Origin of the sequence: Mesorhizobium sp. M0185 (genome assembly GCF_040322175.1) — a bacterium.
Taxonomy (GTDB): domain Bacteria; phylum Pseudomonadota; class Alphaproteobacteria; order Rhizobiales; family Rhizobiaceae; genus Mesorhizobium.
On record NZ_JAMYSY010000006.1, the window covers coordinates 109,021 to 192,721 of the forward strand.

Below are 83,701 nucleotides of genomic sequence, written 5' to 3' on the forward strand. Positions count from 1 at the left end.
CCGGCGCTTGGGCCGTCGACGAGAATGGCGACCCGCTATTGCCGACGGTGCCGTCGGATCCGATGCAGCGCATCTATGCGCTGCGTGCCGGCGTCAACATCATGATGTACATGCTGACCGGCAACTACAAATCCGATCAGGTGCACGTCCCGGTGCTGCTCGAACGGCTGGGGCAATAGACCATGAACTGGTCGCTCTCCTTCGAACCGCTCATCACCTGGCCACTGCTCGCCGTGGTTCTGATACCGCTGCTGCTGCTGGCGCTGGTCGGCCTTTGGTTTCGCCAGCGCGGCGCGGTCTTCCGCCTGGCAGCCCTGATTGCCCTGGCTGCGGCGCTGCTCAATCCGGTGTTCCTCGACGAAGAACGTGAGCCGCTGAAAAGCATCGTCGCCGTCGTCGTCGATCGCAGTCAGAGCCAGGATATAGGCGACCGCACCAAGCAGACAGACGCGGCATTGACCGGGCTTCAGCGGCGTCTCGGCCGCTTCAAGCAGTTCGACGTCCGTGTCGTCGAGGCCGGCAAGTCCGAAGCCGCCGACGAGCGCACCGAGACGCGGTTGTTTTCCTCGCTCGAAAATGCTTTCCGCGACGTGCCGCCCTCGCGCATCGGCGGCGCCATCATGATCACCGATGGCGAGGTGCATGACGCGCCGCTTGGCGCACCTGACTTCAATGCCCCGCTGCATGCGCTGATTACCGGCAACGAGCATGAGAAGGACCGCCGCATCCGCTTCGAGAATGCGCCGCGATTCGGGCTGGTCGGCAAGCCGCTCGAAATGACATATCGCGTCATCGCCACCAACAACGAAACCGGCCCGGTCGATGTCCGCGTATCGGTCAACGGCGAGCAGGTATCGGTCGAGCACGCCAACATCGGCCAGGCGATGCCGCTGCAGGTGACCATTCCCAGCGCCGGGCGAAACATCGTCGAACTCGCCATCAACCACGAGCCGGGCGAACTCACCGACACCAACAACCGCGCCATCGCGCTGATCGACGGCATCCGCGAAAATCTGCGCGTGCTGCTTGTTTCCGGCGAACCGCATGCCGGCGAGCGCACCTGGCGCAATTTGCTGAAATCCGACGCTTCGGTCGACCTCGTGCACTTCACCATCCTGCGCCCGCCGGAAAAGCAGGACGGCACGCCGATCAACGAATTGTCGCTGATCGCCTTTCCGACGCGCGAGCTGTTCGTCGAGAAGATCAAGGATTTCGACCTGATCATCTTCGACCGCTATCAGCACCGCGACGTGCTGCCGATCCTCTATTACGACTACATCTCCGAGTATGTCGAAAAGGGCGGCGCGCTACTGATCGCGGCAGGCCCCGAATATGCCGGCGAAAGCTCGATCGCCCGCACGCCGCTGATGTCGGCGCTGCCGGCAATGCCGACCGGCGAGGTCATCGACAAGGCCTTCTATCCGCGCCTCACCGATACCGGCCAGCGTCATCCGGTAACGCGCGGGCTCGACGGCTCCGCGACCGAGCCGCCGCACTGGAGCCGCTGGTTCCGCACCATCGGCGTTGAGAACCCCGAGGGCGAGGTGGTGATGAAGGGCGCCGACAACCGGCCGCTGCTACTGCTCGATCGCAAGGGCGAAGGCCGCGTCGGCATGCTTCTGTCCGACCAGGGCTGGCTGTGGGCGCGCGGCTTCGAGGGCGGCGGCCCCCACGTCCAACTCTACCGGCGCATCGCCCACTGGCTAATGAAGGAGCCCGAACTCGAGGAAGAGCGGCTGACCGCCGACGGCCGCGGCATGGTGCTGGAAATCCGCCGCCAGACGATGAGCGACGACCCCGGCCCGGCGCAAGTCATCACGCCGTCCGGCAAGGCACTGATCGTCAGGCTCGAGAAATCCGAACCAGGCGTCTTCCTCGGCAGCGTCGAGACCAGCGAAATCGGTCTCTATCAGGTCGGCAATGGCGACCTGACGGCATTGGCCCATGTCGGGCCGGTCAACGCGCCGGAATTCACCGACGTCGTCTCCACCGAGAACCGGCTCAAACCACCGGCTGAGGCAACCGGCGGCAGCGTTCGCCGGCTGGCGCCGGCCTCGGCACTTGGCACTCTCACCAGCACGGTCACGCTGCCCTCGATCGTTCCGGTCCGTTCCTCGGGCGCTGCCTCCGGCGATGACTGGATCGGCCTGCGCACCACCGACGACAGCGTGCTCAAGGCCGTCTCGCGCGTGCCGCTGTTCGGCGGCTTCCTCGGCCTCGGCCTGCTGCTTCTGGCGATGGGCTCGATGTGGTACCGCGAAGGGCGGTAACGCGGTTTATCCTTCTCCCCTTGTGGGAGAAGGTGGAGTGGCGCGCAGCGCCAAGACGGTTGAGGGTGCTGGACGGAGTGCCGTCCTTGCCAAGCTGGAACACCCCTCATCTGACCGAGCTTCGCTCGGCCACCTTCTCCCACAAGGGGAGAAGGAAGAAAGCGAACCGCCCTACTCCTCCGGCTCCGTCGTGAACATCAGCGGGTAGCCCTTGGCCTTGCCGGCATCGGTTGCGCGCGCCGCCTTAGTCTCGGCGACATCCCTGGTGAAGACGGCGACAACGCAGACGCCGCGCCGGTGCGCGGTGATCATTATCCTATGCGCCTGGTCTTCGCTGAGCTTGAACTCGGACTTCAGCACCGTCACGACGAACTCGCGCGGCGTGAAATCGTCATTGACCAGGATGACCTTGTAGAGCTTCGGCCGTTCGACCTTCGGCTTCGTGCTGGTACGGGGTTTTGTCGTGATTTCAGGCATTGGACCGGCAATTGCGTACGACAGCTTTGCGGTCATTTTGACATGGGCAAAAGCGGTCGTCCATTCAACCGCGCGCGATCGGCTTGTCGGCGAGCGCAGTTCACAAATCCGTGCCTATGTGGGAACTGCCGGCTGGCGTTCACCTGGGCGGTGTGGGCCGGGACTGGCCTATTGTATGCACGCAACAAAAAAGACGACCGCTCCAGGCAAATCGCAACTGGAGCGGTCTTCTCATAGGGTAGAAAGATGTCGCTTGATCAGGCCTTCGGAGCTGCCTTGACCGCGTGCTTCTTGTGCTTCTTGACGGTCTTCTTGGCAGCGACCTTCTTCACGGCCTTGGCCGGCGCAGCGGTCGTCGTTGTCGTCGCAGCCGGGGTGGTGGTCGCGGCATTGGCGCTGCTGGCGCCGAGAACCGGCATCGAGACGGCCAGCGCGATGGCGAGACCGAGGGCGGAGAGGAGGGACTTTTTCATGGCTTCACTTCCTTTTTGTGCAGATCGGATTGAGTGTCACTGAACGGGATCGATCGGTGTCACTCCAAGCAGCTTCAAAGCGTTCGCGAGCATCCGGATTCCCTGTGCCTGTTTCTTGTTGGCGCAGAACCGGTTTCCCTTTCTTTGAAGTGCTTTCGCCGCGGTGACCTGCGTTGCCGCGGCATGGGTTTCGAGGGCTTCGTCAAACTGGCGGTTCAGATCGATGCAACGCTCGCTGCGGGTGGTCGCCACCTTTGCATCGGCCGCCTTTGCATTGGCCACCTTCGCATCGGCCAGTTTTGCATCGGCATGTTCGACCGCGACCGTGACGAGCGAAATGGAAAGCAACGCACCCATCAGACTGATCGAGAACCTTTGCATTGGTCTGTCCGTAATCCCGTAACGCGTGTCGCAGCCGATGACCTGACCGCCACGGCACCACTTATGCCTTTGATTTTTTTCGGCAGTTTTTCCGGATTGTAGAATTTTGTTTCTGGATTGTTTCTGGGCAGCCCGGATCGGGCCGCCGATCTCCACTGGCCAACTTATGGCCTGAATTCTATCGTCTGGCTGACAGCCGAAGCAGCGCTTGGGCGATCCACAAATGACAGGTTCCCTGTGAAATCCGACCCCCACATACTGATCGTCGACGACGACAAGGGCATTCGCGACCTGCTTCAGGAATTCTTCCAGAAGCGAGGGCTGCATACATCGGTCGCCGCCGACGGCACCGAGATGGAGACCATCCTGCGCCGCGCCCAGGTCGACCTGATCGTCCTGGACGTCATGCTGCCCGGCAAGAGCGGACTGGAGCTCTGCCGCGAGTTGCGCGCCAATTATTCGACGCCGATCATCATGCTGACCGCGGTTACCGAAACTACCGACCGCGTGGTTGGGCTGGAGATGGGCGCTGACGACTACGTGCCGAAACCCTTCGATCCGCGCGAGTTGCTCGCACGCATTCGTGCCGTCTTGAGACGCAATGGCGCCGCCGAACCGCGACGCGCCGCCTCGCGGCAGATCTACCATTTCGCCGGCTGGACGATGGACTGTTCGCGCCGCCGGCTGATGGCGCCCGGCGACGTCAGGATCGAGCTGACGATGGCCGAATTCAATCTCCTGCAGACCTTCGTCAAGAGCGCGCAGCGCGTACTGAGCCGCGAGCAGCTGATCGAGTTGTCCGGCGGCGACAGCGGCTACAGCTTCGACCGCAGCGTCGACATTCTGGTCAGTCGGCTGCGGCGCAAGATGGAGGACGACCCGAAAACGCCGAAGCTGATCTTGACCGTGCGCAGCGGCGGCTACCAGTTCTTGCCTGAGACGACCTCCGAATGAGACGCATCCTGCCGCAAACGCTGCCGGTCTGGGTGCTGCTCATCGTCATCGCCGGCCTGCTGATCAGCCAGATCGCGACCCTTTACATCGTTTCGCGCGACCGTGCCGCCGCCAATGACGTCGTCGATCTCTACCGACTGAACGACCGCGCCTTCTCGCTGGTGCAGCTGATGCATGATGCTACGCCGGAACAGCGCAAGGCGACGGCCTCCGGCCTGTTCAACGCCACTTATGCGCTCACCGTCTCCGACACGCCCGCCGTTACTTCGTCGATAGCCGGCGACGACGAACTGGCCGAATTGGAAGACATATTGGTCGGTCGGCTATCGAAGTTCGGCATCACCGACGCGCGGGTCCGCCGCGACCCGGCAACGCACGAAGCCGACGCTCCCGGCGGGACGGTCGCCGGTCCCGATATTGGCCAGGTCGAGCGCGACCTGCTGGTGCTGGCGGCCGATTTCGCCCAGAGCGACAAGCTGACCGCTTCGCTTCGCTTTGCCGACGGCCAATGGCTGAACTTCACCGAGCCGAACACGCCGGCCGGGCCGATACTGAGCTTCGATAGCCTGCCACTCTATGCCTTGATCGCCGGGCTGGTGGTGGCTTCCTCGATCTGGTCGCTGCGCCGGCTGACGGCGCCCTACCGGATGATGGAGACCGCGGTGAAGCGGATCGGCGAGGACCTGAAAAGCCCGCCGATCGCCGAGAGCGGCAGCCGCGAGGTGCGTACCGCGGCAAAGGCGGTCAATGCCATGCAGGCGAGACTGCGCGCCTACGTCGAGGACCGCGAGCATCTTGCCGCCGCACTGGCGCACGACCTGCGCACGCCGCTGACCAGGATGCGGCTGCGCCTCGAACTGCTGAGGAATTCGTCCGTGCGCGCCGCACTGGCGCACGACCTCGCCGACATCGAAGGCATTGCCAGCTCGGTCATCGACTTCGCCACTTTCGAGGTGACCGAGGAGAAGAGCGAGAGGATCGATTTCTGGTCGCTGGTAGAATCGATCGCCGACGGCTTCGACGAGGTCTCCTTCGACAATGAGGACGCGCGCTCGCGCGGCCTGATCTGCGTCGCGCAGCCGGTCGCGCTACGGCGCTGTGTCACCAACCTCGTCCAGAACGCGGTGAACTATGGCAAGAGGGCGCATCTCAGCCTGCGTCAATCAGGCAAGACAATCACGCTGGCGATCCATGACGAGGGTCCGGGCATCCCACAAGCCGAGCTCGACGCCGTGTTCGGCTCGTTCGTGCGCCTGGAACAGTCGCGCAGCCGTCAGACCGGCGGCCTCGGCCTCGGCTTGACCATCGCCCGCAACATCGCCCGTAGCGCCGGCGGCGAAGTCAACCTGTCCAACCATCCCGATGGCGGCCTGATGACGGAGCTGCGCCTGCCGCTGGCGGTTTAGCTTGCGTATCGGGCTAAGCCGGCGTTCCTTCGCGCCCCCTCTGTTCTGCTGGACACCTCCTCCACAGGTGGGGAGATTGGCCGTCATCGCCGATTTCGCCAATTACAAACGTTGGAATGTGAGAGCCGTCCGCTAAGCCGCCGATCTCCCCCCAAGTGGGAGAGATGTCCGACAGGACAGAGGGGGGCGCGACAGAACTCGGCGTTTGGTCTTGGTTCTCTCCCCAAGGAGAAAAACTATCTTCGCAACACCGCGCTCAGCACATCCCTGACGCCGATGGCGCCGACGAAGCGCGACTGCTCGTCGAACAGCGCGACGGGTGCGGTCTGCGAGCGATGCATGGCCAGCATCACGGTCTTCAGCGAGGTGCCGGGATTGGCCCAGAATACCTGAGCCGTCTCCTCCGGCTGGGCTTCGACATCGGCGCAGGACACCCAGACCGCCGGCTTGCCGTCGCGCTCGGCCGCCGCCACCAGCCCATCCTCGTCGATCTTGAAACGCGTCGTCCTGCGCCGGTCGAGCCACACCCAGCCGTTCTCGCCGTGTTCGAGGTCGCGGCGGTCGCGCATGACGTTCCACGCGGTCAGCACCGAGAGCGGGTTCACATTGGCGATGAAGTCGCGGACATAGTCGTTGGCGGGCCGCAGCACGATGTCTTCCGGCGCGCCGGTCTGGACGATGCGCCCGCCTTCCATGATGGTGATATGGGTGCCGATCTTCAGCGCCTCCTCGAGGTCGTGGCTGACGAAGATGATGGTCTTCTTCAGCTCGGCCTGGAGCTGCAGCAGCTCGTCCTGCAGCTTGGTCCGGATCAGCGGATCGAGCGCCGAAAACGGCTCGTCCATGAGCAGGATCGGCGCCTCGGTGGCAAACGCGCGCGCCAGGCCGACGCGCTGCTGCATGCCGCCCGAAAGCTCATGCGCATATTTCTTCGACCACTGGTCGAGATGAACCAGCTTCAGTTGCCTGTTCACCCGCTCCTTGCGCTCGGCTTCGGGTACGCCGGCGAGCTCGAGGCCAAGGCCGACATTCTCCTCCACCGTGCGCCACGGCAGCAGGCCGAACTGCTGGAACACCATCGCCACCTGTTTCTGCCGCAACCGCCGAAGCGTCGCCTCGTCGCAGGTGACAACGTCGACCGTGCCGTCGCCGTCCTTGACCAGCACCTGGCCGCGCGAGACGACGTTCAGCCGGTTGACGGCTCTGAGCAGCGTCGATTTGCCGGAGCCGGAAAGCCCCATCAGCACCGAGATCTCGCCCTCGTTCACGGTGAGGCTGGCGCCGGCGCAGCCCAGTACGTTGCCGGTTTTTTCGAGGATCTCGGCGCGGGTGGCGCCGCTGTCGATCAGCGCCAGCGAGCCGGCCTGGTCGGCGCCGAAGACGATGTCGACATTTCTGAAATCGACGGCGACGGTCATTTCTTGCCTCCCACGCCGATGCGCGTCATCCGGTCGAGCACGATGGCGAGCACGACGATCGCCAGCCCTGCCTCAAGCCCGAGGTCGATCCTGCGCGAACCGAGCGCCCGGTTGATTTCCGTACCGAGGCCGCCGGCGCCGATCAGGGCGGCGAACACCACCATCGACAGCGACAGCATGATCGACTGGGTCAGCCCAGCCATGATGGTCGGCAGCGCCGAAGGCAGCTCGACCTTCCACAGCAGCTGGCGCTTGGTGGCGCCGAACGCCTCGCCCGCCTCGACGATCGATTTCGGCACTGAGGTGACGCCGAGATGGGTGAGCCGAACCGAGGTCGGGATGACGAAGATGATGGTGACGATGAGGCCGGGCGCGTTGCCGAGGCCGAACAGGGTCAGCACCGGGATCAGGTAGACGAAGGTCGGCAATGTCTGCATCAGGTCGAGCACCGGCAGCATGACGCGATACACCTTCGGCTTGTGCGCGGCCCAGATGCCGAGCGGCACGCCGATGGCCATCGACACGGCGGCGGCGGCGACCACCAGCACCAGCGTCTCCACCGTCTGCTTCCACAGGTTCTGGTTGAGGATGAACAGCAATCCGATGAATACCGCCAAAGCCAGGCCTTTCGAGCGCTGCAGGAAATAGGCGAGCAGAGCGATCAGCGCGATCAGCAGAACCGGCGGCAGCAACAGCAGCCCGTCGACGATGCCGTCGAGCAGGAAGTTGAGGCTGTTGGAAAAAGCCCTGAAGATGGTGTCGAAATTGTCGGTGAGAAAGCCGAAAAACGCCTTCCCCCATGCCCCGATGGGAATCTTGTAACTGACCAGGAATTTGGAGATCGGATCCATCTAGCCCCTCTTCTGCCGGCGCCGTCCTTCGCCGGACGGTCATCTTGTCACAGGATATGAAAAAGGGCAGCCATTTCTACCGTGGCCGCCCCTTGTCTCGTCATGCCAGATGGTCGGGTCAGCTTCCGAGCGCCGTTTTCACCGCAGCCGCCGCATCGCCGCCGTCGAAGGTGGTGACGCCGGCGATCCAGGGAGCGACCGCGTCCGGGTGCTTCTTCAGCCAGTCGGTCGCGACCGTATTGGCATCGCCGCCCTTCAGGATCGCGTCCATCATCTCGCCTTCCATGTCCAGGTTGAACTTCAGATTGGCGATGAACTTGCCGGCGTTCGGGCATTCGCTCATGTAGCCCTTGCGTACATTGGTATGCACGGTGGCAGCACCAAAGCCGCTATCTCCCATCCCCTCGAGGTAGGTGATCTTCATGGCGCCCATCACCGGATGCGGCGTCCAGCCGAGGAAGGCGATCCATTCATTGTTCTTCATCGACTGCTCGGCCTGGGTGAGCATGCCGGCCTCGGAAGATTCGACCAGTTCGAAGCCTTCGAGATTGGTCTTCGGATCCTTGATCATGTCGAGGATGATGCGGTTGCCGTCATTGCCGGCCTCGATGCCGTAGATCTTGCCGTCGAACTTGTCCTTGAACTTGCCGAGATCGGTCAGCGTCTTGACACCGGCATCGGCGACATAGGTCGGAACGACGATGCCGTAGCCGGCACCGCTGAGATTTTCGCTGACGGTCTCGACCGAGCCTTCGGCGGCATAGTCCTTGATGTCGTTGGTCATCGACGGCATCCAGTTTCCGAGGAACACGTCGAGGTCTTTGTTCTTCAGCGACGCATAGGTCACCGGCACCGAAAGCTGGATCACCTGCGGCTCGTAGCCGAGCGCCGTGAGCAGCACCGAAGCGACGCCGGTGGTCGCCTGGATGTCGGTCCAGCCGACATCGGACAGCCGCACCGTCTTGCAGCTTTCCGGATCGCCGGCGAAGGCCCCAGTCGTGGATAGAAAAGCCGCCAGGCCGAGGCCGGCGACGAATGAACTCATACGCGACATGAAAATTCTCCCATTTCAGTTCTCGGTGAAGCGAAGCGACGGTTTATCTCCGCCTTTGTTCCGTCAGCCAAACATCATTCTGCTGCGGTTTCAAGCACTAAGGCAATCACGAACAACGGCGCAGGCTGGCCGATCAGCGACACGCCCGCCGCTTTCCGGATGGAAGTCGTCTTTTCCCGGTGGAATGTAGGCGCTCCCCCTCCCCGCTTTGTTGCAACTCGGCTTAAAAGGACGGCATGGCCAAGCTGTACTTCCATTATGCGACGATGAATGCCGGCAAGACGACGATGCTGTTGCAGGCCTCGTACAATTACCGCGAGCGCGGCATGACGACGATGCTGTTCATCGCCGGCCACTACCGCAAGGGCGATACCGGGCTGATCTCGTCGCGCATCGGCCTGGAGACGGAAGCCGAGATGTTCCGCGACGGCGACGACCTGTTCGCGCGGGTCGCCGAGCATCACGACCACGCCACGGTCCATTGCGTCTTCGTCGATGAGGCGCAGTTCCTCGAAGAGGAGCAAGTCTGGCAACTCGCCCGCATCGCCGACCGGCTGAACATCCCGGTCATGTGCTACGGCCTGCGCACCGATTTCCAGGGCAAGCTGTTTTCCGGATCGCGCACCCTGCTGGCAATCGCCGACGACCTGCGCGAGGTGCGCACCATCTGCCGTTGCGGCCGTAAGGCGACAATGGTGGTGCGCCTCGGCGCCGACGGCAAGGTGGCGAAACAGGGCGAACAGGTGGCGATCGGCAAGGATGTGTACGTCTCGCTCTGCCGCCGCCATTGGGAAGAGGAAATGGGCCGCACCGTGCCCGACGATTTCATCGGCTTCACCAAAACCTGACCAGCGCTATTGCTTTCATCCGACCTCCCGGCCGACATTCGTTCGCCAATCGCGCCATCGTGCGGCGCTTATTTAAGGCCTGCTTGCTATTTCAGAACCTCTCAGCCAGAGCCGTCGGGGAGTTCCCATGCTTCGAGCCATTTTGTCTGCCGCTGCTTTCCTCATCGCCGGCGCTCTTGCCGCGCATGCCGACGGCGATGCCGCTCTCGGCAAGAAAGTCTTCAACAGATGCGTGGCCTGTCATGAGGCAACGAGCGACCACGACAAGGTCGGCCCGCATCTGCTGGGTGTCGTCGGCCGCACCGCCGGCACCGCGGACAGTTATCTCAGCCGCTACTCGCAGGGGATGAAGGACGCCGGCGCCGCCGGCCTGGTCTGGGACGAAGCAAACCTCGCCGAATACCTGCGCGCGCCGCGGCAGAAGGTCCCTGGCAACAAAATGGCCTTCTCCGGCCTCACCAGCGACGACGACATCGCCAATGTCATCGCCTACCTCAAGGCCGATCCCAAGCCCTGAGCGTCGCTCCCCGACCTAAAGTCCAGCCGCGGTTGAAGCGGTGTCTGACCGGACGGCAGTTACACCGTAATCATTGCCTGACTATCCTGCGGTCGGCCTCCTGAAATTCTTTTGTTTTCCTGTAATCCCATGTCTTCCGTCTTTCATTCGCCAAACCCGGCACATATATTCGCGGCGGTTTGCGAACGAAACCGATGCCGAAGCGGGAGGCCCCAATGGCGACATTGCAGAATTTCGACGCCGAGATTGCCAAGACCAAGCAGGTCGTTGAGGACATGCGCACCAAGATCGAGCAGTCCGGTACTGTGCTCGACACGCTCGCCACCGCCGACAAGAAGATCGGCGACGCCAATTTCGACATCGAGAATGCTCGCATCGAGGACGTGCTGAAGCAGCAGAAGGTGATGGAAGGCAATATCGCCGACCTGATTATCGGCCTCGAGGACGCCACCAACGTCTTCGGCGCCGAATTCGAGAGCATGAAGAACTACACCGGCTGGGAAAATTTCGTCGGTGTCTTCTCCAGCCAGCGCAAGCAGCGCCTGCGCACCGACCGCGTCCGCAACATGTCGCTGGCCGGCAATCTGCAGGAGCTGCTGGCGAAATCCGACACCATCGTCGGCATCCTCAAGGCGCAGAAGCAGGTTCTCGACACGCGCTACAAGACCTCCGAGGCCAGCCTGTCGCAGGTGATCGAGCGCCGCAAGACCACCATGTCCAATCTCGAGACCGTGCAGAAACGCATCGAAGAACTCAACCCGATGCTGCTCGACATCGAGAACAAGATCGCCGCCTCGACCAGCCAGAAGGAGCGCACCCAGCTGGAAGGCGAACGCTCGAAACTAGCCACGGAATACAACGAGAAGCAGGCCAAGGAGCAGGAATTGCTGGCCGAAAGCCAGACGCTGGAGCGCTACACCTCGATGTTCCAGACCTTCGTCGATTCCCTCAACAACCAGATCGCGGCGCAATCGACGCTGATCAACAAACTGACCATCGATACCGAGCAGCGCATCGTTCTGTACAAGGCGCTGGAAGATTCGCTGAAGACCGCCGCCCAACAGGATGTCGCCCACAAGATCAACACGCTGGGCAGCCAGGTCGACAACACCGCCGAAGAGACCATGGCCGGCATTGGTGCCGCCTCGCAAAAGCACATCGGCGATCTGCTTGAAATGCACGAGAAAAACATGGTCGCCACCGCCGACATCCAGCGCCGCAAGAAGCTCGCCGACGATGCCTTCGCCCGCCGCTTCGACGATGTGATGAAGAAGCACAATTCGGCAAATTACGTGCAGTCGTAATTGCTGCACGTGCACTGCTCCCAAGGGCTGGCAGCATGACCCCCGAAAACGAAGCTGCGGCGCGCTATTTCTCGGCGATCACGGCGGCACTTGGCGGCCTCGAAGTGTTCATGCGCGACGATCGCTCGCCGCTCTATCGGCACGGCATCGTCGCCAAGGTCGTCGCCGAATATATTGCGCGGCTCGACAAGTCGTTCTCGTGCTGGCGCAACCGGCTGGGCTTCACGGAGACATTCCGCATCTCGCGCGCCGAAAGCGGTTTCCCGGTCTTCCAGAACCTGCTCGAGTTGGAGAACGACCGGCTGCAGGCCGATGCGCGACTCGCCGTCATCCCTTCGGCCAGCGAGCTGCGCGAGGAAATGGCGGACTTCATCCTGCGCCACAAGGAATTCCCCGAAGCGCTGCAGAAGTCGATGGCCGAGCGGCTTTACCTCGAGGACGTCAAGAGCGAGACCACCTTCGGCCCGTTCACGCTGGCCCAGACGGTCAAGGTGTCGGTCAATCCGAAGACGTTGCGCCCCTATTATCTGGTCCACTGGGCGTGCTTCGACGGCAGCGCCAACCTGCCGCTTGTCTATATGGTGACGGTTGAGGATTCCTCGGACGACATGATCCGGCAGCTTGTCGACTCCAGCGGCAAACTTAATGAGAGGGTCGACATTCCGCTGCCGGTCGACGGCTTGCTCAATCCCGAGCTTGCCCACCGTTTCGACGATTTCACCGAGAAGAATTCCGCCTACGCGCTGTCGCCGGCGACCATCGCGGTCAACCTCGACAATGATTTCGAGCCGCTGCATCCCAAGCAACTGCGTCGCGTCGTGCTCGGCCCGTTCTATTCTGCAGGGATTACCGACAACAATTCGACAGTGAGCGAAGTGCTGGCCAAGGTGCGCAAGCCGGAAAACGCCTGGCTGCTGACCTGGACCATCCAGGAGGTCTTTTCCAAGGCCGAAAAGCCAGGCCGCAAGGGGCTGTTTTCGAGCGAAAAGACGACACAGGAATTCTTCATCAATACCGACGATCTCGAGGCCGCGCGGCAAGGCGTGTCCAACTACGAGAACCATGCGCTGATTCCGCACGAGGCCTATCAGGCGCTCTATGCCGCCGGCGAGGCGCAGAAGATCTTTTCGGGCTACAAGGTCCACATCCTGTCCAAAGGGCAGGTCATCAGCGACGTCTGACCGTCAAATCGCGGAGCATCCTCCATGGACACCGGCCTGACCACCATCCCGGAAGCGGCAATTGAAAAGCACCGTGCCACTGCGCAAAGTTTCATCACCCGCATCGTCGTGCTGGAGGACCCATCGCGCGAGTCCGGCACCGCGCTTGCCGGCACCAACCGCCGCTTCGTCTCTACCGTCTCGGTCGGCTCGGTGCGCCGCACGCGCGAGGTCGAGCTCTCCAAAACCGTCGCCGCCGTCCATTCCGACGACCAGTTGCTGACCATCCCGCAGCACACGCTGTTGTTTCGCGCCCGGCGCGGCACAGCGATAGCGCTGGCCATATCGGATGTCTTCGCCGAGGGCTCGGACCTCGAAAGTCTGCAGGCGAAAAACGCCCGCGCGCCGCTCGAAGGCGATGAAGCTGCCACCTTCAAGAAGCTGCTGTCGGCCTCTGCCTACATCTCCGCCTTCAGCCTTGCCTCCTATTTGTTCCAGCTGATCGACAGCGACGGCGAGGCGCCGAACGACACGCCCGAGCCGGACTTTCTGTTCGACACGCCACAGGATGCGGTGAAGTCGATCGTGGCCGGGCTCGACAGGGCGATAGCAGGTTCGAAGGATGATGCCGACCTGATGACCCGCGCCCGCGCCTTTGCCCGCGTCGCCATCGACGGGCTGTTGGCGCGAAAGGGCCGCTTCGACGGCATCGGCCCGTTCGAGAACGCGCATATCCGCATCGACGTCGACGATTTTACCCTTGACGGCTTCGACGTCGCGCCGGGTAAGCGGGCAAAGCCGCTGGTGATGACCTTCAAAAAACCGGAAGAGGTCGTCGGCAACCACATCGCCAAATACCAGTCAGTCAAGCTTGCCAAGATGCTGATGGCCTACGACTTCGAGCGCGAGCTGAACCCGTTCGTCGAGCTCGGCGGCTTCCTGTTCACCTTTATCGGCGATGGCGCGCCCGGCACCGGCAAGACAACCTTGATCCAGATGATCGCCGGTCTTCTCAATGGTTATTGCCAGGTCGCCGGCTATCCCTTCGCCTACGAGAATTTCGGCGTCGACCAGATCTCCTCCTACCAGGGCAAGTCGGGCCAGAACTGCCGACAGTTCATCAACAATGTGCTGAACCCGCGCGTCATCGGCTTCGGCACCATCGACGATATCGACCAGGTGGCGGCACGCCGGTCCGACGACCGCGCCTCGGCCGGCCAGCAGGAAATCACCGGTGTGCTTATGGACGCCTTTGGAGGTGCGGCGACCGTGGTGCGCGGCAATTGCTCGTTCGGCATGTTTTCCAACTATCCCGAGAACGTCGACGACGCATTGCGCCAGCGCGCCGGCGCGCGTTGGCTGGTCGATGGCCCGCAGAGCCGCGACGACTACATCGACATTTTCGTCCTGCTCGCCGGCAAGAACCACAAGATCCCGCTCGGCGAGCACAAGCTCTACGCTGCCCAGGAAATCCAGCGCGCGGTGATGGAAGCCTACGAGGAACATGAAAAGCCGCAGGAAGACGGGCTGATGAAGGTCTATGAGCGCTACATGAAGGAGAATGGCGCGCCAAAGACGATGGCCGACATCGGCACCTATCTGCACTTGATCAAGGATGCCGAGCCGCGCTTTACCGGCCGCGCCATCAAGAACGTCACCGATGCCATCAAGATGCGCGCCATGGACATCGAATTGCCCGACGAGTGGTTCGAAAAGCCGGAAGCCTTCATGCACAAGGGTTACGACGACAAGAAAGCCATGATCGAGGAGCTGCGCGGGCCATTCTCGATGGACATGGTCATGCAGGAGATCAACCGCTACGCGGATTCCGAATTCCGCTATTCCGACAAGTCCGATGATGCGGCGGTGACCAAGATGATCCGCGACACCCGTCTGCGGGAGCGTGCCGTCCGCGAGATCGAGGAGATGAAGAAAAAGGGGCTGTGGAATGCGTGAGGTTTCTTCTGGTGCGCTGCATAAGCTCCCACAGCAACGCTGAAAGACGTGGCTCAAAAGCTGACGCCCCCCTCTCCCCGTTCTTCACGGGGAGAGGGTAAGGGTGAGGGGCAGCGCATGCGTGGACCAGAAATAGACATAACCAGGCGCGCAAGGCGCCTGCGTCAATCCGACAACGATGCAGAAGCCGCGCTCTGGATGGAGTTGCGCGACTGCAGACTGAACGGCCATAAATTCGTACGGCAGTTGCCGATAGGCTCTTACTTCGCCGATTTGGCCTGCAGAGACTGCCAGCTCGTCGTCGAAGTCGATGGCAGTCAGCATGTCGGCAGCCAATATGATCGAATCCGGGATCGCTTCATCGGCTCGAATGGCTGGTCCATGCTGCGCTTTTGGAACGTCGACGTATTGAAGGACCGGGAAGCAGTCCTTGAGACAATATTGGCTGCGATCGAAGGACGCCTCGAACGCCATATCGAAACGCATGATCTTCGATTTGTCACCGCCAAAGGGTATGGAGAGACATGTCCTTGACCGTTCGCGCCGCCCCTCACCCTTACCCTCTCCCCGTGAAGAACGGGGAGAGGGGGGCGTCACCGCTGGAGCTCGATCCTCCAGCGCAAGATCCATTGGTATCGCGCACATGAGCCCCGCCAAGAAACCCGATCTGTTGCGCGACAACGAGCTGATCTACGGCCGGCTGCTGATGATCGACGAGCCGCACCTGATCCAGCGCTACAACAAGGCGATGGTCGCGTTCGGCTTGAAGCCGACCAAGTTGAAAAGCTTCGAGATCGACCGCACTGGCTTCTCGCCGCAGGTCGCCGAGGAATGCGGCGACTACAGCTACCTCGATCCGAACGAGGTCAACCGCCGCTTCATCATCCTGACGCCGTCGCAGATCGACCTGCCGGTGGTGCACACGGCGTTCTCCAACACCTCGCTGCTGATGTACGAGTTCATGTCCAAGAACCAGCGCGCCATCGATGCGCTGACGATCAAGGACGTCATCTACGGCGAGATCGAGGATTCGGTCCCCAAGGTCGACGACATCGAGGACCTGCTGTCGATCAACCAGGTCGAGTTCAAGGTGCTGTCGGCCGAGGATGTGCTCGGCAAGGCCGCCGAGCTCGGCAAGCTGGTCGACCGGCTGAAGCAGGAGCCGGATGCCTGGCGCGACAACGCCATGCTGGCCCACATGGTCGAGCTGGCGAAGGTCTGCGGCGACATCCGCGAGAATGCGCTGGTGCCGGACCAGGTGATCTTCCGTCACAATGCCTATTGGACCAGCCATTTCGGCGGGCTCTATGTGTTCGTCGATCCCGACGTGACGACGGTGATCAGCGACCCGGCAGCGCCCGGTTTCCGCCGCTCGCGGCCGTGGCAGGTGAGTTACCTTTCGATCCACGATGCCGACAAGGTGTTCAAGTTCCTCGCCTCGACCGGCCGCATCGAGCTGCCGCGCGCCTCATGGATCGAAACCTCCGGTTATCTCGAGCATCGCGCCGAAATGGTGGTGCGCGCGCTGATCCGCGACGCCGATCCCGACCGCAATCTGACCGACGTCGACAAGGTCTGGCTGCAGACCTGGATCCACGGCCATACCGATCTGATCACCAGGGACGGCAATTTTCCCTTCCTCAACGCCGCCAAGCGCGAGATCGCCCAGCTCGGCCATCTCAAGATCGAGGACGTGTTCCCGCAGCAGCGCTTCCTGGTCATCCGCGCCAAGCCGGACCATCCCGACGCCTGGCTGACCAACCAGCTGATCTCGGACTTCGTGCCGCAGGACTTCGTTTCGCGTTATGTCTTCAACAAGCCGGGCTTCTACAGGGACTATGAGGGCTTCAGCGACGCCTGGCGATCGCATGTTGTGGACGTTCTGAAAACCACATATCTGAAGGACAAGGTGGCGTTTCGCACACGCCTCTACGGCTTGACTGACTGAGGGGTGACATCGCCATGCTTGATCCGATCGTGAGTTTCTTCACCCGGATTTTCCAGTGGATTGGCCGCGGCATCGGCCTGCTCATCGGCGCGATCCTGTGGCCGTTCCTGTGGGCGGGGCGCTGGTACACGCAACGCGGCTGGATCCTGAAGGCGGTGCTCGGCCTGGCTGTGCTCGTGCTGATCGGTCTCTATGTCAACTTCTTCTACGCCACCCAGTGGTGGAACAATTTCGACCCGAATTACGTCGACAAATACACGTTCGAAAAACGCAACAGCTCCGCCGGTGAACAGGTTTCCGCCGGCGCCGGCACCGACACGGCCAAGACCTGCGGAAATTCAGCCATTGCCCAGGTTGCGGCCGACCTGACCGACTTCAACGTCAACCAGAATGCCTGGGTGTCGTCGATGATCCTTTACAAGCTCGGCCTGTTCGGCATCGACTGGGATCACACGCCGTTCATGGACAACAAGGCTTCGTTCCAGCGCGGCATCAACCAGGCGGTGCGGCGCACGGCGACCGAGCTTGCCGATAATCTCGGCCGCGTCCGCACCACCTCGCAGATCGACGCCGACCTGCAGGATGCCCGCGGCAATCTGCAGTTCGACGAGGAAACCTGGTATTTCGGCTTGAACCCGTTCGGCCCCAAGACGCCGACGCCGAGCTACTATCGCGACGCGGTGCGCAAGCTGCGTTCCTTCAACGCCCGCCTCGCAGCCTGCCAGGCGACGTTCGATGCCCGCGCCGACAATCTCAAGCAGTATATCGACCGCATCTCGTCCGACATCGGTTCGACCTCGGCGATCCTCAAGGAGCGTGCCGAAAACCACAATAATGGCTGGTTCGACACTCGCGCCGACGACCGCTTCTGGTTCGCCTATGGCCAGCTCTATGCCTATTACGGGCTGATGAAGGGCGCACAGGCCGACTTCGAGGACGTCATCAAGGAAAAGCACCTGCAGAACCTGTGGGATACGATGGACGCGCAGTTCGTCTCGGCACTGCGCATCCAGCCCTTCATCATCGCCAATGGCCGCGAGGACGGCTGGCTGTTGCCGACACATCTGACGACTATGGGCTTTTACATACTCAGGGTGCGCTCGAACATGGTCGAGATCAGCAACGTCCTGACGCAGTAGCGGATCGTCCCGCACAGCCGGCGCTGGTGAATTTGCGCCGTTGCTTCTGTCGCTTTTCGCGTATTACGCGGCTGTTTTGAGACGGCGGAACCGCGCCTGCTCTGGCTTCTATACGGCGCGGCAACCGGCGCGAAAAGAACCTGTAGCAGGGCAGCCGGCCGCAGAGGCATTTTCTTCGTAGGAAACATAGTTGCATGAAAGTTGACGCCGCGGCAGCGACAGGGGTAGAACATGCCCGCGCCTGCAATGCCGGGCTATTCTTGCGACCACACTAGTCAAATCCGTCCAATTCAGAGGGAAGTCGTCCATGGCCGAAGTGAAGTCCGACATCGAGATCGCGCGCGGCGCCAGGAAGAAGCAGATCCAGGAGATCGGCCAGAAGATCGGCATTCCGAGCGAACATCTTCTGCCCTACGGCCACGACAAGGCGAAGATCTCGGCCGAGTTCATCAAGTCGGTGAAGGGCAACAAGGATGGCAAGCTGATCCTCGTCACCGCCATCAACCCGACACCGGCCGGCGAAGGCAAGACGACGACGACGGTGGGCTTGGGCGATGGCCTCAACCGCCTCGGCAAGAAGGCCATCGTCTGCATCCGTGAGGCTTCGCTCGGACCGAATTTCGGCGTCAAGGGCGGTGCCGCCGGCGGTGGCTACGCGCAGGTCGTGCCGATGGAGGACATGAACCTCCACTTCACCGGCGATTTCCACGCCATCACCACCGCCCATAACTTGCTGTCGGCGCTGATCGACAACCACATCTACTGGGGCAACGAGCTCGGCATCGATACCCGCCGCGTCGTCTGGCGCCGCGTCATGGACATGAACGACCGGTCGCTGCGCGAGATCATCTGTTCGCTCGGCGGCGTCGCCAACGGTTTCCCGCGCGAGGCCGGTTTCGACATCACAGTCGCCTCGGAAGTCATGGCCATCCTGTGCCTGTCGACCGACCTGAAGGACCTGGAAAAGCGCCTCGGCGACATCATCGTCGCCTATCGTCGCGACAAGTCGGCCGTCTATGCCCGCGACCTCAAGGCCGACGGTGCGATGGCCGTACTCTTGAAGGACGCCATGCAGCCCAATCTCGTGCAGACGCTGGAGAACAACCCGGCTTTCGTGCATGGCGGCCCCTTCGCCAACATCGCGCATGGCTGCAACTCCGTCGTTGCCACGACGACGGCGCTGAAGCTTGCCGACTACGTCGTCACCGAAGCCGGTTTCGGCGCCGATCTCGGTGCCGAAAAGTTCTTCGACATCAAATGCCGCAAGGCCGGCCTGAGGCCCGCCGCGGCGGTCATCGTCGCCACGGTTCGCGCCTTGAAGATGAATGGCGGCGTCAAGAAGGAGGACCTCGGCAAGGAGAACGTCGAGGCGGTCAAGAAGGGATGTGCGAATCTCGGCCGCCACATCGAGAACATCCGCCAGTTCGGTGTGCCGGCAGTGGTCGCCATCAACCATTTCTACTCCGATACCGAGGCCGAGATCCAGGCGATGAAGGACTACGTCACCTCGATGGGCGAAGAGGCGATCCTGTGCAAGCACTGGGCCCAGGGATCGGCCGGCATCGAGGAACTGGCCAAAAGAGTCGTGGCGTTGGCCGAATCCGGCGCGTCGCAATTCGCCCCGCTCTATCCCGACGCCATGCCGCTGTTCGAGAAGATCAACACCATCGTCCAGCGCATCTATCGCGGTTCCGAAGCGATCGCCGACAAATCGGTGCGCGACCAGCTCCACGCCTGGGAGCACGCCGGCTACGGTCATTTGCCGGTCTGCATGGCCAAGACGCAATATTCCTTCTCCACCGATCCGAATCTGCGCGGCGCGCCAACCGGCCACACCGTGCCGGTGCGCGAGGTCAGGCTGTCTGCCGGCGCCGGCTTCGTCGTCATCATCTGCGGCGAGGTGATGACCATGCCCGGCCTGCCCAAAGCGCCATCCTCGGAAAAGATTTTCCTGAACGAAATGGGCCAGATCGAAGGCCTGTTTTAGGGATAATCAACGCTTGAACGGCAAAGGGCGCCGCAACGCTGCGGCGTCCTTCTGCCTGTTCGCAACAGTCTCCTACGCCGCGCTTCGCGCCAGCGCGCGCTGGTTGGAGGCATAGGGTGTGTCGTGCTGGGGAACCACGCCGGTCTTCAGGCAATCGATCCACTCGGCGGTTTTGAGAACGGCCGCGAAGCGCGACTGCAATACGATCGTCACGACGCGATGGATTTCCTCCCCCGAAGCGTAGCCGGCGCTGTTGGCGTACGGCAACGACCCCGTTGCGTCCGACAGGAACTCGACCTCAAAACCCATATGCACGGCGTGGATGACCGTCGACAGGTCGCAATTATGCGTCATGTAGCCGATGACTGTGATCGTATCGATAGAGTTGGCGCGCAGCCACTCCTCGAGGTCCGTGCCGGTGAAGGCGCTGGGCAAGTTCTTTTCGATGTAGTGGTCGCGGTTTCGCCTGGCGATTTCCGGGTGCAACTCGGCGCCATGGCTGCCCTTGGCGAAGACCGGTGAGGTTTCCGGCGCCAACTGTTTGATGACCACCACCTTGACGCCTGCCTCGGTGGCCGCATCCATCGCACGCGCCACATTGACGACGCTGTCGCGGAAGGGCGGATGCTGGATGGCGAGGTTGCCGCCGTCATAGTCGTTTTGAACATCGATGACGATGAGGGCGCGGCGTGGAGCTTTGCCTTTGGCTGGTTGCGACATGGGGTTTTCCTTTCCCGTTGGACATTGATGGGTGGACGATAAGCTCGGCACCGGATTGCAAAAAGTGTCCCGATTGACATTATTCGAAAGAATTGGGACAATCGCCTCACCCGTTGCTGGAGCTCCCATGACCGATCCTGCCGTTGCCGCCATCGCCTTCGATGGCATCAGCCCGTTTCATCTCTCCGTGCCGTGTCTCGTGTTCGGCGCGGATCGCACGGAGCTCGGCCTGCCGCGCTTCGACTTCCGGGTCTGCGCGATTGAGGACGGGCCGATCCGCACCGATGCCGGGCTGACCATCAGCGTCCCGCACGGGCTTTCCGCGCTCGATGACGCCGACATCGTCATCGTGCCAAGCTGGAAAGATCTCGGGAGCTCGCCTCCAGCGGCATTGATCGACGCGTTGCTTGGCGCGCACGAGCGCGGCGCGCTGATCGTCGGACTGTGCTTGGGAACGTTCGCTGTTGCGGCGACCGGACTGCTTTCGGGGCGGCGAGCGGCGACGCACTGGGCCTACGCGGATCAGCTGCAGGAACTCTATCCCGACATTCTCGTCGAACCGGAAGTGCTCTACATCGACAATGGCGATGTCGTGACATCCGCCGGCGTCGCCGCCGGGCTCGACTGCTGCCTGCACGTCGTACGGGCTCGTTACGGCGCGGAGGCGGCACTTCGCCTTGCCCGGCAGATTGTGCTTTCTCCGCACAGGCAGGGCGGGCAGGCGCAATTCATCGAACGTCCCATCGCCAGGACCGGCAATGCGGACCGCTTCACCCAAGCTCTCGAAGCGGTGCGCAAAACCCTGGGTGAGCCGCACAGTCTGGACAGCGTTGCCGGTCACGCCGGCCTCACCCGCCGGACGTTCACGCGCCGTTTCCAGAAAACGATCGGCACCAGTTTCGGCGACTGGCTGACCGACCAGCGCGTCCAGCTGGCGCAACGGCTGCTGGAAGCAACGGAAAAATCGATGGACACGGTTGCCTTCGAGGCCGGCTTCGGCAGCGCTACCTCGCTGCGCCAGCATTTCGCAGCGCGCCTCAGAACCTCGCCGGCGCAGTACCGGCGCGAATTCTCGAAGAGTGCTCAGGAGGAGCGCGTGGCGCACATGCCGAGGTGAAATTCGGCTCGCGCTCGATTCCAGGGCAATCGCTTCAGTGCCGACGTTGGACTGCCATCTGGCCCGAGTAGGCTATCTTTTCTCTCGAAGCGATTGCCCTGCTCTCGATCCTGTCGTGGTTGAAAGGCTCTGCGTCATCTGTCATATATTAAAGCGACAGATGACGCGAAGAGGGCTCGCCGTGGCGATGGCATTGGAAAAGGCTGCGCCAGCAGCAAAAAACAATGAACTTCAGAAGGTGGCGAAATTGCTAGGCGGCAGCCGCATTCTGGCAAGGCGCCTCAGCAGCGCTTTGGATGCCCACGAGTTGCTTCTGCACGGCCTGCCGGCTTCAGCGCTGGACCATCTTATCGGGCAACTCGTCTTCATCCAGAAGACCGATTCGCTGGAGAAGGCCGTCGGCATGAGCCTGCGCACCTACCAGCGCCGCAAGGATGCTCCGTCCAAGCCTCTCAGTCAGGACCAGAGCGGACGAACCTGGAAGTTCGCGGAGATCCTGTCGAAAGCTACCGACGTGTTCGGTTCGCAGGCGGAGGCAGAGCAATGGCTGGAGCGCCCGGCGATTGGGCTCGACCAGCGTCGTCCAATCGACCTTCTGGCGACGCCGGCGGGGATCGAGCTTGTAGAAGACTATCTGGAACGGCTTGAATATGGCGTTTATGCATGACGCCGCTGCCGGCGGCGCTTGGTGGCTCCGACCTCATCGGATGGCGCCTCGATCAAGCCGCGTTTGCGCCTACATGGGATAGTGGCGAGGGCGCATACAGGGTGGGCGGACGCTGGAACAGCAAGGGCGTGCGCGCCGTCTACTGCTCGATCGATCCGTCGACTGCGATCCTCGAGGTTGCGGTCCATAAGGGCTTCAGGGCGCTCGACACGATTGCGCATGTCATGACGGCAGCAATCGTCAGCGATGTCGCGGATGTGCATATCGTCGACCCCGCCGCCGTGCCCAACCCCAAGTGGTTGCGCCCGGGCATTCCGAGCTCCTGGCAACAGGCGTTTGGCGACGATCTTCTGCAACGGCACCGGTTCGTTGTGATTCCGAGCGCCGTATCGCAGCATAGCTGGAACCTGATCTTCGACGCGAGCCTCGCCAGAGGGGCATACGCCATGAAGACCCAGGAGGCGTTTGCCCTCGACACACGGTTGCATCCACCTCCAGCCAAGTGACATAGCCGCCCCCATGTCCATCAGAACGAGGACGTGACCGGCAACAGAAGCACGGTGCTCAGTTGTTGCTGATTACCCGTGCCGGATTGCCGACCACCGTGGTGTTCGCCGCGACGTCGCGCGTCACCACAGCACCGGCGCCGACGATGGCGCCATCGCCGATCCTGACTCCGCCGAGGATGACGGCACTGCCGCCGATCCAGGCATTGTCGCCGATCTCGACCGGCTTGGCGATCTCCAGCCCTGCCCGTCGCCCGGCAGCCTCCTTGTGGTGCTCGGCGCAATAGATCTGCACATTCGGGCCGAGCAGCGTTCCCTTACCGATGCGCACTGGCGCCGTGTCGAGAATGATGCAGCCGGCATTGAGAAAAACGCGGTCGCCGAGAAAGATGTTGAAGCCATAAGCGCAGTGGAACTGCGCCTCGATCCGGGCGCCCTCGCCCGCAGCGCCGAGCAGCGTCCGCAATCCAGGCCCGATGTCGCGACGCTGCCGGGGCGGCAGGCTGTTGTGCTCGAACACCGCGTCTCGCGCCGTGATGCGCAACGCCTCCAGTTCCGGATCGAGGCAGCAATACCACTCGCCCGCCGCCATTTTCATGCGTTCGCTTTCGGCCATGGCCGCAACTCCAGTCTCAATCTTTGCCAAAGCACAAGTGCTGCAAATGCGGAAGCGCCGGCGGCGACACCACCTCTGGTCAAATACCGGACCTATGGTAGCTTGCTCTCTCGGACCTGTCCCAAGCCGGCCATCGAGGGGATCAATCATGCTGTACATTTTTGCACTCCTGATTGGCATCGTTGCCGGGCTTCGCGCGATGACCGCGCCCGCCGCCGTCGCCTGGGGCGCCTGGCTTGGCTGGTTGCCGGTCGCGGACACCTGGGCCAGCTTCATGGGCCACTGGATCGCCGTCGGCATCTTCACCATCCTGGCCATCGCCGAACTGGTCACCGACCAGCTGCCCTCGGCGCCGAGCCGCAAGGTGCCGCAGCAATTCGGCACGCGTATCGTCTTGGGCGCTTTCACCGGCGCGGTGATCGGCGCCACCGGCGGCGCCACCATCGGCGGCCTGATCGCCGGCGCCATCGGCGCGGTGATCGGCACGCTGGGCGGCGCCGAGGCGCGTAAACGCCTGGCCGCCGCCTTCGGCAAGGACCCGCCGGCCGCCTTCATCGAGGACGCGGTGGCGATCGTCGGCGGGCTTCTGATCGCGGCGGCGGCGGCATGACGGCAAAGACATTCGACGCCATCATCGTCGGTGCCGGGCAGGCCGGCCCACCGCTCGCCGGCCGGCTGAATGCGGCCGGCATGAGCGTGGCGCTGATCGAGCGAAAGCTGGTCGGCGGCACTTGCGTCAACACCGGCTGCACGCCGACCAAAACGATGGTGGCAAGCGCCTATGCCGCGCATCTCGCCCGCTCGGCCGCGGATTACGGGGTGACGCTGTCCGGTCCCGTCGGCGTAAACTACAAGGCGATCAAGGCGCGCAAGGACAAGGTCTCCAACGGCGCCCGCGGCAATCTCGAAGACTGGATTGCCGGCATGGACAAATGCACGCTCTATCGCGGCCATGCGCGCTTCGTAAGCGCCAACACGGTGCGCGTCGGCGACGATCTGCTGAGCGCCGAAAAGATATTCCTCAACACCGGCGGGCGCGCCTCGGTGCCCGACCTGCCTGGCATCGACGGCATTTCTTACCTGACCAATTCCTCGATGATGGATCTCGACGTGCTGCCGCGCCATCTCATCGTTGTCGGCGGCAGCTATGTCTCGCTCGAATTCGCGCAGATGTTCCGCCGCTTCGGTTCCGAAGTCACGGTCATCGAAAAAAGCCCGCGCCTGATCGGTCGCGAGGACGAGGATGTCTCGGACGCCATTTTGTCGATCCTCGAAAACGAAGCCATTGCCGTCCATCTCGGCGCCGACGACATCCGCTTCGCCAGGCGAGGCAACGAAATCGCCGTGACCTTCTCGCCAGGCAAGGCGGCTGCGGTCGGCTCGCATGTGCTGCTGGCGCTCGGCCGCACGCCAAACACCGACGATCTCGGCCTCGACAAAGCCGGCGTCGAGGTCGACAAACGCGGCTTCATCGTCGTCGACGACCAGTTGCGCACCAGCGTGCCCGGCATCTGGGCGATGGGCGACTGCAACGGCAAGGGCGCCTTCACCCACACCTCGTACAACGATTACGAGATCGTCGCCGCCAACCTGCTCGACAACGATCCGCGCAAGGTCAGCGACCGCATCGAGGCCTATGCGCTCTATATCGACCCACCGCTCGGCCGCTGCGGCATGACCGAAGCCGCGGTAAGGAAATCCGGCCGCCGCGCCTTGGTCGGCCAGCGGCCAATGACCCGCGTCAGCCGTGCCGTCGAAAAAGGTGAGACGCAAGGCTTCATGAAGATCCTGGTCGATGCCGACACCAAGGAGATCCTCGGCTGTTCGGTGCTCGGCCCGGGCGGCGACGAGGCGGTGCACTGCGTGCTCGACCTGATGTATGCCAAGGCGCCGGTCAGCACGCTGGCGCGCGCCGTGCACATCCACCCGAACGTCTCGGAGCTTCTGCCGACCATCGCCCAGGAACTCAAGCCGCTGGTGTGACGGCCGGGTAGAATCGTGCGCCCATAGCGGCAGCGACTGGACCAATCGACAGCCCAGCGGCAAAAGGGCATGTGTTCCGCCTCTTCTCCCGGAGCCATCCCATGCAGAAGTCCATCGAACGCGTCGCCGGCGACAGCGAAGGCGTTTCCTACGAATTCCCCGTCTTCCGCTTCGCCGGAACGGACAAGACGGCGCCTTCCGCCTATCTGCAGGCGGCACTTCATGCCGGCGAATTGCCGGGCGTCGTCGCCATCGACACGCTGATGCCGATGCTCAGCAAGGCGGAAGCCGAAGGCCGCATCACCGGCAATATGACCATCGTGCCCTGGGCTAATCCGATCGGCCGCGCGCAATATCTTTACGGCGACCATCAGGGCCGCTTTCATCTGGGCACGCGCACCAATTTCAATCGCGGCTTTCCGCGGCTCGCCGCGCCCGACCTCACGCTGCTGCCGGCGCACGGCACGGTCGACCAGCGGCTGAAAACGCGGCTGCTGCAGCTCTCCATTGGCCACGACATCGTGCTCGACCTGCATTGCGACGATGAGGGCCTCGCCTATCTTTACGTCCACACCAGCCTGTGGCCGGCCATGGCGGATTGTGCAGCGGCCATGGGCGTCGACGCGGTGATGCTGTGGGACGAAGACCCCGACGGCACCTTCGAAGGCGCCTCGATCATGCCGTATCAGAACGTTCCCGCCGACGTCGCGTGCCTCGACCGGCGCGTCGCCACCACGGTCGAATATCGCGGCATACTCGATGTCGACGGCGCCCTCGCCGGCGCCGATGCCGAAGGGCTCTACCGGCTGCTGGTGGCGCGCGACGTCATCCAGGATCAGGCGCTGCCCGCGCCTGGCAGCTTCGTTGGGCTCGTCGCGCCGCTCGAAAACATCGAGATGATGCCGGCGCCCCGCTCGGGCGCGATCCTGTACGACGTGAAGCCGGGCGACCGCGTCACCAAGGGTGCGCGCCTTGCCACCATCGTCCACGCGCCCGGCGAGCCCGACGGCCGCACGGAAGTGTTGGCGCCGCAGGCGGGCCTCATCCTGACGCGGCGTTCCCGCCGCATCATCCGCGCCGGCGAAGACCTCGTGAAGCTGGTCGGCGACGGGACGAGCGCCGATGCAAGGTCGGGAACGCTGGAGGACTGACGCACCCCGCCAGGTTATCCCGAAATCGCCTGTCGCGCCTTGGCCTCCAGCCATTCGGCCATCTGCCGGTACGGCACCGGACCATGGCTCACGCGGGCGACGCCGAGTTCGGCAAGCCTCTGGCGCGGCGGCACATGCGCCAGGGCAATGATGTTGACCGGCAATGCCGTTGCCTCGCAGAGCGCCTCGATCAGGCCTTCATCGGCAAGCCCCGGCGCAAAGAAGCCATGCGCTCCGGCCCTTTCGTAGGCGTGCGCCCGCTCGATCGCCTGATCGAGAAGAGCCTTGTCGTGCGCATTCGGTTTAGTCTTCAGGAAAATGTCGGTTCGGGTGTTAATGAAGGCCGGAATACCCGACGTCTTCACCGCCGCTGCAGCCGCTTCGATCCGCCTCACCTGTATGGCGATGTCGTGCAGCCCACTGCCGCCGACGATCTGATCCTCGAAATTAAAGCCGACGGCTCCAGCCTGCACGGCGAGCGTCACGCTGCGGGCGACAACCTCCGGAGCGACCCCGTAACCCCCCTCGAGGTCCATGGTTACCGGCACATCCACCGCCGCAACGATGCGTTTGATGTTTTCGAGCGCCAGTTCCAACGGGATTTTCTCGCCATCGGCGAATCCGAAAGCGGCCGCGACCGGCCAGCTTCCGGTGGCGATGGCCTTGGCCCCTGCTTTCTCGATGATCTTGGCGGAGCCTGGGTCCCAGGCATTGTAGAGGACAATCGGGTTTCCCTTGACATGGAGAGAATGGAACGTCCGTGCGCGGTCGAACTGCTGGGTCATTTGATGTTTTCCCGTCTTCCTGCTGTTTGATGCAGAGTCTAGGCAGGACGGCCGGTCTTGGCCATGTGCCATGGGTTGCGAAAGCGGCAGCCACCCCACAGACTTTCAAACCTGTTGCGCATACCGCTTTTCGCGGCTATGGATTTCGCCATGAATATGCGTTCGATCAAGACCATTTGGTGGTGGGCTCGCTGACAGCGGCCTGTTCGAACGCGTTCGCGTGACAATCGAGGGTGGCCGCAGCGGAATGTCCGGGCGGCCATTTGTTTTTTCAAGCCATTCCCGGGTCCGTTGCCCCAAAGACGCTGATGGAGACGGCAATGACGACGAAAATTCTGGAGAATGGCGCCGAGCGCTTCGTCACGGCGGGTGGCGTGGCGATTACCCGCCAGCGCCATGACCGGCCTTACGAGGGGGCGATCGACGGCTATGTCGATGGCCTGAATTCGCGCCGCGGCGCCGTGTTTTCCTCGAATTACGAATATCCCGGCCGCTATACGCGCTGGGACACCGCCATCATCGATCCGCCGGTGGTGATCTCGGCACGCGGCCGCGCCATGCGCATCGAGGCGCTGAACCGCCGCGGCGACGTGCTTTTGCCGGTGATCGGCGCGGTGCTTGCCGGCCTTGACGATGTCACGATCGCCGAGACGTCCAACAAACTCATCCGCCTCGAGGTCGCCAAGCCCGATCGTATCTTCACTGAAGAGGAACGCAGCCGCGTTCCCTCCGTCTTCACCGTGCTGCGCGCCATCACGGCTTTGTTCAAGACCGAGGAAGACGCCAATCTCGGCCTCTATGGCGCCTTCGGCTACGACCTCGCCTTCCAGTTCGATCCGGTCGACTACAAGCTCGAGCGCAAGCCAAGCCAGCGCGATCTCGTGCTGTTCCTGCCCGACGAGATCCTCGTCGTCGACCACTATTCGACCAAGGCCTGGACCGACCGCTACGACTATTCCGGCGATGGCTTCTCGACCGAAGGCCTGCCGCGCGACGAAATCGTCGAGCCGTTCAGGACCGCCGACCGCATCCCGCCGCGCGGCGACCACGAGCCCGGCGAATATGCCAAGCTGGTGCGCAAGGCGATGAAGAGCTTCGAGCGCGGCGACCTGTTCGAAGTGGTGCCGGGGCAGATGTTCTACGAACGCTGCGAAACCCAGCCCTCCGAGATTTCCCGCAAGCTGAAGAGCATCAACCCTTCGCCCTATTCCTTCTTCATCAATCTCGGCGAGGGCGAATATCTGATCGGCGCCTCGCCGGAAATGTTCGTGCGCGTCAACGGCCGCCGCGTCGAGACCTGCCCGATCTCCGGTACCATCAAGCGCGGTGACGACGCCATCTCCGACAGCGAGCAGATCCTGAAGCTGCTCAATTCGAAGAAGGACGAATCCGAACTCACCATGTGCTCGGACGTCGACCGCAACGACAAGTCGAGGGTCTGTGAGCCGGGCTCGGTGCGCGTCATCGGCCGCCGCCAGATCGAAATGTACTCCCGCCTGATCCACACCGTCGACCACATCGAGGGGCGGCTGCGCGAAGGCATGGACGCCTTCGACGCCTTTCTGTCGCATGCCTGGGCGGTCACCGTCACCGGCGCGCCGAAATTATGGGCCATGCGCTTCATCGAGCAGAACGAGAAGAGCCCGCGCGCCTGGTATGGCGGGGCGATCGGCATGGTCAATTTCAACGGTGACATGAACACCGGCCTGACGCTTCGCACCATTCGCATCAAGGACGGCATCGCCGAGGTGCGCGCCGGCGCCACGCTGCTCTTCGACAGCATTCCCGAGGAAGAAGAAGCCGAAACCGAACTGAAGGCATCCGCCATGCTCTCCGCCATCCGCGACGCCAAATCAGGCAATGCCGCCAGCACCGAACGCAGCACCGCGCGTGTCGGCGACGGCGTCAACATCCTGCTGGTCGACCACGAGGACAGTTTCGTCCATACGCTCGCCAACTATTTCCGCCAGACCGGCGCCAATGTCTCGACGGTGCGCACACCAGTGCCGGATGAGATCTTCGACCGGCTGAAGCCAAACCTGGTCGTGCTCTCGCCCGGCCCCGGCACGCCGAAGGACTTCGACTGCGCCGCCACCATCAAGCGGGCCCGTGCGCGCGACCTGCCGATCTTCGGCGTCTGCCTCGGGCTGCAGGCGCTGGCCGAGGCCTATGGCGGCGAGCTGCGCCAACTGCACATCCCGATGCATGGCAAGCCGTCGCGCATCCGCGTGTCGAAGCCGGGCATCATCTTCTCCGGCCTGCCCAAGGAGGTGACGGTCGGCCGCTATCATTCGATCTTTGCAGATCCGGTGCGGCTGCCCGATGGTTTTGTCGTCACCGCCGAGACCGAGGACGGCATCATCATGGCCTTCGAGCACCGCAAGGAGCCGATCGCCGCAGTGCAGTTCCACCCGGAGTCGATCATGACGCTCGGCCACAATGCCGGCATGCGCATCATCGAGAACATCGTCGCGCACCTGCCGCGCAAGGCCAAGGAAAAGGCCGCTTAATTCGAGGGCTCAGTGTTGGGATCTTTTCCCCAGTGACCGCGGCGGAAATCAAAGCCGCCGCCAGGCAGAAGGTCGCCAGCCTCGCCTTCTGGTCGATCGTCGTCGCCTGCGTCGTGCTCGGCCTGAAGCTGGTGGCCTGGTACGTCACCGGTTCGGTCGCGCTTTATTCGGACGCGCTGGAATCGATCGTCAACGTCATTGCCTCTGCCGCCGCCTATTGGGCGATCCAGGTCAGCTACAAGCCAGCCGACCAGGACCATCCGTTCGGCCACCACAAGGCCGAGTATTTCTCGGCCGTCCTCGAAGGCGTGCTGATCGTGCTTGCCGCCTTGCTGATCCTCAATGAGGTCTGGTGGTCCTGGCAGCATCCCGCCCTGCTGGAACAGCCATGGACCGGCCTTGCCGTCAATGGCGTCGCAACGGTCATCAACGCTGTCTGGGCCTTGACGCTGATCCGCACCGGCCGAAGCGAAAAATCGCCGGCTCTCGTTGCCGACGGCAGGCACATCATGACCGACGTGGCGACCTCGGTCGGTGTGTTCATCGGCCTGGTCGGCGCCGTGCTGACCGGCTGGCAGGTTCTCGATCCGGCTCTTGCCGTGATCGTGGCGCTGAACATCCTGTGGCAGGGCTGGCACGTCATCGGCTCCTCGATGAACGGGCTGATGGACCGCGCCGTCGACACCCAGGAACATATCCGCATACGCGACATCATCTCGGCCAATTGCAAGGGCGCGCTCGAGGTCCACGACCTGAAGACGCGCATCGCCGGCCGCGCCACCTTCATCGAGTTCCACCTGGTCGTCGACGCCGACATGTCTGTCGGCGCCAGCCACGTCATCTGCGACCGCATCGAAGACGCGCTGCAGGCCGAAATCCCTTCCGTGCGGGTCATCATCCATGTCGAGCCCGACGACGAGGCGAAACTGCCCAAGGGCACGACGGCCGTGCCGTTCGCGTGAAGCGATAGCGGGACGCCGCCATCCAAAAACCTTGAGGTCGGCGGGACAGCACCCCCCTCTGTCCCGCCGGCATCGCGTCTCTGAACTGCTACAGCCCGCAGGCAGCCTGCGGCATCGGCTCCAGCCGGTAGACCTTGTCGTCGGAGCTGGTGTCACCTTCCGCCGCTTTCGAGCACAGATCGATGATCGGCAGGCCGCTGTTCGGGTTGGCCAGCATCATCGTGCCGTTGGCGCCGCGGCGAAGGAAGACCTCCCTTTGCGCGATGTCACAGGACGCAGCACCCGTCTTCGCGCTCGCCGCGCAGCGCCACTGGTCGCCCTCGCCCTGACAATTATAGACCTGCGTGACCTTGGCCGATTTCTGCCGCGTGGTAACCGAAACGGCGATATCGGCGCCGCTTGGCCAATTGGCCGGATCGCCCTCCTTGGCGAAAGACGCCAGCTCGACCGGTCCGCGGAACACCCTGATCGACTGGGTCAGTTGGTCGGGATGCGAGCCGAGATGCTCGGCGTCGTAGTCGCGTCCGTAGCAGAAGGCCTGGTCCGGCTTCAGCCGCTCGCGCAATGGCGGGCCAAGTGCCGGATCGATCGGGTCGATGCGCGCGAACTCCGCCTTGCAGGTGGCGGCCGGCATCGGATCGAGCCTGAAGCCGTTGTCGTCCTTGCCCAGCGCCTGCCTTTCGTACTCCGCCTTGCCGAGCTCGTCTTCCGATCCGGCGTCGAGATAGAGGTCGGGCTGCACGTCCGAGACGATCAGCCGGCCTTTGTCGTCGACCTTCAGCGAAGCCATGGTGCGGTCGCAGTCCATACCGCACCGGATCGGGCCGGTCTTGCCGTCCTCCGACTCATGACTGCACCAGCCGCCAAGCCATTCAGGCGCCTCGGCGCCGCGCACCGTCGTCGCCATGAAGCCATTGTAGGAGGAATCGATGCCGGCGCTTGGCTCCTCGTTTGGCCGGCTGACCGGATCGCGGCCGTAATAGAAGAAGATGCGCGTCACCTTCTGCTGCGGATGCGACTTGAGATGCGCGGCGTCATAGACGCGGCCGAAGCAGGCGTCCTTGCCGTCGGGGCTGAGCTCGGTGAGTTTGAGCGTGTCGTCGGCGAAAGCAGAGCCGGCGACGGCGGCGAGCAAGGCAACCCCAACTCCGGCGCCCATCACGGTCCTTGATATCATGCTGGCTCCCCCTGCCCCGACAAGACGTGGCTTCAATTTATGTTAGGATCGAGGCCGAGGCCACGCAAATTGCGCGCGCCGGCCAAATGGGAGATGAAGCCATGCGACGCCGCGATATTTTCCGCGTCGGTCTTGCCGGAGCCGCCGGGCTTTTCGGGCTGCGCCCCACCAAGGCGGCAGCCATTGAAGTCAAGGCCGTCGAAGAGGAAAGGCAAAAGGTCGCCTATCACCTCAGCGATCTCGACAAGGTCAATTTCGTGCTCGGCAACATCAAGAACCACTTCGAAGGCACCGACGGCAAAGTCGACATCGCGCTTGTCGTGCACGGCCCGGCACTTGCCGCCTTCAAGTCGAAGGGTATATCGGCCGCCATTTCCGGGCGGTTCGCCGGCCTTGTCCAGGATGGGCTCAGCCCGCACGCTTGCGCCAACACCATGCACGGCATGGATATCGGCCTGGCCGACCTGCTCGACGGCTTCCATGCAGCCGACAGGGGCGGCGTCGTCAAGCTCGCCGAATTGCAACGCCAGGGCTACGCCTATCTCAGGCCATAGGGCAATTCCAGGAAAAGTGTGAAACGGTTTGCCGTCCGGAATTGCGTCAAGACAAAGAGGGAGCGGTTCGCCGTTTCCGTGAAACGGTGAACCGCCCTAAACTTTTACGGACTTGAACGCGAGGACTGCGAGGGCCTACGAAGAGCAGGCAGAGTCCCCGGAGGAATAGACGTGCCAGCCACCACCACCCTTGTCAGCCCCTCTCTCGTCATCCCCGACCTTGCCGGAAAGGCGGTCCTGGTCACCGGCGCCTCGACCGGCATCGGCGCGGCGCTCGCACTCGCCTACGCCGCGCAGAAATGCCGCGTCGCACTGCATTACAATTCGAGCCGCGCGGCTGCCGAAAACCTGGCCGCGACCATTCGCAACGGCGGCGGCGACGTGTTCCTCGCCCAGGGCGATTTCTCGATTCCCGCCGATGTCGAGCGCGTCGTCGAGGACAGTGCGCAACATTTCGGCCGGCTCGACGGCCTCGTCAACAATGCCGGCGGCATGCTCGGCCGCGTGGCCTATGCCGAGCAGACCGAGGCGCATTACGACGCGGTGATGGACCTCAACGCGCGTTCCGTGCTGACAGCTTCGCGCAAGGCAATCCCATGGCTGAAGCGGCAGGGTGGCTTCATCGTCAACACCTCCTCGATCGCCGCGCGCAACGGCGCCGGCGGCGGCGCCGGCCTGTACGGCTCGGCCAAGGCCTTCGTCTCCAACGTCACGCGCGGCATGGCCAAGGAGCTGATCGGTTTCAACATCCGCGTCAACGCGGTGGCGCCCGGCACGATCGCGACACCTTTCCACGAGCGCTACTCGACCGACGACCAGATGAAGGGCATGATCGCCACCATCCCGCAGGGCCGCGCCGGCACCGCCGAGGACTGCGTTGGCGCCTATCTGTTCCTCTCCTCCGATCTGTTGAGCGGCTACATCACCGGCCAGGTGATCGAGGTGAATGGCGGGCAGTTGATGCCGTAGACGGCGAACTGCATACTCCTGGTTGCGTCATCTCAACGGAGCAAAGCGAATGTACGGACTGATCGGCAAGATGCGGGCGATGCGCGGCCAGCGTGACGCAATGATGGATATCCTGCTCGCCAGCACCGGCGCCATGCCCGGCTGCCTGAACTACATCATCGCCACCGACCCGGCCGATGCCGACGCGATCTGGGTGACCGAAGTGTGGACCGACGCCGAAAGCCACAAGGCTTCGCTGCAGCTGCCCGAAGTCCAGGCGGCAATCGCCAAGGCACGGCCGATCATCGCCGGCTTCGAGTTCCAGGTGGAGACGCATCCTGTTGGCGGGTTCGGGTTGCCGGCGGTGAAGGCGGGATAGAGGGAGAGGCCTATGGGACAGCGCCCCCCTCTGGCCTGCCGGCCATCTCCCCCTCAAGTGGGGAGATTGGCAGCTTCGCCGACAGCGCTCTTTTTTGGAGATTGGCGAAGGCCGACGTGACATCCAATCTCCCCACTAGAGGGGGAGATGTCCGGCAGGACAGAGGGGGGCGCGAAGGATCGCTGCGGATGGTTGGTGCCATTACCACCCAAGCCCTTTTCCGCGCAAAAAGGGTTCGCATTTTTTCGCCACCGGTCTAAGAGCCCATCTATGGATTCTTCCCCGAACCCGCCGGCCATCGAGCATCTGGCGCGGATCCACAGGGCCTGGCAGTGGCCGGTCCTGGTGGTGGTCTCGGTGCTGTTTGCCGGCGCGCTGGAACTCGCCGCCCTGCCCGCCGCGCTCTTGATCGGACCGATGCTGGCGGCCATCGCTGCCGGCACCAACGGCGCCACGGTGCGCGTGCCGCGGGTTCTGTTCGGCTCAGCCCAGGCGGTCGTCGGCTGCCTCGTCGCCAGTTCCATCTCGGCCGATATCTTTCCCGTCTTCTACAAGGAATGGCCGCTGTTCCTTGGCGTCGTGATGGCGACGGTCGCGGCATCCAGCCTGCTCGGCTGGCTGATCAGCCGCTGGCGCATCCTGCCCGGCACCACCGCGGTCTGGGGCTCGTCGCCGGGCGCCGCTACCGCCATGGTGCTGATGGCCGGTGCCTTCGGCGCCGACCAGCGCCTCGTCGCCTTCATGCTTTATCTGCGCGTCATCTGCGTCTCGATGACGGCAGCCCTAGTGGCCAAGCTTTGGGTCGACACCTCAGGCATCGAGGTGCCGGCCATCGTCTGGTTCCCGCCGGTCGACCCGCAAGGCTTGGCCGCAACATTCGGCGTGGCGCTGGTCGGCGGCCTCGCCGGAAAGCTTTTCCGGCTGCCGTCGCCGTTTTTCCTCGGCACCTTCATTTTCGGCACCGTGATCCATCTCGGGCTCGGCGTGACCATGCAGTTGCCACCCTGGCTGCTTGCCTTGAGCTATACGATGATCGGCTGGAGCATCGGCCTGAATTTCACCAGGGCCATTTTGCGCCACGCGGCCCGCGCGCTGCCGCAGATCGTCGGCTCGATCATTGCCCTGATCGTCTTTTGCGGCGGCCTCGCCTTCCTGATCAGCCGCCTGCTCGGCATCGATCCGCTGACCGCCTATCTGGCAACCAGCCCCGGCGGCATGGACAGCGTCGCCATCATCGCCGCCGCCGCGCAGCATGTCGACATCTCCTTCGTCATGGCGCTGCAATCGGCACGCTTCCTGATCGTGCTTCTGGTCGGCCCAAGCGTGGCGCGGCTGGTGGCGAGAAGCCTCAAACCATAGCAGCTTGCCTCTCCCTGATTGGCAGCTGGTTTTCCTGAAACCGGTCACACTTTGCTGTCGCCGACCGTATCGGGCCAGCACCCGCACGAGCTCAAAAAATAACTTGACTCAAATACTCAGATTTGAGAGCCCCTTCCGTCAATGTACGGAAGAGTGGAGACGAGTTGATGCGGAAACGGACGATGACATGGCTCCTGGGGATATCACTGCCGGGCAGCATGGCCCTGCTCGGCCTGTCCGGGCCGGCTCACGCCCAGGACCAGGGCGGCGTCACCGTTCTCAACAAGATCGAGGTCGATGCCGAGAGCGACGAGATCCTCGTGCAGGACGGCTACGTCGCCAAGAAGGACCGCATCGGCACCAAGACCGACACGCCGATGGTCAAGATTCCGCAAGCCGTTTCGGTTGTGACGCAAAAGCAGATCGAGGACCAGAAGCCACGCACGCTGAACGAATCGCTCGGCTATGTCGCAAGCGCCAATCCGAACAGCTTCGGCTTCGACACCCGCTACGATGCCTTCTTCCTGCGCGGCTTCCAGGCCTTTTACAACGGCATGTTCCGCGACGGGCTGCGCCAGTACAACGGCCTCTCGGCCTGGTTCAAGACCGAGCCCTACGGCATCGAAGGCGTCACCATCCTGAAGGGGCCGGCCTCCTCGCTTTACGGCATCAGCGGTCCGGGCGGCATCGTCAATCTGGTCACCAAGCGCCCCAAGGAAGAACAGTTCCGCGAGGTCGAAATGCTGCTCGGCGAGCACAATCGCTTCCAGGCCGCACTCGACGCTTCCGGCCCGGTGAACGACGACGGCAGCATCCTCTACCGCTTCACCAGCCTCGGCCGCACCAGCGACACCGACCTGCCCGGTTATCCCGACGACAAGATCTATCTGGCGCCGGCCGTCACCTTCAAGCCGGACGAGGACACCAAGCTGACCATCCTCGGCGAATATTCGAAATCCGTCACCGGCGGCACCGCTGCCTTCTACAATTCGGGCGGCGCTCTGACGAACCTCTACGAGGGCGATCCCGTCTGGAACGACTTCGACCAGACCCAGGGCCGTATCGGTTACGAGTTCGAGCACCGTTTCAGCGACGTGCTGACGGTCCGGCAGAACCTTCGCTACGGCGCCGTCGACAGCGACATCGAATATAGCGGTCATTACCCGGACGGCGTGGATCTGAAACGCTATTGGGGCCACTACACCGAGACCATGAAGAACTTCGTCGTCGACAACATGGCGCAGTTCGAATTCGATACCGGCCAGGTCAGGCACACGGCGGTAGCCGGCATCGACTACGCCTGGTCGAACTATGACGCCGGCAGCGGTATCTCCTATGTCTCCGTCGGTGACATCAAGGCCGCTCCGGTTCCTTACTCTGGCGGGCAGGAGATGAACCAGCTCGGCGCCTATCTGCATGACCAGATGGAGTGGAACGATTTCACCCTGTTCGCCAGCGGTCGCTACGACTGGGCCGACACCACCTCGACCGCCGCCGACTTCACCAAGTCCAAGCAGGACGACAGTGCCCTTTCCGGCCGGCTCGGCCTGTCCTACCAGACCGAATGGGGCATCACGCCCTATGTCAACTATTCGACGTCGTTCTCGCCCAATATCGGCTTCGTCTATGACGATGTCAGCAGCCCTGTCGGTCGCGTCGCCCGTCCGACCATTGCGACGCAGAAGGAAATCGGCGTCAAATACGAATTTGCCGACTATAACGCCGCCGTCAGCGCCGCTCTGTTCGACATCGACCAGAAGGATGGCGTCGTCTTCGACGCCTCGACCGGCATCAACAAGCAGCGCCAGCTCGACCTGAACTCGCGCGGCGTCGAACTGGAAGCCAGCGCCTCGCTCGACAACGGCCTCAGCATACTCGCCTCTTACACCTATCTGCGCGTGAAAATCGAACGCGGCGCCACGGGAACCGCAGGCAAGGAACTGTCGGCGACGCCAAATCACATCCTGTCGCTCTGGGGGCAGTACCAGTTCGAGGACGGGACGCTGCAGGGGCTCGGGCTGGGCAGCGGCGTTCGCGTTGCCGGCTCGAGCTATGGCGACGACACCAACACCTTCAAGAACGATGCGCGCGCCTTCGTCGACGCCTCGCTCTCCTACGATTTCGGCTACCGCAATCCCAAACTCGAGGGCGTGAAGCTGCAGGTCAACGCCAAGAACCTGTTCGGCACTCAAAAATCCATCTGCTCGGCCGGCTATTGCTACCGCGACGAGGGCCGCTCGCTGTTCGCTAGCCTGCGCTACCGCTTCTGATGTCGATCGCCGTTTCCAGCCGGGCATCGATGCCTGTCGCGATCCTCCTGGCGATCGGCGGGCTCTACGTCGCGCAGAGTGTGATCGGCGGCATCACCTGGGCGGGGCTGCCGGCGGTGATGCGCGACCAGGGCCTGCCGCTCGACCGGATCGGCCTGGTTTCGCTGATCGCGCTGCCATGGGCGCTCAAGTTTCTATGGGCGCCGGCCGTCGAGCGCTATCGGCTGCCGCCGGTCGGCAAGAACCGCACCGGCACGATCGTCGCCGCCGGTGGACTTGCGTCCATCGCCGGGCTGTGGGCCGTCGGCGCGCTCGGCCCGGAAGCCTGGTGGCCGGTCCTGGCCTGCCTGACCATCGTCGCCTTCGCCGCCTCGACGGTCGACATTGCCTGCGATGGTTTCGCCGTGCAGAGCCTGGCCAGGGAAAACCACGGTTGGGGCAATGCCGCGCAGGTCGGCGGCGCCTATCTCGGCTCGGCCATCGGCGCCGGCCTGTTTCTGCTTCTGGTCGACGCTTATGGCTGGCGCATCGCCGTTTGGGCGATGGCCTTGCTGCTCCTGCCGCTCGGCCTCCCCTTCCTGCTCGGCGCGGCCGGCCGCGCGCGCGAGGAGACGCGCGAGCATGTTCCCAGCCTCCTCGACGCGTTGAAGCGTCCCGAAATTCGGCGCGGCCTGGCAGCGTCGGCCACCTATGTCCTGGCCCAGAAGGCGGCACTCGCCATGCTCGGACCATTCCTGATCGACGCCGGGCTCGACCTCTCGATGGTCGGACTTGTCAACGGCGTCGGCAGCATGTTCGTCGGCTTGGCTGCCGCACTCGCCGGCGGCGCTCTCGTCAAATGGTTCGGCCCGCGCAACGTGCTCGTCCTGGCGCTTTTCCTGCAGGCCGGATCGCTGTTCTTCTTTTCGGTCTTCGATTTTCTCGGCGGCTTCTCGACCACCGCTTTGATGGCCATCGCGGTGCTCAGCTCGTCCGGCTTCATGGCTCTCGGTTTCGTCGCGCTTTACGCGCAGTTCATGCGCTGGTCAGATCCAAGACAGGCTGGCGTCGACTTCACGCTGTTCCAGTGCATGGACGCACTGATGAGCATGGCCGGCGGGATCGCGGCCGGCTACGCCGCGCAGTATTTCGGCTATGGCGCGTTCTTCGCAGGCGCCGGCCTGGTCGCGCTGCTGGCGGCCCCGGCGATCGCCTTCGTATCCGACCGCCGCTGACCGCGGAGCATCGTCGCGCACTATTCTTCGCCACCGTCCGCCGCTTGCGCCCCGCGGCGCCAGTAGGCGATGACCAGATGCCGGTCGCGCGGCACACCCCATTCCTTGCGGACGATCCTGCGGATCTCGCGGAAATCGCCGAACTCGCATCCGGCCCAGACATAGAGATTGTCGGCAAGCGCGGTGCGGTTCCGCTGCCGCAGCACCGTCGGCAACAGGCTGGCCGTGCCGGCCTCGCGCCCATGCCGATAGAGCCAGGTGACGGCAACGGCCTCACCCGCGGCCAGCGGCATCCGATCGTCGGGACCATCGACCTCGATGAACGCTTCGGCGCGGGTTGACGGCGAAAGCTGCTCCAGGATCCTGCCGATCGCCGGAAGCGCGGTGTCGTCGCCGAGCAGCAGCAGGTTTTGCGCCTCGGGCACGCCACCTCCGCCCGGTCCGATCATGCCGATGATCTCGCCGGCAACTGCCTTTTCGGCGAAAGCGGCCGCCGGCGTATCCATACCGGGGTGGAGGACGAAATCGACATCCAGCCAGCCGCTTGCGGCGTCCAGTGCCCGGATCGTGTAGACCCGCACGACGAGCGCGTCCTCGCCCGACGGCCAGACCATCAGGCCGTCGGCGCCCATCGACGGCCACACCGGTGGCCTGCCGCGCGGCGGCAGCAGCAGCCGCACATGCAGGCCGCCACGGCCAAAGCGGCCGAGTTCGTTGCTGGCGAAGCGGACGCGCTGCATATGCGGAGAAATCCGCGTCGAGGACAGCACCGTGATCTCGCGGAAGAACACCGGCGGACCGGCATCGCTGCCGTCGCCCTGCCAGGCGATGCCCCTGGTCGTGCCGAGATGTTGCGAAAAATGGCCGGCGACCGCCATCTTCATGTAGGACAGGCAGGTTTCATCCTCGGCCGCGACGCGGATCAGCACGTTGTCGTCACCGAGCGTCGCCTTCAACGAGCCGTAATGCGTGCGAAATTCCCAATGATCGGCAAGGCCGGTATCGATCTCGGATTCGCCATGCTCGGCGCGCAGCCTGTCCATCACCGACCGGATAGCGGCACCGCTGATCCGGGTTTGCGCACTCAATTGCTCCATCGCTCAGCCTTTCGATGCCGTTGAATTCGAGATCGCCATACGGCGTCCTCGCCACGCCGGAATGCCACAGCCGGCCCGGCGTTTCCACTGAAAGATGATAAGTATAGTCATGTTTTTAAATCAGGCTGAAGGGAAGTCCATTTGCAGGCCGCATCACCTAGATATCGACATGCAATAGGTCGTAAACTCGTAAAGCGGGGCGTCGCCAGCGGCAGGGATCGAACCCGCACCTGAACCAAGAGGCTCAGGATCACTGTGGTGATACGTTTACCAATTCCGTCACGCTGGCACCTGCCTCGTAGCGCAAATTTGCGCGGATTGCCATTCGAGGCTTCTCTTGTGGCGTCCGAGCCGATTCAGCGTCGGCATGAGCCGATACGACCTGCCCGACTTCGAGTGGCGTGATCGAGCCGCTCCTGCCCAACAACCCGCCAGGCGTGCCGCGTGTGGATGATCGCCGCGTGCTGAACGACATCTTCTCAAGGCGACTGTGGCTGCGCTTGTGAGTCTACGGTAATCTAATCCAGCCGGTGCATCAGATCGTCGTCCAGCCAGCGGGCGAAGAAATAGACCAGTTGCTTGTGCCACCACGGCCAGTCATGGGCGACATCGCCGCCCCAATAATCGACCCAGGCCGGAATCGACTTGTCACGCAGGATCTGTTCCAGCGCCTGCGTATCGGCCAGCATCCGTTCCTCCCAGGCACCCTGCCCGCAGCAGAAGATCAGCCGCAGCGCCTTCAGCCTGACAAGCAGCCCCGGATCGACGATACCCGGCAGGTAGTCGAGCGGCGAGTTGAAGAAAATCTGTCCGTCGAGCGCATTGCCGAAGAAATCGTGGGTCGAGTAAACCCCCGACAGCGCGATGACGCCGCTGGCCAGTTCCGGAAAGCGGAAGACGAAATTCGACGAATGGTAGCCGCCCATCGAGCAGCCGCAAAATAGCGGCTTCAGCGTACGCCCGCCATTGGCCTCGGCTGCGACAGACAGGAGTTCCGGCAGCGCCTCTTCGCGCACATAGCGGAAATACGCTTCATGCCGGGCGATGCGATGGGCCGGCTCGGCATGGCGGTCGAAGAAGGATTCCGCATCGATGCCGTCCAGCGTGAACAACTGGATGCGACCGGTGTCGACGAACTCGGCGAGAGCCGAGACCGCGCCGGAATCCTCGAACTGGTAGAACCGCCCTTGCGAAGTCGGGAACACAACCACGGGTCGGCCGGCATGGCCGTAGCGCTTGTATTCCATGTCGCGGCCGAGGTTGCGGCCAAAACCCTTGTGGTAGGAAACGTCCATCGCCTCACGCCTTTTCCGCATGGATGTAGTCGACCGCCCGGCGCAGCGCCTTCGGGTCGGTGGAGCGCAGCTGATAGGCGTAGTTTCCCATGGCGCGGCTGAAAACCTCCTCGATGGCGTGATGATGGACGATCATGCCGCCATGGGCGGCCAGCACGTCGGCGTGGCTGTGCACATAGTTGAGGTGCCGCTTGCGGCTGGCATAGGCGGTGAAATACTTGCCCCTGTAAGGGCCGCCGGCGGCGTCCTTGACCACCATGTCGGCCCATGCGGCATAAACATCGATATCGAAGGTGTAATTGATGGCATCGGTCATCCAGGCGCCAGGCGGCCGCATGTTGACCTCCAGCGCGATGACCCTGTCGTCCCTGGTTTCGAACAGCTCGATGTGGAAGAAGCGCTCGCGCACGTCGAACGCCTTGAGGATTTTCCTACCGGCCTCCTCGACCGCCCGGCTGATCTCGGGAAAACAGACATAGCTCATATGGCGGTCGCGGTTGACCACCTCCATGACGCTCTGGTCGTAGCGGTGGCTGGCGGCCAGCACCACCTCGCCGTCGCGGTTGATCAGCCCGTCATAGGTCACCACCAGCCCTTCGATGAATTGCTCCATGACGAAGCTGACGCCTTCCGGCTTGTCCCTGAAGAAGCTGTCGAGTTCGCCGGCGTTGGAGATTTTGAAAGTGTTCGAGGCGCCAGAGCCCGAATCCGGCTTCACCACCACGGGATAGCCGACACGGCGGATGAAGGTCATGGCGCCGGCGCGGTCGGAGCATTTGCGTTGCGGGATGGTTTCGACGCCGCTCTTGCGGAAGAACGCCCGCATGCGGCTCTTGCGTTTCAAATTCTTGACGAAGTCGAGCTTGGTGCCGAAGATGTTGAAGTCGGTGCGGATAGTGGCTTCCAGCTCCAGCCAATGCTCGTTGAGCGATTCGAACCGGTCGACGCGGCCCCATTTGTGGATGAAATGGCCGATCGCCCGGAACACCGGATCGTACTCCTCCATGTCGTCGATGCGGTAATATTCCGAAAGGGCTGCCTTCAATTTGCCGTCCAGCGCATCGAACGGGGCGTCGCCCATGCCGAGCACAGTGGCGCCGGCCTTCTTCAGCCGGTCGCAGAAATCGGCGCCATTGGCTGGAAAATGCGGCGAGAAGAACACGAAGTTCATGGACGATCCCTCCCGGCGGCGAGCCATCGCACCCCCGCCGACAATCGACTCTGGCGCATTTGCCGGGCTCGGGGAAGAGCAACTGGATCAGGTGAGCGGCTGGGCCCGCGAAAGGTGACGCCAAAACCGCAAAATAAAAAACCCGCCTCGACAGCGGATCCTCGGCGCCAGTCAGCACCATACCCAAATTAGTAGCATAGCTGCCGGCACAAAGCAAGAACAAAGTTGCTGTAATCAGGAAAAATCGCTTCATGTCGGCGCCGCGCCTTCATTGCAGCTTGGGTTCCTCGCCCCACGAAATGGGGATAGGTGGCTCGGCGAAGCCGAGACGGAGAGGGGACTGCGCCCTGCGAAGGCCCCCTCTCCGGCCGCGGAGCCTGTCCTTGGGCTTGCCGAAGGCAAGACCCGTGGACAGCCACCTCTCCCCCGTTTCGCGACGGCGAGGAACGCAAGTCTTGAGGCTGGATCGGCAGCTTCTGCGACAGCGAGGCTCCCACTTGCCTCGCTTTGCCCGCTCCTGTATGAAATCCGCCATGAGCCCGCGCGCCACCTCTTTTGCGTCCCGTCAGACCGGCATTGCCGGCCAGACCGTTCGCGCGCTTGCCTCCACCCTGCTGCTTCTCGGCCTTATCGGCGATCGCCGGGTTCGCTGAAGGAGCGCCCGGCGGTCGAATTCGCCGCTCACGCGCACGCTCCTTGGCCAGTCACAAATTGGCACGTCACATCAAGCGAACGAAATTCTGGTAAAGGCGCCGCTCGCCACCAATCCGCCTGAAGCTGGATCCGCGAGCCGCCGGGAGAAAAGACGATGAACGCACGAGAAGATATCCGTCTGAATGTAGAGGAAACCGCCGGGCCCGCGAGGGGCATGCCGGATGCTGCCCGCAAGTACCAGCCCTATCCGACCGTCGGTCTTGCCGATCGCACCTGGCCCTCGAAAGTGATCGACAAGGCGCCGATCTGGTGCTCGGTCGACCTGCGCGACGGCAACCAGGCGCTGATCGATCCGATGGGCCAGGAACGCAAGGCGCGCATGTTCGCCCTGCTGCTCGACATGGGCTTCAAGGAGATCGAGATCGGCTTTCCGTCGGCCTCGCAGACCGACTTCGATTTTGCCCGCTGGTGCATCGAACAGGGCAACGTGCCCGCCGACGTCTCGCTGCAGGTGCTGGTGCAGTGCCGGCCGGAACTGATCACCCGCACTTTCGAGGCGCTGAAGGGCGCCACCAACCCGATCGTCCATTTCTATAACTCGACCAGCGAATTGCAGCGCCGCGTCGTCTTCGAGAAGGACGTCGCCGGCATCAAGCGCATCGCCACCGATGCGGCCAAGATGATCACCGACATGGCGGCAAAAGCCGGCGGCGGCTACCGTTTCGAATATTCGCCGGAGAGCTTTACCGGCACCGAGCTCGAAGTGGCGCTGGAGATCTGCAACGCCGTCACCGAGATCGTCAAGCCGACGGCGGAGAACAAGCTGATCATTAACCTGCCCTCCACGGTCGAGATGTCGACGCCCAACATCTATGCCGACCGCATCGAATGGATGTGCCGCAATCTCGACGAACGCGAGAACCTGTTGATCTCGCTGCATCCGCACAATGACCGCGGCACCGGCATCGCCACCACCGAACTCGGCCTGATGGCGGGCGCCGACCGCGTCGAAGGCACCCTGTTCGGCAACGGCGAGCGCACTGGCAATGTCGACATCGTCACGCTGGCGCTCAACATGTACACGCAAGGCGTCGATCCCGGGCTCGACTGCTCCGACATCAACCGCATGAAGGACGTCTACGAATACTCCAACCAGCTGAAGATCCCCGAGCGCCATCCCTATGTCGGCGAGCTCGTCTACACCGCCTTTTCCGGCTCGCACCAGGACGCCATCAACAAGGGCATGAAGGCGCTGCGCAAGGCCAACACGCCGCACTGGGAGGTGCCCTATCTGCCGATCGACCCGGCCGATGTCGGCCGCAGCTATGAAGCCATCATCCGCATCAACTCGCAGTCCGGCAAGGGCGGCATCGCCTATGTGCTGCATGCGGATTACGGCCTCAACCTGCCGCGCAACCTGCAGATCGAGTTCAGCCAGGCCATCCAGGCGATCACCGATGCCGAAGGCAAGGAGGTGCCGGCCAGGCGCATCTACGAGCGCTTTCTCGACACCTATGTCGACCAGCCCGGCGCGCGGCTGAAGTTCCTCGACCACCACACCTATCCCGACACCGAGGTCAAGGGCCGGCGCGTGGTCGAAGCGGTGATCCTCGACAAAGGCAAGGAGGTGACCATATCAGGCACCGGCACCGGCCCGATCGACGGCTTCGTCGATGCGCTGTCGCGCCATGTCGGGGTGCCGATGTCGGTGCTGGATTATTCCGAGCATTCCATGCAGCGCGGCTCGAATGCCTCGGCCATTTCCTATGTCGAGATGGAACATCCGGGCGGCAAGCTGTTCGGCGCCGGCATCAACACCAACATCGTCGCCGCCTCGCTCGAAGCCGTGGTTTCGGCGGCCAACCGCATCGTCGGCCGAAAGGGCGGCTAGCCGAGACCGCCAGGCCCGCGCATCAGCCCACCGGAAATTTTATCCGGTGGGTACGCTATCGCACCATAAGCAGATGCTTGTATGGCGGCGCCAGCGCGATATGATTGTACCTCAACCTGTGCCGAATTCGAAGGGATCGACACTTGCAGCATACCACGCCTGCCGCCCCCGCAGTGCGCGAAACGTTGGAGCGATTGCTTGCCAGCGAAACGTTCGGACGATCCGAGCGCGCGCGCAAGCTGCTCCGCTACCTCGTCGAGCGCGAGCAGGCAGGCGAAGCCGATAGGCTCAAGGGCTTCTCCATAGCGATGGACGTTTTCGGCAAGGACGGCGATTTCGACCCGTCGACCGATGCGGTGGTGCGGGTGCAGGCCGGCAGGCTGCGCGAGCTTCTGCAGCAGTATTTCGCCAATGAGGGCGTTGCCGAACCGGTCCGCATCGCCATTCCGCGCGGCGGCTATGTTCCGTCCTACGAGCTCAACGCCATTCGCTTGCCGGCAGAGGCTGAGGCAGAGAGCAAGCCGCAGCCGGCGACAGAGGAGGCGGCGACCGCCCCGCTCGGCTCGCCGGAAGATGCCCGCAACCGGGCACATCCGGCTGCATTGCTGAGCGTTCCAGCCGTCGCCCCTGCTGCACCTTCGCTGCAGCGGCATTTGCAGTTCTTCTGGCTGGCGATCGCGCTGGTCATTCTCATGCTGGGTGTGCTGATCCTTCGCCAGGGCAGCGTGGTATTGCTGACCGGCGGCGACACGGCGGTCGAGACCGCTGTGGCGACCGGCAGCATAGCAGCGCCTCCGGTTGAAAACCTCCCCCAGGTCTACATCGCCATCAAGGCCGACAGCGACCTGGCTCGCCGTGTCGCCGCATCGCTGCGCGCCGGCCTCAGCGGCTTCGATACCATCAATTTCATCGGCCGTGATGCCGACAGCCCGCCCGATCCAGTAACCGACGCCGCCAGCTTCGTATTCGATGTCCTGCCCGGGCCGCGTAGCGGCGACATCATGCTCGAGCTGCAAAGCGTGGCGACCGGCCGCGTGCTGCTCTCACGCAACCTGACCGCCGGCGACAGCGCGAACACCGCCATCGAGGACCAGATCTCCGGCATTTTGAGCTCGGCTCTTCCCGCCTCGGGCACGATCTACAACTACATCGAGCAGAGCGGCATCCAGACCGGGCTGACGGCGTGTCTGGTGCTCAACGGCAAATATTATCTCGACCAGAACGCCCAGACGCACGGAGCCGCTTACCGCTGCCTCGAAGATCTTGCCAACCGGGAGGCGAAGTCGTCGCTCGTCTATTCGGAACTCGCTTCCTTGCATCTCGAAGCGGTCACCGACCACTATCCCTACCCCGCCGACGCGACGATCGACAAAGCGATGACGTTTGCCCATCGCGCCATCCAGATGGGCCCGACCAGCCCCTACGCGCACCGCGCCCTTGGTTATCTCAATTCGCGCATGGGCGATTCCGCGGAATCGATCCGCTGGATGCGCAAGGCCTATGAGCTCAATCCCTACGATCTCGCAATGGCCGCCGCCTATGGCTACGGGCTGGTTTTCGCCGGCAGGTACAGCGAGGGCACCCCGATCATCGCTCACGCGGTGGACATCGCCAGCGCCCATCCGACATGGTGGGATTACGGGCTGTTCGCCGGAGAGTTCATGATGGGCGACATTCACAAGGCCACGCTCGCCAGCGACGGCTTGCGAACGACGGAAATGAAATCGCATTATCTGGCGGCGCGGCTGATCGGCGCCAAGGCTGCCGGCCGCGAGAAGCTGGCGAGCAGGCTGCTGCAGGAACTGACCGCCAAATTCCCGAAATTCGCAGCCGATCCGCGCGCAACTTTCGTCGAACGAAGATATCCCGCCGATCTGACCAACCGGCTGGTGGAAGCCCTGCGCGCCGCCGGCCTTGGCGGCGCCAGCTGACGTCTCCCGGCGCGTGCACGACGTCAGGTGATCGCGAAGATTTTACTGGCCATCCGGACGGCCAAAGCGCAATTCAGACACAATTTGAACCGGCCAATCTGATCCCACATAGGTCTGATCCCGCATAAGACTGATCTCCGCATAAGTCTGACCTCCCGCAAAGACTGATCCGCATAAGACCGCCCCCGGCATCCTGACTGATCCCGGCACCAAGCCATAAAGTTTGCATGACCCCATCCCTTTACGCTGCCGAACGGGGCACCGGCCCGACAACGATCGCCTTCCTGCATGGTTTCGGTGGCTGCCACGACGACTGGCGCGACGTGGCCGAGTCTCTGGCGCCCGGCGCGCGGACCCTGGCCTATGATCTGCCGGGACATGGGCTGTCGCTCGATTTTCCGGGCGGCGGTCCGGCCAGGATTGCAGCCAGTGCCGTCCTTGCCGATCTTTCCGCTCGCGGGATAAAGCGGGCTCATCTCGTCGGTCATTCGATGGGCGGCGCCGTGGCCGCCCTGATGGCATTGAGCGAGCCTGAAAAGATGGCCTCGCTGACGCTGCTGTCGCCGGGCGGTTTTGGTCCTGAGATCAATGGTCCGCTGCTGCGTCGCTACGCCGCCGCTGCCGGCACGGATGAAATCCGCGCCTGTCTTGCCGCCATGTCGGGACCGCAAAGCCGGCCCTTGCAGCATAGGGTCGATCTCGTCAACGAGATGCGCCGGCGTCCCGGCCAGTCGCGGACACTTGTCGAGTTCGCAGCCGCCATGACCAGGGATGATCGGCAAGGCGTCATTCAGCGCGAACGGCTGGAAACGCTGAACATGCCGGTCATGGTGGTTTGGGGAACCGACGACGCGGTGCTGCCCGTCAGCCAGGCGGACGGCGTGCCGAAGCATTTTCATCTGCACCACGTGCTGGAAGCCGGCCATATGCTGGTCGAGGAAGCGCCCGGCCTGGTCGTCGAGGCCGTCCGTCGCAATATGCGACGCCGCAGCAGGCGGCTTCGTCCGGGATTCGCCGCTGCGGCGAGCTGATCGGTCTTCGCGCAGGCACGGCGGCGGCGCTGGTGCTGCTCCAGCGAACCCTTGCCCGCTCATCGATCTCGCAAGTGCATTTTGGCGGCGGCTGTGTTAATTCGGTGTTAACCAAACCCCGCGAGGCAACGCCGATGAAGGACGCAGGCGAGAACATCACCCAGATCGATCAGTCGCGAAAACTGTCCGATGCCATTCGCGACGTCAAGAACGCCTTCGCCGACCGCGATGACGTCGTCGTCGAGATGCGCGAAGCGCATCGCATGCGGCTCGATCTGCTTGCCGCCGAACTCGCGCCGGTCTTCGGCGACGTACCCACCGATATGGACAGTTTCGACTTCGCCGTCTCGTCCGGCCTGCAGCCACGGCTGTGGATCGACGCGATCAGCCATGTCGCCATGGGACGCGACCGCCGCACCTACCGCTTTCTCAAGGACACGCGCATCGGCCGCGTCGTGCTCGCCGAGTCGACCGAGATGAAGGTCGTTGCCGACCAGGTGACGCGCTATGTCGCCGAGCGCGTCGTCGAACGCCAGAGGATGATGGAAGGCGGCATCGAGCAGGCCGTCGCCGGCCTGAAACGCGCCCTGGTGGCGGAGGCTGAGCCGCCGCTGCATGTCGCTGCGCGCAGCAACGGCTGGTCGGCGTTCTTCTCGGGCCTCGGCCTGATCGCCGCAGGCGCCCTGGTCGGCCTGGCGATTTCGCTTGTGCTGTTCTGGGACCGCATCGTCGCGATGAAAATCAGCTTCTAGAGCGGTTCAGCGTTTCACGGAAACGCTGAACCGCACTATCTCTTTGTTTTGACGCAATTCCGGACGGAAAACCGTTTCACACTTTTCCTGGAATGGCTCTAGCCATCGACGCCTCGGCCTCGACGCCAAGCTCCATTGTCTGCAGGTCGCTGGGCGGCAATGCCGGCCCGGTCAGGCCGCGGCGCGTCAGCCTGATCCGCCAATTGTCCTTTTCACCGTCGATGTCGAGCAGATTGTATTGCGCCGGCGCATGCGAACTGCCGGGGGCCTGCCCCGCCGCGGCGACCCCGACCACCGGAATTTTGATCTTGCGGGCGCCGATGAAGAACAGCGACGGCACATGCGAATGGCCGTGCAGCACAAGCTCGGCGCCGTGCCGGTGAAGAACCTTGTGGAAGCGCGAGATGCCGAACAGCCGCTTGTTCTGCGAAACGGCGCCGCGCACCGGCGGGTGGTGGATCATGATCACCCGGAACAGGCCCTGCTTGCCCGTGGCGTCGAGGATGCCGCGCAGCCTTTCCGCCTGGCCTTCCAGAAAGAAGCCGTTGGCCATGAAGGGAGCCGTGGCGCGCGCCGTGGAGACGCCGATCAACGCAACATCGCCGCGCACGCGCAGATACGGAAAGGTGTTGCGGTCGACCGGCGTATTGACGCCGTCGCCGGTCATCCACGCCGCCCAGGACCGGCAGGTCTTGTCGAAGGCGCCCGGCACATAGGCGTCATGGTTTCCCGGCACGACCGACACGTCATTGGGCGAGCCCAGCGTCTCCAGCCAGTGCTTGGCCATCTCGAGCTCACCGTCGAGCGCCAGATTGACCAGGTCACCGGTGATGGTGAGATGGTCCGGCCCGCTGGCCTTCATGTCGGCGACGATCGTGTCGATGACGGCATCGTGCATGTAGCGGCGGCGGTTGCGCTGCCAATTGACGTAACCGACCACGCGCTTGGAGGCGAGATCGCGATAGGTTACATCGGGAAGCGGCCCCAGATGGACATCGGAAATATGCGCGAGCCTGAACATCTTTTCTTCATAGGCGAGCCGCGCGCGGCTTTCCACTCACGGTTTCGCGGACGATGACGCCGGATCCGGAGCAAGCCCTGCGCCAGACCGGCTGGCCGGGCTTCAGGGCAAGGCTGTTTCACCTGTATTTCGTACTGCGGCGGCCGATGACGCTCGGCGTGCGCGGCTTGATCCACGACCGCCGCTCCAATTCCGTCTTCCTCATCCGCCACACCTATGTCCCGGGCTGGCACCTGCCCGGCGGTGGCGTCGAGTTGGGCGAGACGATGATCGAAGCGCTGACGCGCGAACTGTTCGAGGAAGGCAACATCGCGCTGACCGGACCGCCGGTGCTGAAGTCGCTGCATTTCAACCGCCGCGCCAGCCGCCGCGACCATGTCGGCCTCTATCTGGTCGAAGAGTTCGACCAGCCAAGCCCTAAGCTGCCCGACCGCGAAATCGCCGAAGCCGGCTTCTTCCCGCTCGACCGCTTGCCCCAGGGAACGACGCCGGCGACGCTGCGGCGGATTGCCGAGGTTTTTGGGGGGAATTCGGCATCGCCTTACTGGTAGATCATCTCTTCAACAGCTTTGGCTGCGTCGGTATAGACCGGCAGCATTCATTGTTCTCAGAGAGATAAATGCTGAGCGATGAGGAGAAAAAATGCAACACAGCCAAAACGATAGATTTAGAATCGCGCTCTATGTATCACTTTACACGGGAATTAATGTGATCACATTTTCCGTGATAGCGTTAATTTCGACAATAGTTCTTGCGATAGATCCATACATGTTAGCAAAAGTTGGAAGATTCATCCAATTCACAATACAATTAGTTGCGGCATTCGTGACATATTTCGTTTTTATAAAGCGACATGCTCAGCTTTTTACTCGCACTGAATTCTGGAAAATGGTCGGATTCTCAACCCTGATAGAAATGATTTTGGGAATGGCTGTGCTTCTGCCGTCGGGATTGTTACGCGCAATCCCGCCCCAGATGTCGGTCGTGATCGTCATGATCAGCGGCATCGTTGCGTTCCTTGCAACGTCGCTCGGCTACTCCAATCGATTTGGAAATACCATATTGAAAGCTGAACTCGTTAGAAGGGCAAAGATGGACTCAGAAACCTTCCGCTAGGTCACCGGTCTCACGCAGCCTTCCTGAATCGCGCGCGGTCGTGCAGCGCGCCATAGTCCAGCTCCGGCCCGACCGGCACGATACGCGTCGGGTTGATCGTCTCGTGGCTGCCGTAATAATGCGACTTGATGTGGTGCAAATTCACCGTGCCGGCGACGCCCGGCACCTGGTAGAGATCGCGCAGGTAATTCGACAGGTTCGGATAGTCGGCGATGCGGCGCAGATTGCACTTGAAATGGCCCACATAGACCGGGTCGAAGCGGACCAGAGTCGTGAACAGCCGCCAGTCCGCCTCGGTGATGCGGCCGCCGACGAGATAGCGCTGCCTCGACAGACGGTTTTCCAGCATGTCGAGCGCCGAGAACAGTTCGCCGAACGCCTCCTCGTAGGCTGCCTGCGTGGTGGCGAAGCCGGCACGGTAGACGCCGTTGTTGACCGCGGGATAGACCAGCGCATTGACCGCATCGATCTCGCCGCGCAACGGTTGCGGATAAAAATCGAGCTTGGCATCGCCCCATTCGTCGAAGGCCGAATTGAGCATGCGGATGATCTCGGAGGATTCGTTGGAAACGATGGTCTGCTCGCGTTTGTCCCACAGCACGGGAACGGTGACCCGGCCCGAATAGCCGGGATCGGCCCTGGTGTAGATCTGGTGCAGGAAATCGAGGCCGCAGAGCGTGTCGCCGGTGGCGCCGTCCTCGGCCAGGAACGTCCAGCCGTCGGCGCCCATGAAATGATGGACGACCGAGACGGAAATCACGTCCTCGAGTTTTTTGAGCACGCGAAAGATCAACGTCCGATGCGCCCACGGGCAGGCGAGCGAGACATAGAGGTGGTAGCGGCCGGGCTCGGCCTTGAAGCCGCGTTTTCGCCCTTCGGCCGGCGCGCCGTCGCGGGTCACCCAGTCGCGCCACTGCGACTGCGCGCGCACGAATTTGCCGCCGCTCTCCCCGCTATCGTACCTGCGGTCCTGCCATTGGCCTTCGACTAGCAATCCCATGCAATATCCTTTCGCGTTCCTACCCGATGTAGGGCACCAAGCGGCGCCGCGGAAATCCCCGATGCTGAACAGATCGTCAACGGCTGCGTCGTCGAGTGCGGTCGGCTGCGCCGGCCGATTGCGGCGGCTGAAAATTGGTGCTAGCGGACATCCGCATGTTCGACTTTGCCATGATCCGGTTCGACCGACGACGAAAGAGCGCCCGCGCTTGATGAAGCGCTGACTGGCGAACGCTGCCGCTTGCAGCAAACCTTTCCTCGTATACCGGAACGCAAAGACCATGAGCCTTGCCGACTTGAAATACCTGGCCGACGTGAAATACCTGCCGGAAACTCCGGCGCACGATCCTGAAATCGAAGCCATCAATAACGAGGCCTTCGGGCCGGGCCGTTTCGTGCTTGCCGCCTACAAGATCCGCCAAGGTGGCCCGCACGAACGCGCTTTGTCCTTCGTGGCCGTCGATGGCGCAATCGTCGTCGCCTCGGTACGGATGACGCGCATCGCCGCCGGTGCCGGCCGCGCGCTGATGCTCGGGCCGCTCGCTGTGCGGCCGGCCTTCAAAAATCTCGGCATTGGCCGCAAGCTAGTGGCAATCGCGCTGGAAGCCGCCGCCAAGGCCGGCGCGCCGGCGGTGATGCTGGTCGGCGACGAACCCTATTATGGCCCGCTCGGCTTCAAAAGGCTGCCGCGGGGGCAGATCTCGATGCCGCGTCCGGTCGACCCCGACCGGCTTTTGGCGCACGAGATCGTGCCGGGCGCGGTGGCGAGGCTGGCGGGCGAGGTTTGCCACGCCGACCAGGCAAGGATTGCCGCGCACATCGCCGCGATGGCATGACCATGCCGGTGCTGTCGCACGGTGGCTTGGCGTCATAGTCTGGGCACGGAGGAGGACGTCGAGATGAACCCGAACGGCCAGATTGCGATCGTCACCGGTGGCGGCTCCGGCCTTGGCGAGGCGACGGCGCGCGCTCTTGCCGCCGGCGGCGCCAGGGTTGCCGTCCTCGATCTCGGTATCGAGCGTGCGGCCAAGGTGGCGGCTGACATCGGCGGCATCGCCGTCCGATGCGATGTGAGCGACGCCGCGAGCGGTGCCGCCGCAGTCGCGGAAGCGGCAGAGACGCTCGGCGCACCGCGCATCCTGGTCAATTGCGCCGGCATCGTTGTCGGCATGAAGACGATCGGCAAGGACGGACCGCATCCGCTCGATCAATACCGCAAGGTGATCGAGGTCAATCTGGTCGGCACCTTCAACATGATTCGCCTGGTTGCCGACCGGATCGCCAGGCTCGAGCCGCTGCAGGGCGGCGAGCGCGGCGTCATCGTCAACACCGCGTCGGTCGCAGCCTATGACGGCCAGATCGGCCAGGCCGCCTATTCCGCGTCCAAGGCCGGCGTCGTTGGCATGACGCTGCCGGTGGCGCGCGATCTCGCCCGCTCCGGCATTCGCGTCTGCACCATCGCACCCGGCATCTTCAGGACGCCGATGATGGCCGGCATGCCGCAGGAGGTGCAGGATTCGCTCGGCGCCGCTGTGCCCTTCCCTTCCCGTTTGGGCGAGCCTTCGGAATACGCGGCACTTGCCTTGCACATCATCGAGAACCAGATGCTCAACGGCGAGACCATTCGCCTCGACGGCGCCATCCGCATGGCGCCGAAATAAATGCGACGGTGATGCCTTGGACGAACCCAGGAAAGACGTGATCCGCGCGACCGATACCGAGGCGATCAGGCTGGCAAAGACGCTGATCCGCAGCGCCCGTTTCGGCGCGTTGGCAGTGCTCGAACCAGGAACCGGTTCGCCGCTGGCCAGCCGGGTCGGCGTCGCCACAGACATCGACGGCACGCCATTGATCCTGGTATCGATGCTGTCCGCCCATACCGGCGCCATCCTTGCCGACCCGCGCTGCTCGTTGCTCGTCGGCGAACCCGGCAAGGGCGATCCGCTGGCGCATCCGCGATTGACGCTCGTCTGCCGCGCCGTGCGGCTCGAACGCAGATCGAACGAACACGCCCGCGCCGAGCGGCGCTACCTCAACCGCAACCCCAAGGCAAAACTCTATGCCGGGCTCGGCGACTTTTCGATCTTCCGGCTCGAACCGGAGCGCGCCAGCCTGAACGGCGGCTTCGGCAAGGCCTATCTGCTCGACCGCACCGATCTGGTCGCGACGGGAGCGATCGTCGAAGAGCTTGCCGCCGGGGAGCAATCGGCGCTCGACCACATGAACGCCGACCATCTCGATGCGATTGCCCTCTACGCAAGTCATTTCGGCGGGGCCGAGAGTGACGGCTGGATCGTCACCGGGTTCGACGCCGACGGGATGGATCTCGTATCGGGCGACAATGTCTGTCGGGTTTTCTTCCCCGAGCCGCTGAGAGCGGCGCGCGACCTCAGGCCTGTCCTGATCGACATGGCAAAGGCTGCCCGATCGGCAAATTAATCACAGCCGCACGGTTAATCGGCTTGCATGGAAAGCAAGCCTTGAGATTTGAGCGAAATGTTCTACCTTTGCGAGTGACGCTGAATCGTTGGCGTGCATCTATAGGGAAAGTCTATGGAATCCGACGCTATTGCCCCCATAGCGGCGGATGAGCAAGAAGGCATGGGGGATCTATGGTCTCGAACAAACTAGTCGCCAACGCCGGAACCGCGGCTGCGTTTCTGACGCTGATGGGCAACGAAAAACGTTTGTTGATCATGAGCTATCTGGCCGAGGGCGAGATGTCGGTCGGCGCCATAGCCGAGAAGGTATCGCTCAGCCAATCCGCCCTGTCACAGCATCTGGCCAAGCTGAGGGCTTCCGACCTTGTCGAGACCCGCCGTGACCGGCAAATGATCTATTATTCCTGCAAGTCCGCGGCGGTGCGCGAATTGCTGCACATGCTGGACGGCATTTTCGGCGAAGGTGAACTGTCGCAGATGGCTCACCGGCTGCGTCGCGCCGGGACCTGAGCGGCCGAGGCGGAGAATGCCCCCGCCAAATGCGCTTTGCTACCAAGTCCGCTTTGCTGCCAAGTCCGCTTTGCTGCCAAGTCAGCCTTGCTATTGAACGCGCTCGTCGGCGGCCTGCGCAATCTCGTCCTTGAACTCGACCTTCGTGCCCGGCTGCACCATGGAGGCAAGGTCTTCGGCATCCCAATTGGTCAACCGGATGCAGCCATGCGAAAAGGTCGTGCCGATCTTGCTTGGTTCGGGCGTGCCGTGGATGCCGTAGCTTTCGATGGAGAGATCGATCCAGACCGATCCCACGGGATTGTTCGGCCCGGCAGCGATGGTGAAGGGCCGCTTGGTCTTGACCCCCTTGAAAGCGAAGTCCGGATCGTAGTGATAGGTAGGGTTGTGCACCACGCGCCTGACCTCCGCCATGCCGCTTGGCGCCGGCTTCTCCTCGCTCCCAATCGAGGCGGGGTAGACCGCCAGCCATTTGCCGGCACGGTCGAGCACACGCACCAGGCGGGCGCCCTTGTCGACCTCGACGACGGCAACGCCGGCGGGAGGGTCGCCCCTGCTGACATCAGGCACCACCAACGTCCTGCCTGGTTTCCTGAGGCTGGTGCCCGGATTGAGCATTCGCAGCAATTGTTCGCTGACGTGGAAGCGCTCAGCCAACCTCTCCACCGCATTGCGATAGCCGAGCCGCCGCAAGCGGGCCATCCTCTCCAAGCGAGCCGGAATACGCCTGGTGAAAGGTCCGCGCACATCCTTGCGCGTCACCTCATAGGTCACCAGCACCGGCTTGGCGGAGGTTGCGATGAGTTTGCTCCAGGTTTGTGGACTGAGCTTGCCATCGGGCGGAAGTCCGTTTGCCGCCTGAAACGCGGCGACGGCTTTGGCGAAGTTCTGGGAAAGGCGACCGTCGATGAGGCCCGGGGAGAAGCGGGCGCGATCCAGAAGGATCTGCGCCTTCAGCAGCATCGGATCGACACCCTTCGGTTCGCCGATAGCGAATTGGGCCTGATTGACGGTGGCTGGATCGAGCTTGGCCGCGCGAGCTACGCCGCATGCGAGGGCAAGCGTCGCGGCAAAGACGAGGAGGAGCCTGATCATCGATGTCCTCCCAGGACCGCAGCAGGAGCCCGCCTCTATGACGCGGCATGGCCCTGTGTAGTTCCTTCGCCCATCGAAATTCTGCATTGAAGCGGCTTGGCCGGAGAGCCGTGCTGCGGGAATCAATATCTCCATGCCGCGAGGAGGCCAGGCAGGGTGTCTCCGCCCGGCGCCTAGTGATTGGATTTGACCGTTAGAACGGCGTGCATCCATTTGGACGCTGAGATACGGTCTGAACTCCTTCGGATCCGGCATCGTGCCTTCCGAAACCGAAGCCCGATTCGCGGCCGACGCCAGGTCCGCCGAGGAAGCCATGAATCCGATCCGCATAGACGACCCGCAGGATCCCCGCGTCGCCGCCTATCTCGACATCCGGGAACGCGATCTTGCCGGCCGGCAGGGCCGTTTCGTCGCCGAAGGCAAGGTGGTGCTCGACACGCTGCTTGCCGCCCGTCGCTTCGAGGCGGAATCGGTGCTCGTGCTCGAGAACCGGCTGGCCGGCCTCGATGACGTCCTGCGCAAGGCGCCTGCCGGGCTTCCGATCTATGTCGCATCCGGCGAAGTCATGGACAGGATCGCCGGATTCCACATGCATCGCGGCATATTGGCGATCGGCCGCAAGGGCGCGGCCGTCTCCGCTGAAACTTTGCTCGGCGCACTGCCCGCCCGCGCGCTGATCGTGGTGCTGGTCGGCATCGCCAATCATGACAATATGGGATCGATCTTCCGCAATGCCGCCGCCTTTGGCGCGGATGCCGTGCTTCTCGATCCGACCTGCTGCGATCCGCTGTACCGCAAGGCAATCCGCGTCTCGGTGGGCGCGGCCTTGAAAGTCCCCTTCGCCTGCTTTGCCGATACCGCCGGCTGCACCGCAATGCTCGACCGGCAAGGCTTCAGCCAATTCGCCTTGTCGCCGCGCGGGCAGATCGATATTCGCGATGCCAAGAGAAAAGGCCGGCTGGCGCTCTATCTCGGCACCGAGGGCGAAGGCCTGCCAGAAAGCCTGCTTGCCCGCCTGCAGACGCTGCGGATCGGTATGGCGCAAGGCTTCGACAGCCTGAACGTCGCCGCCGCGTCAGCCATTGCACTTCATCATTTTTCCGGAATTTGAGAGTCGGGCATTTTGCGGCCAAGTGGCGGAATCTCAGTCGGTCGAAGCGGCCTTCTGCAGCGCCCGCACCCGATCGGCAAGGCTGCGTCCGCCGCTCCCCGGCCGCGTATCCTCAGGCGCGGCAAGCGCCCGGGCGATCGGCGAATCCGGCCCGTCGAGCTTTGCCGTCAAGGCCACGACTTGCGCCGCCAGATCGTTCATCTCTTCGCGCAATGCGGCGCTGGCGCTGCCGGTATAGTCTCCGGCCTGTGATTTCGACGTTTCGACGGCAGCAAGATCTGTCTTCAGCCGCCTGTTCTCGCGTGCCAGCGATGTCAGCCTGGCCTCCAGCCGCTCGCGGTCGGCATCGAGCTTGGCGGTTGTCTTTTCGATGTCGCCGTTGGCGGCCACATTGACCTGACTGCCTGGCACGCCGGCAAGACCCACCGCAGGCGTCCTTTCAGCGCCTTTCGGCTTTTCGCGAAGGCGCACCAGTTCCTTCTCGCGGCGCTCCAGCCTGTCCTCGCGATCGGCCAGCGAGGCGAGCAGGCGTTCGACCTTCTTTTCCAGGTCGCCGGTTCTTTTCTTCTCGGCCTTCAACGCGTCCCGCAAAACCTTGCTTTCGGCTGCCAATTCCTGGCTGCGCCTGTCCGCCTCCTTGCGCTGGCCGCGCAGCAGCGAAATGTCGCTTGCCAACTTCTGCAGCTCGGATTCGCGCGCCACCAGCTCGATCTGCCGGCTGCTGGATGAAAAACTGGCGTCGTCATACATGTGCTCCAGTTTCCGCAGTTCGAGCCCGCGCTTTTCGAGGGCGCGCTCGGTCTCCGCAAGCCGTTCCGACAGCTGCTGCAGCTGCTCATCGCGCTTGCGAAGCTCCTCGCCCCTGGCTGTAAGATCGGCGACGACCCGGTTCTTGTCCTGTCGCTCGGCCGCCAATTCCTTCAGGGCTTCGCGGTCGCGGCCGATCTCGACCAGCTGCTCGGCGGCCTTCTCGCGCAATGATTTGACGTTCATTTCAAGCCGGCGCACCGAAACGGCGAACTCGGCGCGAATGCGATCCTTGTCCGCCTGAATCTCGGCCAGCGTCAACGGCATCGAGCCCTCGACGCGCTTGCGCGTCAGCGCCACCGCCCGCCGCCACACGGCCGGAGCAATCATCAGCGCCAGAAAGCCCGCGCAGAGAAAGCCGAGGACAAAGAACAGGATCGACTGGACCAAGATGACTATCCGTTGTGCATGGCAACCGCCAAAGGTCGACTTTGCCATCTTCGCATGACGGAAATCCGGCGCCACGGCAAGAGTATGCCGCGGCAAAGCTCAGACCGTGGCATCACAGCTCCAATCGCCGTGGCCGGTCATGCAGGTCAGAACGGATTCCAGGTCGCGCGCTGCGTGAGCTTGAGGTAGCCGAGATTGACGCCGAGACGAGCGCCGACGCCGGTACGGATCGGCACGAGCAGCACATTGTTGTTCTTCAGCACGTTGAAGCCGACGCCGGCGACGACATAGGCGGAGCCGGCGACGCCGCCAAAACGATTATAGAGGCTGCTAACATCGTCGAGATTGTAGACCAGCATCATGACGCGCGAGCCCTCGCCGCCGAAATCCCAGCCGAGCGACGGGCCTTGCCAGAACACTTTGTGGTCGCCGGCATTCTTGGTGTAGAGCGTGCCTTCGCCATAGGTCAGGCCACCGATCAGCGCCCCGGACCCTTCTTCGCCGAGCAGATAGCCGTTCGGCAGGCCATAGGTGGCGAAAATCTTCTCGACGACGGTGGCGAGCCCGCCCGATGTAGCGCCGAAGAATTTATGACCGGAATCGACGATCTCCTGCGCCGTGTATTCCTGCGCCCGCGCGGCCGATGCCGAAAAGGCGACAAGGCCGATGAGCGCGATCGTCATTGAGATGACACGGAAAAAAGTCCGGTCGTAGAATCGGGAAACCATGCTTCCAATCTCCGTCAGGGAGCACTTTCGCCGACGCCTCGCACCCGTACGGCTCTTTGGCGGCCGTTAAGGATGACTGTTAGGGGCAAACTATGCCGTAATCCTTTTTCAACCATTAAACTCCCACATGAAGATGGCGGTTCGAAGGCTGTTTTCACATCGCCCGCGCAGCACCCTGCTGCGTGAACACGCCATTTTCGACAATCATGATTTCGGATTTGTTGCTGCACGCACAAGCGCTGTGTATTCAGAATGCTTGGGAGAGAGCGTGATTCGTGTGGACAGGCGTGATCATGATCGCCCGGTCATTGTGTTGTGAAATTTGCAGGGATTTTTGCCGATGGCCGAGCTTTTCACCCTTTCCGCACCCGATCTGGCAGCGCTGCTGTGCAGCCGGGTCTGCCACGACATCATTTCGCCGGTCGGCGCCATAAACAACGGGCTTGAGCTGCTCGACGAAGGCGGCGCCGACGAAGACGCCATGAAGCTGATCCGCCAAAGCGCCAAAAACGCCTCCGCCCGCCTGCAATTCGCCCGCATCGCCTTCGGCGCCGCCGGTTCCGCCGGCATGCTGATCGACACCGGGGACGCCGAGGCCGTGGCCATCGCCTTCCTGAAGAACGAGAAGCCGGAACTGATCTGGAACGGAACCCGCGCACTGTTGCCCAAGAACAAGGTCAAGCTGCTGCTCAATCTCATCCTCGTCGCTAACGCCGCCATTCCGCGCGGCGGCAGGCTGGTGGTCACGCTGGAGAACCTCGAGACCGAGCCGCGCTTTGCGCTCGCGGCGAGCGGCCCGATGCTCCGCGTGCCGCCCAAATTCCTGGAATTGCATTCCGGCCACAGGCCGGAAGAGCCGATCGACGCGCATTCGGTGCAGCCCTATTACACGCTGCTCCTGGCCCGCGAAGCCAACATGACGATTTCGATCCATGCGACCGCCGACGAGATCGTCCTTTCTGCAGTCTGAAGTTCTGCTAAGAGCCGGGAAAGTATTTTCTCCAAATCATATTTGCGGCGTCGTCTTAACATCTGTGAGACCGGCTTGCAGATTAATTGCGTAAAGCATTGCGAAAGAAGATTTCGCTTAAAACACCTTCAGGAAAATTTTACCTAACGGCTTTTCGGCTTCTTTACCAGATCGGCCTATGTTCCCCGGCAGATGCCACGACGCTGTCGGTTTGCCGCATGGCAAAGAGGGTCCGGGAATGAAACGCTGCATGTTCGTCGACAATTCGAGCGTCATCAGGAAGGTTGCAAGGCGTATCCTGGGCGGTTCCGGCATGATGGTGATCGAAGCCGCGAGCGGCCATGAGGCGATCGAGATGTGCGCGGTTGACATGCCTGATATCATCGTCGTCGACGGCGCCTTGCCGGACATGCAGGCGCAGGACCTCATCCGCCGCGTGCGCGCCATGGAAAGCCCGGTAGTGCCGCAAGTTTTGATTTCGCTGGTCGAAGTCGACGTCGGGGCGATCATGCGGGCAAAGCGCGCCGGCGCCCAGGGCTACCTGCTGAAGCCGTTCAACCGGCCGCAACTGCTCGAGTGCTTCCGCGCCTTGAAGATTGCCGCCTGATCAGAGCCTGTTCCATTCCGACGAAAATCGGATGAGCTCTATCTCGTTGTTTTACCAAGTTGTTTTCCGAAAGCCGGCGCCCATTTTGGGATCATGCCCTTGCTTCAGGCGCTGACCCGGATATCTTCAGGCTCACGCAGCACATAGCCGCGGCCCCAGACGGTCTCGATGTAATTCTGCCCGCCAGATGCGGCGTCGAGCTTCTTGCGCAGCTTGCAGATGAAGACGTCGATGATCTTCAACTCCGGCTCATCCATGCCGCCATAGAGATGGTTGAGGAACATTTCCTTGGTCAGCGTGGTGCCCTTGCGCAGCGAGAGCAGTTCCAGCATCTGATATTCCTTGCCGGTCAGATGCACGCGCTGGCCACCGACCTCAACGGTCTTGGCATCGAGATTGACCACCAGGTCGCCGGTGGTGATGACCGACTGGGCGTGGCCCTTGGAACGCCGCACGATGGCATGGATGCGGGCGACCAGTTCGTCCTTGTGAAAGGGCTTGGTCATGTAATCGTCGGCGCCGAAGCCGAGGCCGCGCACCTTGTCCTCGATGCCGGCCATGCCGGAGAGGATGAGGATCGGCGTCTTCACCTTGGACAGGCGAAGTGTTCTCAAAACTTCATAGCCCGACATGTCGGGGAGATTGAGGTCGAGGAGAATGATGTCGTAATCGTAAAGCTTGCCTAGATCGACGCCCTCTTCGCCAAGGTCGGTCGTATAGACATTGAAACTTTCCGATTTCAGCATCAGCTCGATGCTTTGTGCGGTTGCACTGTCGTCTTCTATCAGCAGAACGCGCATTTCATTCCCCTTTTCTGCTGCCGGACCATTTCACGACCCGTCCAGGACCGGAGCAGTGATTGCCTGAGCAGAGGCTGCCATCGAATGGTTAATAAAACCTAATTCCCCGTCCATGACGGTATCAGATTTTTTAACCCCTTTCTACACCTTGTTGAATCCAATAACGAATCACAGACCCAAACCGTTAATGCGACACATTAGTAAGCTAGGCTAAGTGACTCTTCGGACTCGTTGGCCGGGTTTCCCGACGAGAAGCAGAATTTTTACCCGCCCTTAAGTCCTGAGCCGTATGATTAACAATGCCCGTAAACGAATGGTTACCGCCGGCAAAAAACTTTAGGAGTTTGTTTCCCATAGTTCGGGGAAAGCCGGTGGAAACGGGTCAAGCCTGGGCCTTGCCGGGTGAATTGGACGATATGTGCAGGTGTGCGTTTCCGGGAGTACCGAATCATGAAGTCACGTGAAAACCTCGTTCGGCTGAAGCAATTTCAGGTGAGCGAGAAGCGGCGGCAGCTGCTGCAGCTCGACATGATGATCGCCGAATTCGAGCGCATGGCCGTCGAGCTGGAACTTCAGATCGCTGCCGAAGAGAAGAAGGCCGGCATCACCGACATCAATCACTTTGCTTATCCGACCTTCGCCAAGGCGGCACGGCTACGCCGCGACAACCTTAGAAATTCGCAAAGCGACCTCGCCCAGCAGCGAAATGTCGCCGAATCATTGCTGAGCGAAGCCGAAGCGGAGCTTTCCAAGGCCGAGATGCTGGAATCGCGCGACACCAAGGCGCGCGACACGGAAGCCGGCGGCCGCAGCGCCATGATCGGCTGAAAACAAGACTTTAACGCGCGTCGCGCTTGCGCGCTATTGCTGCGCACCGAACTGTGCCCGCCTCAGGCATCCAGATCTTCTTGCTGTTCCGCCGCCCGTGCGCGCGCATTTTTGATGTCGGGCACATGCTGCTCCGACCAGGCTCTGATCTGATTGAGCAGTCCTGCCAGGTTCTGGCCAAGTTCGGTCAGCTCATATTCGACACGCGGCGGAATGACCGGGAAAACCTCGCGCCGCACAAGCCCGTCGCGTTCCAGGATACGCAGCGTCTGCGTCAGCATTTTCGGCGTGATGCCTTCGAGCTTGCGCGCCAATTCGCCGTTGCGGAGCCGGCCCCGGCGCAGCGCACAGATCACCAGGTAGACCCATTTGCTGGCGAGCGTCTCGAGCACGGCGTGTGACGGGCACGACCGCCGAAAGGCGTCATAGCCAAAAGGGGAAACATCTTCACTATCCATGGGGTGCATATATATCAAAAAGGTACATACTAGACAAGAGAAAATAACTATCCAAATGATAGTGGCACATCAAAACCAGCAGGAGAGCCTTCCATGCGTGCCATTATCCAGAATTCCTTCGGCGGACCCGATGTCCTCGTCATTGCCGATCGCCCCGCGCCATCACCCGAAGCCGGCGAAGTGCTCGTCCGCATCGAAGCGGCCGGCATCAATCCGGTCGATGGTGCGGTGCGCGGCGGCCACTATCCGCTGCTTGGCGAGCCGCCTTTTGTCCTTGGCTGGGATGTTTCGGGGACTGTCGAGGCGCTGGGCTCCGGCGTCTCCGGCCTCAAGGTCGGCGATGCCGTGTTCGGCATGCCGCGCTTTCCCAAACAGGCGGCAGCCTACGCCGAACTCGCCGCTGTCCCGGCTGATGAGCTTGCGCCGAAACCTGAAGGCATAGATCACGCGCAAGCCGCCGCGCTGCCGCTGGCCGGCCTGACGGCCTGGCAAGGCCTTGTCCGCCATGGCCGGCTCGATTCTGGCAAGCGCGTGCTGATCCACGCCGGAGCCGGCGGCGTCGGCCACCTGGCGGTGCAGATCGCCAAGGCGCACGGCGCTTACGTCGTCGCGACCGCCAGCCCGGAAAAGCTCGATTTCGTCCGCTCGCTCGGCGCCGGCGAGGTGATCGACTACACAAGGGACGATTTCACCGCGAAGGCCCGCGACATCGATCTGGTTCTGGACCCGTTCGGCGGCGTGCATGCGGAGCAATCACTGAAAGTGCTCACGGCCGGCGGCGTTCTGGTGTCGCTGCTCGATGTCAGCGATGCCACCAAGGCAAAGGCCAGGACGCGAGGCATCCACGTCGAGCGCATGTCCGTAGTGCCCGACCGTGCCGCTCTGGTGGAGCTCGGCAAATTGATCGACGCGAAAAAGCTGGCCGTCCACGTGGCAAAGGCGTTTCCCCTCGAACAGGCCGGTGCCGCCCATGCCTTTCTCGCAACCAGGCCGATCGGCAAGGTGGTGCTGACGGTCTGAAATTGCAGATCGTCGCCCCTCGCAGACGTAAGGGCGCTGATCAGCGCCCTTATCGGCCTAATGCCGGTATTGCTGGATGCGCGTGGTGCGCAGGCCGGCAAGGCCGTATTCGTCGATCGACGCTTGCCAGGACAGGAATTCCTCGGTGGTGAGCTTGTAGCGCTGGCATGCCTCTTCGAGGCTCAAAAGCCCGCCACGCACCGCCGCCACCACTTCCGCCTTGCGCCGGATAACCCAGCGACGTGTGTTCGTCGGCGGCAGATCGGCGATGGTAAGTGGGCTGCCGTCCGGCCCGATAACATATTTGACTCGCGGTCTAATTAGATCGGTCATCGTACTCTCTACAAAAAACTCAAAGACCCAATCCCCACCACATTACCGCCACAGCTTTAAAATTTGCCTAAGCAGACCCTAATGGTTAGGTAAGGATCATGAACGCGGCGTTAGCCTTTTCATCGGCATTTGAAACATCTGCCGGCAAGCGCATTGAACCCGGCAGGAAAAATGAGCCGGCCCGGCAAAGCTGGCGCAGCCGAGACGCTTGACCTATATTCCGGCCATTGGCATTGAAGCGCCGCGCAGAACGAAAGAACCATGAACAGCCTCGATCTTCCCGGACGCCCCGAAAACACCCGCGTCGTCGTCGCCATGTCGGGCGGTGTCGATTCGTCGGTCGTTGCCGGCCTCCTGAAGCGCGAGGGCTACGACGTCGTCGGTGTCACGCTGCAGCTTTATGACCACGGCGCGGCAACGCACCGGGCCGGCTCATGCTGCGCCGGCCAGGACATCGACGATGCCCGCCGCGTCTCCGAGACGCTCGCCATCCCGCATTACGTCCTCGATTACGAGGAGCGCTTCCGCAAGGCGGTGATCGACCCGTTCGCCGAGAGCTATGTCGCCGGCGAAACGCCGATCCCTTGCGTTTCCTGCAATCAGACGGTGAAATTCGCCGACCTTCTTGCGACCGCCAAGGAACTCGGCGCCGACGCGCTGGCGACCGGCCACTACATCCGTTCCGGCGCCAATGGCGCCCACCGCGCGCTTTACCGGCCGGTCGACGCCGACCGCGACCAGAGCTACTTCCTGTTCGCCACCACCCAGGCACAGATCGACTATCTGCGTTTTCCGCTCGGCGGCCTGTCGAAGCCTGAGGTTCGCGCCATCGCCGAGGAGATGGGACTGACGGTTGCGGCCAAGCAGGACAGCCAGGACATCTGCTTCGTGCCGCAGGGCAAGTATTCCGACATCATCGCCAAGCTGAAGCCGGCTGCCGCCAATCCAGGCGACATCGTCCATATAGACGGGCGCGTGCTTGGCCGCCACGAGGGCATTTTGCGCTACACCGTCGGTCAGCGCCGCGGCATCGGCATCGCCTCGGGCGAGCCGCTCTACGTCGTTCATCTCGACGCCGACCGGGCCCGCGTCGTCGTCGGCCCGCGCGAGGCGCTGGAGACCCACAAGATCTTCTTGCGCAACATGAACTGGCTGGGCGATGGCCCGCTGACCGCTATCCCGGCGGCCGGGCTTGAGCTTTTCGCCAAGGTGCGCTCGACGCGGCCGCCGCGCCCGGCCGTGTTGCATCACCGCGCCGGTGTCACTTCGGTGGAACTGGTCGACGGCGAATCCGGCATCGCACCCGGTCAGGCTTGCGTGCTCTATTCCGACGATGGCAACGAGGCGCGCGTGTTCGGCGGCGGCTTCATCAAGCGCTCCGAGCGCGGCGCCGAGGCCGAGGCGATGCTGACGCGGCTTGCCGTCCAGCCGGCGCGGGTTCCCGCCGAATAGACGGCGTTTTCTCTTAGGGCCTTGTATGGGCGGGCCTTGTATGGGCGACGGTGCCGGCGGTCAGGATGCGCAGCACGCGGATGGCCTCCTCGCCGCTGGTGCGCGGTTCGGCCCGCGTCTCGATGCAGTGGATGAAATGCTCCAGCTCGCGCGTCAGCGGCATGCCCTCACCGACCGCGACATAGGACGGCTCGTTGGCGGTGAACGCCCATTGGCCGCTGTCCTGCCACACCGCGTGGCGATAGACGGCAAGCTTGCGCTCCCACGGCTCGACATCGTCGAACACCGCCATCGCCTTGGTGCCGACAACGGTCAGCCGCCGTTCGCGGTAAGGGTTGAGCCGCGAGGCGAACAGATGGCCGCGCAGGCCGTTGGGAAAGCGCATGTGCAGATGCGCAAAGTCGCTGAGATTGTCGAGAAGAGCAGCGCCTTCGCCGCGCACTTCGACCGGTTCGGTGCCGGTGATGGCCAGGATCATCGACAGATCGTGCGGCGCCAGATCCCATAGCGCGTCGTTTTCGGTGTGGAACTTGCCGAGGCCGAGCCGATGCGAATGGATGTAGCGGACTTCGCCGAGTTCGCCATTGTCGATCAGCGCCTTCAGCGTCTCGAAGGCGGGATGAAAGCGCAGCACGTGGCCGACCATGAAGACACGGCCATTATCGGCGGCCGCCTGCACCGAGCGTTCGGCATCGGCCACCGTCAGCGCGATCGGCTTCTCCACCAGCACGTCCTTGCCGCCGAGCACGGCGCGCACCGCCATGTCGGCATGGAACTGCGGCGGCAGCGCCATGACAATGGCGTCGACATCGTCGCGGGCAAACAGCGCCTCCGGCTCTATCGCCAGGCAATCCTGCTCGCTGGCAAAACCCTCCGCGCGCGCGGGGTTGACGTCCGAAACCGCATGCAGCGCGCCGAGCGCCTTTAGGGTGCGGATGTGGTTGCTGCCCCAGTATCCGCAACCGAGGACTGCAATGCGCGGTTTCATCAATTCATGACCATGGCTTTCGTGGCCGAGACATAGCGACGTGCCTCGCTGAACTCAACCCCGGCCTGTGCGCCCAAATGTCTGCCCGGCAAAGCTTTCGGCGCCAGCAATATGCCGGCGCGGCAGCCACTTCGATGCTTGACAGGCTTGGCCTCGCAACCTTATATCCGCGCGACCTTGGCGAACGCGCCGATATGCCTGCCGATTTAAGCTGGATTTCGGGCCTTCGCCGCCCTGGCGGGGTAGCTCAGTTGGTTAGAGCACGGGAATCATAATCCTGGGGTCGGGGGTTCAAGTCCCTCTCCCGCTACCATAACTACTTGAAATTATTTGATGAATTAGACCCGCCTGATGGCGGGTCTTTCGTTTCGGCCACCGGGGTAACGCTCCGGGTAACGCGGCAGTCTCTCGACGCAGATGGTATTCCATGGGAACATGCGCCATGGCCGTACAGGACTGGAACACTCTTCGCGGAGTAGCCGAACAAGGCTACGCAGATGGGGTCATGTGCCTCGCGACCGTCGAGACGGTGGAGCGCTGGAACAAGTCGAAAGTCATCGAGCCATTGCTTGACGCTGACGCCGCTCACGCCGCAAGCATCTTGCTCGATGGTGCCCTCACTCGTCTCCACATTTTTGTGTGCCGTGGCTTCGCTGTGGCCCGCAAGGATGACCTGCACCTGCGGACGGCGATCGACTTTTTGAAAGAGCCGGGACGCCTAGACGAAGAGCAGTCACCTCAGCGCCGGATGGACCTTGAAGAGGCGACCCGACTGTTCGACAAAGCCGCTGCCGACCCCCGGCTGGCGCGCCTCAAGCACGTTCGAGATAAACTCATCGCGCATATGGCACGGTACGATGAGGCGATCCTCGTCAAAACGACATACAATGACCTCTTCGGCTTCACCCGGCTGACCGCGCAAATATGGGAGAGGCTTTCCTTGGGAGCGGGTTCGGCCATCGAGCTTGAGCTTCACGTGGAGGCCTATCGCGAAAGCGCCGACGCCTTCTGGTCGCGTTGGGAAAAGACCGGCGAATAGGAGCCCGTAGGCGTGCGCCGCGTTCTCCCCAGCCCTTCGGGTGCGCCGGATCGTCCGCGCGCGTCCTGCACAGAGATAGGGGTGGCGGAACAATTGAATGCTATACTAGCTTCCGGTTAGCTGAGTCTGTGGGGGGTGTGACAAATGACGTTGGTCGCTACGTTGGAAATGAACGGCAATCCTTTTGAGCATTACACAGCCGAAACAGAGCCAAACATTGCAGATTACGCGGTAAGGCCGCCGTATCTTGAAGCGATCTCTGCCAGAGCGCGAGGGCTCAGTTCATTCATACTGTTCGGGGATCGAGGCGCGGGTAAAAGCGCCAAGCGTATCACTGTGTACAACGAGATTTGGAAGGAGGCGTCAAAGAAAAAAAGCCCATTTGTTTTGAATCTAACGGACTACTCTGCTATCCATGACCTATTAAAAAAAGACAAACTGGCTGACAGGGATATCGTCGGCGCTGTAGCATTTGCGGTAGTCGAGCAGATTCTGGTGTGGCTGTCTTCTCTCGAGAATGACGAGCGGCAGATATACATTGATGGTCTCAATCCTAATGAGAGAACTTTAATGTTTGCTCTCATGAAAGGATTCTACCTTTCCGTTTCGGAAATGGACAGAGAGGTTTCAACATCAGATGCGTTGAGGCTTCTGAATAGCGCTTGGACTACAAAGAGCGCCGTATGGATCGGAGGCCAGTGGGAGGCCCTTAGCAAGATAATTGCAGCGGCAGTTAATGCTCTCTCGAAGCACCAATTGGACAACGCGATCGATATATCGGCTCCGGCAGAAGCTCTGTTGAAATCTCTTACTGGAGAGGCGCCTAACACCTCGAAAGCGATATTGATCAAATTGGTCGACTTGGTGAAGGCATTCGGCTATATTGGAATATGCGTTCTTGTCGACAAGGTTGACGAGACGCCAAGTACCGCCAATTCGGCAGAAGCGACTGCCAGGTTGATACATCCCCTTCTGTCCCACATACAATTGTTAGAGATTGCAGGATTTTCATGGATTTTGTTTTTATGGAGCAATGTTCAGAATCATTTCAATGCCAAGTATCCGGTCAGGCTCGATAAGATTGCTCATGCCAATATTACGTGGAACGTCGATAGCCTTAGAGAGATGATCGACAGTCGTGTGAAATTTTTTTCCGACGGCAGATATCAATTTGATGATCTTTTGGTAGAGGGCATGGTGTCAAAAGCAGTTTTTGACGAATTGGTCTCGATCTCTGTTAGTTCACCGCGAGAATTGATAAAGCTAATGGACTTTGTGGTGCGGGAGCACGACGCCCGTGGTGATGCCGCCCCGCCGTTGGTCGACCAGTCATCCTTGAATCTGGGCCAGGATAAATACGCGCTGGAAACCATCGGTGGATGGTTCTCTGATAAGCCACTTCAGCAAGTCCTTCGTCTCGGAAAGACATCCTTTGTGAACAAGGATGTCCAGTCTGCCTTTAAAATTGGCGATCAAGGTGCGCGCGTAAAGATTGCAAGTTGGGAGGACGCCGGTCTGGTGAGGCAAAGTGGCACGCTGCCCAGCGAGTTGGGAGGCAAGCCTGTCTACCGCTTCATAGTCGCGGATTCGCGAGTGGAGCGGATCATAAGCAGAAAGCTTGCAGACATTGTCGGCGCGGAGCTTGAGGTGGGGGAGGAAGGCTCAGGAGAACTGCTAAGTGAGTGATCCAGCGTGAAATAGTCGCACTCAGGGGGCAGCGGCTCCCCGTAGTGCGAGGCCCAACTTGGCTTCGGCTTCGCGCGCGGCCTTGGTGCCCTGCTCACCGTCGCGCTCGCCTTGCAGATCGCGCATCCCCTCGACCGACTTCGCGAACATCTGCCAAGCGAGTTGCAAGTGTTCTGCGGCGCTGTCGAGGTCCGCAATTCGCGACATCTCTTCCGGTGCGCGCTCCGCGATAAAATCGTCGACGATCGACTTGAGCGGACGCGAGGTGTGACCAACCAAAAGCTCGTGCGCTTGAAGCGCGGCGACAACCGCATGATCGCCATTCGACACGGCATGGAGAATTGCGGCGTCGCGATCTTTCTGGCTCATGCTACGAAGTACGGTCCGGAGTTCCTGGCCGTCCGGATAGGTGGCGAGGAGACCGGCCCGGCCTCGGGCCTCGTGCCTGAGCCGATCCTTGGCCTCCAAAACCTTCATGCCAGCAGAGCGGACTGCCTGCGTGGCAAGGGCCGTGGCCTTCCGGTAGTTGTCGAGATACCGCAACGCAGCCGCTTCTTTCGTGATCAGCGGATCGCTCGTCGTTCGAACGGCGTCAAGGCCGTCCCAGAGGCCGGTGAGTTGGCCAAGCGCCGAGAGCACCCCGGCGACTTCCGGCACGTCCGGATTGGTGATGTTCCCCTGCATGGTCGATGGATTGAGAAGTGGCGGGCGAAGTTTCGTCTTGCTCATGGCTTGGGCTCCGAGAGTTTCAGAAAGTGGTTGAGATAGGCGTCTTGCGCCGCGTTTTTCCGGCCGATCGGATATGGCGATTCATACCGTGCGATGCCGGAGAGCGTCCGGCCTTCTTCGATCAGTCGCTGTTTTGCGGCGGGACCGACGCGGTGGCGGACGGGCACATTGCTGTCCTTAGTCATGGTTCCATCTTCCTAAGCGGCGCTGCTCGCGGACATAGTCCATGCCGCTGAACGTATCTGAGCCGATTTCGGGCTCGCCATGCCCGTGATAGCCGATGGGGATACTGCCTGAGCCGGAGCCATAGGAGCCGACCTGCATGGTGGGGACTTCGACGAGATTGTTGACCTCGTACACGACTAGGGCGACGACATTTGCGAGGTCGTCATGAGCGCCGGGCGGATGATCGATCAACTCGCGGCCGCCGCGAGCAACCCTTCTCTCAAGACCGACGATCTGGTTGACGAGCACGTCATGGTCGATGAGGTCGAGGGAGCCGCTGTTAAGCTCCGGTAGCAGATCGCGGTACAGGTCTGAGCGCGGCTTGGCCGCCAGAACGTAGTCGACGCCGCGTTTGCGGAACGGCTCGCGACACCACTCGCCGCCGTACCGATCGCCGACAACTTCGCCGATGCCATAGTTGTTCAGCGTGTCGCAAAACTCCTCCACGACCTGTTCTGGACTGAAAGGCGGCTTCCTTTCGCGCACGAGGTCGATGACCGTGGTTTCGCCTTCGGCGTGGGCGATGGAGAGTGTCATGGAGTCAGAACTGCCGCCCGATGGATCCACCGCCGCGACGTAGCGATGCGACGAGGAATAAGGCCGCTCGAACACGCCGGCCGTGACGCAATCTTCGACCACTTCGCGCCGCACGAAGTCCTCGATGTCAGACCTGAACTGCGCGCCGTATTCGGCGCTGGCGCTTGCGGTATCACGTTCCATGGCGGCGTCGACAAGACCCTTGCCGATGGTCGGATTCATTTCGCGCGTCGTCGCCTGCCACACTAGGGGAGCGCCATCGCGGCCGAAGTAACGGTTGTAGGCGTCCCACAGCGCCCCGCGCCTTGCGTAAGGGCTGGAAGCGCAGATCAGCATTGCGCCGGGGATCGTGCTCAGGCCCGGCCTGATCGCATCCAAAATGGCGTAATCGGGCTCGGCCGAATCATCCGTCCGCCAGAAAGCGATTTCGTCTGCCAGAACTGCGGCGTACGTGTATCCGCGCGTCGACCGAAATGACGCTGTTCCGACCTCAATGGTGACGCTGTTGCTAAGGTCGAAGCCTTCCGCCGTCTGCCGCTCGACGAGCTTCGCCAGCAATGGAATTCGGGTCAGCATTGCCGAGATGTAGCGGATGATGACGCGAGCCTGTTTCCGGTCGGCAGCGATGACCATGACGGTCGCCCGTTCGCCGGGGGCGAGGAACTTCCTGTACGATTTGAAGGTGGCCAGATAGACGGCGATGAGCGCCATTACGAATGACTTGCCGCCGCGACGGCCGATAACCAGCCAAGCCTCAGTGAAGGGATCGACGGGTGCAGCTTCGCGGCCGGTGTGCTTGCGGTATAGCGCCAGTTGCTCCTCGGTCATGGGAAGGGCGAACAGGGCGGCGATGAAAGCGAACCATGCGGTGTAGGTGGACCTTTCCCGGAACCAAGGTCCGAACAGCTTGGGATCGCCGATCGCCTGGAGGATGTTCATGGCTGGAGGCCGATGTAGTCGTGCAGATGAGGGGTGATGTCCTTCGACCGGCGCTTCAGCCCGATCGCTTCCAGAGTGCGACGCAGGGTATTGGAGGCGCGCTGATAGGCGTCTAGGGCTCGCTCGCTGGCGCCGCCGGCAACAGCGAATTCGTTCTCCATCCGCTCCAGTTCGATCGTCAGGGTTGCCGCCCTACGGCATATGGAAAGTTCGGCTTGGGAGATCGCGTCAACGCCGCCAAGGTCGGCCACGTGGGCGGCCAGTATGTCCCTCATGCGACGCGCCCAGATCGACCGGCCGTCTGCCCCAGATAACAGCACGCTACCGTTCGAGACCGCGCTTCTGGCCGCTGCCTTTGCCGGAGCTATCGCCCTTCTGGTTTCCACCTGTTTCTCAGCCTTTTCGTTCCCCTCTCGTTACCCGGAGAGGTCAAGAGAGGCCGGACGGTAGATTGAAAGCGCTGAAACATCTAATGTTTTAAATGGCTTGGTGGCGAAGAGCCGGGGACTATTGATCCGGAGCTACAGTCCGCGCAGGAAAATTCGGCCGAGGCGATGCCTCTTTGGGGCTGAGAAAATCAACCTCTCGCATCTCAGGAGGCGATCCCCCCGATCCCCCTCTCCGATCCCCCTGGGAGGGACGCTAAAACCCATGCAACTATTGATATCCTTCTACCGATCCCCCCGATCCCCCTCCTTTTTGACAAGGGGAGCGGCGAGCAGTCCAGCGGCTCCCCTTCTTCGATAGGATTGCTCTAGGACGAAGGGGGATCGGGGAGATCGGGGGGATCGCCGATCGGAGTGTCCTCGCCTACAAAGACTTTCAGTTCCGAGGTCTTCGAACTCTCATTCCAGTAGCGTTCGACGTGGATTTGTTGCGGTATCAGCGCATCACCTTTAACATAGGCCCAAGTCGACGGGCCTCCAAAACGAAGCTTTTTCCGCTCCCACCCGAGCACCTGCATAGCTTCGCCGAGCCTGGCATTATGCTCCTGGTGGCGAGAACCGATCGGTATGTTCAGGATGGACCAGACATCTTCGGATTTGAGCTTGCCTTCCAAGGTGCCCAGAGCCTCCGCTAGCGCTCCGACAAAGGGGTCTTCGACCGCACGGGTTGATTGCTCTTCTGATGCCGCTTCCCACAGCTCTGAGCTGAGGCGAATGCTTTCCCCATCGGCTTCACGCGCAACAGCTTCAGCCCAAAGCTGGTCGCGGTCCTGCTTGAGTTTGTCAAGATCGAACTGCTCAACCCTGATCGGCCAGAACCGTCGATTTCCAGTTCCATCACGGAGATAGCGTTCGTTGTTGGTCGTGCCTACGATGATACATTGGCGCAACCTTTCCGAAGTGAGACGGCCGTACGCTAAGCGTGCTCTGTCGACCTGACGCGAGAGGAAGGACTTCAAATGCTCGATGTCGCCTTTACGCATACCCTTCAATTCGGCTGCCTCAACAATCCAGCGGCCTGAAAGACGTTCGATCACCTGTTTGGAGTCAGAGGTGAGCGGCAAATCGTCAGTGAACCATCCTTCCTTGACCGCGAGAACCGCGAGAGCAGAGGATTTGTTTTTGCCCTGAGGACTTTCCCAAACGGGCATCTCATCAAATTTGCAGCCAGGCTTTTTGACTCGCCGCACGGCCGCGACGAGCATCAAACAACCGACCGCACGAGTGTACTCGGTGGACTTTGCGCCGGCATAGGTTGTCAGCCAGCTATCGATGCGACTTACACCATCCCAACTCAAGCTATCGAGATAGTCCCGAACCGGATGAAAGGTGTTCCTCATCGCCAAATCCCCGACGACATCCCAAAAGAAATCCTTGCCAACTTTGAGACGAAACCGAGTGTCGACCTCCAACCACAGCCGACGCATCGCGGAGTCATCGAGGAGAGGTCCGAAGTTGGGTAAGCCATCGACTAGCATCCGGCCTTCGAATTCGTCCTGGCGGATAAGTACCCCCATCTGTTCAATAGCTGCTCTAATGTTTGCTTGGGTAGGGAGAGGAACCCCCTTCTTATCCTTGCTAAGAAGGCCATGAACGTTGCGCCAGTCCTCCAGATTGGGTGCGTCGGCAATCAATCCCAAGAGTTCTGATTTGATTGCGTCGTCCAACTGACCGGTAGCTCGCCTTGCCACGACCCAATCCGAAATATCGCCCTTGTCGGGCAAGTCCGGTAGCTCCAGCAGCCGAACACCAGAGGCATGGGGGCCGATGCTAACAGCGACCTGATCAGCGTGCTGACGACCTCTTTGATCGTTGTCGACTAAGATCACAGCATCAACATCTTTGAGATGCTGTGAAAAGGAACTCTTCCATTTTAAAGCGCCGAAGGGATTCGCTGTGGCAACGAAGCTGAGCGCCATGGCGGTCTCAACGTCCTTTTCGCCTTCACAAAGTAACACCAGACAACCCGGTGCCTTGGTCGCCTCAATCAGTTCTGGCAGGTGGTAAAGGATCGGCTCCTCGTCACCGATGCCGAAAAAGCGATCTACCTTGTCCTCTGGATTGATGCGGTCGCCGTGCCGGAGCATGTTGTCGCGGACTGTGCGATAGACAGTTTTGTATATTGCGCCATCGCTTGATTTGACCACGTTGCGCCCACGCTGGATCGTGAAGGCGTAAGATTTATCGACCTTTCGATATACATGATCAGAAAGATGTTCAGTGTCGTTAGTCCACTTCTCGCGGTCTGGATCATCAATATTGCTTGAGCCATAGAATTTCGACATTTCACTATGCCAATTGCCTTGTCTTCAGCGCAGCGGGATGCCTTTCGACTTTACGTTTTTGCGCAAAGTCGATAAATCTAGACTGCACTTTGGAACTATTGAGGATGGGGCCCGCCCTATGGCTCCGACGACCTGCAGAGAGACCCTAACCGTCCGGCGCATCCACGCCGGGCGGTTTTTCGTTGGCCTGCGCTAGGCGCTCGCGCTCGTAGCGGAGCTGACGAGACAGAGGCCAGCGATTGTGTCGGCCGAACTTCACCGGCGGCGGAAACCGCGTCTTCGGGTCCTTGATCCAGCGCGCAAGCGTCATATCGGACGGATTGCTATATCGCTGCTTGATTTCCTTGGTGGACAAGAAGACTTCGTCTGCCGGAGCGATTTCTTCGTCGGGAATTCTGTCTTTATCGATCTGAAGTTTGCTTGGGCGTGCCATCGTTCCGCTCGCATTGTTAGGCGATACGAGGGAACGTAATGCGGTTGCGACCAGAACAATATCGGAGATAAATAGCCAAGATTTGGAGTTTTTACCGCTAATCTTGAAGGGCTAACTCAGCCTGTTTTTCAAAGCGTTCTCCGTCACGCCACACTCAGCCGCGACCTCTCGGATGAGCTCGGCCTTCCTTCGATACATCATGCCGCGTGATCGTAGGTCGGCAGCGCGGTCATGATACATCTCGACTGCGCGCCCGATGGTAAGGCCGTCTTTCAACTTGTCTCCTATTCCCTTGCGCGGCCTGCCCAGCTTTCCAGAAGGCGGAGCCGCCAGTTGTCCTTCCAAATAGTCGGCCAGCATCCCCAAATCGCCCTCCAGCATGGGAGTACCGGATCGTAGTTTGAGCAGAAGACCTGATCGATCGCCTGCTGCTGCGAGATGCAAAACACGAGTGTAATTGCTCAAGCTCCTCTCCCCGCGATCGGCACGACATTCGTTGGCTGGTCCGAGACGAGCGAAGTGACGAAGCGCGACCATGTTTCGAGTGCCCCCGTGCGCTCATCGCTGAACTCAAAGCGCTGATAGACGCCTGCCACGCCAGCGAAGACACCGCTCTGATGGTTCAAGATTTTTTCGATGACCTCCAGTCGAATGCCTAGGCGAGCCATCCCGCTGGCGGCGGTTCGACGAAAGTCGTGGATGCGCCACTCTGGCAACTCAACCTTGGTCACGTCGTCACCACGCTTCGCCGCCTCCTGCTTCATGATCGCGATCACATCGGCGTCGAGATTCCTTTTGGCGCGACTGAGGCCTGAAATCGGACGATGGCCATTGGTAGTGAAAACAAGGTCGCTGCCTTTAAGACGAGGCGTGTTTTTCAAGATGTCCATGGCGGCGGCCGAAAGATGCACCACGTTGGCCTTTTTGTTCTTCGACCGAGCGGCCGGCACTATCCATTGTTTCTTGACGAAGTCGATCTCGCTCCACTTCATCGAAATGACTTCGTCCCGACGCTGAGCTGTCAGCATAAGCAGCCGGAATGCTGGACCGAAAGGCCGTCCAAGCTCCTGCTTCGAAAGGTTCATCGATGCGTTCCAGATTACCTTTATCTCGGCATCGTCAAGAACTCGGTCGCGAGAGGTCTCCACAGCCGGAGCGTCGACCTTGTCACATGGATTGAGCTCAATCAGATCGCGGGTGATGGCCCAATTGAACAACTTCGATAGCGCTGCTCGGATGCGGTTTGCGCCGGCACCCATACCGCCCGAGATCAGATCGTCGAGATATGAAATGATCTCGCGCCGTTCGATGGTTTCGATCGGCCGATGACCCCACTTGTCGACGGCGCTCCCCTTGCGCACAACGAATGTAAGTGGGTCATCGGACCTATCAGCGAGTGTCTTGTCGGGGACTAGACCCAAACGGTTCGCTGTGGTTAGCCAAGACTTGGTCTTTTCCTTCGCGTGCCTGGCTATGAATAGGCGGGCGACATTGTCGAAGCGGCTCTGATCGATGCCCTCACCGCGAAGGCGGCGCCTCTTATCGATCTGCTTGTCCGTGGCCGGGTCTTCGCCACGGTCGATACGTTCCAGAAACGCCTTAGCCGCGCTTCGAGCTTCGCCCAGTTTGAACTGAGGAAAGCCGCCAAGTGTGAGCTTCCGTGTCCGACCGAACTGACGGTAGCGAAGCGCCCATGATCGACGCCCACTGGGCTGAACGATGAAATACAGACCGGCGACCGTGTCCGGAATTTCCAGACGTTTGTTCGGGTCCGGCTTGATCTTGTCGAGGGTCGGCTCAGACAGGCGCTTTGACATCAGGGTAACTCCGGGGTAACGAAATCGAACCGTTAAGAAGTAAGACCTAGCGAGGCCTTACGAGAAGTCTCCGGAGACCTATACGCCTTAAATGATTGTTCCAAAAGTGGTTTTTAGGCTGAAACGGCCTTGGTAGTTTGGCAAAGGTTAACGAGCGAGTGAAGGAGCTTTAGGAATCATAATCCTGGGGTCGGGGGTTCAAGTCCCTCTCCCGCTACCACCATTCCCCCCACTCCTTTGACGCCGTGGGGGAAGGCACCCTCACCCAGGAGTACCGTTAGCCGCCCAGCGATTTCGACTTCGATCCCGCCGATCCTCGATGGATCTCGAAATACCGTGACGGTTTCGATCAAGTCCCGCATCGCCTCTGCAGTTTCGGAATCGCCAGCCACAACGCCCCTGGCGAGCCCTGTCTGAAGCTGGTTCAGTTGTTCCTCGTAACGTGCGAGCACCGCAGGATGCAGCGCGATCACTCCGGTCGCGGCGGGCACCCGATCCAACTCTGCCAAAATGCACTTACGCTCTTCATTCAGCGTTGTTGACTGCGGTCCCAGTACGGCTGGGTCGCCGTGGCCCTTGGCAATGGCGTTGACCAGCCGCTCGATCTCCCGAGATAAATTCTCCAAGCCGTCGCTCCAAACGAGTGCGCCTGGCATCGGTGTCGGCTGCCAAGCGCTTCCGTTCTTCGTGGTACGTCTGGACGTATTGGGCAATCACTTCAGGATGGCGCAACTCGGCGGTAAGCCCGTTCAGCACTGCAGTTTCGACCGTATCCAAATAAAAGGTCTTAGGATCAGCGCATGTTCCGCTTTCTGTCGCGGCGGAACAGCGGATGCGAATGCGCTTGGACTTGTCCATGCCTTTTGACGACATTCCCGCACCACAGGCACCGCACCTCAGGAGCCCCGCCAACATATGCCGTGGTCGGCGCTGATGGCTTGGATGGGTGGTTGCGCGCGCCTGTTTCCGCGCGTGTGCTGCGTCGAACAGGTCGGACGAAACAATGGCAAGGTCGGGTACTTCGACTATTCGCCATTCACCCTTGGGATTCGGACGCGAGACCCGTTTCCCCGTATCAGGATCCTTGATCATTTTGACCCTGTTCCAGATCAAGCGACCGGCGTACAGCTCATTATGAAGCAGCCCCGTCCCTCTCTGCGCATTTCCATTGATAGTAGAGGCATTCCAGGCTCGACCACGAGGCGGCGGTATGTGCTCTCTATTTAGATTGTGAGCGATATCACGCGGGGTCCGTCCATCGACATACTCCCTGAAGATACGACGCACGATCTCCGCCTCGTCGTCTGCGATCAGGCGCTTTCCGGGGTCGCCTAGCACGTAGGAATAGCCGTAGGTCAATCCACCGGCATGGAGCCCCTTGCTGACTTGGCCGGCCTGGCCCCGACAGACTTTGTGAGCGATGTCCTCTCGATAGAGTTGCCCAACAAGACCGCGAAGCCCGACCAAAACTGTGTTCACCACGCCCTCGTGGACGGCACGAATTTCGATGCCAAGAAATGAAAGGCGTTTGTGAATGCCGGCAAGGTCTTCCATGTCACGCGAGAGCCGATCAAGGGCCTCCACAACGAGAACATCAAATTCGTGCTCACGAGCTTTGTCCATGAGGTGAAGCAAACCGTCACGGCCCATGACGGAGCCGCCGGAGCGCGCTCGGTCGTCAAACGTTGCGACAACGTTCAACCCCTCACGTTCTGCGTACGCTCGGCATAAAGCGAGTTGATCGTCTATCGATCGCTCGTTCTGGAGGTCGGTTGAGAAGCGTGCGTAGATCGCGGTTCGATTCATGATAAGGTTTCTCGGCCTGTTCACGCGCGTGATCTTCGCGGGCCGCTTGGCGCGCGAGAGCGCTTGCAAGGCGCAGAATCGCTCTGTCAGGCACCTGGCGCAAGACCCGTTTGTGGGATTTCACAACCATTGCGGGTGGCCCTCGCTACGGGTCAATAATAGCGACGGACTTGCGACGGCGGAAAATAGCAGTCCGCAGGATGCATGGCCTCGTTCAAGCCTGCCGAGATCATGATGTTGGTCCATGTCTCCCAAGATGTGCACAAGCGGGAGATGAGAGAAGTCACCAAATCGATCGGTCGCAGAAAGGGATAGCAAGGCGTGCTTTCGGAAATCCGCGAGCCTAATCGCTTGCTCTCCGGCCAGCCTTGTTGGCAAAAACTGCAGGTTCAAATCGCGGACACGATTTAAGGCTGCAAACCGCCCTATAGCTTGCAAAGGAGTCGAGTTAGCAAATGAATTCAGTGGCCGCACTGTATTGGAGGTATCCCTCTCCTGACTCGAGCCCGACCGTTTCTTAGGTCGCGCCTACCGTTTTGCACGCCCTCCCCTGCACGGCCGTGACGGAAGGTTCGACGGCGACGGCCTCCTCTGGTTCACCGGGCAGAGCGGACTACGGAAGGCTCGACCCTGCGACGGGCGACATGATAATTTTCGACGCTCCAGAGGGCCGCGGCCCCTACGGGATTACTGCGACCCCCAACGGAGACGTCTACTTCGTGTCGCTCGCCGGCAGCTATCTGGCAAGCATCGACCGCAAGAGCGGTGAAGCTCGAGTGATCGAGCCTCCGACCCCGGACCAGGGGGCGCGCCGCGTGTGGTCGGACAGCCGGGGACGGCTTTGGATTTGGGAATGGAATGCGGGACAGGTATCGGTCTGCGACCCCCATGACGGCGGCTGGAACTCTTGGCGTTTGCCCGGCGACCTTCCTCGCACCTATGCGGTCTATGTGGACGAGCGCGACATTGTCCGATTTCGGAGGGAACGCCGTGCACGCGTTCGATCCGCAGACAGACAAGTTTACGACGTACCCCAAGTCCACGGAAAACGCTGATGTCCGCCAGATCAATGGCCGCCGCGGAGAGGTTTGGCTGCTATCCGGGGCCGACCGGCTGGTCGTGATCCGCACCGTCTCCGCCAAGTGAGGCGGTCCCAGCCGCGGCTTCATTAGCGCCAGCATGGCGAAGTTCGGTCTCCCCGTCCTTCCTCCGCGCTGCTAGCGCCGCGTTCCGTGCAGGATCGACGCGGATCCGCATCCGCGGATCGGCGCCGCCCCTTTTGCGGCGGCTTATTCCGTCAACGCTGCGCGCTTCATTGCTATGACCGTAAAGGCGCTTTCGAGCACGCAGAGCGGCTTGGATAGGCTGTTGAGGTGAAAATGGCGAAATGGTTCGAGCCGACCGGCGACAGCTATTTCTCGCATATCAACCGCCAGAGCATCGAGGCCGTCATTCGGGAGGCGAAGGGTGATCAGGCCGCGCTTGCAGTCAAGGCGGCGGGCAAGAAGTTCGACGATCATTTGCATCGAGTTGTGGCTCATCTGGGGATCACGACCTGCACGGCCCCCACTCCGGTAACAACAGGCTGCAAAATTGGAACAGTCGTTTGGCCCTCTCCATAGCCCTTCAGATGCGTCTTTGATCATTGCCTGAGGAACGCGCCCGTGTAGGTCTGGCCAGCAAGCCTAACGGTTCCGGCGAGGGCTCCGTCGGACAGCATAACAAAACTGACCTCCGCGCCATTCGGTAAGCGCTCAAGCTTCAACGTGCTCCCTACAATTCTTCCAGCGCCGGCGGCCTCTCCCGGATAGTTGTCGCCCAGATTTCCCCACGCATAGGTGACCGTCACTTTTCCATTGGAAGAAATCGTCTGAACAGCAAGTTTGGCGTCATAGATCCCGTCCAATTGTCCGGCCCATAGACCCGAAAAAGCAGCATACTTTGTTGGAACGCCCTTGTCAGGGGGAGTGACCGTCACGGATTGATGCATGATTGCTGAGTCGGAAGGAACCAAGGCAGGTTGGGGAGGAATGGCACCAGGTTCTAACGCAGGTTCGAGAGTGGCCGGTTGCGACGTTTCAGCAGCCGATTGGCACGCGGCTAGGGCAAGTGCCGCGAAGCCAAGCATTACGTTGCACATTCGGTGTGCCATCTTCTGGTGCCCCGGCCATCTTTGAATCTAGCGCAGGCCGACCTTATCGCGCGTTTTCACAAGCTGTGTCTACGCAAGGTAAGTCATACGACAGCGGGTCGTCGAAGAACCCGCAGCGGTCGTGAGTGATTGCCTCCATTCGTCGCCCAAGTAGCGGCCTGGAGCGCCATTCGCCCGGCATCCGCTGGTTCATTAGGAGTTGAGCGGGAGGATCAGCAGTTGACCTTCCAGATCACATAGTGAGGCCGTTGCGACTGTATTCCTGAACCTTCGACAAACGAGTACACGCCGGTCGAACGGACTCACCAAGCTGCTGAATGAACGCTCTAGATGCATTCGACAGGCGTTTGACCGACGAAAGCTAAGCCCCCCAAGATGCCGCGGCCTATTTCAAGTGCTGCGAGGCGAGTATGATCGACGCGTTGGTGCCAGGCTTCTGAATGATAATCACGACGATGGTAGTCATTCTCGACGATACAAGAGTTGCTGCCACCTATTCGGACAGGAGCTACCCGTTCGATTGAACCGGTAGCGGTGAACGGAAGGGGCACAAACACCCTTCGGCCGCGATTTCGCCAATAGCAATACCGCAGAAACCTGCCACCTCGGCGGAGGATCTGCGCCCTCCGAAGGCAGAAGTTACAGGTTCAAATCCTGTCGGGTGCAGCATTGCACAGTTCGCTTGCCGACAACTATTCCTGCTGGAATTGACAGGGCCAATCGTCAGGCCTCGTCAAGCCAGAAGGCAACTCGGTCCGGGCGTCTCCGCAAGCCATGTTGAGCTGCCACTGGGACAGACCCGCCGAATTGGAAAGATCGACCCCCTCGATACGGGTCAGAAAGAAAAAGGCGCGGTCAAAGTCTATCGGCGCGGTGAACGTCGCTCCTCGGAAGTCCGCCCGTGCGAGATTGGCAAACGAGAAGCGGCTGCCGCTGATATCGGCGTCATGGAACTGCGCACGCCCCAATTCTGCCTTTGTGAAATCAACATTGGTCAGATTGGCGCCCTGGAAATTCGAGCGCTGTATTTCCGCGCTCGCAAACACAGCGCCCTGCGCGTCCATACGGCTGAAGTCGGTCCTGTAGGCCTCGATTCTGTCGAACCGGGCGCCTTTGGCGGTCGAGTCGGCCAGGGAAGCACGCACAAGCGTTGCCTTCTCAAGATTTGCCGCAAGGAGATTGCTGTTCCTGAGGTCGGTCGAAGTGAAATCAACACCGAACAGGTTCGCCCCGCTCAGGTCCTGTCCTTCTAGGATGAGAAGCTTCTTGTCACACTCGTGCCAATTGACGCCAGGCGTCGCGGCTGCATCGCAATTCTGAGCAGCAGTGGCGTTCTGCCAAGCAAACACAGTGCAAACCGCTATAACCAAGCCGGACGCGCCGTAAGCTCTGGTTCGTCTCAAAGTCATTGTTGCTGGACCTCTGCCACTCGCCGACACTCAACCTTACCACATCTGCTGACACACGAGCCACGGTGGCCACCGCCGTCACAGTTAGCGCATTTCTCATATTCAAGCTTTGATGTTGATCAACCGATCAACCCGCGCGTAGGGCGCGATTTGCGAGCGCCTCCCCATATCATCGGCGGTCCAGCAGAGATTCATTTGTCACCGGCCAGGCGCATCATTCCGTAGGTATGCTTGACTAAGCCGAGGAGAGCGGTCGTTCAGGCTGGCGAAGTCGCGTGCCAAGATTGGCCTCCGCTCTGGACGTTTGTCTCGCTAATTGGGAGCCTGCTCGGGTGCTGACCGCCACCACCGCCGTCCGCTGCCGACAAGCGTGAATCCGCTTGGTTCCGCACCGATCGGTACTTCCCGACGGCGAGGTTGACCCGGCACGGGGTGCTCGTCGCATATCCTGATTCCGCTGTCGCATGAACCCCACGACTTCGCCTAGCGAAGCCGAAGTTGATCTCTGCCATCTCCCAGGTCGAAGTATCAACCCCGCATATTTGTGTCGTAAGCTGACGTGCCGCGAATACGCCTTTTTCGGTTGGCGGGCTTTATGGCGGACGCGCAACCTGTTCTTGTATTTTTATCAACGTAAACAATGTTTTATGGCGGAGAGGGAGGGATTCGAACTCCGCGCTTGGAAAAGCGTCCCTCTCGTCTTCACCGTGCAGGCCGCTTACTCTGGGCGGCAGAGTGCCCTTCCGCGCTTCGCCAAACCTGCCGTGGGAAATGCCTTGCCGTTTTTTCCGGCGGGGCTTTGATCAGATCGTGACTATTAGTGATTTATGCTGGAACTGGTTGCGGAGGTTAGAGCCGGACCTATTTGCGCCGATTAACGATTAAGAAGTCCCGTCAGCAAACGAACTCGGTTACAGTACTGTATCGGCGGTATCCCTCTACCGACTCGAACCGCGACCGTTTCTTAGGTCGCGCCTACCGTTTTGCACGCCCTCCCCTGCCCGGCCGTGGCGGAAGGTTGAACCAGTTGGGCGACTGCTAGGTTCCAGACTGGAGGTAAGGTCGGCTCGCTGAAAGCACGGCAGGTGGCATGCGGCACATGCGCGTCAACGGCGGCGGAGGGTTTGAGAGGGCCGGAGCCCCGACAGCTTTCGGCAGTTCGAACGATATAGTCGAACGGCCGAAATCGGGGCGCAAAGCTGCCATTCGGCACAAAGATAACAAATAGCATCGGCGATCGGCTGAAGCCGCTCCTTCTCAGTCTGCTGGCGAACCGCGTAACCGGGGCAGATTTCCGGGCGAAGGGGTTTGCAGGCGAGCGCGTCCGTGATTCACCCTATGCGTGACGCTACCACCGACTGATTCGTTTGAAGGCTGTCGCTCGCGGAACTCCGCGGGTTGGTTACTGCGCTGATCGGCGAAGTGCGCGGTCCAAACATGGTTCGAAGTGGTCGATCGCAGGGCCGCGTCGCACGGTTCAGAAGGCCATGCATCGTTGATTATGCGCAAACTGCTATCGCGCGACTAGTCGGAACTCGCGCATCGAACAGTACATGACGTCTTCCGTCCCCAGCGCACCGGCGGCCTCCCCGCTCGCAATCCAAATAGACGTCTTTCAGCTGTTTGATTGGCATGTCAGCG

80 protein-coding genes, 2 tRNA genes and 1 pseudogene (1 of these 83 cut by a window edge) are annotated in these 83,701 nt (G+C 61.8%); 48 read left to right on the plus strand and 35 right to left on the minus strand.

Annotation, left to right across the window (positions count from 1 at the left end; all coding sequences use genetic code 11):
- Positions 1-179, plus strand: the 3' portion of a protein-coding gene (locus NKJ20_RS07330; RefSeq protein WP_352743303.1) for a DUF4159 domain-containing protein. Its footprint begins 2,644 nt before the window's first position; the window shows 179 of its 2,823 coding nt (coding positions 2,645-2,823); its start codon lies beyond the left edge, outside the window; its stop codon occupies positions 177-179.
- 3 nt (positions 180-182) lie between these two features.
- Entirely contained in the window at positions 183-2,270 is a 2,088-nt protein-coding gene (locus NKJ20_RS07335; protein ID WP_352743305.1) for a hypothetical protein, read from the plus strand.
- Between the two features lie 171 nt (positions 2,271-2,441).
- Here NKJ20_RS07335 and clpS read toward each other — a convergent pair whose 3' ends face one another.
- From clpS to NKJ20_RS07350, 3 genes are all read right to left on the minus strand, one after another.
- Positions 2,442-2,747 (minus strand): ATP-dependent Clp protease adapter ClpS, encoded by a 306-nt coding sequence (gene clpS / locus NKJ20_RS07340; protein WP_352540995.1) that lies wholly within the window; start codon positions 2,745-2,747, stop codon positions 2,442-2,444.
- A gap of 257 nt (positions 2,748-3,004) precedes the next feature.
- A complete protein-coding gene (locus NKJ20_RS07345; protein ID WP_352450529.1) occupies positions 3,005-3,220 on the minus strand; it encodes a hypothetical protein in 216 nt (71 codons plus the stop codon).
- A gap of 36 nt (positions 3,221-3,256) precedes the next feature.
- Entirely contained in the window at positions 3,257-3,601 is a 345-nt protein-coding gene (locus NKJ20_RS07350) for a hypothetical protein (RefSeq protein ID WP_352469825.1), read from the minus strand.
- A gap of 237 nt (positions 3,602-3,838) precedes the next feature.
- Here NKJ20_RS07350 and NKJ20_RS07355 point away from each other — a divergent pair, with 237 nt between their 5' ends.
- Positions 3,839-4,555: a response regulator gene (locus NKJ20_RS07355; protein WP_352478004.1), complete on the plus strand. Its 717-nt coding sequence runs from the start codon at positions 3,839-3,841 to the stop codon at positions 4,553-4,555.
- A complete protein-coding gene (locus NKJ20_RS07360; protein ID WP_352743307.1) occupies positions 4,552-5,961 on the plus strand; it encodes an ATP-binding protein in 1,410 nt (469 codons plus the stop codon). The genes NKJ20_RS07355 and NKJ20_RS07360 overlap by 4 nt, the downstream gene beginning before the upstream one ends.
- Before the next feature lie 236 nt (positions 5,962-6,197).
- On the opposite strand, the gene choV is transcribed toward NKJ20_RS07360, so the two are convergent.
- The 3 genes from choV to NKJ20_RS07375 all read right to left on the minus strand — a co-directional run bounded on the left by choV (position 6,198) and on the right by NKJ20_RS07375 (position 9,284).
- Entirely contained in the window at positions 6,198-7,379 is a 1,182-nt protein-coding gene (gene choV / locus NKJ20_RS07365) for a choline ABC transporter ATP-binding protein (RefSeq protein ID WP_352743308.1), read from the minus strand.
- Positions 7,376-8,230, minus strand: a complete 855-nt coding sequence (gene choW / locus NKJ20_RS07370) for a choline ABC transporter permease subunit (protein ID WP_254819158.1) — start codon at positions 8,228-8,230, stop codon at positions 7,376-7,378. The genes choV and choW overlap by 4 nt, the downstream gene beginning before the upstream one ends.
- A 118-nt stretch (positions 8,231-8,348) precedes the next feature.
- A complete protein-coding gene (locus NKJ20_RS07375) occupies positions 8,349-9,284 on the minus strand; it encodes a choline ABC transporter substrate-binding protein (RefSeq protein WP_292660734.1) in 936 nt (311 codons plus the stop codon).
- 236 nt (positions 9,285-9,520) lie between these two features.
- Between NKJ20_RS07375 and NKJ20_RS07380 the strand changes: the two genes are divergently transcribed.
- The 9 genes from NKJ20_RS07380 to NKJ20_RS07420 all read left to right on the plus strand — a co-directional run bounded on the left by NKJ20_RS07380 (position 9,521) and on the right by NKJ20_RS07420 (position 20,143).
- Complete coding sequence (locus tag NKJ20_RS07380; RefSeq protein ID WP_352743310.1) at positions 9,521-10,132, plus strand: thymidine kinase; 612 nt, start codon at positions 9,521-9,523, stop codon at positions 10,130-10,132.
- A gap of 127 nt (positions 10,133-10,259) precedes the next feature.
- Positions 10,260-10,649, plus strand: coding sequence for a c-type cytochrome (locus NKJ20_RS07385; RefSeq protein WP_352743312.1), 390 nt, complete (start codon positions 10,260-10,262; stop codon positions 10,647-10,649).
- Positions 10,650-10,864: 215 nt separating this feature from the next.
- Entirely contained in the window at positions 10,865-11,953 is a 1,089-nt protein-coding gene (locus NKJ20_RS07390) for a hypothetical protein (RefSeq protein ID WP_352450536.1), read from the plus strand.
- A 35-nt stretch (positions 11,954-11,988) separates the two neighbouring features.
- The gene (locus NKJ20_RS07395; RefSeq protein WP_352743313.1) at positions 11,989-13,134 is read left to right on the plus strand and encodes a hypothetical protein; all 1,146 of its coding nucleotides are present in this window, start codon (positions 11,989-11,991) and stop codon (positions 13,132-13,134) included.
- Between the two features lie 24 nt (positions 13,135-13,158).
- The gene (locus NKJ20_RS07400; protein ID WP_352743314.1) at positions 13,159-15,069 is read left to right on the plus strand and encodes an AAA family ATPase; all 1,911 of its coding nucleotides are present in this window, start codon (positions 13,159-13,161) and stop codon (positions 15,067-15,069) included.
- 117 nt (positions 15,070-15,186) lie between these two features.
- Positions 15,187-15,603 (plus strand): endonuclease domain-containing protein, encoded by a 417-nt coding sequence (locus tag NKJ20_RS07405; RefSeq protein WP_352743316.1) that lies wholly within the window; start codon positions 15,187-15,189, stop codon positions 15,601-15,603.
- Positions 15,604-15,712: 109 nt separating this feature from the next.
- Positions 15,713-17,017 (plus strand): DUF6638 family protein, encoded by a 1,305-nt coding sequence (locus NKJ20_RS07410; RefSeq protein WP_352743318.1) that lies wholly within the window; start codon positions 15,713-15,715, stop codon positions 17,015-17,017.
- 14 nt (positions 17,018-17,031) lie between these two features.
- Entirely contained in the window at positions 17,032-18,156 is a 1,125-nt protein-coding gene (locus tag NKJ20_RS07415) for a DUF2333 family protein (RefSeq protein WP_352450540.1), read from the plus strand.
- A 307-nt stretch (positions 18,157-18,463) separates the two neighbouring features.
- Positions 18,464-20,143 carry a formate--tetrahydrofolate ligase gene (locus NKJ20_RS07420; protein ID WP_352743320.1) on the plus strand — a complete coding sequence of 560 codons (1,680 nt, stop codon included), beginning with the start codon at positions 18,464-18,466 and terminating at the stop codon, positions 20,141-20,143.
- A gap of 72 nt (positions 20,144-20,215) precedes the next feature.
- Here the strand turns inward: NKJ20_RS07420 and NKJ20_RS07425 are convergent, their stop codons facing one another.
- A complete protein-coding gene (locus tag NKJ20_RS07425) occupies positions 20,216-20,863 on the minus strand; it encodes a cysteine hydrolase family protein (protein WP_023679515.1) in 648 nt (215 codons plus the stop codon).
- A gap of 127 nt (positions 20,864-20,990) precedes the next feature.
- On the opposite strand from NKJ20_RS07425, the gene NKJ20_RS07430 reads away from it, so the two are divergent.
- The 3 genes from NKJ20_RS07430 to NKJ20_RS07440 all read left to right on the plus strand — a co-directional run bounded on the left by NKJ20_RS07430 (position 20,991) and on the right by NKJ20_RS07440 (position 23,153).
- The gene (locus NKJ20_RS07430) at positions 20,991-21,980 is read left to right on the plus strand and encodes a helix-turn-helix domain-containing protein (RefSeq protein WP_254819147.1); all 990 of its coding nucleotides are present in this window, start codon (positions 20,991-20,993) and stop codon (positions 21,978-21,980) included.
- A gap of 187 nt (positions 21,981-22,167) precedes the next feature.
- Positions 22,168-22,647: a type II RES/Xre toxin-antitoxin system antitoxin gene (parS, locus tag NKJ20_RS07435; RefSeq protein ID WP_352638288.1), complete on the plus strand. Its 480-nt coding sequence runs from the start codon at positions 22,168-22,170 to the stop codon at positions 22,645-22,647.
- Complete coding sequence (locus tag NKJ20_RS07440; RefSeq protein ID WP_352450543.1) at positions 22,644-23,153, plus strand: RES family NAD+ phosphorylase; 510 nt, start codon at positions 22,644-22,646, stop codon at positions 23,151-23,153. Before parS ends, NKJ20_RS07440 begins: the two co-directional genes overlap by 4 nt.
- 58 nt (positions 23,154-23,211) lie before the next feature.
- Here the strand turns inward: NKJ20_RS07440 and NKJ20_RS07445 are convergent, their stop codons facing one another.
- Positions 23,212-23,769 carry a sugar O-acetyltransferase gene (locus tag NKJ20_RS07445; protein WP_352450544.1) on the minus strand — a complete coding sequence of 186 codons (558 nt, stop codon included), beginning with the start codon at positions 23,767-23,769 and terminating at the stop codon, positions 23,212-23,214.
- Between the two features lie 148 nt (positions 23,770-23,917).
- Here NKJ20_RS07445 and NKJ20_RS07450 point away from each other — a divergent pair, with 148 nt between their 5' ends.
- From NKJ20_RS07450 to NKJ20_RS07460, 3 genes are all read left to right on the plus strand, one after another.
- On the plus strand, positions 23,918-24,379 hold the full coding sequence (locus NKJ20_RS07450; protein ID WP_352450545.1) for a DUF4126 domain-containing protein: 462 nt from the start codon (positions 23,918-23,920) through the stop codon (positions 24,377-24,379).
- On the plus strand, positions 24,376-25,752 hold the full coding sequence (locus NKJ20_RS07455; protein ID WP_352743322.1) for an FAD-containing oxidoreductase: 1,377 nt from the start codon (positions 24,376-24,378) through the stop codon (positions 25,750-25,752). The genes NKJ20_RS07450 and NKJ20_RS07455 overlap by 4 nt, the downstream gene beginning before the upstream one ends.
- 101 nt (positions 25,753-25,853) lie before the next feature.
- Positions 25,854-26,903: a M14 family metallopeptidase gene (locus NKJ20_RS07460; RefSeq protein ID WP_352743323.1), complete on the plus strand. Its 1,050-nt coding sequence runs from the start codon at positions 25,854-25,856 to the stop codon at positions 26,901-26,903.
- Positions 26,904-26,917: 14 nt separating this feature from the next.
- Here the strand turns inward: NKJ20_RS07460 and NKJ20_RS07465 are convergent, their stop codons facing one another.
- Positions 26,918-27,688, minus strand: a complete 771-nt coding sequence (locus tag NKJ20_RS07465; RefSeq protein WP_352456438.1) for an isocitrate lyase/PEP mutase family protein — start codon at positions 27,686-27,688, stop codon at positions 26,918-26,920.
- Positions 27,689-28,008: 320 nt separating this feature from the next.
- Between NKJ20_RS07465 and NKJ20_RS07470 the strand changes: the two genes are divergently transcribed.
- Together NKJ20_RS07470 and NKJ20_RS07475 are read left to right on the plus strand one after the other, a co-directional pair.
- Positions 28,009-30,198, plus strand: coding sequence for an anthranilate synthase (locus NKJ20_RS07470; RefSeq protein ID WP_352450549.1), 2,190 nt, complete (start codon positions 28,009-28,011; stop codon positions 30,196-30,198).
- Positions 30,199-30,230: 32 nt separating this feature from the next.
- On the plus strand, positions 30,231-31,160 hold the full coding sequence (locus NKJ20_RS07475; protein WP_502895031.1) for a cation diffusion facilitator family transporter: 930 nt from the start codon (positions 30,231-30,233) through the stop codon (positions 31,158-31,160).
- Positions 31,161-31,248: 88 nt separating this feature from the next.
- Here NKJ20_RS07475 and NKJ20_RS07480 read toward each other — a convergent pair whose 3' ends face one another.
- Positions 31,249-32,337 (minus strand): hypothetical protein, encoded by a 1,089-nt coding sequence (locus NKJ20_RS07480; protein ID WP_352450550.1) that lies wholly within the window; start codon positions 32,335-32,337, stop codon positions 31,249-31,251.
- 101 nt (positions 32,338-32,438) lie between these two features.
- Between NKJ20_RS07480 and NKJ20_RS07485 the strand changes: the two genes are divergently transcribed.
- The 6 genes from NKJ20_RS07485 (at position 32,439) to NKJ20_RS07510 (ending at position 39,061) form a co-directional block, all read left to right on the plus strand.
- The gene (locus NKJ20_RS07485; RefSeq protein WP_352450551.1) at positions 32,439-32,891 is read left to right on the plus strand and encodes a DsrE family protein; all 453 of its coding nucleotides are present in this window, start codon (positions 32,439-32,441) and stop codon (positions 32,889-32,891) included.
- Between the two features lie 171 nt (positions 32,892-33,062).
- Complete coding sequence (locus NKJ20_RS07490) at positions 33,063-33,860, plus strand: SDR family NAD(P)-dependent oxidoreductase (RefSeq protein WP_352450552.1); 798 nt, start codon at positions 33,063-33,065, stop codon at positions 33,858-33,860.
- Positions 33,861-33,909: 49 nt separating this feature from the next.
- Entirely contained in the window at positions 33,910-34,218 is a 309-nt protein-coding gene (locus NKJ20_RS07495) for a putative quinol monooxygenase (protein ID WP_352450553.1), read from the plus strand.
- A 270-nt stretch (positions 34,219-34,488) separates the two neighbouring features.
- Positions 34,489-35,577 carry an AbrB family transcriptional regulator gene (locus NKJ20_RS07500; RefSeq protein ID WP_352450554.1) on the plus strand — a complete coding sequence of 363 codons (1,089 nt, stop codon included), beginning with the start codon at positions 34,489-34,491 and terminating at the stop codon, positions 35,575-35,577.
- 182 nt (positions 35,578-35,759) lie between these two features.
- Positions 35,760-37,847 (plus strand): TonB-dependent siderophore receptor, encoded by a 2,088-nt coding sequence (locus NKJ20_RS07505; protein WP_352743325.1) that lies wholly within the window; start codon positions 35,760-35,762, stop codon positions 37,845-37,847.
- A 29-nt stretch (positions 37,848-37,876) separates the two neighbouring features.
- Complete coding sequence (locus NKJ20_RS07510) at positions 37,877-39,061, plus strand: MFS transporter (RefSeq protein WP_352743327.1); 1,185 nt, start codon at positions 37,877-37,879, stop codon at positions 39,059-39,061.
- Positions 39,062-39,081: 20 nt separating this feature from the next.
- Here NKJ20_RS07510 and NKJ20_RS07515 read toward each other — a convergent pair whose 3' ends face one another.
- On the minus strand, positions 39,082-40,158 hold the full coding sequence (locus NKJ20_RS07515) for a siderophore-interacting protein (RefSeq protein WP_352743328.1): 1,077 nt from the start codon (positions 40,156-40,158) through the stop codon (positions 39,082-39,084).
- A 203-nt stretch (positions 40,159-40,361) separates the two neighbouring features.
- A tRNA-OTHER gene (locus tag NKJ20_RS07520) sits at positions 40,362-40,447 on the minus strand.
- 78 nt (positions 40,448-40,525) lie between these two features.
- Between NKJ20_RS07520 and NKJ20_RS07525 the strand changes: the two are divergent.
- Positions 40,526-40,643 (plus strand): annotated as a pseudogene (locus NKJ20_RS07525) (IS5/IS1182 family transposase); the annotation flags it as partial.
- A gap of 33 nt (positions 40,644-40,676) precedes the next feature.
- Here the strand turns inward: NKJ20_RS07525 and NKJ20_RS07530 are convergent.
- Both NKJ20_RS07530 and NKJ20_RS07535 read right to left on the minus strand, forming a co-directional pair.
- Positions 40,677-41,453 carry an esterase family protein gene (locus tag NKJ20_RS07530; protein WP_352743330.1) on the minus strand — a complete coding sequence of 259 codons (777 nt, stop codon included), beginning with the start codon at positions 41,451-41,453 and terminating at the stop codon, positions 40,677-40,679.
- Positions 41,454-41,457: 4 nt separating this feature from the next.
- Entirely contained in the window at positions 41,458-42,624 is a 1,167-nt protein-coding gene (locus NKJ20_RS07535) for an ATP-grasp domain-containing protein (RefSeq protein ID WP_352743331.1), read from the minus strand.
- Positions 42,625-43,432: 808 nt separating this feature from the next.
- On the opposite strand from NKJ20_RS07535, the gene leuA reads away from it, so the two are divergent.
- The 4 genes from leuA (at position 43,433) to NKJ20_RS07555 (ending at position 48,883) form a co-directional block, all read left to right on the plus strand.
- Positions 43,433-45,169, plus strand: coding sequence for a 2-isopropylmalate synthase (leuA, locus tag NKJ20_RS07540; protein ID WP_352743333.1), 1,737 nt, complete (start codon positions 43,433-43,435; stop codon positions 45,167-45,169).
- Positions 45,170-45,312: 143 nt separating this feature from the next.
- Positions 45,313-47,100, plus strand: coding sequence for a tetratricopeptide repeat protein (locus NKJ20_RS07545; protein ID WP_352452906.1), 1,788 nt, complete (start codon positions 45,313-45,315; stop codon positions 47,098-47,100).
- Between the two features lie 227 nt (positions 47,101-47,327).
- Positions 47,328-48,131: an alpha/beta fold hydrolase gene (locus NKJ20_RS07550; RefSeq protein ID WP_352680920.1), complete on the plus strand. Its 804-nt coding sequence runs from the start codon at positions 47,328-47,330 to the stop codon at positions 48,129-48,131.
- A gap of 134 nt (positions 48,132-48,265) precedes the next feature.
- The gene (locus NKJ20_RS07555; protein WP_352743334.1) at positions 48,266-48,883 is read left to right on the plus strand and encodes a hypothetical protein; all 618 of its coding nucleotides are present in this window, start codon (positions 48,266-48,268) and stop codon (positions 48,881-48,883) included.
- Positions 48,884-48,959: 76 nt separating this feature from the next.
- Here the strand turns inward: NKJ20_RS07555 and NKJ20_RS07560 are convergent, their stop codons facing one another.
- Positions 48,960-49,904 (minus strand): metallophosphoesterase family protein, encoded by a 945-nt coding sequence (locus NKJ20_RS07560; protein ID WP_352743381.1) that lies wholly within the window; start codon positions 49,902-49,904, stop codon positions 48,960-48,962.
- Positions 49,905-49,957: 53 nt separating this feature from the next.
- Here NKJ20_RS07560 and NKJ20_RS07565 point away from each other — a divergent pair, with 53 nt between their 5' ends.
- Positions 49,958-50,455 carry an NUDIX domain-containing protein gene (locus tag NKJ20_RS07565; RefSeq protein ID WP_352743336.1) on the plus strand — a complete coding sequence of 166 codons (498 nt, stop codon included), beginning with the start codon at positions 49,958-49,960 and terminating at the stop codon, positions 50,453-50,455.
- A gap of 306 nt (positions 50,456-50,761) precedes the next feature.
- Here the strand turns inward: NKJ20_RS07565 and NKJ20_RS07570 are convergent, their stop codons facing one another.
- A complete protein-coding gene (locus NKJ20_RS07570) occupies positions 50,762-50,911 on the minus strand; it encodes a hypothetical protein (RefSeq protein ID WP_352540966.1) in 150 nt (49 codons plus the stop codon).
- Between the two features lie 119 nt (positions 50,912-51,030).
- Entirely contained in the window at positions 51,031-52,020 is a 990-nt protein-coding gene (locus tag NKJ20_RS07575) for a glutathione S-transferase family protein (protein ID WP_352743338.1), read from the minus strand.
- 280 nt (positions 52,021-52,300) lie between these two features.
- Between NKJ20_RS07575 and NKJ20_RS07580 the strand changes: the two genes are divergently transcribed.
- From NKJ20_RS07580 to NKJ20_RS07595, 4 genes are all read left to right on the plus strand, one after another.
- Positions 52,301-52,855 carry a GNAT family N-acetyltransferase gene (locus NKJ20_RS07580; RefSeq protein ID WP_352743340.1) on the plus strand — a complete coding sequence of 185 codons (555 nt, stop codon included), beginning with the start codon at positions 52,301-52,303 and terminating at the stop codon, positions 52,853-52,855.
- A gap of 63 nt (positions 52,856-52,918) precedes the next feature.
- Positions 52,919-53,680 carry a 3-hydroxyacyl-CoA dehydrogenase gene (locus NKJ20_RS07585; protein ID WP_352743342.1) on the plus strand — a complete coding sequence of 254 codons (762 nt, stop codon included), beginning with the start codon at positions 52,919-52,921 and terminating at the stop codon, positions 53,678-53,680.
- A 16-nt stretch (positions 53,681-53,696) separates the two neighbouring features.
- On the plus strand, positions 53,697-54,458 hold the full coding sequence (locus NKJ20_RS07590; RefSeq protein WP_352743344.1) for a HugZ family pyridoxamine 5'-phosphate oxidase: 762 nt from the start codon (positions 53,697-53,699) through the stop codon (positions 54,456-54,458).
- A 173-nt stretch (positions 54,459-54,631) separates the two neighbouring features.
- Entirely contained in the window at positions 54,632-54,970 is a 339-nt protein-coding gene (locus NKJ20_RS07595) for an ArsR/SmtB family transcription factor (RefSeq protein WP_023679553.1), read from the plus strand.
- Between the two features lie 90 nt (positions 54,971-55,060).
- Here the strand turns inward: NKJ20_RS07595 and NKJ20_RS07600 are convergent, their stop codons facing one another.
- Complete coding sequence (locus tag NKJ20_RS07600) at positions 55,061-56,065, minus strand: L,D-transpeptidase (RefSeq protein WP_352743346.1); 1,005 nt, start codon at positions 56,063-56,065, stop codon at positions 55,061-55,063.
- 313 nt (positions 56,066-56,378) lie between these two features.
- Here NKJ20_RS07600 and NKJ20_RS07605 point away from each other — a divergent pair, with 313 nt between their 5' ends.
- Entirely contained in the window at positions 56,379-57,176 is a 798-nt protein-coding gene (locus NKJ20_RS07605; RefSeq protein WP_352743383.1) for a TrmH family RNA methyltransferase, read from the plus strand.
- A 33-nt stretch (positions 57,177-57,209) separates the two neighbouring features.
- Here NKJ20_RS07605 and NKJ20_RS07610 read toward each other — a convergent pair whose 3' ends face one another.
- The gene (locus NKJ20_RS07610) at positions 57,210-58,373 is read right to left on the minus strand and encodes a coiled-coil domain-containing protein (RefSeq protein WP_352743348.1); all 1,164 of its coding nucleotides are present in this window, start codon (positions 58,371-58,373) and stop codon (positions 57,210-57,212) included.
- 146 nt (positions 58,374-58,519) lie between these two features.
- Positions 58,520-59,101 carry a DUF1134 domain-containing protein gene (locus tag NKJ20_RS07615; RefSeq protein ID WP_023679557.1) on the minus strand — a complete coding sequence of 194 codons (582 nt, stop codon included), beginning with the start codon at positions 59,099-59,101 and terminating at the stop codon, positions 58,520-58,522.
- A gap of 340 nt (positions 59,102-59,441) precedes the next feature.
- On the opposite strand from NKJ20_RS07615, the gene chpT reads away from it, so the two are divergent.
- Together chpT and NKJ20_RS07625 are read left to right on the plus strand one after the other, a co-directional pair.
- Positions 59,442-60,071 (plus strand): histidine phosphotransferase ChpT, encoded by a 630-nt coding sequence (chpT, locus tag NKJ20_RS07620; protein WP_023679558.1) that lies wholly within the window; start codon positions 59,442-59,444, stop codon positions 60,069-60,071.
- A gap of 238 nt (positions 60,072-60,309) precedes the next feature.
- On the plus strand, positions 60,310-60,678 hold the full coding sequence (locus NKJ20_RS07625; RefSeq protein ID WP_023679559.1) for a response regulator: 369 nt from the start codon (positions 60,310-60,312) through the stop codon (positions 60,676-60,678).
- A 104-nt stretch (positions 60,679-60,782) separates the two neighbouring features.
- Here the strand turns inward: NKJ20_RS07625 and ctrA are convergent, their stop codons facing one another.
- Entirely contained in the window at positions 60,783-61,478 is a 696-nt protein-coding gene (ctrA, locus tag NKJ20_RS07630; RefSeq protein WP_006203583.1) for a response regulator transcription factor CtrA, read from the minus strand.
- Between the two features lie 450 nt (positions 61,479-61,928).
- Here ctrA and NKJ20_RS07635 point away from each other — a divergent pair, with 450 nt between their 5' ends.
- Complete coding sequence (locus NKJ20_RS07635; RefSeq protein ID WP_023719275.1) at positions 61,929-62,306, plus strand: flagellar export protein FliJ; 378 nt, start codon at positions 61,929-61,931, stop codon at positions 62,304-62,306.
- Positions 62,307-62,368: 62 nt separating this feature from the next.
- On the opposite strand, the gene NKJ20_RS07640 is transcribed toward NKJ20_RS07635, so the two are convergent.
- A complete protein-coding gene (locus tag NKJ20_RS07640) occupies positions 62,369-62,764 on the minus strand; it encodes a winged helix-turn-helix transcriptional regulator (RefSeq protein WP_352469683.1) in 396 nt (131 codons plus the stop codon).
- 93 nt (positions 62,765-62,857) lie between these two features.
- Here NKJ20_RS07640 and NKJ20_RS07645 point away from each other — a divergent pair, with 93 nt between their 5' ends.
- Positions 62,858-63,784 carry an NADP-dependent oxidoreductase gene (locus tag NKJ20_RS07645; protein ID WP_352743350.1) on the plus strand — a complete coding sequence of 309 codons (927 nt, stop codon included), beginning with the start codon at positions 62,858-62,860 and terminating at the stop codon, positions 63,782-63,784.
- Positions 63,785-63,841: 57 nt separating this feature from the next.
- On the opposite strand, the gene sciP is transcribed toward NKJ20_RS07645, so the two are convergent.
- Entirely contained in the window at positions 63,842-64,117 is a 276-nt protein-coding gene (sciP, locus tag NKJ20_RS07650) for a CtrA inhibitor SciP (RefSeq protein ID WP_023679563.1), read from the minus strand.
- 261 nt (positions 64,118-64,378) lie between these two features.
- On the opposite strand from sciP, the gene mnmA reads away from it, so the two are divergent.
- A complete protein-coding gene (gene mnmA, locus NKJ20_RS07655) occupies positions 64,379-65,569 on the plus strand; it encodes a tRNA 2-thiouridine(34) synthase MnmA (protein ID WP_352743352.1) in 1,191 nt (396 codons plus the stop codon).
- Between the two features lie 13 nt (positions 65,570-65,582).
- Here the strand turns inward: mnmA and NKJ20_RS07660 are convergent, their stop codons facing one another.
- On the minus strand, positions 65,583-66,557 hold the full coding sequence (locus NKJ20_RS07660; RefSeq protein ID WP_352452922.1) for a Gfo/Idh/MocA family protein: 975 nt from the start codon (positions 66,555-66,557) through the stop codon (positions 65,583-65,585).
- Between the two features lie 236 nt (positions 66,558-66,793).
- Between NKJ20_RS07660 and NKJ20_RS07665 the strand changes: the two genes are divergently transcribed.
- From NKJ20_RS07665 to NKJ20_RS07675, 3 genes are all read left to right on the plus strand, one after another.
- Positions 66,794-66,870, plus strand: a tRNA-Met gene (locus NKJ20_RS07665).
- 129 nt (positions 66,871-66,999) lie between these two features.
- Positions 67,000-67,596, plus strand: a complete 597-nt coding sequence (locus NKJ20_RS07670; protein WP_352743354.1) for an AbiU2 domain-containing protein — start codon at positions 67,000-67,002, stop codon at positions 67,594-67,596.
- Positions 67,597-67,740: 144 nt separating this feature from the next.
- On the plus strand, positions 67,741-69,282 hold the full coding sequence (locus NKJ20_RS07675; RefSeq protein WP_352743356.1) for a P-loop ATPase, Sll1717 family: 1,542 nt from the start codon (positions 67,741-67,743) through the stop codon (positions 69,280-69,282).
- 21 nt (positions 69,283-69,303) lie between these two features.
- Here the strand turns inward: NKJ20_RS07675 and NKJ20_RS07680 are convergent, their stop codons facing one another.
- The 9 genes from NKJ20_RS07680 to NKJ20_RS07720 all read right to left on the minus strand — a co-directional run bounded on the left by NKJ20_RS07680 (position 69,304) and on the right by NKJ20_RS07720 (position 78,499).
- The gene (locus NKJ20_RS07680) at positions 69,304-70,011 is read right to left on the minus strand and encodes a hypothetical protein (RefSeq protein WP_352743358.1); all 708 of its coding nucleotides are present in this window, start codon (positions 70,009-70,011) and stop codon (positions 69,304-69,306) included.
- Positions 70,008-70,196, minus strand: a complete 189-nt coding sequence (locus NKJ20_RS07685) for a hypothetical protein (protein ID WP_352743359.1) — start codon at positions 70,194-70,196, stop codon at positions 70,008-70,010. The genes NKJ20_RS07680 and NKJ20_RS07685 overlap by 4 nt, the downstream gene beginning before the upstream one ends.
- Positions 70,189-71,712, minus strand: coding sequence for a terminase large subunit domain-containing protein (locus NKJ20_RS07690; RefSeq protein ID WP_352743361.1), 1,524 nt, complete (start codon positions 71,710-71,712; stop codon positions 70,189-70,191). Before NKJ20_RS07690 ends, NKJ20_RS07685 begins: the two co-directional genes overlap by 8 nt.
- Positions 71,709-71,987 (minus strand): hypothetical protein, encoded by a 279-nt coding sequence (locus tag NKJ20_RS07695; protein WP_352743362.1) that lies wholly within the window; start codon positions 71,985-71,987, stop codon positions 71,709-71,711. Before NKJ20_RS07695 ends, NKJ20_RS07690 begins: the two co-directional genes overlap by 4 nt.
- Positions 71,988-72,466: 479 nt before the next feature.
- On the minus strand, positions 72,467-74,443 hold the full coding sequence (locus NKJ20_RS07700) for a virulence-associated E family protein (protein ID WP_352743364.1): 1,977 nt from the start codon (positions 74,441-74,443) through the stop codon (positions 72,467-72,469).
- Positions 74,444-74,588: 145 nt separating this feature from the next.
- Positions 74,589-74,876: a helix-turn-helix transcriptional regulator gene (locus tag NKJ20_RS07705; RefSeq protein WP_352743366.1), complete on the minus strand. Its 288-nt coding sequence runs from the start codon at positions 74,874-74,876 to the stop codon at positions 74,589-74,591.
- Positions 74,877-74,987: 111 nt separating this feature from the next.
- Complete coding sequence (locus NKJ20_RS07710) at positions 74,988-75,341, minus strand: hypothetical protein (RefSeq protein ID WP_352743368.1); 354 nt, start codon at positions 75,339-75,341, stop codon at positions 74,988-74,990.
- Positions 75,338-76,693, minus strand: a complete 1,356-nt coding sequence (locus NKJ20_RS07715) for a tyrosine-type recombinase/integrase (protein ID WP_352743370.1) — start codon at positions 76,691-76,693, stop codon at positions 75,338-75,340. Before NKJ20_RS07715 ends, NKJ20_RS07710 begins: the two co-directional genes overlap by 4 nt.
- A gap of 525 nt (positions 76,694-77,218) precedes the next feature.
- A complete protein-coding gene (locus NKJ20_RS07720; RefSeq protein WP_352743371.1) occupies positions 77,219-78,499 on the minus strand; it encodes a recombinase family protein in 1,281 nt (426 codons plus the stop codon).
- A gap of 990 nt (positions 78,500-79,489) precedes the next feature.
- Between NKJ20_RS07720 and NKJ20_RS07725 the strand changes: the two genes are divergently transcribed.
- Together NKJ20_RS07725 and NKJ20_RS07730 are read left to right on the plus strand one after the other, a co-directional pair.
- Complete coding sequence (locus NKJ20_RS07725) at positions 79,490-79,645, plus strand: hypothetical protein (RefSeq protein WP_352743372.1); 156 nt, start codon at positions 79,490-79,492, stop codon at positions 79,643-79,645.
- A 233-nt stretch (positions 79,646-79,878) separates the two neighbouring features.
- On the plus strand, positions 79,879-80,121 hold the full coding sequence (locus NKJ20_RS07730; protein WP_352743374.1) for a hypothetical protein: 243 nt from the start codon (positions 79,879-79,881) through the stop codon (positions 80,119-80,121).
- A 20-nt stretch (positions 80,122-80,141) separates the two neighbouring features.
- On the opposite strand, the gene NKJ20_RS07735 is transcribed toward NKJ20_RS07730, so the two are convergent.
- Positions 80,142-80,627: a hypothetical protein gene (locus NKJ20_RS07735; RefSeq protein WP_352743376.1), complete on the minus strand. Its 486-nt coding sequence runs from the start codon at positions 80,625-80,627 to the stop codon at positions 80,142-80,144.
- A gap of 716 nt (positions 80,628-81,343) precedes the next feature.
- On the minus strand, positions 81,344-82,060 hold the full coding sequence (locus NKJ20_RS07740) for a pentapeptide repeat-containing protein (protein ID WP_352743378.1): 717 nt from the start codon (positions 82,058-82,060) through the stop codon (positions 81,344-81,346).
- Between the last annotated feature and the right edge of the window lie 1,641 nt (positions 82,061-83,701).

Coding starts and splice junctions, on each gene's coding strand:
- NKJ20_RS07335 (WP_352743305.1), top strand. CDS start 183: ATGAACTGGTCGCTCTCCTTCGAACCGCTCATCACCTGGCCACTGCTC.
- clpS (WP_352540995.1), bottom strand. CDS start 2,747: ATGCCTGAAATCACGACAAAACCCCGTACCAGCACGAAGCCGAAGGTC.
- NKJ20_RS07345 (WP_352450529.1), bottom strand. CDS start 3,220: ATGAAAAAGTCCCTCCTCTCCGCCCTCGGTCTCGCCATCGCGCTGGCC.
- NKJ20_RS07350 (WP_352469825.1), bottom strand. CDS start 3,601: ATGCAAAGGTTCTCGATCAGTCTGATGGGTGCGTTGCTTTCCATTTCG.
- NKJ20_RS07360 (WP_352743307.1), top strand. CDS start 4,552: ATGAGACGCATCCTGCCGCAAACGCTGCCGGTCTGGGTGCTGCTCATC.
- choV (WP_352743308.1), bottom strand. CDS start 7,379: ATGACCGTCGCCGTCGATTTCAGAAATGTCGACATCGTCTTCGGCGCC.
- choW (WP_254819158.1), bottom strand. CDS start 8,230: ATGGATCCGATCTCCAAATTCCTGGTCAGTTACAAGATTCCCATCGGG.
- NKJ20_RS07375 (WP_292660734.1), bottom strand. CDS start 9,284: ATGTCGCGTATGAGTTCATTCGTCGCCGGCCTCGGCCTGGCGGCTTTT.
- NKJ20_RS07380 (WP_352743310.1), top strand. CDS start 9,521: ATGGCCAAGCTGTACTTCCATTATGCGACGATGAATGCCGGCAAGACG.
- NKJ20_RS07385 (WP_352743312.1), top strand. CDS start 10,260: ATGCTTCGAGCCATTTTGTCTGCCGCTGCTTTCCTCATCGCCGGCGCT.
- NKJ20_RS07390 (WP_352450536.1), top strand. CDS start 10,865: ATGGCGACATTGCAGAATTTCGACGCCGAGATTGCCAAGACCAAGCAG.
- NKJ20_RS07395 (WP_352743313.1), top strand. CDS start 11,989: ATGACCCCCGAAAACGAAGCTGCGGCGCGCTATTTCTCGGCGATCACG.
- NKJ20_RS07400 (WP_352743314.1), top strand. CDS start 13,159: ATGGACACCGGCCTGACCACCATCCCGGAAGCGGCAATTGAAAAGCAC.
- NKJ20_RS07405 (WP_352743316.1), top strand. CDS start 15,187: ATGCGTGGACCAGAAATAGACATAACCAGGCGCGCAAGGCGCCTGCGT.
- NKJ20_RS07410 (WP_352743318.1), top strand. CDS start 15,713: ATGAGCCCCGCCAAGAAACCCGATCTGTTGCGCGACAACGAGCTGATC.
- NKJ20_RS07415 (WP_352450540.1), top strand. CDS start 17,032: ATGCTTGATCCGATCGTGAGTTTCTTCACCCGGATTTTCCAGTGGATT.
- NKJ20_RS07420 (WP_352743320.1), top strand. CDS start 18,464: ATGGCCGAAGTGAAGTCCGACATCGAGATCGCGCGCGGCGCCAGGAAG.
- NKJ20_RS07425 (WP_023679515.1), bottom strand. CDS start 20,863: ATGTCGCAACCAGCCAAAGGCAAAGCTCCACGCCGCGCCCTCATCGTC.
- NKJ20_RS07430 (WP_254819147.1), top strand. CDS start 20,991: ATGACCGATCCTGCCGTTGCCGCCATCGCCTTCGATGGCATCAGCCCG.
- parS (WP_352638288.1), top strand. CDS start 22,168: ATGGCATTGGAAAAGGCTGCGCCAGCAGCAAAAAACAATGAACTTCAG.
- NKJ20_RS07440 (WP_352450543.1), top strand. CDS start 22,644: ATGACGCCGCTGCCGGCGGCGCTTGGTGGCTCCGACCTCATCGGATGG.
- NKJ20_RS07445 (WP_352450544.1), bottom strand. CDS start 23,769: ATGGCCGAAAGCGAACGCATGAAAATGGCGGCGGGCGAGTGGTATTGC.
- NKJ20_RS07450 (WP_352450545.1), top strand. CDS start 23,918: ATGCTGTACATTTTTGCACTCCTGATTGGCATCGTTGCCGGGCTTCGC.
- NKJ20_RS07455 (WP_352743322.1), top strand. CDS start 24,376: ATGACGGCAAAGACATTCGACGCCATCATCGTCGGTGCCGGGCAGGCC.
- NKJ20_RS07460 (WP_352743323.1), top strand. CDS start 25,854: ATGCAGAAGTCCATCGAACGCGTCGCCGGCGACAGCGAAGGCGTTTCC.
- NKJ20_RS07465 (WP_352456438.1), bottom strand. CDS start 27,688: ATGACCCAGCAGTTCGACCGCGCACGGACGTTCCATTCTCTCCATGTC.
- NKJ20_RS07470 (WP_352450549.1), top strand. CDS start 28,009: ATGACGACGAAAATTCTGGAGAATGGCGCCGAGCGCTTCGTCACGGCG.
- NKJ20_RS07480 (WP_352450550.1), bottom strand. CDS start 32,337: ATGATATCAAGGACCGTGATGGGCGCCGGAGTTGGGGTTGCCTTGCTC.
- NKJ20_RS07485 (WP_352450551.1), top strand. CDS start 32,439: ATGCGACGCCGCGATATTTTCCGCGTCGGTCTTGCCGGAGCCGCCGGG.
- NKJ20_RS07495 (WP_352450553.1), top strand. CDS start 33,910: ATGTACGGACTGATCGGCAAGATGCGGGCGATGCGCGGCCAGCGTGAC.
- NKJ20_RS07500 (WP_352450554.1), top strand. CDS start 34,489: ATGGATTCTTCCCCGAACCCGCCGGCCATCGAGCATCTGGCGCGGATC.
- NKJ20_RS07505 (WP_352743325.1), top strand. CDS start 35,760: ATGACATGGCTCCTGGGGATATCACTGCCGGGCAGCATGGCCCTGCTC.
- NKJ20_RS07510 (WP_352743327.1), top strand. CDS start 37,877: ATGCCTGTCGCGATCCTCCTGGCGATCGGCGGGCTCTACGTCGCGCAG.
- NKJ20_RS07515 (WP_352743328.1), bottom strand. CDS start 40,158: ATGGAGCAATTGAGTGCGCAAACCCGGATCAGCGGTGCCGCTATCCGG.
- NKJ20_RS07530 (WP_352743330.1), bottom strand. CDS start 41,453: ATGGACGTTTCCTACCACAAGGGTTTTGGCCGCAACCTCGGCCGCGAC.
- NKJ20_RS07535 (WP_352743331.1), bottom strand. CDS start 42,624: ATGAACTTCGTGTTCTTCTCGCCGCATTTTCCAGCCAATGGCGCCGAT.
- leuA (WP_352743333.1), top strand. CDS start 43,433: ATGAACGCACGAGAAGATATCCGTCTGAATGTAGAGGAAACCGCCGGG.
- NKJ20_RS07550 (WP_352680920.1), top strand. CDS start 47,328: ATGACCCCATCCCTTTACGCTGCCGAACGGGGCACCGGCCCGACAACG.
- NKJ20_RS07555 (WP_352743334.1), top strand. CDS start 48,266: ATGAAGGACGCAGGCGAGAACATCACCCAGATCGATCAGTCGCGAAAA.
- NKJ20_RS07560 (WP_352743381.1), bottom strand. CDS start 49,904: ATGTTCAGGCTCGCGCATATTTCCGATGTCCATCTGGGGCCGCTTCCC.
- NKJ20_RS07565 (WP_352743336.1), top strand. CDS start 49,958: ATGACGCCGGATCCGGAGCAAGCCCTGCGCCAGACCGGCTGGCCGGGC.
- NKJ20_RS07570 (WP_352540966.1), bottom strand. CDS start 50,911: ATGCCGCTGATCATGACGATCACGACCGACATCTGGGGCGGGATTGCG.
- NKJ20_RS07575 (WP_352743338.1), bottom strand. CDS start 52,020: ATGGGATTGCTAGTCGAAGGCCAATGGCAGGACCGCAGGTACGATAGC.
- NKJ20_RS07580 (WP_352743340.1), top strand. CDS start 52,301: ATGAGCCTTGCCGACTTGAAATACCTGGCCGACGTGAAATACCTGCCG.
- NKJ20_RS07585 (WP_352743342.1), top strand. CDS start 52,919: ATGAACCCGAACGGCCAGATTGCGATCGTCACCGGTGGCGGCTCCGGC.
- NKJ20_RS07595 (WP_023679553.1), top strand. CDS start 54,632: ATGGTCTCGAACAAACTAGTCGCCAACGCCGGAACCGCGGCTGCGTTT.
- NKJ20_RS07600 (WP_352743346.1), bottom strand. CDS start 56,065: ATGATCAGGCTCCTCCTCGTCTTTGCCGCGACGCTTGCCCTCGCATGC.
- NKJ20_RS07605 (WP_352743383.1), top strand. CDS start 56,379: ATGAATCCGATCCGCATAGACGACCCGCAGGATCCCCGCGTCGCCGCC.
- NKJ20_RS07615 (WP_023679557.1), bottom strand. CDS start 59,101: ATGGTTTCCCGATTCTACGACCGGACTTTTTTCCGTGTCATCTCAATG.
- chpT (WP_023679558.1), top strand. CDS start 59,442: ATGGCCGAGCTTTTCACCCTTTCCGCACCCGATCTGGCAGCGCTGCTG.
- NKJ20_RS07625 (WP_023679559.1), top strand. CDS start 60,310: ATGAAACGCTGCATGTTCGTCGACAATTCGAGCGTCATCAGGAAGGTT.
- ctrA (WP_006203583.1), bottom strand. CDS start 61,478: ATGCGCGTTCTGCTGATAGAAGACGACAGTGCAACCGCACAAAGCATC.
- NKJ20_RS07635 (WP_023719275.1), top strand. CDS start 61,929: ATGAAGTCACGTGAAAACCTCGTTCGGCTGAAGCAATTTCAGGTGAGC.
- NKJ20_RS07640 (WP_352469683.1), bottom strand. CDS start 62,764: ATGGATAGTGAAGATGTTTCCCCTTTTGGCTATGACGCCTTTCGGCGG.
- NKJ20_RS07645 (WP_352743350.1), top strand. CDS start 62,858: ATGCGTGCCATTATCCAGAATTCCTTCGGCGGACCCGATGTCCTCGTC.
- sciP (WP_023679563.1), bottom strand. CDS start 64,117: ATGACCGATCTAATTAGACCGCGAGTCAAATATGTTATCGGGCCGGAC.
- mnmA (WP_352743352.1), top strand. CDS start 64,379: ATGAACAGCCTCGATCTTCCCGGACGCCCCGAAAACACCCGCGTCGTC.
- NKJ20_RS07660 (WP_352452922.1), bottom strand. CDS start 66,557: ATGAAACCGCGCATTGCAGTCCTCGGTTGCGGATACTGGGGCAGCAAC.
- NKJ20_RS07670 (WP_352743354.1), top strand. CDS start 67,000: ATGGCCGTACAGGACTGGAACACTCTTCGCGGAGTAGCCGAACAAGGC.
- NKJ20_RS07675 (WP_352743356.1), top strand. CDS start 67,741: ATGACGTTGGTCGCTACGTTGGAAATGAACGGCAATCCTTTTGAGCAT.
- NKJ20_RS07680 (WP_352743358.1), bottom strand. CDS start 70,011: ATGAGCAAGACGAAACTTCGCCCGCCACTTCTCAATCCATCGACCATG.
- NKJ20_RS07685 (WP_352743359.1), bottom strand. CDS start 70,196: ATGACTAAGGACAGCAATGTGCCCGTCCGCCACCGCGTCGGTCCCGCC.
- NKJ20_RS07690 (WP_352743361.1), bottom strand. CDS start 71,712: ATGAACATCCTCCAGGCGATCGGCGATCCCAAGCTGTTCGGACCTTGG.
- NKJ20_RS07695 (WP_352743362.1), bottom strand. CDS start 71,987: ATGAGGGACATACTGGCCGCCCACGTGGCCGACCTTGGCGGCGTTGAC.
- NKJ20_RS07700 (WP_352743364.1), bottom strand. CDS start 74,443: ATGTCGAAATTCTATGGCTCAAGCAATATTGATGATCCAGACCGCGAG.
- NKJ20_RS07705 (WP_352743366.1), bottom strand. CDS start 74,876: ATGGCACGCCCAAGCAAACTTCAGATCGATAAAGACAGAATTCCCGAC.
- NKJ20_RS07715 (WP_352743370.1), bottom strand. CDS start 76,693: ATGTCAAAGCGCCTGTCTGAGCCGACCCTCGACAAGATCAAGCCGGAC.
- NKJ20_RS07720 (WP_352743371.1), bottom strand. CDS start 78,499: ATGAATCGAACCGCGATCTACGCACGCTTCTCAACCGACCTCCAGAAC.
- NKJ20_RS07730 (WP_352743374.1), top strand. CDS start 79,879: ATGGCGAAATGGTTCGAGCCGACCGGCGACAGCTATTTCTCGCATATC.
- NKJ20_RS07735 (WP_352743376.1), bottom strand. CDS start 80,627: ATGCTTGGCTTCGCGGCACTTGCCCTAGCCGCGTGCCAATCGGCTGCT.
- NKJ20_RS07740 (WP_352743378.1), bottom strand. CDS start 82,060: ATGACTTTGAGACGAACCAGAGCTTACGGCGCGTCCGGCTTGGTTATA.